A 115,343-nucleotide genomic window follows, 5' to 3' on the forward strand; every position below is an offset into this window, starting at 1 on the left:
TCAGCCTGTGCGTGTCTCATAAACTGACAAAAATCGTGCGCCGCTAGGGATGGATATCACACATCTGTATCTCACCACTTGAAAAGTGACATAGTCCAAGTTCTTTGACGGCTACAGAGCCGGACAATTTGAACCCGCCTTCGTCAAAAATAAGCCGGGCAGCCCAATAACCCTCCAGCCACCGCAGGTAGCTTGTGACGCCCAGCGGCCGCCAACCTTTTCTGGCTCCGATTGCCACAATAGCCCGATGCACCGCCTCCCCATCCGCAACGTTTTGAGGATGAAAATTGAACACCAATACCCCCGGCCCCACCTTCTCAATTTGTCGCACAAAGCGTCGGATCAGCCTGATCTGCTGTCGCTCGGACAATTCCTGGTAAAATTTCATACTGTCACTGAAAGTGGAAAAAAGAGAGAACCGTTCTGCCCAGCCAGTGCCGTCTGGCGCGACGGAAAAGGGAAGGAAAGAGCCCGTCGGGCAAGTTCCATCCAGCCCTCGAATGTTCAGGTCAAACTTGAGACCGTTTTCATCCCAGGCAGATATATGCCCCCAGTACCCTCGATTGAGGTGCCCGTGATTTCGGATTGACCTGACGTCCCTGTCCCCAAGAAGCACTTTCACCGCAGTGAACTGTTCCGCACACGCCTTATCATAATCACCCGGGCGCTCCAGTGAATCCACGTGTAGTCCAAACTCGGTGTTTGGCGACAGTTCCTGAATGGTCTCAGGCGTGTGATTTGTAGAGTCCATCATGAAATATGAAATCGGAAACCCATTCAGCACCTTTTGCTGGTGGCGATATTTGGCCAATTCTGCCTGATCGTCATCACCGGTGAGCAAAACTGCCCCCTTTGCACCGCCTGGTAGCGGATGCAGTGCGGGGATATTTGCCATACGCGACAAGGTCTCCGTTAGCCAGCTTCCCAGCATATCGACCCACGGTGCCGCCTCATGCCCCGACACGACATGGTTGGCATAAAGATAGGCAGGTTGTTCGTGTCCCGCAGCACTCCACAGGTTTTTCTGGCCTGAAAAACCTGCCCGCGCGGGGTCGCCATGCGTGTACCTGGCAAACTGGGAGACGGGATCAAAGCCACAGATCAACCGACGCTGATTTCCCCGCAGCAACCAGCCAACCACAATGTCACCGCTTTGCGTCACGATGACAGGGTCAAGATGCTGATTGGGCCTGAAGCTTACAAATGGCAAAAGAGCGTGAAATGCCGGAGGCCGCCGAAACCATTTTTTCCCGGACCAGTAGAGCAGTTGATGCCCCTGCTCAGACTGCGCGTCGAGATTAGCAATCTGCGGTCCATCAACGGACGCGTAAAAAACCACATCAGCCCGATCAACGGCCGCCGAAGCAGCCAAATCGGTATTTTCGATACGGAAGGAAGACGGAACAATGCCGCCGCTTTGCGCATCAACCCCAAGATATCCATAAGGCCGCAAGACCCTAGCTAAACCGCGCAACCACGCTTCCGGCGGCAGATCGCTATCAGGCTGTTGTCCGGTTGTTCCCGACATCAATCCAATGCCTCAGATAAAAAGTGTGCACTAATCGGCGATATTATGAGAGGCGAGAACCATGCCCTCATCAGTGACGAATGTCGTCATGCCCTGTGCCGACAAAAATGCCTCGATGGCTTGATGGGTTGGAACGCCGTCCCGACTAACATGGCCACGGGCTCCCACTCGCTTGATCTTAGGTAGCAGGGGTTTGAGTGCCTCAACAACCTCGAGTTCGGTCCCGTTTGTTTCTACAAGCACAAAATCAATAGGGCCCACTTCGGCAGATTCCAGAATGCTGACCGGCGTGTCAGCCTCAACGAGCACTTCTCCGCGATAACGTTCCGCATTGAGATGGTCTTCGACCCCCCACCACTCATAAGTGAGGTTATCTCCCGGGATATCTGCAAGACGGCCTTCTTTTGGCTGCCCCAGAAAGAAGCGCAACTGCCCACCGGACTTTGCCGCAGCTTTGGGGACAACCGTCACATTGCCCGAACCGTCCTGAGGGAACCTGGCAATGAGTTGAGACACATTATCCGGTGCCGGCTCAATCGCTATTACACGCCCACCAGCGCCAACCGCTTTTGAAAACCGCGCAGTCTCTTCGCCGTTGCTGGCGCCTATCTGAACGATCGTATCGCCTGCGGTAACCGGATATCGGTAAAAGAATGTCAGGATGTATTCGAAGAAAACATCTCTGTATTCGGGAACATACGCAAAACGATGCCACCGGGCCCATGGCCGTTGAAACACACACCATTCAAACAAACGCCTTGCCAGTCCGTGCCTGGGAAGATTTCTGTTCAAGAACGAAATTGTGCGCCAGCGCCGCGGCCATGCGGCCACTCTTTTCTTGACCCCGGGTGTGTTTAAAACGCCCGCATCAAGAATAGGCTTGGGCAGTTTAGTCATTCTCCATACCCCTCTTGAAGCCGGGCCAGATGCGCTTCAGCGATCGGAGCATACTTCTCCGGATGCATGAAGAAGCTGCCCTGAATTATGGTCCTGGGTGCGGCTCCGAACTTTCCTTTAAAACGCGTCACGGTCTCGATCGGCCACCCACGCGTGGCGGTCGGAAAAACAGGGCCAAGACGGTAGTGGGAATAACCCGCCTTTTTCCCGTGGAGGATAGCCGCCCATTGGATAGCGTCATTCACGAACACCTTGTGATAATCCGAATGGGACACACCGGCGAAGTAGTACATCTTGCCCTTGAAATGCAGAAGTATCAGTGCAGCGCAATCCGCTTCCCCACACCGGGCAATCAGGACCGACAGATAACGGGGCCCAAAGCGCTCAAAAAGGGTGCTGAAATGATCCCGCGCGGCCAACACTTCCCCCGTTCTCTTTGCAGAGTTCTCGGCCAAAGCATAATACCGATCAACGAGATTGATGTCCTGCGTGGCATCCACGCAGGTAACACCAGCTTTGGCAGAAGACCGTACATTTCGGCGACAAACACTCTTGAGATTTGCCATCAGCCTTTCTTCCGACTGCCTGAGGTCAATGATCTGATCCACAACAGTAGTTGCACCGCCGGGGAAAGGCTGGAAACCCGAAGGTCCGTAGGCAAGGCCAAGCTGAAAACCGTAGTCAGTGACATAGAACGGAACCTCGCGTCGCTCAGCCGACAAGCACTCGTCAGACAAGTTCTGCTCACCAAAATGAATTCTGTCCGCACCATGCAATTCCGAGAGGCGGAGCACTTCAGTCATGACGTCTTGCCAGGCCAACTTCTTCTGCTCGTCGTCCAACTCCGGAGACAAGGCTATTCCGGTTTGCCGATGCAGCGAATTATGTATCAGCGTCTCTGTAAATGCTCCCAGGCCCACTTCGGACAAAAACAGCGGAACGACCGCCACCACTCTGCCGCCGGATGTCAGCGCAAATGAAAAATCCCGCGCGTCGGTAAGGGCCGCCTCATGCGAGACCCAACCATCCACGTGAAAAAGCCATGTTTGCCTTGAAGTCATAACGAGTTCGTCCCACAGACCAGGGGCCAACTCGTCGCGGCGGACAACCTTCATGAGAGAGGCTTGGTCATGACGGCATTAAATCTGAACCCCTTGTAGGGATTGAGATCGTGCACATCCCTGAACTCCAGAGTGCACCCGCGACTCTGGGCAAAGGTTTCAAAATCCTCGCGCTGGAAATTGTAGTTTACAGCTTGTCCTGCATCCTTTGTGGGAGGGCGTTCGCCGGGTCGAAAAATGCGCCTTGCCCATTTGGCAAACTGTGCCAGAGGACCCTGTTTTTTCTCGGGTACAACCGGCACCGGCCCATACTTTTCTTCAAGCTCGGTCGCCACCTTGTATACGTGTTGCTGAAACTCCTGACCTGTTTGTGCATCAGTCACAGAGCCTGCCATGAAACGTCCTCCGGGCCGCACAACCCTGAGCATTTCATCAAGCAGCGGCTCTGCCAGATCAAACCGCGGGAAGTTTGAAAGAACATCATAAGCAAATGCCGCATCGAAGCTTTCATTTTCAAACGGCAGCGCTCCGCCATCAGATTGCTGGAACGTTGCGTTGGCCAGCTTCATTCGCCGCGCCACATCAAGAGGTGGAGACGCAAGGTCCACGCCATCATAAAGGCCCACGTTCAACGCCAAACCACACGCGATGTATCCCGAAGCACACCCGATTTCCAAAACGCGCTTTGTCTGGTCAAGGTCAAGTTGATCAATGAGACTGCCAATCAGATCAGCGTGATAGTCTTCCCTGCCTGCAATCCGGGGGTCCTTGGCACTGATGCGCACATGATCAAGGAGCGTCGGAACGCCGCTGATCTCTTCTGCCCGGTCATAAAAAAAGCGCTCAAGACGGAGCTTCCAAAGCCTGTCTTCTTCTGAAAGCACAGCCATAGCAATTTTGGTCCTTTGTGCAACCACGTTACGCCCACCCCTCCGCACCATACGCCAGCGGCTACCCCAGGCAGCGCACCTCAGTCAGGCATACGATGGGGGTCGGACGCCATAGCGTCTGCGGGTTCAAAGCTCATTTCCACCCCAAACTCCGGGTCGTAGACAAAGCTGAGTGGATAGTCCACCTGACGTTTGACCGAGAATACGGCGGCCTTCTCAATATAGTGCAAATAGGCCTCCTTGCCCTTCGGCAGCATATGCCGGCAGATAGACGCACTCACATAATACCGCCCCGCACCAAAGGCGGCTTTATCAATACTGTAAACGACACGCCCCTTGCCGTTTATGGGTTTTCCATCATTGATAAAAAACCCGTTCTGATACCCCTCAACACCCGTATGCGCCTGAAGCCGATCGCTGTCGATGCGGATCGAGCAGTAGTTTTTTTCGAACTCTGAGCATCCTTCAAACTCAACAGCAACTTTAATGGTTTCACCATTCACAATACCAGCTGTTGGAACGTTATTCCCGTCGAGGATTTGCACGCTGGTAATCCGGATATCACCAGTGGAAAGCTCATATTTTCCTGTCTCGACTACTTCACTTTCCTGTTTGCGAAGCTCCTCATTCGACTGAGTGTTGGCCTCTTTCTGGAGCCGCCAGATGTCAGCTATATAGCTCTTGCAAACAGGTTCCGCCTTTCCGATGGCCCGGACGGAGCCGTCATCAATCCAAATTGCCCTGTCACAGAGCTCCATCACCACACCTTCGGAATGGCTTACGAAAAGAACGGTGGAGCCGCTCTCGCAGATTTCTCGCATGCGCCCGAGACACTTGGAAACAAAATAGGCGTCGCCCGCCGCCAACGCTTCATCAACAATAAAAATATCAGGCTCAACGCTCACAGCCGTTGCAAAAGTCAAGCGGGCCTGCATCCCACTCGAATACGTACCAAAGGGTTGATCAATGACGTCGCCAAGCTCGGAAAAATCAATAATCCAACCCGTCTTGGCGAGTGCCTCAGCTCGGGTCAACCCAAGACACATGCCGCCAAGCAGGATGTTCTCACGCCCCGAGTAAGCAGGGTTGAATCCTGTACCGAGCTCCAGAATGGCCGATAGATCGCCGCGGATATCAACTTCCCCGGAAGATTTTTCGAGTGTGCCCGCAAGTATTTTCAGCAATGTGCTTTTGCCTGCACCATTGCGGCCAACAATGCCCACTACCTCACCGCGGGCAACCTCGAATGAGACATCACAAAGCGCAGTGTGAACGGAATGTCGCTGCCGGCCGGTAACAAGCTCCATGAGCATGTCGCCTGGCTTTGCGTATATCTTGTAGGCTTTGCTCAGCCCCTGCACCCGAACTGCAATATCATTCATTTTTATGTCCGGCACCTATAGGTTGTCTCCGAAATGCGGCTTGAGGAATCTGAAGGTTCTTGCGCCAAGGGCAAAAACGAGCAGCCCCCCTAGAATAGAAACGACCCATGCCCATGGATGATCAATACGTCCAAAATAAAGGGCATCCTGAAAGCACCAGATAATGTAGCTGAATGGATTCACGTACAAAACGGGCTCAAATACCTTCGGCACCCAAGCCGGCAGATAAATCACCGGAATAAGAAAAACGCCCGCAACAGCAAACACCTGAACCAGCTCTCGGATATCGCGCACGAACACGGTAAGTGACGCAAGAAAATATCCGATGCCCAAAGCCCAAAGCAGGTAGATACCTATCAGTACCGGCACCAAAGCATGTGTCCAGAACACCTGCCCCTGCAGCCCCCAGGTATAAGCAAAAAAACAAGCCATCATCACGAGCAGCGGTAACAGCGTAGAAATTGTGGACTTCGCAGGGAGCACTTCTATGGGAAACACAACCTGCTTAATCAGGCTTGAATTCGACGTCAGGCTGGAGGCGCTCTTTGAAAGCATCTGAACGATGGCAAGCCAGGGCGCCAGCCCGGCAAGAATATAGCTCGTATAATCGAGAGGCATTTCGCGCGTACCACCGACCCGCGTTTCAAAAACCACTCCAAAAACAAAGACGTATATGAGCATCAAAAAAACCGGGTGTATGATGCTCCACACACCACCCATGACCTGCCCCGCGTGCTGATCAACAATCTCACGTCGGACCTGGTCAGCTAATAGTGCGCGGTGTTTGACCAGAACACCCATGACGTCACTGCCGACGGTTGCAAGCCGAACCGGGTTAAGGGCGCGAAACATACTCACGAATAAAATCTTCTTTCAGAACGGCGCTACAGATATGCGCGGCAAAAATGTTCGACGTTCAACAAGGACCAAATCAGCAACCGCCGGTTTTGGCGACCATCGAGATGCTCCTGAACCAGTTCACGCGTAACGGATTGATCCATGTAATTCCAGATATGTGCATCATCTGAACCAATAGTTTCGCGCACATAATCAATGCTCTCGCCTTTAAACCAGCTTGCATCTGGCGCAGAAAAGCCCTGTTTCTCGCGCTCAACGACCTCCTGCGGGATATGCCTCGCCATTGCCTTGCGCAACAGCAATTTACCGTCGCGCGTTTTCTGAAAATAACGGGACGTTTTATCGCCCGGCTCATTCTCATTGATGGCTACAACTTCATCCAGCTTGCCAAGTTTAAGTTTCATTGGCAGTCGCATTGCAAAATCCACCAAGTCGTTGTCGAGAAACGGCACGCGCGTTTCAAGCGAGTGGGCCATCGACAGCTTGTCCTCTACCGTCAGCAAACCGTGGAGGAATGTCTTGCTCTCCAAATACAAAGAGTGATTCACATAGTCTTCAGGTCGCGTAAGCGCAGGCGCATGATGGGCGAAGGTGTCGCGAAAAATATTCCGTGTCCAGACTTTATCGACTTTGTTCTTCACTGGCGCAAAAACACGCTGGATGTCACGGTTGGGAATTAATCGCTGCCAATAATGATAATACTTGTCGATGTAGTGTTCAAAATCGTCATTCACGACGGCCCGATAATACCTCCAGGGATAGCCGCCAAAAATCTCATCACCACCGGTTCCTGCCAGCACTACCTTATTGAACTTGGAAGCGAGCTTTGCGGCGTAGAAATTGGGGTAACTTTGGCCAACCCGCGGCTCCTCAAGGTGCCAGGCAAGATCAGGCAGACATCGCTCCATGTCACCCGCCTTGAGCACCACTTCATAATGCTCTGTTTTGAAGGCATAGGACATCCGTTCCGCCGCAGCACGTTCATCAAAATTCAATTCCATGCCCGAAGCTGAACTCAGATCAAATCCACATGTGAAAGTGCGCATACTATTCAGGTTGCGCGAGGCAATTGCGGTGATCGATCCCGAATCCATTCCACCAGACAAGTACGCCGAAACGTCCACATCAGAAACCAATTGCCGCGTAACGGCTTGCTGCAATAAAAAGTCCAGCTCTTCCAGGTAATCTGCGTCCGAGCGCTGAATCTCAGGCTCTTGAAAATTAAAATCCCAGTAGCTGTATATATTGAGTGCAGCACCAGGCCCATCACCCAGTTTTATTCTGGCCCAACTGCCAGCAGGCAAAATGGACACCCCGTCCAGCAGAGTCCGATCGGAAAACAAGTTCTGGAAGGTGAAGTACTCAAGCAGCGCCTCGCAATCCATTTTTGCTTCGAACTTACGGTGCGGAAGAAATGCCTTTTGCTCAGAAGCAAACAAGAACGCTCCCGCAACCGATGCATAATACAATGGCTTAATGCCGTATCGGTCGCGCGCCAGAAGGAGTGTCTTTTCCTGCGCGTCCCACAAAGCAAAAGCAAACATGCCATTCATCCGGGGAAGCGCGTCAACGCCCCACTCCATCAGCGAATGCAGCAATACTTCGGTATCGCACTGAGTATGAAAAACATGACCGTGCGCAGCCAAATCAGCCCGCAGCTCATTAAAATTATAGATCTCACCGTTGTAGATAATTGTATAGCGGCCATCGGGACTTGCCATCGGCTGCTGGCCAGCTGGTGTTAGATCCAGAATAGCCAACCGTCTGTGACCAAGACCCACCGGACCGTTAATCCAATGACCTTCACCGTCAGGCCCGCGATGCCGGATTATATCCGTCATTTCCTGCAACACCGTGGGGGAGACGGGCTCACCATCCAACTGAAGTACGCCAGCAAGGCCACACATATGTTCTACGATCCAGTTTTATGCCCGCTCAACTGCATCCATATCTGGAAAGTGCAGCATTGAGAGATTCTAATCACGCAGCTTGGCGCGACGCGTGGCGACACCAGCCTTATGGCTTGCCCGCCAGTCAATCAATTCGCGAAGCCCTTGTTCCAGATCAATTTTGGCCTCAAAACCGATTTCATCCTTTGCGCGTTCCGGTGACCCAATACGGTTCCGTACCAGTGTAGCCTGGCTGCGCTCCTTGTACTGAATAGGCTGATTACAACCAGTAAGGGACACAAGTTTTTCGGCAAGCTCTTTGAGAGACGTGCGCTTGCCCGTGCCCACATTGTAGTATCGGCCTACTGTCTCAGCCTTCATCGCACAGATATTGGCCAGTCCGCAGTCAAGGACAGAAACAAAGTCGAAAGCTTCGGAGCCATCACCCATGATGGTTGGACCCTCACCGCTATCAATCGCGTCAAGCATTTTCATAATGACGGCGATGTATGCGCCCTGATAATCCTGCCGCGGACCGTAAACATTCATATACCGCAGCCCGACGACTGGCAGGTCATACCGGTGGTGGAAGGCTGTTGCCATCGCTTCCCCGGCAATCTTTGTGGCACCATAGAAGTTCTTGTTATTGAACGGGTGATCTTCCGTCATCGGCTCCTCGACCGCATCGCCATAAACCGAGGCTGATGAGGAATAGACAAGCCGGCCAACATTATGATCCCGACAGGCCTCAAGCACATTGAAAGTGCCCTGAATGTTCACATCGAACGCAGCGCGCGGAAACTCGTGGCACTGCAAGAGCCAAAGAGCCGCAAAGTGAAAAACGCCATCGGCACCTTTCACCGCAGCATTCAGAACCTCAGACTGGCATATGTCACCGCCCGCATCAAAAATGCGCACGCGCGGATCATTCAGAACATTCTCAAGGTTCTCAGTCGTGCCGCGCGCGAAGTTGTCATAGATCACTATCTCGCCCACGTCCTGCTGGGCCAACTGATCCACCGTATGCGAGCCGATCAACCCCGCGCCGCCAATCACAACAAACTTCTTACCGCGAATGTCCAAGATAGCCCCCAGCTCATGTTTAAATTTCCCGCCGAATGCGAGCGATAAATAAACCGTTTTCAGATCAGCCCAAAGAAGACCGGACCCGTGGAATAACTGTTCACACTGCCTCGAAAAGACTTCTTTTCAGGCCGTTAGCAGCAAATGACCCACGCACTTCCCATCCAGCTCCAATTTCGTCGGTTGTTTGCAGGACAATCAGGATTCAGTCAACCAGACTAACCTGTGTCCCGTCGGCGCCGCGGCTTTTTGGAATATCGCCCTGTAGTAGCCCATGCCATGATGCTTGGCGAGCCGCCCGAGTGTATCCTCCCAATCGCAGGATACCTATGATCATAGTTGTTTAGCCCACTGACATGAGGATGCCACAGTATCTGCCATCAGCACTTGGCACGCGCAACACTAATACTGGAGAGGGTTGGAAATATTGCCTCGTTCGACGCATAAAGCATTGGGTGGCAAGCCATAAATGTAGTCCCGCAAGATTCTGGATTGACAGGGCTCAGAGCCTGGCAAGGCATGTATTTCACACCCGTGTTGAGCGCAGACTTGTCGAGTGGGCTTGACTGACATTCACACCGTCGCCATTGCAATTCTATAGGCTGACCGTCATCAAGATGAATTACCCATACCGTTTTTATAAGTATATTTTGCCCGGTAATATTCCTAACCCATCAATTGGCCCATACAACGAATTGAAAAGCACCTGAAAAATATGCTCGGAAGATGATGCGTTACGCAGGCATTATGCATTTTTCGGACAATCCAACCTGAGGAACCAGACGTTGAAAGCCGTAATACTGGCCGGTGGCTTGGGAAGCCGATTGAGTGAAGAGACAACGCTGCGTCCAAAGCCAATGGTAGAGATCGGTGGCAGGCCTATTCTCTGGCATATAATGAAAATCTATGACGCCCACGGTATCACTGATTTCATCATCTGCCTTGGCTACAAGGGATATGTCATCAAAGAGTATTTTGCGAACTACTTCCTACACCACGCGGACGTCTCAATTGATCTTGCCGCCAACACGCTTGATTTTCATCGCGGCAAGGCCGAACCGTGGAAAATCACCCTTGTCGATACCGGCATAAACACCATGACCGGCGGTCGCATCCGGCGCATCAAGCCCTACCTCAACCAAAATGAGCCGTTTTGTCTGACCTATGGTGACGGTGTAGGTGACGTGGATATAACTGCGTCCATTGCCTTCCATAAGGCGCAAAAGGCACAGGCAACTATGACAGTGGTCGCGCCGCCGGGGCGCTTTGGCGCGACCGTGCTCGACAACAACAGGGTTATTGCATTCGAGGAAAAACCCAGCGGCGACGGCCAACGCATCAACGCGGGCTTTTTCATCTGCGAGCCAGGTGTTGTGGACTACATTGCAGGCGACGACACGGTTTGGGAACAGGAGCCCCTACACACCATGGCCGCCAATGGCGTACTGGCATCGTGGCGCCACGACGGTTTCTGGCAGCCTATGGACACACTGCGTGAGAAACAACTGCTGGACCGGCTAATCGACAACAGCGAGGCCCCCTGGCTGGGCGGCATGCCCAACAAAGGCGAGGAAGCCAGTTCAAAGTGACAGCGCCTGACAAACGATTTTGGCACGGCCGCAGGGTTCTGGTCACCGGGCATACCGGCTTCAAGGGAAGCTGGCTTGCGTGCTGGCTCATACGCATGGGAGCCCACGTGAGTGGCCTTGCGTTGCCGGCAGATGCATCTGCGAACCTATATAAACTACTGAACCTTACCTACGACAACGAGTTTCTGATCGACCTGCGCGATGCTGCGGCAACGCGACACGCTGTTGATGTCGTCAAACCACAAATCGTCTTGCATCTTGCCGCCCAGGCCCTGGTCAGACGAAGCTATGTTGACCCGGTGGAAAGCATTGCCACAAATGTTCTGGGTACCGCCCATCTGCTTGACGCCTTGCGCAACCAGGATGGTGTTGAAGCGATTGTCGTCGCCACAAGCGACAAGGCCTATGCCAACCCTGCATATGACGCTGCAACCGTCCAACGTCCTTTCATAGAGAGTGACCCGCTGGGCGGGCGCGATCCCTACAGCGCCTCTAAAGGCGCTCAGGAAATTGTGGCGCGCAGTTTCGCACAGAGCTTTTTCAAAGCTCGTGGTGTTCCGCTCGCGACAGCCCGCGCTGGAAATGTCATCGGCGGAGGAGATTGGGCGGAAGACCGTCTGATGACCGATGTGATCAGATCTTTGACTCACGGCCAGCCTGTCACGCTCCGTAATCCCAACGCGACCAGGCCATGGCAGCATGTGATGGAGCCGGTAGCAGGGTATCTCCTCTACGCAGAGGCTTTGACGACACGCAAAGACTGCACGCGCGCTCTCAACTTTGGGCCTGGCACAGCCCACAGTGTTGCCGAAGTCGTGGACCTTGCCATAGCCGACTGGCCTGGCGCGCCAGGCTGGAAAATGGCTGACGGACCAAATACCGAAGCGATGCCGGAAGCAGCGACCCTGGCGCTTGATGCCAGCCTCGCGGCGACGACCCTTGGCTGGCGCCCTGTTCTCGACCTGACGACGACGGTCAAATGGGTTACAGACTGGCATCGCGCGCATCTGGCGGGAAATGACATGCAAACCACAACCCGCCGACAGATCGATGCCTATGAGGAACTGATTACCGCACCATGATCGCTGACCGCCAAAACCCAACCTGCCGCTCATGCCGCGCCGCTTTGACCCGCACGCTGGTTGATCTTGGCACAACTCCTTTGGCCAATTCCTACGTCAAGGTACACGACGCAGCCTGTGACGAGGCAAAATATCCGCTCCACGCCCGTGTGTGCGATGTCTGCTATCTCGTTCAGGTTGATGACGTCGTGCCACCGGAAGCAATCTTCCGGGACTACGCTTACTTTTCCAGTTTTTCCGAAAGCTGGGTCGCTCATGCTGCAGCTTACGCGACAACCGCTACCGCCAGATTATCATTGGACAGCTCGAGCCTTGTCGCGGAGGTCGCATCTAACGATGGCTACTTGTTGCAGCACTTCGTAAAAGCAGGCATCCCTGTTCTGGGGGTTGATCCCGCGCTTGACGCAGCGAAGGCAGCACGCGCCCGTGGCGTACGCACCACAACAGTATTCTTTGGACACGAGACCGCCATATCACTGCGGGCTGAGTTCGGCCCAGCAGACCTGATTGCTGCAAACAACGTTCTTGCACATGTGCCGGACATAAACGATTTTGTCTGCGGTTTTGCCGATCTTCTGGCCCCCGGTGGCGTCGCAACGTTCGAGTTTCCCCACCTTCTTAATCTCCTGCGATTAGTCCAGTTTGATACGATCTACCATGAGCATTTTTCGTATCTGTCGCTGTTTGCCGTGGAAGCATGCTTTGCGCGCGCGGGCTTGCGTGTCTTTGATGTAGAAGAACTTCCAACGCACGGCGGCAGCCTACGTGTGTGGGCATGCCATCAATCAGACCCCCGTGCGGACGAACCAGGCGTGAACCGCGTGCGCGAGGCTGAAAGAAGCTTCGGCATAGCCTCCCCCAAGGCATACGAAGGCTTCCCCGTTAAAGTCGATGCCATCCGGGACGGGCTGCTTGAGTTTCTTACGCAGGCAAAGTCTGCGGGCAAATCAGTGGCCGCATATGGAGCCGCAGCGAAGGGCAACACACTGCTGAACTACGCAGGTGTTACGGCAAACGATATTTTGTTTGTGGCTGATGCAAATCCTGCAAAGCAAAACACACTGCTGCCCGGCAGCCACATACCGGTCAAGGCACCGGCAACAATTGCGGTTACCCGCCCGGACTATCTGCTGATCCTGCCCTGGAACATCAAAGACGAAATAGTCCGCGAGACGTCTGAAATCACACAATGGGGCGGCAAGCATGTTGTTGCAGCGCCCACCCTGAAGGTGCTGTCTTGAAGCTGACGCAGACAAATGTCGAAGGCGTCATACGCATCGACATATCCCGGATGGAGGACGAACGCGGATACTTTGCGCGGAGCTTTTGCGTCCGGGAACTCAAAGAAGCCGGTATCGAGTTCGACATCAGCCAAGCCAATGTTTCGTACAACGCGCACGCAGGCACACTTCGCGGTTTGCATTATCAGGACCAACCAACGCCGGATCCCAAGATCGTCCGGTGTGAGCAAGGCGCCATATTTGATGTGGCATTGGATCTGCGCCCGCACTCGCTCACCTTCGGGCAATGGACAGGTATGGAACTGACCAGCGACAGCGCTACTGCACTGTTGGTTCCTGCCGGATGCGCCCATGGATTCCTGAGCCTTACCGACGATAGCCGGGTGCTTTACCTGATGGGCGCACCTTATGTGCCCGAACTTTCCCGTGGTGTGCGCTGGAATGACCCGTCCTTTGACATCGCGTGGCCCGGCGAACCAAAGATAATCGCACCGCGCGACGCGAACTACCCGGATTTCGAATTGAACAGATGAAAGTTCTGGTCACAGGCGGTGGTGGTTTTGTGGGGGCACCCACCGTTCATTCATTGAGGGCCTTGGGGCATGATGTGGCATCCCACCCCCATGCGATGTTCAACATTCTTGACAGCTATGACCGCGCGCAACTGATAAAAAAATCACAGGCCGATGTTCTCGTTCATCTTGCATGGCAAACCACGCATGGTCACTTCTGGACCGCGCCAGACAATGCAGCATGGCGCGATGCCTCAAATGATTTGCTCACACGCTTCTTCGACGCCGGCGGAAAGAGAGCGGTGATGGCGGGAAGCTGTGCGGAATATGACTGGACAGCGCAAGCTGACCCTCTTCCCGAAACCGCACCCTGCACGCCGGCAACCTTCTATGGAAGATGCAAGCTTGACACTCTGCGGCACGCCGAACAAATGATGCAGGCCGGTGCCTCAATCGCATGGGGTCGTCTGTTTTTTCTGATGGGTCCGAACGAAACCGCAACACGCTTTATCCCATCAATCATCCGGCCTTTGCTGGCGGGTGATACAGCCCGGATGGGTCCGGGAACGGGCCTTAGGGATTTTTTACATACTGCCGATGCAGGAGCCGCCTTCGCAGCCCTTGCTGGCTCCGCAGCAACTGGTGCGATCAACATTGCAAGCGGCACTTCGCTCTCGCTTGCTGAAGTGGCGCTGCAAACCAAAAGTCTGATCGCAACGGGTACGCTCTCGATAGGCGCGCTTCCCGCCCGTGCGGGTGAGCCTCATGCGCTTGTGGCAGATGTAACAAGGTTGCGCGATGAAGTTGGGTTCAAGCCTCGGCATACCTTGATCTCTGCGCTTGAGGACTGCATTGACTACTGGCGGCGTCAGGTAGATAGGTGAACGGCTGAAATTAGCGGGCAAGCCTCCAACTCTGTTTCCAAACCGCGCTTACCGCCGCACCATATTGAACTTGTTCGTCCGGAAGGCTCTCCTCAAATGAAGTTTTTTGTAGATACCGCCGACATCGACATGATCCGTGACCTTAGTGAAAAGGGCATGGTGGATGGGGTAACCACGAACCCCTCTATCATTGCCAAATCCGGGCGTGATTTTATTGAGGTGTTGACAGAGATTTGCAGCATTGTGGCAGGACCAGTGAGCGCTGAGGTAACAGCGACGCGGGCTGATGCAATGATTTCAGAGGGCCGGAAGCTGGCAGCCGTTGCCTCAAACATCACAGTCAAAGTTCCGCTCACATGGGACGGATTGAAGGCCTGTCGCGCCCTGACGGGCGACGGGCACATGGTGAATGTGACTTTGTGTTTTTCCGCCAATCAGGCGCTGCTGGCGGCAAAGGCAGGGGCCACATTTGTTTCACCGTTTGTCGGCCGCATCGACGACATGGGCTATGACGGCATGGAACTGATTGCCGAGATCAGGCAGATCTACGACAACTATCCTGCACTGGAGACGGAAATACTCGTCGCCTCGGTACGCACTGCAGACCATGTGAAGCAGGCGGCGCTCATTGGTGCGGATGTTGTGACTGTACCGCCAAAGACGCTGCAGGGACTTGCAGGCCATCCGCTTACAGATGCAGGCCTTGCAGCATTCCTGGCAGACTGGGAAAAGTCCGGCCAGTCAATCGGCTAGACGGTCCACTTGCTAGGCTGTGTACCCAAGCTCTGCTTCAAGAGCACCGCAAAGCATCTGCCCTAGCATGATGTGCATCTCCTGAATGCGGGCTGTTGTTGTGGACGGCACAATCAGCAGTGGATCCGCCAGCCCGGGCAGCTTACCACCCTGCTTTCCGGTGAGAGCCGCAGCCACAAGACCCATCGTTCTCGCCTGCTTCAAACCAGCGATGACATTTGGGCTGGTGCCTGACGTGGTGATGCCGATGGCCACATCGCCCGGCTTGCCGATGGCTTCAATCTGGCGGGCAAAAAGTTGCTCAAACCCCAGATCATTGCCGATGGCGGTCAGAGCACTTGTGTCGGTCGTAAGCGCGAGCGCAGCAATGGCAGGGCGGTCGCCGACATACCGCACGGCGAGTTCGGTGGCCAGATGCTGGGCGTCGGCTGCACTGCCGCCGTTTCCGAAAAACAACAGCTTGCCGCCGCTCTTGAGACTGTCAGCACACACCGCAACCAACGCCTCAAACGGATCGCGCATGACGTCTCGTGTTGCTGCAAGCACAGCGGCGTGCTCTTCAAACTCATTGTCAAAAAATGATGGCACCTGCACCTGACGTATGCTCCCAAAGAGCGCTGCCGTTGGCGGCGGCGCGTGTTGGGCCTGTCTTACAGGGTTTTGGTGTTTTGCTCAAAAGGATCGCCCGCTACGCTGCCTGCCGGCAATGGGTCAGGTGGCAGGAGCGTAGCGGGCGGGGTCGTTTGCACTGGCTCATCCGGGGGAGGGAATGCCCGGCGCAAACGGTTTTGGCGTCACGCGCTGGCGGCTATTGCCCCTGCGCGACGGAGAAACCAGGCGTGCCGTCAATGATCTGCAGGCGCTCAACATGGCACCAGCGCGCAAACGTTGAGATGCGCGTCATCAACTCACAAAGCTGATCCTGTGGCAGGTCATCCTGCGGCGCACGGCTGGCAAAACGGCACCGCCAATGGTCCGCAAAGTCGGCCTGAGGCACAGCCCCCGGATAAACCTTGAGGCCCCGGTTGGAGATCATGGCAAGTGTAAACGGCAGGTTAGTGGTTGCCGCACGCAGGCAGGCTGCAAGCTCCTGAGGGCTGCCGGCATACTCCACAAAAATATCCATGCCTGCGTCAGACCGTTTGCCGGGGGCTGACACTGCCACTGTCTGCGGGGTGCACCGCTCAAGCCTGAGCGGTGCGACGGGGGCTGCCGGACACTGCGCGGACCGCTTGCCGATATTGCTGATAATCCGGTCTGCAAACGCAGACGTGGACGCGGCTGTGATTCTGCGTGGGGTCGCCATGTCAGCCGTCAGGTCCACGCCTTCTTCAAGGGTGACATACAGCGCGTGCTCGATCCTTTCGGCAGCGCCCATTTTGCCTGCGTGGCGCAGCATCATGATGGCTGCAAGCAAAAGCGCTGTCGGGTTGGCCTTGCCCTGACCTGCAATATCAGGCGCAGAGCCATGTACAGCTTCAAACATCGCCATGTGGCTGCCAAGGTTGGCGCTGGGGGCAAGCCCCAGCCCGCCCACCAGACCAGCCGTCAGATCACTGATGATATCACCATTCATGTTCGTGGTGCAGATCACGTCGAAGTCCTCCGGCATCATAACCAGACGGTGCGCCAGATTATCAATCAGCATGTGGTCTGCGGTAATACCGGGGTGGGCCGCCGCCACATCTTCGAAGGCTTGTTTGAACATCCCTTCGGTGAGTTTCATGATGTTGGCTTTGCTGGCGCAGGTCACTTTGCTGCGGCCCTCAGCCTTTGCCACCGCGAACGCAGCCCGTGCGATTTTTGCAGAGCCTGCCCGCGTGATGAGCTTCAGGCACTGCGCCACATCAGGCGTCTGCATGTGCTCAATGCCCGCATATAGATCTTCAACATTTTCACGCACAACCACCAGGTCAATGTCGCGGTCGGCGAATGGCGTCACAATACCAGGCAGCCGTCGTGCGGGCCGAACATTTGCGTAGAGCTCAAAATGTTTGCGAAGCGTCACATTGGCGCTCTTGCCGCCTGTGCCAATGCCCGTTGCCAGCGGACCTTTGAGCACCAAGCCTGCTGATGCCACCGCATCAAGTGTCTCTGCGGGCAATCCGGCAGCGTCACCTCTGGCAGTGGCCCCTGCGGCACATTCTGTCCAATCAATGAGTGCGCCGCCTGCCACCAGAATGCGCTGAACCGAGTCCATTATTTCAGGCCCGATACCGTCACCGGGAATAGCAACGGCACGCAGCGGCAATTGATGACGCGCAACCATTGCCGCCGGAGAATCGGTTTGATCGTTAAAACCGGCGGCGTTTAGTGCGTTGAGCGTCATGACTTTAACGACCTTTCGAGCATACAGACCAACTCAAACGGGCCTGCGTGTGATGCCGTTAATTTAGATATCGACGTTACATTGATCCAATCGATTTATATGTATATTTTGATAGTTTCAAACTATGAATAAAGCTGGAAAGCCCCCCAAATGCCCACTTTACGTCAGCTCTCCTACCTGGTGGCCATGGCGGAAACCGGCCATATTGGCCGGGCGGCTGAGCGGGTTGGCGTGACCCAACCTACTTTGAGCGCTCAGATTGCGGCCCTTGAGGGCAAATTGGGGGTCAGGCTGGCCGAGCGCGGGCGGGCCGGCGCAATATTGACCGACATTGGCCATGATACCGTGGAGCGGGCACGCATCATTCTGGCGCAGGTTGAAGCCCTCAAAGAGCACGCAAGCGAGGCAAAAACGGGCATTGCGGGCACATTGCGGCTGGGTGTGCTGCCGACCATCGGGCCGTATCTCCTGCCCCACATTCTACCGACGCTGCATGACCGCTATCCTGAGCTGCGCCTGTATGTGCGTGAGGATTTTCCAGGGCCGCTGGAGGCGGGTCTGCTGGAAGGACGCCTTGACCTTATCATTGTGTCTTTGCCGGTAGATGTCAGGGGCCTGGAGACCGCCCCCCTGTTCAGGGAGGAGATGCAGCTTGCCCTCCCTCATGACCACCCGGCTGCAAAGGCTGAGACCGTGCTGCGCTCCATGCTGCGCGGAGAGGAGATTTTAGGCCTCGAGTCTGGTCACCGTTATCATGCGCTGGTGCGGGATTTGTGTGACGAGCTCGGCGCGCGTTTGCTGCCGGACTATGAAGGAACAAGCCTTGATACCCTGCGCCAGATGACAGCAATGGGGGCCGGACTTACGTTTCTGCCTGCCTTGTATGTGCATTCCGAGATTGGCCCAAAGGGCAACCGCCAGCGCGCGGAAGTGGCGGCAAAAAGCATCACGCCGCGCCCACCCAGCCGTGTTGTCGGCCTTGCATGGCGCAAGCAGGCCACCAACAGGGACGATTATGAGACTCTGGCACAAATCATCCGTACACGGATGAAAGATCTGAACCTTGATGGCATTGTGGCGCTCGCCTAAAGGCGACTGCTGTGACGAATATCCGTGCTTTGAGAGGGCAAAGACCAAAAATCGCCATCCACACCAAGCGCCACCGGCCCGTCATAGGCATCACTGACACCTTCCAGAAAAACAGATTGCAGGGGCGCAATGGGAAGCGCAGGCACAACATGATGAAACACCAACATGGCTGCGCCAGCTTCCTGCGCAGACTGCGCCGCCTCGACGGGCGTTGTGTGATAATCGAGAATATCAATCGTGATCTTCTCAATGTTGGCGCGCCCTGCAGCGCGCGCGGCGCGCGTGAGAACATCTACAAGCTGCGGTGCCAGCGCCTCATGGAGCAAAAGATCGACGCCTTGTGCGAAGGCAATGAGATTGTCTGATTTGACCGTGTCACCGGAAATCACAAGCGAACGGCCTGCAAAATCAAACCGGTAGCCAACAGCGGGAGAGACCGGCGTGTGATCGACCTTGAACGCAATAACCTTCAGACCGTTGTCATCGAACAGCACTGCCGCATCGCCCACATCAGGCTCAACAAAAGCCACCGGCACCATACCGGCACCGCCGGGCGGCACAATGTCGGCCCCATGGTGCTGCGTGCGATAGACAAAGTCTTGCGCGTAGGCCTCATTGAAACCGCTGACCACCCGCGCGACACCTACAGGACCGTGCACAGGTAACGGCGACATGGCCTGACGGTTGACCCAGCGCTGCATGGCCAGCTCACCCAAACCATCAATGTGGTCGGAGTGAAAATGCGTCAGCAAAACCGCGTCAATGGCACCAGGTGGCAATTGCATCTGTGCAAGGGTGCGGACCCCGGCAGCTCCTGAATCAACCACAAACACCCGCGATTGCTCACCCATTTTGGCAACAACAACCGTGCATGGCCCCCCACGCTCAGGGTCCGGTAACGGCGCGCCGGCACCACACAGCCCCACATGCAGACCATCGTCCAGCATGGCAATCGGATCAGCCGCCATGTTGGCGGTAACCACCCGCTCCATCATGGAGACGGCCAATGGCCCTCGAAAGGCGAACAAGGCGACCAGCGCCACACCGCCGACAATCACCACGCCAACAAGCAATTTTCCCAGCCGTCCCATCTACCGTCTCCTCGCTGACTTAGCCGCCACTCATTTAATGCCATACATTATTCTGTTAGCGGTCTTCTGTCACTGTCTCAGGTTGCCCTGCGACACGCACTTGGTTCACCGTTTTTGAGCGTCTGCGTACTTTTTTTGCAGGACATCTTGAAATCCGATTCAAAACGCAGTATCTCCCGCTCTGCCCAATAAGTCGCACGTGCCCGTAGCTGCCGGAACAACAAAAAAACCGGTGGCCAAAAGCAACGACGGTGAGGGCTTTTTTGGTCTCAGTCGGTCTTCCACCAACCGGCGACACTAAAGAGGCACACCTTCTTTGCCCGCGTGCGGATTTGGGGTTTCCCATTTTCCAATCCGGCATAACCAACCCGGCAATGTCGCCTGTTTGCCCCATTAAGCGGAGCGCAGGAGGCGGACCCGATTTATCCGCGCACTTGAATGTGCTGCCGGCGTCGCATCTCCAACATGCGGGCGCCGGTTGAATGTTCACGTGCCGGGATCTATCTGGACCCTGGAGACTCCCAATGGTGACTGACCGCATAAACGATTTTCTTCGCGCCACCCGATCGAACGAGCCGTTTGTTGTCGTCGATCTGGACGTGGTGCGTGATAACTTCAACCGCCTGAGCCGCGCGCTCCCTGAAAGCCGCGTGTTCTATGCAGTGAAGGCAAACCCGGCTCCCGAAATCCTTGCCCTGCTGGCAAAGCTTGGCTCCAGCTTTGATGCCGCGTCCGTACCCGAAATTGAAATGGTGCTCGCGGCTGGCGCAACCGCCGATCGCATTTCTTTTGGCAATACAATCAAGAAAGAACGCGACGTCGCGCGCGCCTATGAGCTTGGTGTGCGCATGTTCGCGGTGGATTGCCCCGAAGAAGTGGACAAGATCGCCCGCGTTGCACCGCGCTCGCGCGTTTTCTGCCGTATTCTGACGAATGGTGCCGGGGCTGAATGGCCACTGTCGCGCAAGTTTGGTTGCACACCCGACATGGCCGTAAGTGTCATGCGCCATGCCTTTGACTCAGGTCTGGAAGCCTATGGTGTGTCGTTTCACGTCGGCTCACAGCAGCCCGATACGGGCGCATGGGATGTGGCTCTGGAAGATGCCGCACGCGTTTTCCGGGCGCTTGCAAATGAGGGCATCAACCTCAAAATGGTCAACATGGGTGGCGGCTTCCCTGCCCGCTACCTGAAAGACGTGCCGTCATCACAAGATTATGGCAAAGCCATTTTCGGCGCCCTGCGCCGCCACTTCGGTAACCGCCTGCCGGAAACCATCATCGAGCCAGGCCGCGGCCTGGTTGGAGACGCGGGTGTTATCCGGGCCGAGGTTGTGCTGGTAAGCCGCAAGTCGGAAGACCCGGACGCCGAGCGGTGGGTTTTTCTTGATATCGGCAAGTTCGGCGGCCTGGCTGAAACCATGGACGAGGCCATCCGCTATCCCATTCGTACACCCCATGATGGCGAACGCACCACACCGTGCGTGATTGCAGGCCCCACCTGCGATTCAGCCGACGTGCTGTACGAAAAAACGCCGTACCACCTGCCGATCTCCCTCACCATCGGCGACGAAGTGCTGATTGAGGCGACCGGTGCCTACACAACGACCTACGCCGCCAACGGCTTCAATGGCTTTGCACCGCTCAAGTCATACGTGATCTAGCAAGCGCTAAACTGCACACAAACCCCGCGCCTACCGGCGCACCCAAATGGAATACCCCCGGCCGTAATACCAATCGGGCGTCGCCTGCCCAGCAGCAACAAGGAAAACCGTCATGAACAGTCAGCCAGACTGGCCTGTCTATCATTCTATATCTGGCCCCATCGTCATGATCGGTTTCGGCTCCATCGGCCGGGGCACGCTGCCACTCATCGAGCGTCATTTCGAGTTCGACAAGAGCCGTATGGTCATAATTGAGCCAGACGATAAAAATCGCGGGCTGGCTGAACAACATGGCATTCGATTTATCAGGCAGGAGATTACACCTGATAATTACGCGTCCGTTCTCACCCCGCTGCTCACGCAGGGTGACGGGCAGGGTTTCTGCGTCAACCTGTCGGTGGACGTGGGGTCGGTGGACGTCATGCGCCTGTGTCGCGAGCTTGGCGCGCTATATATTGATACAGTCGTGGAACCGTGGCCGGGGTTTTATGACAACAAGGACACCGATCCGGCAGACCGCACCAACTATTTTCTACGCGAAACTGCCCGCAGCGAAAAACGCAATGCCCCCGGCGGCACCACCGCCGTGTCATGCTGCGGTGCCAACCCCGGCATGGTGTCCTTTTTCGTCAAGCAGGCGTTGGTCAATCTGGCCCACGACCTGAAACTTGAGTTTGAAGAACCTGCCCACACAGACCGCGAAGGGTGGGCACGGCTGATGCAGGCGACCGGCACCACAGGCATTCATATTGCTGAACGCGATACCCAACGCGGAGCCAACCCCAAGCCGCTGGGCACATTCGTCAACACATGGTCCGTAAACGGATTTATTTCCGAAGGCCTGCAGCCCGCCGAACTTGGCTGGGGAACACACGAAGAATGGTTGCCCGACAATGCTCATTTTCAAAAAGTGGGCTCAGGGTGTCAGTCGGCGATTTACCTGACGCAACCCGGTGGCGCCACCAGGGTGCGCACCTGGTGCCCCACTCCGGGTCCACAACACGGCTTTTTGGTAACTCACAACGAGAGTGTTTCGATCGCGGATTTTTTCACCGTTGGTGAAGGCCGAACCCCCGAATACCGCCCGACGGTCCACTACGCCTATCATCCCGCTGACGATGCCGTCGTATCCCTGCATGAACTGTTCGGCACCGAGGGCGAGCCGCAGACAACCTGCCATATTCTTGATGAAGACGAGATTGTCGATGGCATTGATGAGTTGGGCGTTCTTTTGTATGGCCACGCCAAAAACGCCTACTGGTTTGGCTCACAGCTTTCCATTGAGGAAACCCGCGAACTAGCTCCCTATCAAAATGCCACCGGACTTCAGGTTTCCTCCGCCGTCATTGCCGGCATGGTCTGGGCGCTTGAGAACCCCTTGGAGGGCATCGTTGAAGCAGACGAGTTGGACTACAAACGCTGCCTTGAAGTGCAGCTGCCATATCTGGGGCCCGTAAAAGGCTACTATACCGACTGGACGCCGCTGGATGGTCGGCCGGGATTTTTCGACGACGACCTGCATACAGACGACCCGTGGCAGTTCAAAAATGTGCTGGTGCGCAGTTAACCCACTGCACAGCCTCGCCACCTAAAGGCTGGCCAGCACCGACAGCCGGTGGCACAGTCGGCAGCCGATGACCCACCCCCGTGCCGGAGCCAGTCCATGACATTCTGTTTTGTGCCATCCAGACATTTTGCGATCAGCATTGCCGCAGGCCTGACTGCCTTGTCATTGGTATTCGGGAGTGCCCCGGGCCATGCCGCCGGCACTCTTGAAAAGATTGCCTCTGAAGGACGCGTTACAATCGCCGCTGTGGATGACTTGCCGCCATTTTCTATTACAGGGCACGATGGCACACCATCGGGAATGTCAGTCGAACTCTGTCAGGCAATTGTAAGCGAACTGGCAACTCTGCTCGAAATACCTTCAATTGCCATCGACTACGTGCCCGTCACGCTGGAGACACGACTCGACGCAATCGTCAGCGGCCGTGCCGACATGGAATGTGGTGCGACAACCGTCACACTGGGTCGCCGCGAACGGGTTGATTTTTCCGTGCCGTTTTTTGCGTCAGGCGCCTCGATAGCAGTTGCCGATGTGACTGAAATAACCAATGTCAAAGAACTTGCTGGCAAACGGATCGCCGTTGTGTCCGGCACCACAACGCAGGATGCGATCAGGCGCGCGCTACTCGCCGAGCGCGTTGAGGCGCAGATCATCACCGTTGAACGCACCGCTGATGCAGTGGCCGCTATCCGCGAGGACCGCGCCGATGCCATCGCGCATGACAAAATGATTTTGGTGGGTCTGATCCAGGCCCCCGAAGGGGCTGACCTCGTACCTCTGCCTGGCCTTTTGTCGTTTGAGCCTTACGGCATTATTTTACCGCGCGGCGATGCAGACCTCCGGCTTGCGGTAGATCGTGCCATTATTGGCCTGTATCAGGATGGTGTTCTTGAGGGCCTTTATGAGAAATGGCTTGAGCCATTGGGTGCCAAGCCCGGCCCAACGCTGGACCGCATGTTGCAGCTACAGGCTGTTCCTGAATAACCACTGCCGGGAAAATCCACGAAAAAGGGCGGCCTGGAAAACCGGACCGCCCTTTTTCATTGATATGAATCGTCTATTGCGCAGCGGGCGCAGTATCCTCAGGAGCGGCCTCCGCAGGTGCAACCGCTTCCCTGACAGCGTCAGCACCCTCTTTAACTGCCTTTGCGGTTGCTTCCACCGCCTGATTTACAGCGTTCGCCACATCATCCTTGTTGGCATCAATCACATCCTCAGCAGCTTTTGCAGCGGCGTGCGCACCGTCGTCAACCGCATTGATGACGGCCCGCGCGGCGTCGCCAACAGCAGACTGCGCGGCTTCCAGAGCCGCTGCCGTATCCGTTGGCATTCCACCTTTCGGCACCAGCCGAAGCACGCTGCCGCCTTCACCATCCGTCAGAATGAAAATGCTGCCGTCCGGTGCCATGCGCACGTCGCGCAGGCGTGCCGTCTCACCCTCTTCGGCACCCGGCACCACCACGCGAATGGCTTCTTCACCGGCAAGCTCTCCATCCTCAATGATCACGCGACGCAGGTTGCGATCCGCAAACGCAGCAACGTTGCCTGCGGCAAGCGCTGTGACCAGAAGATCACCCTCCCAGTCAGCAAATGCCTCACCAGAGACAACTGCCATTGCCGAGGGCGCAATGGAGGGTGTCCAGTATGTCAAAGGCTGCTTGGTGCCTTCATACTCCTTAAACGGCGACACATAGGCGCCTGTGTAATCCAACCCATAGGTCGCAAGCGGCCAGCCATAATTTGCGCCGGGCTCAATCACGTTGATTTCGTCACCACCCTGCGCACCATGCTCGTTGGAATAGATACGGCCCGTGCCCGCGTCATAGACAACAGCCTGAGCGTTGCGGTGGCCGTAGGAATAGATTTCGTCGCGCGCATCAGCATTACCCACAAACGGATTATCCGTCGGGACCGACCCATCGTCATTGAGACGAATGAGCGTGCCAAAATGATTGGTGTTGTTCTGCGCCTGCTCACGATAATCAAACCCGTCGCCGCTCGTGAGCATGAACGTACCATCCGGCAAAAACGCCATACGAGCACCATAGTGCACCAGCGTCTGACGGTAGGCATCCGCCTCGAAAATGACCTCGAAGCCTTCCAGCTCTGATCCGGTGAATGTGCCACGACCAACCACCAGCGTATTGCCCTGATCGCGCTTGGCTGAGTATGTCAGGTAAACCAGTTTGTTGGCGGCAAAGTCAGGATGAAGCACAACGTCTGACAAACCACCCTGCCCGCCAAACACAACCTCCGGCACACCCGCGATGGCCTCTTGAACCACACCTTCACCATCAATCAGCCGAAGTTGCCCGGTGAGCTCTGTCACCAGCATGTCGCCATCAGGCAGAAACGCAATTGACCACGGGTGATCCAGCCCCTGAACCACTGTCTCCACGGTAAACTGCCCTTCGGGTGCCGCCGTAACGTCGCGAGCCAGCGCGGGCATGGCAATCAGTCCCGCTGCCGCAATGCTGCCCGCCAAATAAATGCCCAATGCCTTACCCATATCCGCGTACCCCTGCACTTTTGCGCTGTTTCGTTGCAGCGCCTGAAAACTGTATCCGGCCAGAACCCGTTGGCGGCATGTGAGCGCAAAATCTGTCGTTACAGCACACCGGGCTGGTTCTCAACGCCATCTTAAGCGAATATAGGCCATAAACGCGACGCTTTAAGAGCGCAGCCCACAAACAGCGACCGGGCACGAAACAACACGACGCCAAGCGACTGGGAAGGACGAAACCTGATGAGAACCGTACTGGGATATTTGCTGGCCGTCATTGTGATGCTTGTTCTTGGCGCGGGTGCCCATGCCGTCTTCAATCAGGGCGACCTGGCAGCTTTGGGTGCCGAGTTCTCAATCGGCGAACGCCTGTCCTGGATCGCTCACGACATTGCAGGTATGGCACCCCTTTACGGTGCCATCATGGGCGGTGCGCTGCTCATCGGCTTTATTGTGGCCGGCATCGTCGCAGGCTTCATTACCCCCCTGCGCACAATCATCTACATGGTGGCGGGTGCCGTTGCTGTGGGCGTGGCGCTGACAGCGATGAGTCAGCTTTTCGAGATCACGCCCATCACCAGCACGCGGGATATCGATGGCATGATTGGCCAGCTTGTAGCCGGTGCGCTCGCCGGTCTCGCCTATGTGTCGGTTAAACGCTCAACCGCCTAGTCATGCACACGCACAATCATTGACTGGCTGGCCGTCGCCATCAGTTCACCATCCTGGCTGAACTGCAACATCCGCCCATGCGCAAACCCGCCATGGACGCCATGAATACGCGTGTCGCACAGAACCCAGTCTGTTGGCACCACATGCCGTATACGGATGGTATTGTCGAGGCTGTTGCCACCGGCGTTCTGGCCAAGGGCGTTTCCCACAGCTGATGGAATGAAGTCAGCAATAATCGCCAGCATGGCTGAATCAATCACCCGGCCATCGCGGGGCCGCGCCCACAAGAAAACCTCACCGTCATCGCTCATCACGCCGTCACGGCGGGCCTTGCCGTAGCGCCCCTTGGCCACACGCAATTCCATGTGGTCGTGCAGTTCCTCGTCGTCACGCTCCCAGCGTTCCATGGGAGGGCAGTCTTCAGGCAAAGGTACATCCGGCATGGTCGCCCACTGCGCTGAAATCTTGTCAGGGCGCTCACCCAAAGCAGCGCTCGCCGTGATAACTTCGGTATCACCCACATGTGCCTTGGTACGCGCCTGCGAATTGTATTTGCCCGCGACAGGCACCTGGACATCCACATCGACGATGGAACCCGGCCGCGCGAACGACAGGTATTGCGCCGCTGCCCAGATGACCCGCCGCCCGGTGGTGCCTTCCATCGCGCGGATGGAGGCCGCCAGCCCGACGCCCCCAAACATGAACATGTTGCCCGGCCGCCCGACGCACAGCCCCTGCGTGACTTCAAGTGTCCAGCGGTTTGGATTATGGGTGGCACGCAGATCAAAAAACGCAGAAGACGGCATCAGGCTCTCAACTCATGGAACAAGGTTTCGGCAAAATAACAGTGTGTGCGCGTACCTAAGTGCGCGCAGGCTTTCTGACAACTACCGCAAACGAATACCCGCCAACCATGTGGCGCGCACTTAGTTCCAAAGCGACAGAATGTGCGCCTTGTTCGGGGGCGTCTTGCCGCCAAGCACTTCGAGGTAAACGTCTTTCACCTTGTCAGCTCCCGACGAATGCACAACCTCGATCCATTTTTTTGTTTCAGGAATGAACCCCGCCCACGCCTTCGCAACGCGTTCCTGAAAGCCCGGTCCGCCCCATTCCTTCATGCGGCGCTCGATATGCGTCGGCGCAAAAAACAACTCGACCGACGGCCCCGGCAGATCATCCTGTCCGCCGCCCACACTGTCCCAGTGGGTTCCGCCAACAGCGGAAGACACTTTGAGATTGTCCTTGAAGTGTCTGTGGATCGCGGCCCGCACAGCGGAATTGCCCGCCATGTCCACAAAGCCTGCCGCTACAGACGCATCCATTTTTGAAATGTCGTCATACACCACCACGTCATCGTAGCATCCGGTGCCCTCGACAAACGCCTTGTTGGCGCCCGACGTAAGGCCAACAACACGCACAGACGATCCGCGATTGTTTTTCAGCAGATAAGCCAACCCAAGCGACGTCTTGGAGGAGGCACTGGACAAGATGATTGTCTTCGCTCCGAAAAACCCGTTCTCCGCCAGCCAGTCATCCAGAATAAAGCTGGTGGTGAACAGCGGACGGAACAGCATGATCTGGTCTTCGTCTTGTTTCGCATAGAGCGGATCAGAAGTGGTGGCCATGAACTGGCTATAGACAGGTGCAAGCTCACCGCGCACGCCGGACGCATCCATGAACCCGTGTTCGGATATTCTGGCGGCCTTCGCCACCCGGTGCGTGGACATGGGGAAATAGCCGTATACCCGCGTACCCACTGTCACCCCGTCCGCGTTAGACGCAATCACTTCACCAAACCCCCAGACGGGAATCCGCCCGAACTCAACACCATCACCCCGGTCGGAGAAAAAGTCCCAGTAGCGCATGGCATCACCAAACACAGCATAGGTGATATTGTTGGCCGTCAGCGAAAACCGCTCCACTTTCATCAATACCTCGCCCGCACCGATCTGCGGCAGGTCGTGGCTATTGGCGCGCGATGTTTCCAACGCGCTTTTCAGAACTTCAAAATCAACTGCCTGATCGACCATGACATCTTCCTCCCGAGTGCTTGATTTGCGCAGAGTGTGGCACGCTCCCATGTCTCAGTCACAGTGGTTTGAAGGCCATTTTCAGCATTTTTGATGGACCTCAACGGCATTCAACGCTTATGTGCGCCAATGAATGACATGAGCCCGCTCAAACCCGCCAAATTTACAGACCCGTACATAACTGCGGGCGGCGAGAAGCGCGCATGGGTTAAGCCGCACACGCTTGAAACCCTGTGGATCAACACCGGCTCCCTGTGCAATCTCGCCTGTGTAAACTGCTATATCGAATCCACCCCCACCAACGATGCGCTGAGCTATATTTCCGCCGCCGAAGTAGCAACATTGCTGGATGAGGCGCAGCAGGAGGATATGGGCCTGCGTGAAGTGGGCTTCACCGGTGGCGAGCCTTTCATGAACCCGGACTTCATCGCGATGCTGGGTGACGCGTTGTCGCGCGGCTTTGAGGTGCTGGTCCTCACCAACGCCATGCGCCCCATGCAGCGCCCCGGCCAGGCGGAAGCCCTGCTGGCCCTGCACGCACTTTACGGCCATCGCCTGACCCTGCGCGTTTCCGTTGATCATTATACCCAAGAGGTACACGAAACAGAACGCGGACCCCACTCATGGACGCCGATGATACAGGGCCTCACATGGCTTGCCCGCAACGGCTTTAACCTCTCTATCGCAGGGCGCATGTTGTCAGGTGAAACCGAGGCTGACGAACGCGCAGGCTACATGCGCCTGTTTGATGAACTGGGGCTTGAGCTTGATGCAGCCAATCCCGCGGACCTCGTGATCTTCCCTGAAATGGACGAGACCGCGGACGTGCCGGAGATCACCACCGCGTGCTGGAAAACTCTCAACAAGGCGCCGCGTGAGGTCATGTGCTCAAACGCCCGCATGGCTGTGAAGCGCAAGGGCGCGACAGCCCCGACAATCGTGGCATGTACCCTGATTGCTTACGACGAGCGCTTTGAACTGGGTGAAACTCTGACGCAGGCCATGCAGCCCGTATCGCTCAACCACGCCCATTGCGCACGGTTCTGCGTTCTGGGGGGTGCAAGCTGTTCCGGCTGATCCGGCACCATGACGCACGCCCTTTGCGAAAGGGCAATGCTTGGCGTTAGATAGGCAATCCCTGAACTTCAAAAGCAGGACGCAGTTCGCCGTGCCACAGCAGGCTCTCTTTCTGGACCGTGACGGCATTATCAATGTCGATAAGCACTATGTCAGCGACCCGACAGACTTTGAGTGGATGCCCGGCATCTTTGCGCTTGCCGCCGCTGCCCACGACCTTGGTGCGCTGCTGATCGTTGTCACCAATCAATCCGGCATTGCGCGCGGTCTGTACACGGAAGAAAAGTATCAGACCCTCACCGCATGGATGCGGGCCCGCTTTGAGCGCGAGGGCGTTCCACTCGCCCATGTCTATCATTGTCCTTATCTCAAGGGCGGTGATGGCGAGGATCACCCCTTGCGCAAACCAAACCCCGGCATGTTGCTGGCCGCCCAACAGGATTTTGATCTTGATATGTCGCGCTGTGCCATGCTGGGCGATAAATGGACGGACATGGATGCTGCGCGTGCAGCAGGTGTTGGTCATGCCGCAATTGTGGGGGATGCACGGTTGCAGGCGAACGAAGCAACGCTGCGCCCGGAGGTTGCGCTTCTGAATGATCTTTCAGCGGCAACCCGGTGGCTTGAGAAAACGCTGCGTACGGCACCCTAGCAGCCGAGGCATTACCCCCGCACCAGCCGCCCCGGCAAGGCTCCCGTCGGCGAGCCATTTTCATACACAAGCTCTCCGGACACCACCGTCGCCAAATAGCCGTCTGCCCGCTGCAGCAAGCGCCGCCCGCCACCGGGAAGGTCATGGGCAATCTCTGGCCCGTGCAACCGCAGGCCCGCATGGTCAATCACATTGATGTCCGCCTTCATGCCCGGCTTCAACACACCACGGTCAGTCAGGCCAACCGCCCGCGCCGTGTCAGCGGTCTGCGCCTTGATGGCCCAGGCCAGATCAAGCTTTGGACCGCGTGTGCGGTCCCGCGTCCAGTGTTGCAGCAGCGTGGTGGGAAACGATCCGTCGCATATCGTGCCCATATGCGCCCCACCATCTGACAGCCCGACAACCGCATTGGGGTGCTGCATCATGGCGTAGGACGGGTCCAGCGACCCTTGCGCATAGTTGAGGAACGGGAACAGCAACATGCCGGTGCCCGGTCCGCGCCCGCCATCTGACAGCATGTAGTCCAGCGCCACCTCTTCAACCGCAACACCACGCCGGGCTGCTTCTGCATCCAGCATCCGCTCCGGCAGCGGCTCATAATCGGGCACGTCTCCAAGCGGAAACATTTTACCGAATTGCCGCAACAGCGACTGCACGAACGGATGATCAGACGCCGGCGTGCCGCCAAACAACTCAGCGCGGAACGCAGGGTCAGAAAGTCGTGCCACTTTTTCTGCCAGCGGCTTGTCTGCTATCTGCGCAAACGCCGGATACGCCGTAAACGGATTAAGCGTCAGTTCAAGCCCCACCAGAATACCGACCGGACGTGGCGCGACCTGCGCACGCATTTCAAGCCCGCGCGCGTTGGCGCCTTCAATTTCAGACAACAGCCACTTCCATGCATCCGGCGCCAGATCGGTCTGGGCAACGGAAATCGACATCGGACGGCCCGACATTTCAACAATGCGCTGAAACATGTCCATTTCCGCGCGGCGTTTCTGAAAGTCAGACACCACCTGCAATACGCCCTTGCCGGACTTGCCGATTTCAATTGCGATGCCCATCAACTCATCTTCGGCAGCCGTCAGCGTCGGCGTGGGATCACCTTCAGACGTTTGATGGTTGAGTGTACGCGACGTGGTGAAGCCAAGCGCCCCCGCCTCAACGGCCTCCCGCGCGATCCGGGCCATGGCGGCAATGTCGTCCGCCGTTGCCATATCGCGATTGGCCCCACGCTCGCCCATTACATAAACGCGTACGGCGGCGTGTGGCACCTGAGCTGCAAAATCAATGTCAAACTGCTTGTTGCTCAGCGACGCAAGATATTCCGGGAACGTTTCCCAGTTCCACGGCAGGCCATCAGCCAAGACCGGAAACGGAATATCCTCAACACCTTCCATCAGGCGTATGAGCCGGTCGTGATCCTCAGCCCGGCACGGCGCAAAGCCGACACCGCAATTGCCCATCACAGCCGTGGTGACGCCGTGCCAGGATGACGGCGTCAACTGACTGTCCCACGTTACCTGGCCATCATAGTGGGTGTGAATGTCCACAAAGCCCGGCGTGACCAGCGCGCCATCGGCCTCAATCTCCCGCGCCGCCGTGCCCGACACAGCGCCGACCTGGGCTATGACGCCATCCTTTACGGCAACATCGCCACTGGTAATCTTGCCGCCAGTACCATCGGCGATGCGTCCACCACGCACCACGAGATCAAACGTGCTCATTTTCAGCGTTCCCTCAAAAATCTTGTTCGCTGCGAGCCTAGCAAAATCTGACCGCTACTGTCGCTACTCCGGCAAGCCCAGTCGGGCCGCAATGTTGTTGCGCTGCATGTTGGACGACCCGCCGACAATCGGCATCCCCAGAATATCACGCACATGCCGCTCCATGTCATAGGCGTCAGACAACGCGTAGGCCCCCATCACCCGCTGGCACAGCAACGCGATCTCCACCGCTGTATCACCCACAAACAGTTTCGCCATGCTGGTTTCAACAGAACATGGCCGATCTTCCTGCGCCAGCCAGACGGCATGATAGAGCATATGCCGACACGCCTGCAGCTTGGTGCGCGCGTCCACCAGCGCATGGCGCACCGACTGATGACCGCAGATGACGCGGCCAAACTGCTCACGCTCCTGAGCGTATTGCCAGGCTTCTTCAACCGCAGCACGTGCCAGCCCGTAGGCAACGGCCGTAATCTCGATTTTCTCAACGTCCAGTGTCTTGCCTGCAAGCTGTCCCCAGCCCTTGTTCCACTTGGACGGGCCGCCCAGCACAGCAGACCTGGGCACCCGCACGTCGTCAAAGTAAACGTCCGACGACAGCGTGTAGCGCAGGTTGGCGTGTTCTATCGGCTGCATCGTGACGCCCGGTGCATCCGTTGGCACCAGTACCACCGAAAGGTTTTTGTACTTGGGCGCGTCCGCATCGCTGTTGACCAGGCAGTAGATGACATCGGCAAAGTCGGCGCCCGTACACCAGCGCTTGGCGCCGTTGATGACAATCTCGTCGCCCTCAACCCGCGCTTTTGTGCTGACGCTGGGCAGATCGCCACCCACATCAGGCTCGGACAGGCCATAGGCAAAAAACATCTCGCCCGCCGCAAGTCGTGGCAGCATCGTGGCTTTTTGTTCGTCGGAGCCGTTTTCAACAATGTTGGCACCGCCATAAAACGCTGCATGAATAAACGGCCCGGCCAAAAAAGCGCCCGCCTGTGAAAGCTCATCAATGGCTGCAACGGCTGCCACCAGATCAACACCGGCACCGCCCAGCTCTTCGGGGATTGTCAGCCCGCAGATGCCAAGCTTTGCCAGGTCGCCAAACACATCGCGCGGAAACTCATGCGCCCTGTCCCATGCGCGGCGTTTATCGCGCGGCGCTTTTTCAGCCACGAACCGTTTCAGCGTATCGCGCAGCAACCCAATGTGCTCCGGCTCATCCGCAAAGGTTTGAAGGCCGGTGCTGGCAGCAGATGACATCTTGATCTTCCTTGCAGTCTGGAGGGGCGGTAGGCTGGGGCAACGCAATGAGAACAACAAAGCAGGGAGTGCCGCAAATGGGAAGCCTCACAACAACACGCAGATGGGTGCTCGCAAAGCGCCCAGCAGGCATTCCCGACGACACAACTTTTGCGCTGAAAGAACAGCCACTGCCAGCCCTCGAAGAGGGTCAGGTAAAAGTGCGCGTCACGCATTTTTCGCTCGACCCCGGGATGCGGCCCGCCCTGTCTCAGGACACCTATGTGGGAGCCACCCCCATCGGCTCACTCATTACCAGCGCGGGTCTTGGCGTTGTTGAAGAAAGCGCTGACGAAAAACTCAAGGTTGGCGACCTGGTCACCGGCGGCTTTGGCTGGCAGTCGGCACTGGTCGCCAAAAGCCGCCACTGCGTAAAGCAGAACCCGGCGTTGTTTCAAGGCAGAGTGACGCCCACCGCGGCCATCGGCATTCTGGGCATTCCCGGCATGACATCATGGTTCGGCCTCAAGAACATCGCCACCCTCAAGGAAGGCGAAACCGTGCTGATTTCGTCTGCCTCCGGCCCGGTCGGTGCCACCGCCGGACAACTGGCAAGACTGATGGGCGCAGGTCGCGTTGTCGGTATTGCAGGCTCCAAGTCCAAGTGCGACTGGCTGACCGGCGAGGCGGGGTTTGACGCTTGTATCAACTATCGAGAGACCGACAATCTGGCTGTGGCGATGCGCGATGCAACCGGCGGCGGCGCGGATATCTACTTCGACAATGTGGGCGGTGAGATGCTGGATGCCGCCATTACAGCGCTCAAGCCGGGTGGCCGCATTGCGGTGTCGGGCCAGCTTTCGGAGTACAATAACCCCGAACCACGCGGCATTCGCAACACCCTACCCTTTATCACCCAGCGCCTGACCATGCGCGGCTTTGTTGTGCTGGACTACGTGCGCGAGTTTGCCGAGGCCGGCACACAAATGGTGCAGTGGATCAATGATGGAAAACTGCTTTACCTCGAAGAAGTGATCGACGGCATTGAGAATGCGCCCACCGCATATGCCGGCCTGTTCACCGGCGAAAATTTTGGCAGGCGTCTGATCCATGTCGGCTGACGGAGCCATGCATCATCCCGTCCGCATACAGATGGAACAAAATCTGTCCCGGTTTGACCCGCACCTGATAGGTGACACCAAACTGAAGCGCGCAAGCGTGGCGGTGATTACCGGACTGGACAACACCAGACCGGCATTTGTGCTGACCCGGCGCGCAGCACGCCTGCGCGGCCATGCCGGCCAGTGGGCATTTCCCGGCGGGCGGCATGAACCCGGAGAAACCGCATTGCAGGCCGCCATCCGTGAAACCCACGAGGAATTAAATCTGCCGATCACATTCGCGCACTGTCTTGGCCGACTGGACGACTATGAAACGCGGTCCGGCTATACAATTTCAGTGTTCGTGTTCTGGGCGGATATTTCAAACGCCGAACCAAACGCGGATGAAGTCGCCTCGATACACCGTTTTGACCTGTCGCGGCTTGATCGCCCCGGATCACCGGAGCTGGTGCCAGGTCCTGACCCCGAACGGCCGATCATACGTATGCATGTCGGACCGCCGGGAACAGGCCTGGATATTCACGCGCCCACAGGTGCGATCCTGCATCAGTTTCACGAGGTGGCGGTCAATGGCCGCCACACACGTGTAGCCCACTTCGATCAACCGGACTGGGCAAAGTAACCGCGTGCTTAGTCGGTGAACTCCCATTCACCAAGGTCACACAGGTCTGCACCCATCTCGGTGTATTCAGACCCGTCATCCCACACAGCCCTGATGTCGTACTCACAGTTCGACTGACCATCGGTGATGAGAACATCCACCTCATAGCCTGCGGCCAGCACATAGCCGGAGGGCATCAGATTGTCAGACCAGTAGTCATCGCCCGGGTCAGACACATGAAACTCAACAATGTCGGCGCTCGACGCATTTATCAGCAGAAACTCAAGATCTTCGGCCTGCGCGGCGCCAACAAAACCAACCGCACAGATCGCAGCAATTGCCGCGGAACGAATAAAGCAAGTCATTGTAAAGTCCCCCTCATTGGGCGCACCCACACGCCTGATTAAAGACTAGAACACCTTTATATGGCCTCCGCAATTGCCACGGACGCTGCGGGAGTGGCCATCAAAGCCGGGTTCATTTATAAAACCCGATAAATTGACACTCAGGGAGCCAATACATGCCGATCACCTTCTACGACTACGCCCCCGCGCCAAGCCCGCGCCGCGCACGCATTCTGCTCGCAGAAAAAGGCATCGAGCCTGAAATCATCCAGATCGACATGGCCAAAGGCCAGCAACTTTCGGACGACTACAAGAAGATCAATCCGGGCTGCACCATTCCCGCGCTCCGGCTTGAGGACGGCACTGTGCTTACCGACAACGCAGGTATTGCCGCCTGGGCCGAAGCCTACAAGCCGGAACCGCCGCTGCTGGGCACAACGCCCACCGAAAAGGGCCTGGTGATGAGCTGGAATGCCCGGTGCGAGTTTGAAGGTCTGATGGCCATCGCCGAGATTTTGCGCAACACATCCGATGGTATGAAGGGCCGCGCCATGACGGGTCCCGTCAATTTCGAGCAGATCCCCGCGCTGGCCGAACGCGGGGCCGCACGTCTGCCGCTGTTCTTCGACGCATTGAATGCCCGCTTGGAAGGCCGCGAGTTCATCGCGATCGACAGCTACTCGCTGGCCGACATAACGGCTTTAGTGGTGATTGATTTTGCCCGCTGGGTAAAGTTCAAACCCGCTGAGACACACACCAATCTGCTGCGCTGGCACGCAGCCGCTTCGGCCCGCCCAAGCGCCAAGGCATAGCGGCTCCAAAGAGGTTCAAAAAAATGACAGAACAAGCACCCGTCACCCTTGCTGGCGCTCCCCCCTCGCCGTACACGCGCAAAATGCTCAGTGTACTGCGCTATCGTCGCATTCCCTATCGCGTACTGTGGAACAGTCCGCGCGAACTCACAGACATGCCGCAACCCAAAGTCAGCTTGTTGCCAACCTTCTATCTGCCCAACGCCGCTGGTGAGGTTGAGGCTGTTGTTGATTCAACACCGCTCATCACCCGCTTCGATGCGGAGATTGCGCCACGTCAGGCGCGCCCCAAAGACCCTTCCATCCGCCTGCTGGACGACCTGCTGGAGGATTATGGCGACGAATGGCTGACCAAGGCCATGTTCCACTACCGCTGGCATCACACAGCCGACATCAAGCAGGCAGGCGATGTGTTGCCCCGCGCGCGCATTCATTCACCGTCGGAAGACCAGGCGAATGAAATGGCAAAAATGTTCAGTGAACGGCAGATTTCACGTCTGTATGTCGTCGGCTCAAACGAAACCACCGCGCCCGTGATCGAAGAGAGCTACAGCCGCCTCATCAACGTATTGCGGGACCATCTGGTGGAACATCCATTCATCATGGGTGCCCGGCCCGGCGCGGCTGACTTTGCGTTCTTCGGTCAGCTTACCCAGCTTGCCCAGTTCGACCCGACCCCCACATCGCTCACCCTCAAAACCGCCCCGCGCGTGTATGCCTGGGTAATGCTGATGGAAGACCTGTCAGGCGAGGAGCCAGGCGACGACGGCTGGTTTACACCCGGGACCGTGCCCGCAACACTGAAAGCCGTATTGTCAGAGGTCGGCCGGGTCTATGTGCCTTTTCTGCTGGCCAACGCCAAAGCGCTGACAGACGGTGCCGAAGAAGTGACCACAACGATTGGCGGCGCACCATGGACACAAAAGCCGTTCCCCTATCAGGGAAAATGCCTGATGGTGCTGCGCGAAAGTTATGCAGCCCTTGATGCCAATGCCCGCACAACCTTCGACAGCCTCATCAAAGACACAGGCTGCGAAGCCTTATTCGCCTGATATTCCGTACAAAGACGTTTGGAGACGTTCTCATGACAACCCGCACAACTGAATGCTTTGAGGTTTCGATTAAAGACCACATCGCCCATATCAGGCTCAACCGCCCTGAAAAGCGCAACGCTATGATCCGCTCGTTCTGGTCGGAACTGCCGCAGATCGTCAACGGGATTGACGCGGAAGCCTCGGCCCGCGTGATTGTATTGTCATCCACCGGCCCGCACTTCACCAGCGGCCTTGATGTATCGGCATTTGGCGGCTCGGAGATTGCGCCAGGCGCGGAGGGAAATGACGCCGACACGAAACGCAAGGCAAAGCTGACGGCCGGGCAGGCGTTCTATCAAAACGTGCTGGGGATGCAGGATGCGTTCTCCGCACTGGAAAACTGCCGCATCCCCGTCCTCGCCGCCATTCAGGGCGGCTGCATCGGCGGCGGCGTTGACCTTACAACGGCCTGTGACATGCGCTACTGTACACAGGATGCGTTCTTCACGATTTACGAAACCAAAATAGGCATGACGGCAGACGTGGGCACGTTCCCGCGTATCGTCAAAATCCTGCCCGAAGGCATCGTCCGCGAACTGGCCTACACAGGTCGCCGCATTCACGCAGCCGAGGCGAAAGAAGTCGGCCTCGTCAACCGCGTCTTTGCGGATCACGCCACTATGCTGGACGGCGTGATGGAAATCGCCCGCGAGATCGCCGCCAACGCGCCGCTGGCGGTGGCCGGATGCAAACGCCTCATCAACTACTCACGTGACCACACAACGGCTGACGCGCTGGACTACATCGCCATCTGGAACGCCTCCATGTTGCAGACCGGCGAAATTATGGAAGCCATGACCGCGAACGCAGAAAAACGCGAGGGCGACTTTGCCGACCTCCCGCCAAAGCGCTCCATGGGCGCATAGAGGACCACACGCAATGAAAGTCGAAAACCACATCATTCCCGGTGATGACCAGATCAGCGCGATGATGAATGATCCGGGTCCCTCTGGCCCCATCGTGATGGTCAACCTGTTGAAGTTCCGCGACAAAGCCAAGTATGCCGACGGCAGCAACCCGCATATGTCCGGTCGCGATGCCTATGCGCTGTATGGTGCGGGCGTCGTGCCGCTGGTGGCAAAGCATGGCGGGCGAATGATTTTTTCAGGCCCGACCACCTTCCTGATGCTCGGCATGGTCGAAGACCTGTGGGATCAGGTGGCGTTGGTTGAATACCCAACGCGCAAGGCGCTGTTTGAGATGTCGTCGTCACCTGAGTATCAGGCCATTCACCATCACCGTGACGCAGGACTTGAAGGCCAGCTCAACATCGAAACCACGCCGGACTTCATGATCAGCGGATAGCCGGGTGCCTCCGGCCCCACATTGGGTTAGGATTGGCCTGACTGGTGGGGCATATGGAGAGCCGGGGACTGTGAGCAGATCCACAGCGCAGGGCGCACAAGAGCCTGCGGGCCGGGCGAAGCCTGAGAAGCTGATTGAAACCGACAAGGGAATGTTCGACGCGAACTTCCTCTTGAGCCTGGCTCTGGCGCTCATCGTCTGGGCGATCTTACGCACGCCTGAAGGCTGGCAGACTTTTCTGGGTGAAGCGGACCGCGAAGTGCTTCAGATCGCGTTTGAACTGCGGGTCAACCAGACCGTGCAGGGCACCGGCCCTATCCTGTTTTTGAACCTTGATGAAAGCGTGTGGGAATCGGATGAAACCGACGGTCCCGCCCTCGCCTACGCGCCGCGCAAGGTGGTGGCAGACATGCTGGAAGCCGCCTACGGCATTCCCGGTTTTCCACGCCCCAAGGTGGTTGTAGCCGATATTGATTTGTTCTGGCGCACCCCTGAAGAAGAACAGGAAGCGCGCATTGACACGATCCTCACCCGGTGGGGCGCAGATGCTGACGCGCCGCTGCTCGTCATGCAGCGAGAAGTGGTGGATGGCGATGGCCACCGCGACCAACCGGCGCGCGCCAGAGGCTCCGCCCGCGAACAGATTTTGGCAAATGCCCCGGCGCAGAACATCGTCTGGTCCGTGGCACAAATCACCGGCGACGAAATTATCGGCGCGCGCTATTTCGCACACTACCTGTGCGTCAAAGGCCAGAACGGCCCTGAGGTTGTTCCCACCACAGCGCTCTATGCGATCGCCGGGCGCACGGCCGCAACGGCACACGAAGCAACAGCGCTTGTTGACCGCGCCATGACAAACCCGCGCCGTTTTTGTGTCGGCGAAACAGACAATCCTGGCTTCACCCTTGAGCGCACAGACCGCGACACGCTGGTGTTTCAATCCCAGGAAAGTTTCATCAACTACTCAGCCCATCCCGGCAACGACCCCGTGACCGAACCATCGTTGGTGGCTGCAGACATGTTCTATATCCCCGCAGGCTTTGCCAATGCACCCATGGTGTCCGGCCTCGCATCAGGCGGTGGCATTGTCATCATCGGCTCAGCTGCCACCATGGCCCGCGACCGCCACATGACACCCTATGGTCAGATGGGCGGCAGTATGGTGATTGCCAACATGATCCGTGGCCTTGAAGAAGGCGGCGAAATCCGGCGGCTTCACTGGGCTGTTGACGCTGCCATGCTGACGATTTTCGTCACCATGATTGTGGCGTCCTTCTGGTATGCTCGCATTGCCCGTGACTGGATTGGCCCCACGACCGGGCGCCCGCTTTTTCAGCGAATTATCCGTTGGCCAATTAAATTGCTGACCAACCCGGTTATTGTTAAGCTGTTGATTGGGGTGGGGATTTTCTGGGTCAGTACATTTGCCAGCTATCTCCTGTTGGACAACGGAATCTGGGTCAGTTTTGCCGCGCCCGCCTATGTGGCCGCGCTCAACGAAGCCCGCGAAGACTTTGAAGAACTGATGGAGAACTTGCGAAATGCGCGCACTAACGCAGCTTAATCTTGCAGCATCCAGCGCTTTGGTACTTGGTGCATTCATTGCGGGTACGGTCGCCACCGGCACCCGCGCCCACGCAGCCGTTGGCCCGTGCTCAACCCCGACAGTCGCCTTCGTCAAGGATGTGCAGGGCAGTGACACCAGCGTGCGCATCAGCCGGAACGGTGCTGAAGGCGCACTTGGCGTATTTTCGCCGCTGTGTGAAGGCGATGTGCTGAAACTTGGCTCGTCCGCAGACCGCGTGGTCGTTGCGGTTGCCGGTGCCAGCGGCCCACGCGAATATCGCGGACCCTCCAGTCACACGATCGGCGGTGCTGAAACCGCATCACAATCTGTCAGCGAGATCATTGAAGGCCGTCTGCTGCCGCTGGGTGATCGCATGGTGGCGCAGGGGTTGGGACGGGCCGCAGAAGAGTTCACGTTCGGCCTGCTGGATCTTGAGGCGGAAAGCGCGCAGATCCGCTCCGGCTTCCGCCCGCTGTGGGTCGGCTGGATCGGCGGACAGGCCCCGTTTGAACTGCTGGTGCTCGACCCCGAAGATCGCATCTTCGCATCCACCACCCTGTCTGACACCTCCACCACCATTGCCGCGCGCGACATTGTGCCGGGGCGCTATTCAATTGTGGTAAAGGACAGCTTCGGTCGCACCAACCAGACATTTTTCGATGCCGTGGAAACGTCTCCGCCTGCCCCTGACGTAGCAACACCCACATGGATGGGGACAGATACAGCCGCCATGTTCGCAGCCTTCTGTGTCGCTTCAGAAGACCCGTTCACCTGGTCGTATGAAGCAGCCCAGATACTCGATCAGGCAACCGACAACGGGCTTGACCGTGATGCGGCACTGGCCCTGCTTGCCTCAGGCGATACGGCAGCACTCTGCCCGCTCTAAACAGATCGTTTCAGACTGCTAACTGCCCGCCGCCAATGCGTGAGTGGCATCACCAATCACGACATAGGGTGCCCAGTAATACGGGTGCGCAGTATCGCTTTGTTCCATCAAAGATGTCTGAGCATTGCGCAGCGCCAGATGCATGGCATTGCCGCGCGCTTCAGCAAAAAACTGCGTGGTGACGGCATCCGCTGCTTTGTCATCCGCCACCCAGTGCGTGGCCAGCACGGCGCGTGCGCCCGCATAAATGAAACTGCGCACCAACCCGTCCAGCTGAGCGCCATCAAACAGCGCGGCAAGCCCCTCCGCTCCTTCGCCCGTGCGTGCCGTATCGCAGGCCGCAAGAAAAACCAGATCGGCTGAAATCTTCATGTCGAGAATTTCAGTTGCTGACAACAGCGCATCGCCTTCGTCGCCCATGCTTGTCAGCAGGGCAGGCTCGGTAATGCAAAATCCATCGCCAAAAAAACCATGCGTGACAAATACCAGCACCTGACTGTCGCGCACCGACGGATCATTCAGGACCGACTGCTCGGTGAAATTGCTGCCTGACACGGTACGTCGGTTGAAACCGCGCGCAACGCCCGGCGCAAGCGGTGTCAAAGGTGCCTGGAGGTTTGGCTGCCCCGCAAAGACGCTGCCGCATCGCTCAGGCCGCCCGGCCGCAACCATCCGCTTGGCATAGTTGTTGATCCAGTCATCAGTGTTGCGCGGCGGCGGCGGCGGACCAAACACCGTAATGCCGCCCGTTGCCGGCTCGCGCTGGGTGCGCCGCGTCGCCACAAAACTGCCGGCGCTCGGCGCTGAAATAAACGCATAATCCCGCGCCAGCCAGGCAATGCTGCCATAGTCGCGGTCGCGCATGGCCCCACCATCTGTCGGAAGCTCTGTTACCAGGGCCGCGGGCGGCATGGACCCCATGGAGCCGCGCGGTGAAAACACAAGTGTCTCAACGCCCGCCGCCTTCATGTCATCATGCACCGGGCCGAACACGCCGAGAAAAACCTCATGCGCCTGCGCCACCGCATAAGGAACCGTGCCGCCGCGTCGGCTGCGTAATGTCAAACGCAATCGCTTTATCAGGCGTGAGGCTTCATCACTTGTAAGATCAGTCCGGAACGGTCGCACAGCACCGTCAAACACCGCATAACCAAACCCGCCCGAACTGGTGGCCGAGAACGCAACAAACGCTTCACCGGGCCGCACCGCATCCACGAGGTCCTGCGCAGACGCCCCCTTGTTGACGAGCTGCATATATTGCGGCTGGGCCCGGCGGGCGGCATCCTCCGCCTCAAGCAGGGCTGTTTCGGCTGCATCTGCAAGCTCGCGCAACTCCGCCAGCCGTTGCGGATCGGCGCTGCCTGCTTCTTCCTGCAACAGCTTCTGGGCATCAGCCAATGCTCGTTCCGCATCCTGCAGAACGCGAATCTCAACCGCCGCCGTGTCGGATGAAAGGCGGGCCGCAGCCTGCGCCATCGCGGCGGCAGCACGCGGCTCAACCACATCTTCAAAGGCATTGAGATATTCAAGCGTGGCCGCCGTATTGACCCCGCCCTGCGCGCGGTCTGCGAGCAGCGCCAGATACTCACCCGCCCTGTCTGGTGAAACACCAAACGACCCTTCGACGTTGGAATAAAGCTCAAACGCCTCCCGATATGACGCAAGCGCCGAGTCGGTATCACCCTGAGCCGCCTGCGCACGACCCAGGCTGGACAACAACTGCGCCGTCAACAGCGAGCGCGGCTCGCGCGTGCGCCAGTCTGCCAGAATAGATCTAAGCTGCGCCTCCGCTGATCCCGCTCGTCCGGCGCGCAGAGCAATCAGCGCGCGCTTTTCACCAATCAGCGCCTGCAACCAAGCCGCTGAACCCGCCGGGGCCGCAGCCACCCGCGCAGCGGCCTCATCCAGCGCCTGCGCTGCGCCCTCGCGCCCACGCAAATCAAGTACCGCCGCCAGAATGTAGGCTCGGTGCGCCTTGAGCACAGTGGCACGGATGCCCGGTTCAAGTTCGCTGTCCGAATAGAGCGGCGGCACATCCTGCCCGCGCCGCTGGTTCACAAACTCAGCCGCCCGCGGACTGATGCTGCTCAGCGCCCCCGCCGTCGCAAACTCAAAATCAGACACGTCACCGCTTGTCTGTGTTGAAAAATCACCCTCGGCAAGCGCCTGCGCCTCCCGCAGAGAGCCTTTGTTGAGCAGGTGTACCGCACGATAGTTCACCAGCTTGTCGCTCAACCACGGCGTACCCAGTTTGCTGAGCAGAATGTCGTTTTCATCCAGCAGCGCCTCGGCTTCGGCAAAGCGGCCCTGGCTCGAAAGATTGAGGGCCAGATCAAGGGAAATGTCGGCACGGCGTACCGGGTCCCCGCCAAACAGGCCATCCTGAATGGAGGCCGCCCGCGCAAAGTCTTCCGCCGCGAGCGCAAACCTGAACGACGCATTGCGCTTGTGTCCGCGCCGCCGCAGAACCTCCTGATCCTGCAACGCCACAACACCAGGCAGGCCTTCAATCTCACTTGCCGACAACTCAACCGGCGCTTCCTTGCCTACAATTGCCGCAACCCCGCGCCGCATCACCGGCAACAGCGCCGGCAACCCACGGCCCGCACTCGCAAGCCCGTTGCCCGCGTCACGCACCGCAACGTCGCGAAACAGGTCTCCGGACGAACTGCCCGGACACGACAATCCACCCGCGATGTCAGTATCATCCGTAGGCTCGCTGCAGCCGGACATCAGGCCTGCAAGTTGCGCCTCACTTTCCTCGGGAAACACCTGAATGACGCCAGCGGGCCTGCGCCACGCGCCACAGAAAACATCATACTGGGCACCAAGCCCTTCAAGACTCACATCAACACGTCGGGTAGCCCGGCATTGTTCAGCATCCGCACTGACCCCAAGATCAAGCGCCTCCGGCAAACCGCTGGCACTGGCACCACCTGCCCCGAACCCAACGCCGTCGGCAATGGTTTCACACCCCGCAACAATACCCGCCGCGCATACCAGCATAAGCAGCCGCATCGACAGGGACGCCACAACAAAGCGGTTGGGAAATATCACTGACCAATCCCCCACAAGCCTTCATTACCAGCGCCCGCAACGCCGCCCAGGTCATCATCCTCATCGTCGTCATTATCGCTGTCGTCTTCAAAGCTGAAAAACACCGTGTTGGTGAGACTGCTCAGTGCGCTGTTGCGTGACCGTGCGCTCTCCTGAGCCTCGCGCAGAATGGCAATAGAACAGCTTGACGAGTCGCCAATCACACACAGGTTGAGACGCAGCTCGCCATGCTGCGTAAGACCAGGCCCCAGAATATTGGGCTCAAGACCTGCTTCAAAGCCGGTCACGCGCTCGCCGGCTGTATTGATGACAACTCCGAAAAGATTGACCCGCTCAGGCCCGGTCGCAGCTTTCTCTATCGTACCCTCACCTATGGGCGCCTCACCAAAAACAATGCCCGCGCCTTTCGACCCGGTGCCGGTATTCAACTGTGCAATTTCGCCCGGCGCGAACAACCGCAACTGATCAACTGCGATAAACACATGATCCTGCGTTCCGCCAAAGCGTGCCAGATCAGGTTCGCCAAGTGTTGCCAGATCAAGCCCGCCGGGCGCTGCTTCAAACGCTTCCAGAAACTTCTGCGTGCCGATCACAATGTTGTCGGCACTTTCAATCCGCAGCGACTTCAGCCGTTGGCCAAGACCGGCACCCCCGAGTGATCCGGAAACCAGCACCAGCTCAGGACGCGCCTGTGTAGAGCCATCGACAAAGCCAAGCTGAAGGTTGGGCAGGCCGCGGATGTTTCCGGCTGCGATAATCCGCGCATTTGCATCTGCCCCGAGCACCAGCGACTGAAGCGACGTTGGGTCAAACGTCGCGTCCAGCAGCGCCAGATCATTGTTGCCCGCGTCAAACTGAAGCCTGGATGCAGCGATTCTTGTCAGTTCAGATGCGTCCAGCGTAAAGCCTTGCGGGCGGCGCAGCGTCACTCCGTCTGTACCGCCGGACCCACCCAGAATGATTGTGTTGCCCGTTCCCGACGGTGACAGATTGAATTGATCGCCCGCGGAAATCGTGCCGGATAGGTCAAGGTCCAGCACCGTCAGTGTAATGCTGCCCGATGACGCGATCTCGTTGATGATAGCAGTGCCAGCCGGCGCCTCAATGAGCACAATGCCACCTGCCGCATTGACGTTGCCGGCCACATGCACGTTGCCCGTAAGTGCTTGTAGCGTTGCCGTACCACCAATCGGAGAGGTGCCTGTCATGGTGACCGACCCGCCAATGGCAGACAGATTATTCAGTATACTGACATTATTGAGCGTAAGCGGTCCGCCAAGCGCTGTAGCGGAAAGTCCCCCGGCTGGCGCCATGACTGCGCTTGTCGGACTACCGAACAACCCGCCGCTCATGGCATTGAGGAGCACATTTCCCTGGCTCATCAGCGTGCCGGAATAGTTAATTGCCGCCGCCTTGATCGAGATGTCGCCCGGCACCTTGATGCCCTCAACCGACGCTGCGCCGGTTGCCGTCAGGTCCGCATTGCCCGCAACCGATATCATGTCGCCACCTGTCGCGGTGATGCCGCCTGCGGTCGCGTCAAGATCCAGGCCAGTGCCCGCATTGACCGGCCCCGTCAGCACGATCGCGCCCCCATCCACATCAAACAGGCCCGGCGTTGAAATATCTCCGGCACTCGCAGCAAGGCTCGCGGTTCCCGTGCCGGCGTTGATGCTGCCGGTCATGTCAATGTCGGTGCCACCAACCGTCACTCCCGTGCCGCCCGAAACACCCGCCACGTCAACTGCGCCAGCGCTTGAGACAACCCGCGCAGTAGTGGCCGCAGATACATCGTCCACGTCAATGTTACCCGTCGCATCAATGGATGCTGCACCTGTGGTCGCCGTCACGTTGTTGGTCGTTACGGTGCCGTTGTCTGCGTCGATATCTACTGTCGTGCCAGTCGTCGTCCCCGTCAGGCTGACACTGTCACCGTCAATATCGATGGCACCTGCCGATGAGATGTTGTTGGCACCACCGCCGGATGCGGTCACCGAAACCGCACCGGCAAGTGACTGAAGCGACCCGTTGGTACCGGTCAGATCAACGTCAGTGCCTGCTACAGTGACACCGGTTCCGCCGGAGATATCACCCACATCAACGGCGCCTGTGCCCGATACAACACGCGCGGTCAATACAGCCGAAACGTCATCAACATCGATATCGCCCACAGCATCAATTGAGACCGTGCCGGTCGTGGCGGTGACGTTGTTCGCCGTGACGGTTGTCGTATCCGCGTCAATGTCCACGCTCGTGGCATTGACGGCGCCGGAAATCACGACGCTGTTGCCATCAACGTCCATAGCGCCGCCCGCACTGATGTTGTCAGCAACGCCAGCACCGGACGCCGTCAAAGAAACAGCACCATCAGATGACTGAACAGACCCGTTGGTGCCTGTCAGATCCACGTCCGTGCCGGAGACCGTGACACCCGTAGTGCCGGAAATATCGCCCAGATCAACTTCGCCGGTGCCTGAAACCACACGCGCCGTCGTCGCACCGGAGACGTCATCCACATCAATGTTCCCGGTTGCATCAATCGAAGCAGCGCCGGCAGAGGCCGTCACACTATTCGCGATAACCGTGCCGTTGTCTGCGTCGATATCAACTGTCGTGCCGATCATCGCTCCCGTCAGGCTGACGCTGTCACCGTCGATATCAATGTCACCCGCCGATGAGATGTTGTTGGCACCACCGCCGGATGCAGTCACCGAAACCAAGCCGTTGGTTGATTGCAGCAACCCGCCCGCACCTGTCAGGTCAACATCCGTGCCTGAGATTGTGATGCCCCCGGGGCCGGTCACATTGCCGACGTCCACCGCATTGGCATTGGCAATAACCTGAACGGTGCCTGTGCCGGTGACATTGTCCACGTCAACCGGACCTGCAATTGACCGCACCACCACCACGCCGCCACCCGAAATGTCACTTGCCGTTGTTCCGGCGGCGCTTGTGATGTCAAGATTTCCGACTGCACTCGTTGCGCCTGAGAGCGTCACGACAGCACCATCAATATCAATGGCACCGGCGGACGAAATGTTGTTGGCCCCACCCCCGGTGGCAGTGATCGCGGTGACGCCACCGCCAGCGATGACCCTGCCGTTGGGTCCGGTCAGATCGACATCCGTGCCTGAAATCGTAACGCCAAGGTTGCCGGTCACATCACCAACATCAACCTCGCCAGCGCTCGACACAACACGCGCGATACCCGTCGCGGTAGCTGTTACATCGTCCACGTCGATATTGCCGGTTGCATCAATGGAGACACTTGTCCCGGTGGCCGTAACGGCGTTGGCGGTAACGGTGCCGTTATCCGCATCAATATCGATGGCCGTGCCGGTGGTCGCGCCTGACAGGACAACGCTGTCGGCATCAATATCTATGCCTCCCGCAGCCGAAATATTGTTGCCTGCACCGCCGGTGGCCGTAACCGATACCACACCGCCGGTTGATTGCAGCGAGCCACCTGCGCCCGTCAGATCAATATCTGTTCCCGACAACGTGATGTTGTTGTTGCTTGAGATATTGCCAACACTCACAGTGCCCGCCGCAGATACGGCCTCCGCAGACTGACTGGCTGTTATGTCGCCCGTCGCAATGTTGCCGGTGCTGCCGATGCGGAAGAACTGAACGTTGACGTCATCGGTTGTGACCGTCCCCGGCACAAAGTCGATGACCCAGGCCGAGGTCGCACCGGTGACCGGACCTGACAACACAACATTGGTGCCTGCATCAATATCGACAATGCCGCCGACCTTGGAGATATCGCCCGCTGTGGCCGTCAGTGACACTGATCCCGCCGTGCTGCGCACCACTGTTGTAGCGCCAGTGGTATTGCCATTGGCAAGGTCAATGTCGCGCGCGGTAACAGACAGATCACCGCTTGAGGTGAGTTCCGCAGCGTCCACATTTCCGTTGGCAGCACTCACGGTCAGTGATCCTGTGGTCGCGCGAATATCCGCCACAAGCGTGACATCACCGGTTGTGCCGGTGATCGCCACCGTGCCCGGTGTGCTCAGCATACTGCCGCCCGTGCTCAGCGGGCCTGCGCCATTGCCGATGGTTACCGCCGTGCCCTGAACAGTGGCTGTTCCTGGTGCAACGATGGTCATGTTGTCCGTCTTGACCGCATCTGTGGCGGTGGCACCCACAACACCGGCCGCTATGTCCGAGCCGCCCAGCAGCATCACGTCACCAGACAACGTGCCAACATTCTGTGCTTCCACCAGGCCTTCCATGTTGAGGAAGGCCCCGCCGCCGACACGCGACGCATCGGCGATTATCCGCCCGCCAACGGCACGACCGGTGGACGTTTGGTGCACCACGTCGCCACCCGCAGCAGCCGTGGTGGAACCACCATCGATGATAAAATCAGTGACCAGCAGTTCGTTGAAAGCACCAGCGTTGCGCGACGTACTGGCAAACTTGATGCGGAATGCCTCAGCGCCACCCAGCAGCACGTCGCCGTGAGATGATGTCAAATCACCTGCATTGCTGACCATCGGCGCCACCAGTGCAAGAAGGCCAGTCGTGTCCAGATCGGCCCCGTTGGCAACCATGATGGCACCTGTGCCGCCGGTATCCGTAAATGTGAACGTGCCCGTTGTCGGGTCGGTTGCCATGAATGTTGCAGTGTCGATATCAGCCGTCGTGGCCAGCAACGCACCCACATCCACATTGGCATTGGCACCGAAAGCAACACCTGCGGGATTGAGAATCCACACATGCCCGTTTGACTGCAAAATCCCGTCGATGGTGCTTTGCGCGACGGGCCCCGTCACCTTGTTCACCGCAATCGACTGATTGTTGAGCTGGTTGAAGAGGACTGTGTCCCCGTTGTCGATGTTGAACGAGTCCCAGGTGATGACAGTGCGAGGATCCGTTCCGGTGTTGACCGTAACATCTCCGCCCGACGGCACGATGCTGCCGCCGGCTCCGCCTGCCACAAATACTCCGTTGGCTGGCGTTGCGCGTGCGGGAGACGCAAGAAGCGCCATCAACGAGACACTGCCCAACAGGCCGATCATCAGATTGCTGACTGTCCGGCTGCGGTTCCGGGAGGGACGGTACATCATTGTGTGTCGCCCCCGGAAAACAGACCGTTGGGCACAAAACCAGCCGCCACTCCAGCAGCCGCTCCATATGCGTCTTTGGCCAGGTGCCCGATGTTTGCAGTCAGCGAAAACAGCACACGGGGGCCTTCCACACCCTCGCCCAGGCCACGCGGCTCCCTGAGTGGTTGCGCATAGGTGAACTCGGCTCGCGCATACTCGGCAATATCCACGCGGGTGCCTACGCCCCATGAGGCCAGCGTGCGCCGTTCAACCGCAAAGGCATCCCGGTTCCAGTACTGGCCGACATCAAAGAAGCCGAAAAACTCTACATGGGTGCCATCGTTGAACGGACGGTAGCCAAGCCCGCTGAGCTCAAACGCACCGGCAATCGCCGAGTCACCCGAGGCGGCACCAGGGTCATAACCACGCACAATCGTATAGTTGCCGAACGAAAACTCCTCCACCGCCATCAAGGGGTCGCGGGCATGTTGCCCGGTGCCGCGCAGATCAAGCCGAAAGGTTTCATAGGTTGGCGACGTGATGTTCGTTTCCGCCAGCAGCGACCATGCGTTAGGCCGTGCTTCAGGCCGCGCAAGATTGGCATCACCCTTCTTGCTGGCCCTCAGAATGCCAACGCCCTTGCGTGCTTCGACCCATGTGTCGAACGACCAGCCGTCCCACTTGGACTCGGTTTCAGCGCCCAGATACACAACCCGCACCCGGTCGTCACTCAGCAGCACCGTTTGCTGAAACAGCTCGCCCTTGAGGTCTGAGTAGTCGAGGCCGCCATACATTTCCACCAGCGAAGTACGGTCCCGGTAAAGCGGATGGCTGACCTCGATTTTGCCTGTAATGCTGCGTGACGTAGCCCCAAGCGTCGCCACATTGCCGCTGGGTTCAGCTTCCCCATAGGTGCCTTCGATACGCACCTTGAGACCGGAGCCCGTTAGCGCCCGCTCATAGGCAAGCTGCCCGACAAACTGTTCGCCCCATTCGCGCGTGGTAAAGAACGAAGCCTGAAGTTCATCCCCGAACAGCGCAATGCCGGGTATGCGAACCAGCGCGGTCGCCCCCTCCCGCCCCAGACTGGGAGACCCCCAGTTATGCATATTGATGAGAAAACGCGGCTCTTCACGTTCAGCCTCTGCAATGAGGCGCATCGTGCCTGGTCCCTGCGTACCGCGCGCAAGCGACACACGGGCATTCAACCCCGGCACATCCGACAACGCGACCACCGCCTGCTCGACCTGCGACACCGGCACCGGACCAAGGCCCTCAAGTTTGGCAAGCTGCGCTTCCGCCTGACGCTTGGCCACAGCGCTGTCACCCAGCACAACAATGCCTTCAATCTGCCCTTCGATCACCTGAAGCGTGATCGCACCGTCCTCCACTTTCTGGGGCGGTAACACCACACGCACATACGGATAGCCCGCGTCGCGGAAAATGCTTTCCATACGCGTGGCGATTGCCCGCAAATCTTCAAGGGTGACAGTGCTTCCGGTCAGACCATCGGCAGCAACCAGCAGTTCAGTATCTGAGACGCCGGTTTGCTGCGGCAGGTCGCTGACCCGTTCAATGTCGATGCGCTCAAGCGTCAGGCGGGGAGCCGCAGCGTCGGCGGTGACAGGCGTTGTAGCCGTGGCATCCGCAGGACCGGCACCCATAGCAGGTAGCAGCGAGCAGCCCCCTGCGAAGCCGGCCCAAACCACCGCCAGTGCCAAAATGGCAAAATGCCGCACGAAATGCGCCCCCAGACCCAAGAACCCCGTGATGAATTGCATTAACTGCAAGTCCCGGACCTGCCACCCCCAAAGTGGTCAACCGATTGCTGGCGTTCCCAAGCGTTGAAATCTATAGACTTTTGCGCGGATTCCCATCCCAAAAGTTACGAAAAGCTTAACCATGTGCCGTATTGGCACAGATCACAGCACGACACGCGCCGCCCCCACGACGCGGCTTCAATGCCTGTCATCAAATATTCACGGCAAGACAGTGCCATGAACCTCGCGTATCAGCTTGATGACCCCTTATATGTACGGCGCGAAAACGGCCAATTCCGGCAGGGGAACACCATGATTGATGCTTTGAGAAAACTGCTCACAAACCCGACGACGACACTGCCGGACGAAAACACGGTTGCGATCGGCCTGCTCATGGAGGTTGTCCGCATGGATGACGACTTCGACGCAGCCGAGCGCGCGGCCATCAGAGGCATCCTCACCCGGCGGTTTGGGGCCAGCGAAGCAGAAGTGGCAGACCTGATGTCCCTTGAAGCCTCAAAGCCACCGACAACCTATGATGACAACCAACTTTTCAAACAGATACACACCAGCTGGTCCAAAGATCAAAAAGCTGGCCTGATAGAAATCCTCTGGGAAATTGCATTGGCTGATGGCGAGCTTCATCGCTTTGAAAATCATGCGATTTTAGCGATTGCCAACCAGCTTGGCATGGGCCAGGCCGATCTGGATGCCACAAAGGCAGCCGCGAAGGCACGCCTCGCAGATTGATACAGAACGCCGTGCAAATTGTCGCTTAGGACAGCGCCTGCTGTACCGCCTGCCTTGTCTGCTCGAACACTGTCTTTTTCCAGGCCGCATCGTCAGGGTAAAACGCATCCCGCATAAGCTGCTTGATCGGCACAGCCCTGTCGCCGGTCGGGTCGGTATGCAAGTGAAGCCAGTTGTCAAACCGCAGCGCTGTCAGCACGCTCACCGGGTCCTGGGTGCCAAACTCAAGACCGATGCCTGCCGCCTCGACACTGCCGGGCACCTCGGTAAAAAACGCGCTTCCCGTATCGCCGCTGACAGCGGCCGACACCGATGTGCCACTGCCCAGATCCGTTACGTCATCGCCCCAGATGGCCTGCGCCCGGCGGACTGCCGATCCATCGCCAAGCCCCAGCTTCTCGCCGTGGCCATAGGGACCAAGGCCGGTGTGAATATCAATCAGCCGCACCTGCGCAGGGGCCTGCATGTAGGTCTGCGCCAGCTTGCGGAACATGCTGTTGGACCAGCTTGGCAGTGTGCCCCCGTAAAACAGGCCATCGGGATGCACATACTGGCCACCGCTCACCGCCTGACGAAAACTGTCCATGCCGTGCTCGCCGATCCACGCCAGCACCGCCGCATCCCACTCCTGCGGGCGCTCGCCATAGTCTGCCGGCGCGATCAGGTCGTGGATGGCGGAATAAGCTGAACTGTCGGGATAGGCATTAGCCGCGTGGTCCACAAAATTGCGGTTGAGGTCGATGTTACTTTCGTTGACCCGCCGCTGATAGGAGAAGCCAAATGGATTGAGCGCATGGGCCAGTACCACGCCGGTGCCGCGCGGCAGATCATCAAACGCGCCATCATGAATGAGCGCGCTCTGGCAGCCCGACCCGCAATACCCTTCAATGCCGTGGGTGCCGGACATGATGACCACAAGGCGCTCCGTGTCATCCGGCCCGATGCGCACCACATCGGTATAAAGCCCCTCACCGTTCACACCCATTACCGTCGTATTGCGGTGGCTCTCGACGGAAAACTCTTTGGTGGCGCAGGCCTCCAGAAACGTCGCCCGCGCCTCTTCGTAGCTGGCCGAAAAGAACCCCGGCACATCATCCAGCCTCACCCCTGACCCCGCCATCCGCATTCACTCCCCTTTATGTGGTTTTAAAACGCAGTTTGCGAACAAGGCCCCGGATATGCAAAAGCCTTAGACAAGAAATATCAAAACGTTTGTTCAGGAGACACGCCCATGACCATCCGCCTGTATCACTGCAAAGGGGCCCGCTCGATGCGCGCCGTGTGGTGCCTCGAAGAAATGGGCCTCGATTATGACCTGGAAGTGATGCCGTTTCCCCCGCGCGTGTTCCACAAACAGTTCAAGGAGGTAAACCCGCTCGGCACCATCCCTTATCTGATCGAGAGTGACGCAGCGGACCCCGTTGCCGACAAGAACGCCATCCGCATGACGGAAAGCAGTGCCATCTGCCACTACCTGGTGACTACAAAAGGCCCGTCACCCCTCAACGTCACACCGGATGAACCCGACTACGCCGAGTTCCTCAACTGGCTCTATCACTCAGACGCCACCATCACCTTTCCGCAGACCGTGATGATCCGCTACACGATTGTGGAGCCCGAAGAACGCCGCCTGCCGCAGGCGGTGGAAGACTACAAAGGGTTTTTCCTCGGTCGCCTGCGGATGCTGGACACAGCCCTGGCGGACGGTCGCACCTATCTGGTCGCAGACCGTTTCACCATCGCCGACATCGCCGTCAGCTATGCGGTGTATCTGTCCACCACGCTGGGCATCACCGAAGCCATGACCGACAACATCAAGCCCTGGTACGAGCGCGTGACAAGCCGCGATGCCTTTAAGCGGGCGGTTGAGCTTTAGCGCCCATTGCCGGCTCCCCGTCGGCTAGCTCCACGCGGGGCGGGGCGTCACAATCGGCCATTTTGGACTGAACCTGTCGAACAGACCTGCAAGCTCTGCAAACGCCAGCGCTTCGCCATCAATGGCAAGCGCCCCTTCGCCCATCAGCGTGGCGGCATCCTTGATCTGCAGCATCAGCAGTTTGAAGTTGAGCGTCGAGAGCTTGAGCGTTGCTGTGGGTTTGGGGTTGCTGCGATTTGGAAAATAGTTCAGCACGCAGTTTTCAAGCGTTAACTCATAGGCCTCACCCGTATCGGTGAACTCAAAATTGAAGGCATAGGCCTTGCCGTCAGCCTTGGGACCGTTGAGCCGCACGGCCATGGCCTGAAACAGATTATCCAGCGGCATACCCGCTGCCATGCCTTCGCTTACTTCAAGCGGGCGACTGTCCGGCACCCCGTGACGCAGCTCCATGGCACCGGACAGATAGAAGTTGCGCCATGGGCCTGATTCAGCCTGATAGCCCATCTGCTCCAGCGCATCCGCCAGCAACAACCTGGCATCCCCATTGTCCGGATCCGACATCACAATGTGGTTCAGCACTTCAGCAACCCAGCGATAGTCGCCCTCATCAAAAGACGTTCGCGCCTGCGCAATCACATTGTCTGCACCGCCCATGAACTTCACGTAGCGCGCGCCCGCGGCCGCTGCCGGGTGAGGATGCAGCGTGGCCGGGTTGCCATCAAAGTGGCCCAGATATTTGACGTACACAGCCTTCGCGTTGTGGTTCAGCGTGCCGTAGTAACCGCGATTGTAAAACTCCTTGGCCAGCGATGGCGGCAGCGCAATCTGCTCTGCAATCTCTTCCTTGTTGTAGCCGTGGTTGGCCAGCCGCAGCGACTGATCGTGGATGTACTTGTACAGGTCACGCTGCTTTTTCAGGTAGTCCACCGCCGCATCGCGGCCCCAGATCGGCCAATGGTGGGAGGCGAACTCCACCTCCAGCCGGTCGCCAAACAGATCAATGCTCTCGTTGATCTGCGCTGACCACGCCAGCGCGTCGCGCACCTGCGCCCCGCGTGGCGTATAAAGATTGTGCATGTGGTGCGACGTAATCTCCGACATGCACAGCGCTTTGAACTGCGGGAAGTAAAACACCATTTCAGCGGGCGCTTCGGTGCCCGGGGTCATCTGGAACTCAATCTCGATCCCGTCCAGAACGCGCGTTTCGCCGGTCTTGGAAATAATGTCGTTGGGTGCCACAAACCCTGTGGTGCCCATGGAGAGCGCTGCCCCAAGCCCGGTGGTCAAAAAGCCCTTCGCGTCGGGCTTCAGCAGGTTGCCATACATGTAGGTGGCACGCCGCTGCATCACAGGTCCGGCGAGCACATTTTCCGACAGCGCTTCATGGGTGAATCCTTCCGGTGTCACCAGCGGCACTTTGCCTGATGCAACATCCGCCGGATCAACAACGCCTAACGTGCCGGCAAAATGGTCTGCATGGCTGTGGGTGATGATGATCGCCGTCACCGGGCGCTCGCCCAACTCCCTGTTGGCAAGCGCCAGGGCTGCCGCAGATGATTCCGATGACGTAAGCGGGTCAATGACAACCCACCCCGTGTCGCCTTTGATGAGCGTCATGTTGGCGATATCAAACGAACGCACCTGATAGATGCCCGGCACCACCTCATACAGCCCGTGGTTCAGCCCGTTGAGCTGCGCCTGCCGCCACAGGCTGGGATTGGCGCTGTCAGCAGCCTCACCTTGCAGAAACTTCACCGCCTCAAGATCATATGTCACCTTGCCGTCGCGCTCGCGGGTAATGGTGATCGGGTCAATCGAGGCAATGAACCCGCGCCGGGCGTTCCCAAAACTGGCCTGATCTGCAAAGTTAAGACTATCCGCTATGGCCTTGTTGGCCTTGCGCGTGGCAACGGTTGCTGATTTCTGGCTAGTATCGGTCATCGTGTTCTCCCTGTAACAGCCGCCCTGTAACAGCGGCCCAGTAACAGCGGCAATGACACGAAAACCCGCGCTCACCGCATTATTTTCTGCCAATATGCACGCCAATTACCCAGCACGCCACGGATTTGATGACAGACATTACCAACCAGCCAAAAGGATCAGGCACTGCGAGCTTCATCTGGCAGTTTCTGCGCAACCCCAAAAGCGTTGGCGCCATTGCCCCATCAGGCAAAGTGCTGGCAGGCAGAATGGCGGCGGGCCTTGGTGCCGCATCAAGGGTGCTGGAACTGGGCGGCGGCACCGGCACACTAACGCAGGCCATTGTGGCGGCAGGCGTACCTCAGCCAAACCTGACCGTCATCGAGATGAACCCGGATTTCATCCGTTCCCTGACGGCCCGGTTTCCCAATGCACACGTGGTGGACCACTCAGCTTTCGAAATTGATACCCTGCCCGCCGACGCCAGCAATCTTGATGCAGTCATCAGCGGCTTGCCACTGGTCAACATGTCACCGGACAACCACCGCGCCATCATGCGCGGGTCATTCAACAGGCTTGGCGACGGCGGCTTTTATCGTCAGTTCACGTACAAGCCAAAATGCCCCATCAGCCAGACTGTACTAAACGAGTTTGGCCTCACCGCACGCTATGAAGGCATGGCCCTGCGCAATGCACCGCCAGCATTCGTGTACCGTATTGAGCGTGCCTGACAGCCGGACTAAGCGCCGTTCGCCTTGAAGAATGCAGCCAGCTTTGCCGCCAGTTCATCCTGACGGGTGGCAGAGAAAAAATGCCCGCCTGTGTAGGTATGCACATCCGGCGTATCATAAAGCGCAATGGCTTCCTCGACAGTTTCAGCAAGTATTTCCGGGTCATCGGTTGCATACACAAACTGTGTGGGAATATCAGCAGCCGCAATGGCTGCATGGTCTTCGAGGCGGCTGGACATGGCATCACCCACAAACATCTGCCGCATCATCCGCTCGGTGCCCTCAACTTCAAACTGCTGCTTGAAGTGAGTGACCACACGGCGCTGTTCATCCGTGTCCGTCCCAAAACTCTCGCCGCGCTCAATGATGGCAGGCACAACAATAACGCGGCTGAAAAAGCGGTTGGCTACGGGTACACCCAACATGGCACCCAGCCCGGTGCTCTCAACTGAAATGAGCGGTACCTGAAAGCCAAGCGCCCGCACACGCTCAGGGTGGGCCGCCGCAAACCGCGCAATGACAGCCCCGCCGAATGACACCCCGTAAAGCGCGGCCCGTTCAATTTCCAGATGATCCAGCAGGCCCAGAAGCTGGGTACGCATCATGTCGATGGTAAAGGGCGCCTCCGGACGATCAGAAAACCCGCGCCCGAACTGGTCATAGGAAATGACACGATAGCCCTGCGCCAACAGCGGCGCGTAGTAGGCCTCATAGGCAATGGACCCAAGCGTGGCCCCGTGCACGATGACCAGCGGCACGGCATCCTTCGGGCCCATGTCCTTGTACGCCGTCACGCCACCTTCAAGCGGTACGGTGAGGTAGCCGGAGCCATCGCGAAACTCAGCCGCCAACATACTCTCGCGGTCAGCGCTTACGTAGAGGATGCCGAGCACCACCACCAACACACCGACCGCGCCGCCAACCAGATACTTCCACATATCGCTTCCCCGCCTGATGGCAGTGTTTCTAGTTCAGCATCTCAAGCGCAATGGCGGTTGCTTCACCGCCACCAATGCACAAGGACGCAACGCCCTTGGTTTCGCCGCGCTTACGCAATGCATTCATCAGAGTCACCATAATACGCGCACCTGACGCACCCAGCGGATGACCCAGCGCACACGCGCCGCCATGCACATTCACCTTGTCATGCGGCAACCCCAGGTCATGCATGGCTGCCATGGCCACAACCGCAAAGGCTTCGTTGACCTCGAACAGATCAACATCGCCCGTCTGCCAGCCCGCCTTGTTCAACACCTTCTCAATCGCCTTGACCGGCGCCGTCGTGAACCATTCCGGCGCATGGCTGTTGGTGGCGTGGCCACGAATGGCGGCGATCGGCGTCAGCCCGCGCTTTTCAGCTTCCGACAGACGCATCATCACAAACGCTGCCGCACCATCCGAAATAGAACTTGAGTTGGCGGCCGTCACAGTACCGTCCTTGCGGAAAGCAGGCTTGAGGTTCGGGATCTTTTCAGGCGATGCAGTAAACGGCTGCTCATCGTGGCTGATCGTCACTTCGCCCTTTCGGGTCTTGATGCTGAGCGGTGCTATCTCGCCATCAAAGCTGCCGTCTTCATTCGCTGTCTTGGCACGCCTGAGACTTTCAATCGCATAGGCATCCTGCGCCTCGCGGGTGAACTGATATTTTTCAGCCGTGTCTTCAGCAAACGTGCCCATGGCACGGCCCTTGTCATAGGCGTCCTCCAGACCGTCTAGAAACATATGGTCTTTAATTTCGCCATGGCCGATGCGCATCCCGCCGCGCGCGTTGGGAAGCAGGTAGGGTGCATTGGTCATGCTCTCCATGCCGCCCGCCACAACAATGTTGGATGACCCCACCAGAATGCCGTCATGTCCAAGCATCGCAGCCTTCATGCCGGAGCCGCACACTTTATTGATGGCCGTCGCGCCCGCTTCATCGGGAATGCCCGCATTGCGTGAGGCCTGGCGCGCCGGAGCCTGCCCGGTACCAGCGGGCAACACGATGCCCATAATCACCTCGTCCACCTGGTCAGCGGCAAGGCCCGCATGTCCAAGCGCTGCGGCAATGGCGTGGCTACCAAGCGCTGTGGCTTCAACGGCGGACAACTCACCCTGAAAACCGCCCATGGGCGTGCGCATGGCACCAACAATGACAACAGGATCTTTTTCCATGGGGTTTCTCGCGCTTTCATTCGAAAACAATGCTGCGCGGGTTCTAGCGCACGCGGTTTGCCATTGAAAAGACAAAGCTGTCATCGCGATCAATCATGATGTCAGCCCGCGCCGGCATTTCGTCCCATATCGCAAGCGTAAAACGCTCATAATGCGCCACAAACCGGCGCACGGCGGCTTCGTCCATTATCGGCTTGTCAGGCGCGCCCGCCGCAAGCCCGCGCTCCTGCCTGAGCCGGGACTGCACCACACTTTCAATGCCCGGCACCCGGATCAGGATCAGCGGATCAAGTGATTTCCACACCGGCCAGTACTCGGTGGCAAGGGTGGCATTCCACCACCGCCACCAGTGACCCTCGCCATCAAGTTCTGCCTCCAGCGCATTGATCGGCCCCCGCCATGCGTCAACGTTTTGCGGGCGCGCGCCAACACACCAACCCTCAAACAACACAATGTCCGGACGCCCCGTGTAGATCGCCCACTGCGCGCGCGGCAAACGATCATCATCCAGCTTGGAAAAGACCGGGACGGGTGTTTGTGTCTGCGGCGTCGCAACTGCCAGCGCCCCAAGCGTTGCAGCATAAAGCAGAATGTCATGCGTGCCCGGCACACCGCGCGTGGCACACAACGGATGTATGGTTTTGGCCAGCCTCATGCGGTCAGCGCGCGGCAGATAAAAATCATCAAGCGAAAGTGTCACCGCCCGCTTGCCCCGCGCTGCAAGTTCTCTCTCAAGCGCATGGGCGAGCGTTGTCTTTCCGGAGCCTTGCGCCCCGCATATGCCCGCAACAACCAGCCCGTTTTCAGCAGGCTCCGCCGCCATCAGCCTGTCAGCCAACAGCGGCAGGAGCTTTACGAGACTGGGGTCAGTTTCAGCTACGACAGCACTCACGCAACCGTCATGACAGCCGCAACCACCAGCGCGATGCCGGCCAGATAGGTGCCAAGCGCGCCAACAGCTTTGAGCACATGCGGTTTTTCAAGTGTCGCACAGGTGAGAAACCCGATCACCACCAGATACCGGCTGACGGCTGCAATGATCATCGCCCAGCCAACCCATGCGGCCACGTCCTGCGTGCCCAGATACAGCATCAGCACTGCAAGAATGGGCACGAACTCAGCCGCATTGGCGTGCGCCCGCACAGCCTTGTTGAGACCGCTCGTCGGATCAGCCTCGATGCCGGTAATGACATTGGTGCGCCCGCGCTGGATCGAGACCCAAAAACCCAGAACAAAAATCAGCAGCGCCATGGCGGCAATGCAGTAAATCGCGATGGTCATGTTTAGTCCTCTCCACGATCATGTCCCGCCGGTTGATCCGGCGTGCCGTGTCAGCCTATCACTCAAGCAGCCAGACCGTCATTCGTTGAACAGCCGCTGCGTGCCCATGGCCTCAAGAGCGTCAGCAAGTCGCAACGCGGCGATCCTATAGGCCGCATCCCGCAACCCCGTGCTGTCCTCGTCAGCTCTTTGCGCCACAGCCTTGGCAATCCGCACCATCCGCGCATCAAGATCAGCAAACACCTCATCGCGGCTCATCTGCATCCCGGAAAGGTTCTGCGCCCACTCCAGATACGACACGCTGACCCCGCCCGCATTGGCCAGAATATCGGGAACCACATGAATGCCCCGGTCCTCCAGCGCATCGCCGCCGGACACCGTGCAGGCCTGGTTGGAGATTTCGACCACCGCCCCTGCCGCAACACGTGCTGCGTTGTCGCCGTCAATCCAGCCGCCCAACGCGGCAGGCACCAGCACGTCGCAGTCAGCCTGACGCAGATCATCGTCCGGTGCCGGGTCCGCAAAACCTTTGAGGCCGCCATGTTCGCGCTTGTAGGTTTCAGCCTCAACCGGATCAATTCCGTCACGCGACACAACACTGCCGCTTGAATCCGACAGCCCGGTGATGACGTAGCCTTCCGCAACCATATCGCGCGCAAATTGTGCACCGGCATTGCCAAAGCCCTGAATGGCGAGGGCTGCCTTGTCGCCCAGACCCAGATGGTCGCGCAGCGTATGCACAACTTTGGCGGCACCACGCCCGGTCGCCTCCGCACGTCCTTCTATGCCGCCGAGCGATACGGGCTTGCCGGTAATGCCGGCAGTGCGCGCCGTCCCTTCAAGCGCTGCAAGCTCATCTGCCATCCACGCCAGCACCGTACCGTTTGTGTTGACGTCGGGCGCCGGGATATCGCGGCCCTCGCCAAGGTCATAGCGCAACGCCCGCACATAGCCGCGCGCCAGCCGCTCAAGCTCGTGAGAGGTCAGATCGCGCGGGTTGACCGCAACACCTCCCTTGCCCCCTCCAAAGGGCAAGCCGGCCAGTGACGTCTTGAAGGTCATCAGAAACGACAGTGTTGCCACTTCATCGGCGTTGACGCTTGGATGAAACCGGATGCCGCCCTTGGCCGGGCCCAGCGCATTGGAATAGACCGTACGCCAGGCAGGAAATGTGCGAATAGCACCGCTGCTCATGCGCACCTTGATGCTGGCCGCCACACTGCGGGTTGGATGCCGCAGGATTTCCCGCACATCATCGCTTAGCGACAACGCTTCAGCGGCACGCTCAAAATAAGCGCACACATCAAGATCAGATGAGCCCATTCCAAATCTCCTCGCAAGAACAGCGCGCTGACACTAGGAGCGTCACAAGAAAATGTCATTTTCTCAGTTCAACAGTGGTGCTCTAGTATCAGTGACTTAGGTGTAGGGTAGTCAGTGAACCACCCTTCCGGACATGGATATGTGCCAGATGCAGCCTGCAGCAATGTTATTCATCCGCGCCATAGTCGCGACCCTTCTCGCACTCGTGATGGCGAGCGGGTTGGCAGGTGCTGCAAATGCACAGGGCCGTGGCGGACCACCGCAGGTATTTGTGCAAACCGCCACCAACTCTACCTTCGTCGATCGCATTGAGGCCATAGGCACCCTGCGCGCCAACGAAACAGTAGAGATCACGGCCACCGTCACCGACACCGTGACCGGCGTCTATTTTGATGATGGCGCACGCATGGCCGAAGGCGACACGCTGCTGACTATGGCTGACGGTGAGGAACGCGCGCTGCTGGAGGAAGAGAACGCGGCCGCCGAGGAAGCCCGCCGCCAGCTCAACCGCGCACAGAGCCTTGTGGGTCAGGGCACGATTTCGCGCTCGGTGCTGGATGAACGTCGCCGCTCTTATGAAACAGCCGTCGCCCGCAGGCGTGCATTACAGTCGCGCCTCTCAGACCGCGTTATCACCGCACCCTTTGATGGCGTGGTCGGGCTGCGCCGTATTTCGGTGGGCGCTTTGGTAACGCCCGGCGATGTTATTACCCGCATTCACGACGACAGCGTGATGAAGCTTGATTTCTCCGTGCCGTCAGCATTCCTCGCAAGCCTTGAACCGGGCATCGCCATTCGCGCCAAGGCCCGCGCCCTGAACAATCGCGTGTTTGACGGTGAAATCTCCAGCCTCGACAACGAGATTGACCCGGTGACGCGCTCCATCATCATTCGTGCGCTGTTACCCAACCCTGATAAAGTGCTGCGACCTGGCCTGCTGATGTCCGTCGAGTTACTGCGCAACCCGCGCGAAGCCGTCACCATTCCCGAAGATGCGCTGGTGCCGATTGCCCGCGAAGTCTATGCATTTGTGGCAATCGAGCAGGATGGTGCGACTATCGCAGAGCGCCGCCGCATCACTATAGGCGCGCGCCGTCCCGGCGAAGTTGAGGTTGTCTCAGGTCTGGCTGCGGGCGAGACCGTTGTCACCCATGGCGCGCTGCGGCTGCAGCCGGGTCAGGAAATCATCATCCGCGCAACAAGCATCCAGGGCGAAAGCCTGCAGCAGATGCTGGGGCCGGATGCGGCAACAAACACACCTGCAGGCGGTTAGAACCCGCATGGAGAGCTAAGGCACACATCATGTTCCTGTCAGACCTGTCCGTTACCCGCCCTGTGTTTGCCATGGTATTGGGCATTCTTCTTGTGGTGTTCGGCATCGTGTCGTTTACCCAGCTTCCCCTGCGCCAATACCCTGACATTGACCCTCCCGTCGTCAGCATCGAAACCGGATACCCCGGCGCGGCAGCTTCCATTGTTGAAACCCGCATCACTGAGATCATCGAAGATCGTATTTCAGGCATTGAAGGCATCGATTTCATTGAAAGCAGCAGCGAGGACGGTGAAAGCAACATCACCATCCAGTTCAAGACCGGCCGCAACGTGGATGCTGCCGCAAACGACGTGCGCGACCGCGTATCGCGTATCCTCGACAACCTGCCCGAAGAAGCGAACCCGCCGGAAGTCCAGAAGGAAGACAGCAACCAGGACGTAATCGTATGGATGTCGCTGTCGAGCCCGGAAATGTCCGTGCTCCAACTAACCGATTTTGCCGAGCGCTACGTGCTGGATCGTTTCTCCGTGCTGCCCGGCGTGGCGCGCGTGCGGCTGTCTGGTGCCAAGAGCTATTCAATGCGCATCTGGCTGGACCGGCTGGAGATGGCCGCGCGCGGCCTGACCGCAACCGACGTCGAGCAGGCGTTGCGGGCTGAAAACGTCGAACTTCCCGCAGGTGCCGTAGAGAGTCTCGAGCGCCAGTTCACAGTGCGCATCGCACGTTCATTCAATAACGCGGACGATTTTGCACAGCTTGTGCTGGCCCGCGGCGACGACGGCTACCTCGTTCGCCTTGGTGATATTGCCCGCGTCGAGCGTGCGGCAGCCGAAGAGCGCACATTTTTCAGAGGCAATACCCTGCCGCGCGTTGGCCTTGGGATCGTCAAGCAGTCAACCGCCAATACCATTGAAGTGGCTCGCGCCGCCCAGGCTGAGGCCGCACGCCTCAACCCGACACTTCCTGATGGAATGGAAATCACCACCAGCTTCGACACGTCCATCTATGTCGAGCAGGCGATCAACGAAGTGTACAAGACGCTCGGAATAGCCATGGTGCTGGTCATTCTGGTCATCCTTGCGTTTCTCGGCAATCTGCGTGCCATGCTGGTGCCGGCCGTCACCGTGCCAATCTCGTTGATTGCCAGTTTCACACTCATCCTGATGCTCGGTTTCTCCATCAACCTGCTGACACTGCTCGCGCTTGTGCTCGCCATCGGCCTGGTGGTGGACGACAGCATCGTGGTGCTTGAAAACATCCAGCGCCGCATGGACGAGCTGCGCGAAACACCGCTGGTGGCAGCCTTTGAAGGCACCCGTCAGGTGGGCTTCGCGGTAGTGGCCACCACCATGGTGCTGATCTCTGTATTTGTGCCCATCGCCTTCACCGAAGGAGACATCGGCCGCATCTTTGCAGAGTTCGCGCTAACCATGGCCGCCGCAGTGGCGATATCGAGCCTGGTTGCACTCACCATCTCGCCGATGATTGCATCCAAAATCCTCAAGCCCGGCATGTCCGACACCGGCATAGGTGTACGCGTCGAGAGCGCCCTGCGGTCAGCGCGTGCCAGCTATGGCCGGATGCTGGAATGGTCACTGGCCCGTCCGGCAATTGTTGGCGGCGCATTTCTGGTTTTGCTGGCCGGCACAGTCGGGCTGTTTTCACTGCTGCCCAGCGAATATTCGCCGGAGGAAGACCGCGGCGCATTTTTCATCATCGTCAACGGGCCTGAAGGCGCAACTCACACCTATATGAATGAATACATGGATGAGATTGAAGCACGCCTTGTGCCCTACCTTGAGTCCGGTGAAATGGGCACGCTGCTGGTGCGCAGTCCGCGCAGCTTTGGCAACGTCACAAGTTTCAACACCGGCATCGTCATCTCCGTTCTCAACGACTGGTCGGACCGTCGTTCCGCTTTCGTCATCATGGATGAAATCAGGCAGAACCTATCGGACCTTCCCGGTGTGCGCGCCTTTCCGGTAATGCGGCGCGGCTTTGGCGGCGGCACGCAAAAGCCGGTGCAATTCGTGATCGGCGGCGGCACCTATGAAGAGCTGGCGCAGTGGCGCGACATCATTCTGGCGGAACTCGAAACCAACAATCCCGGTCTTGAAGACATCGACTGGGACTACAAGGAAACCCAGCCCCAGGTTGAGGTGGATGTGGATTACGACCGAGCCGCCGAACTGGGTGTGACGGTCTCGACCATCGGCCGCACATTGGAGACCATGCTCGGCTCACGCCGCGTCACCACCTATATCGATGGGGGCGAGGAGTATGATGTTATTCTGGAAGGCGAACGCGACGCCCAGCGCACACCAACTGACCTGCAGAACATCTATGTAAGGTCAGCGCGCTCAGGCCAACTCATTCCCCTGTCCAACCTTGTGAACATCTCGGAGTCCGCCGGCTCGACAACGCTCAACCGCTACAACCGCGTGCGGGCCATTACACTGGAAGCAGATCTTGCGGACGGCCTGACGCTGGGCGAGGCGATCAACCACCTCAACGCCATTGTGGACGCCAAACTGCCGGATACCGTCGTGGTGGATTACAAGGGCGAGTCACGGGACTTTTTCGCCGCCAGTGGCGCGCTGTTGTTTGTATTCCTGCTTGGCATCGCCATCGTATTTTTGGTGCTGTCTGCCCAGTTTGAAAGTTTCATCCACCCGCTCATCATCATGCTGACGGTGCCTGTGGTGATCGGCGGCGGACTGCTGGGACTGTGGCTGACCGGCTCCACCCTCAACATCTACAGCCAGATCGGGCTGGTGATGCTGGTGGGACTCGCCGCCAAAAACGGCATTCTCATTGTCGAGTTTGCCAACCAGCTGCGCGACAAGGGTATGGAGTTTGGCACCGCACTGCGTGAGGCATCCCTCACCCGCTTCCGACCGATTTTGATGACCGGCATCACAACAGCCGCAGGCACATTCCCGCTTATTGTCGGCTCAGGGGCAGGCGCTGAAACCCGTGCTGTCATCGGCATTGTCGTGCTGACAGGTGTGCTTACATCCGTCGCGCTGACATTGTTCGTTGTGCCGGTAGCCTACAACCTGCTGGCCCGCAACACCGGGTCTCCCGGCGATGTGCGCCGTCGTCTGTTCCGCGAACGCCCGGCTAATCAGCCTGCGGAGTAACGCCGGCGCTCACTTCGCGGCCTTCACTTTGCGTGGCGCAACCTGCTCCAGCGCCCAGGCCAATGCCGGCAACAGCGTGACCGCACCAATCATGTTGACCAAAAACATGAACGACAGCAGCAGCCCCATGTCTGCCTGAAACTTGAGCGCCGAAAACGCCCAGCTTGCAACGCCAACGGCCAGCGTCAGCCCGGTGAACACAACGGCCATGCCGGTCTCCTGCATCACCTTGGGAAAGGCCTCTTCAATAGGCACGCCCGCTTCAAGCCGGAACTGCAATCGGTTGTAGATGTAAAACGCATAATCAACACCAATGCCCACCGCCAGCACCAGCACCGGCAGGGTGGACGACTTGAGGCCGATGCCCAAAACCGTCATGAACCAGTATCCCACAAAGGTCGCCACCAGCAGCGGCGCGCAGCAGCAGATGACAGCCCGCCAGTCGCGGTAGGCAAACCCCACCAGCATAATGATGGCGATGAACACATAAATCAGCATCGGCATTTCGTTCTCAGCGATCACTTCGTTGGTCGCGGCAATGATGCCTGCATTACCCGTCGCAAGCCTCAGCGTGAGACCTTCGGTCTGGTTTTCGGCAATATAGGTTTCCGCTGCGGCCACAACGCGCTTCACGGTTTCAGCCTTGTGGTCCGTCAGAAACGCAATCACCGGCATGACATCGCAGCGGCGATTTATGAGGCCGGTGCTGGATGGAATGGGTGCCGTGACCAGCCCAAGCGTCACCGAGTTGCGCGGCAGGGCCGTCCATTTGAGATCGTCCTGCATCCACAGGCGCATGTTGTTTTGCGCAACGGTGGCCGCCGACACAACGGCTGCCACACCTGGCACATTGGCCATGTGCCAGCCATAGGCTTCAATGGCGCTCATGTACTTGTGCTCAATGCACGCCTCTCCCGGTGCCTCGATGACCGTCACAAACGCATCAAGCGAAATGGCAAAGTTCTCGGTGATGAACTGAACATCCTGATTGTAGCGCGCGTTTTCCCGCAGTTCCGGCAGCCCGGCGTGCAAATCGCCCACATGCCTGTCACGGGACTGATAGACCGACACCACAAACAGCACGGCCCCAACTGCCAAAACCACCTTGGCGGGGCCGGGTCGCGCAACACCACCCAGCCGCCGCATCATCTCTGCGCGCGAGGCGCGCAGCTTTGTGATTTGAGCCACAAAGGTTTTACGCGGCGTCATGTATGACGCGATAAGCGGCAGCATGATGAGATTGGAAATAATCTTCAGCGCAATGCCCACCGTCGCCACAACGGCCATTTCCTGAATGATGGGAATGGGCACAAGTGCCAGCGTAAGAAAGCCCACAAGGTCTGTTATCAGCGCCATGGAGCCGGGCAGAAACAAGCGGCTGAACGTTGACCGCGCCGCTTCATCAGCCGTGCGCCCTTCAATCAGTTCGCTCGTGAACAAATTGATCTGCTGCACGCCATGACTGACGCCAATGGCATACACCAGAAACGGCACCAGAATGGCCAGCGGGTCCAGCCCGTAGCCCAGCAGATACAGGACACCGAACTGCCAGATCACGGACGCAAGCGAACTGCCCACCGCCAGCACCGTGAGGCGAAACGACCGTGCATAAAAGTAAACCGCTATCGCCGTCAGCAGGAACGCCAGTGCAAAAAACACAACAACACCGCGCGCACCATCGGCAATATCGCCAATGCCCTTGGCAAACCCGATGATGTGGATCCTGACCTCATCGTCTTCAAACTTGCCGCGCAGCCCGGTTTCAAGCTGATGCGCAAGTTCGATATAATCCAGCCGTTCGCCCGTAATCGGGTTGATTTCGGCAAGCTCGAACCGAATGAGAACAGCACTATTGTCAATCGCCACATACTGGCCCGCAAATCCGCCGCGCACAGTGTCAATGCGAATGTCCTCGAGCGCTTCAGGCGTAATGCGCTCGCGCGTGACATGGGCGGGGATCAGGTTGTAGGCGCGAAAGCCTTCTTCGGTCACTTCAACCACACGGGTGTTGGGTGTCCACATGGAGCGGATCGTCGCGCGATCCACACCAGGCAGATAAAACACCTCGTCAGAAATATCGTAGTAGCGGGTGAAGAACTCGGGCGTCCAGACGTCGCCACTTACCGCCTCCACCGCCACCATCACCGCATTGGCGCCGGGCAGTTTCTCACGATAATCCGTGAACGTCTCAATATAGGGATGTTCGTCCGGCAACTGCTTGAGGAAGCCCGCATCCACAGAAAGCTGCGTCGCCAGAACGCCGGTGACAAGCGTCAATAACGCAAAGGCAGACAGGATGATGCCCCGGCGCGCAAACAACACGCGCTCGGCCGCCGAAACAAAATCACCGAGACGACCGGGCGCAACAGATGGTGCAGACATTTATGAAAACCCTGGAACAAGAGACTGGTGCGGATCTGCGCACCTGATTGTGCTCGCACATCTCCAACCTCCCCACAAGAGATGCACATCGCCACACATAGTTTTTGATTAGATGCCGGTTTCATGGCCAACTGCTGGCATGGCAAACACCGCCTCACCCAACGGTGAACTTATCGCCGCAATGACAGCACTCCTGCCGCCCCTGCTGGTGGCACTGGATACGCTTGAATACGTCGCCCGCAAGCTGCACCCACCACAGCTGGACGAACTGACAGACCACGTGGCAGGGGTCGATATGGCCGTGCGCGATGCCCGTCCTCAGTTTGAGACAGCGCCCTGGCCAGACCATCTTCTCCCCATGCGCGATCGTGTGCTCAAGGCGGCCGACGAAGTGCTGGCCGCCTATGGCGAACTGACGGCTGCCCGCAACGCGGCCAACCCCATTATGGATGTCTTCAAGGCGCTGCGTCACACACCGCGCGCGAGCGAAGCCATCTATCCGGTATCTGCCATTCTGCCGCCCGTCAGCCGGTATTTTCTAGACCCGGACATGCGCGACGACACAGCGCGCCTGGACGCCCTGTCAACTGGCGCGGACCGCGACAACACCGGCGTGATTGAGGCCAGCAACGAGCGCGGCCAGCGCGGCGGTTTTTCACTTTATGTGCCGGAAGATTATGACGAAACCCTCGCCTGCCCGCTGGTAATGGCGTTGCATGGTGGTTCGGGGCACGGCCGGGGCTTCTTGTGGACGTGGCTGCGATCGGCCCGCAGCCGTGGCGCGATCCTCATCACGCCAACGTCACGCGGCGATACCTGGTCGCTGATGGGGCCGGACGAAGACACACCCAACATTGAAGCGATGCTGGCGCATGTGCGCAGCCGCTGGAATATCAATGCCGATAAAATGCTGCTTACCGGCATGAGCGACGGCGGCACTTTCTCCTATGTCAGCGGCCTGCGCGAGGAAAGTCCGTTTACGCACCTGGCCCCCATGTCGGCCGCCTTCCATCCGATGCTGGCAGAAATGGCCTCAGCCACGCGCACGGCGAACCTGCCGACCTATATTGTGCATGGTGAGCTTGATTGGATGTTCCCAAGCAAGTTTGCCGAACTGGCAGCGCAAACCCTGACAGCAGCAGGCGCAAAGGTGGAGCTGGAAATCATTCCGGACCTGTCCCACACCTATCCGCGCGAAGTGAATGCCCGCGTAATGGATTGGTTCCTCGCATAACCGGGCGCACAAAAAAATGGTGCCCCGCTAATGCGGGGCACCATGATCAGAACGGCGTACAATCTGCTCTAGGCTGGAATGCGCACCGGCATATATGTGTAGCCCTTCACGAAACAGCCGGATGACCGCGTCGGCTCCGCCATGACTTCAATCTTCGGGAACCGTTTGAGAATTTCTTCCCACAGGATCTTGATCTGCAGTTCGCCCAGCCGGTTGCCAACGCAGCGATGAATGCCATAGCCAAATGACATCTGCCGACGGGCATTTGCGCGGTCGATAATCACCTCGTCTGGATTCTCGAAAACTTCGGTGTCGCGGTTGCCGGACACGTACCACATGGCAACTTTGTCACCTTTCTTGATCTGCGCTCCGTTGAGCTCAATGTCTTCAAGGGCGGTGCGACGCATATGCGCCAATGGTGTTTGCCAACGAATGATCTCGGATGAGAGGTTCGGGATAAGGTCCGGGTTGGCAATCAGTTTGTCGTATTCGGCGGGAAACTTGTTCAGGGCATAAACGCTGGCGGTCATGGAATTGCGCGTGGTGTCGTTGCCGCCGACAATCAGCAGAACAATGTTTCCCAGATACTCCATCGGGTCCATGTTCTTGGTCGATTCACCGCGTGTCAGCATGGTGATGAGGTCATTGCCCGGCGTCTCGGAGTTGACACGCTCATTCCAAAGCCGGGTGAAATATTCAAGACACTCCAGCAGATGCGCCTTTTGTGCTTCCTCGCCGCCCTCGACATCTTCGGATGCTGTCGTCGCCATGTCTGACCAGAAGGTCAGCTTGCGCCGGTCCTCGAAGGGAAAGTCAAACAGCGTTGCAAGCATCATGGTGGTCAGTTCGATGGAGACTTTGTCCACCCAATCGAATGTTTCACCGCGTGGCAGGCTGTCCAGCACCTTGCCCGTGCGTTCGCGGATCAGACCTTCCCAGTTTTTCAGATTGGCCGGAGCCACAATCGGCTGCACGGTCTTGCGCTGCTCGTCGTGCTTGGGCGGGTCCATGGCAATGAACATGGGAAGCTGAAAATCTTCCAGACCATCGGAAAGCGTAATGCCGCCGTGGGTCCAGTCTGACGAGAACACGTGGTGGTTTGTATCCACCGCCATGATGTCTTCGTAACGGGTAACCGACCAGAACGCGCCGAACTCTTCATCGTAGGATTTATGCACCGGCGATTCTTTGCGCAGGCGCTCGAAATAGGGCCAGATCGCATCCGCCTCAAAGAGGCGCTTGTCGGCCGGATTGATGTCCTCAAGCGGCATACTCCATGCGCGCTTTGTATGGTCAATATCCGCCTGCGGTTCTGCAACAGCCTGTGACATAAACTTCTCTCCTGTTCGCGATCCGATATTGCCGACCCGAATGTTAACGCATGGAATATTAATGCCGATGCCCACATTACGTGAGCGCTCCGCATATGATTTTCAACGGCCCCACACGCGTTACGCGGGAATGCGCACCGGCATGTAGGTGTAGCCCTTCACAAAGACTGACTTCGTGCGGGTCGGCTCGTCCATGAGCTCAATCTTGGGGAAGCGCTTGAGCACTTCTTCCCAGAGGATCTTGATCTGCAACTCACCCAGACGGTTGCCGACACAGCGGTGAATGCCATAGCCGAATGACATCTGCCGCCGGGCATTGGCGCGGTCGATAATCACATCATCAGCGTTATCGAAAACATCCGCGTCACGGTTGCCGGAGACGTACCACATAGCAACCTTGTCGCCCTTCTTGATCTGCGCACCGTTGAGCTCGATGTCTTCAACAGCCGTGCGACGCATATGCGCAAGCGGCGTCTGCCAACGGATGATCTCGGACGACAGGTTGGGGATCAGGTCGGGTTTCGCCAGCAGCTTGTCGTATTCAGCCGGGAACTTGTTGAGCGCATAAACGCTGCCGGTCATCGAGTTGCGGGTCGTGTCATTGCCGCCAACGATGAGCAGAATGATGTTCCCCAGATACTCCATCGGGTCCATGTTCTTGGTCGATTCACCGCGCGTCAGCATGGTGATGAGATCGTTGCCCGGCGTGTCGGAGTTGACCCGGTCGTTCCAGATGCCTGTGAAGGCTTCAAGGCACTCCATCAGTTCGGCACGCCACTGCTCGTCGTCCGCCACGATGTCCGGGTTGTTGCGGCCCGTCGCCACATCAGACCAGCGCGTGAGCTTGCGGCGCTCTTCAAACGGGAAATCAAACAGTGTGGCGAGCATCATGGTGGTCAGCTCGACGGACACATTGTCCACCCAGTCAAATGTTTCACCGCGCGGCAGGCTGTCCAGAATCTGGCCCGTGCGCTCGCGGATCAGGCCTTCCCAGTTTTTCAGATTGTTGGGCGCCACAATCGGCTGCACTGTAATACGCTGTGCATCGTGCTTGGGCGGGTCCATGGCAATGAACATGGGAAGCTGAAAATCAGAAATCTGATCGAACAGTGTGATACCGCCGTGTTCCCAGCTTGAGGAAAAAACCTGGTGGTTGGTGTCCACCGCCATGATGTCTTCATAGCGGGTCACCGACCAGTAATCACCAAAGTCGGGAGAGTGTCCTTTGTGCACCGGCGCTTCTTTACGCAGGCGCTCAAAATAGGGCCATATGGCATCAGCCTGAAAAATGTCCGGGTCTGCCACATTGATGTCTTCTAACGGCATGGACCATGCGCGTTCTGTATGATCGACGCCGGCAGCATCGGGGGCTGGTGTGTCAGCTATAGCCTGAGACATGACAGAGTTTCCTTCCAAACAGCAGTGCGGGACTAACCACGCACACAAACTGATATCTCCCTCCCTCTTTTGGCCCGTACGCCGGGCGGAGAGTGGAGAAGCACGTTGCGCCGCAGGAGTGCCTGCGACCATTTTTCCAAGCGTAACGCAACGCAGAGCGGGTTTCGAGCAAAAAGATGACGCTAGCGTCATTTTTGCTGCAGCGCGAAAAGCGCGCAGCAATGGCACGCGCGGGCGAAAAAAAAGCGGGTATCTCAAAAGGAGAATACCCGCTTTTTGTACATGTCAGCCTGTCTGGCGGCAGTTAAGCCGCGCGGAACCCCTGCAGGCGCTTGGAAATAATCTCATCCGCTTCGGCCATGATCCGGTCGATCAGTTCCTTACAGGTGGGAATGTCATGGATAAGGCCCGCGACCATGCCGCAGCTCCAGCCGCCTGCATCCATGTCGCCATCTTTCATGATGCGCGGATAGACGCCGGCCACTTCTTCGGCGATGTCGGCAAACGACAACTTGTCGCCCATCTCCTGCTCTTTTTGCAGCAGACGTTCCACGGCGTGATTGTTCAGAACCCGCTCGGTGTTGCGCAGCGGGCGCATGATGAGGCGGGTGTCGAGTTCGCTGGCAGCAATCAGTGCCTGCTTCACGTTTTCATGCACCGGCGCTTCCTTGGTGGCAATAAAGCGCGTGCCCATGTTCATGCCCTCCGCACCCATGGCCATGGAAGCAACCAGGCTGCGGCCATCCGCCATGCCACCTGAAGAGACGAAGGGGATTTTCAGTTCTTCCGCCGCACGCGGCAGCAAAATAAAGTTCGGCACATCATCTTCACCGGGGTGGCCGCCGCACTCAAACCCGTCAACGCTCACAGCGTCGCAGCCGATGGATTCGGCCTTCAGCGCATGGCGCACGGACGTGCATTTGTGAATAACCTTGATATCGGCTTCCTTGAGGGCGGGCAGCCACTTGGCCGGGTTGTTGCCCGCCGTCTCAACCGCCTTGACGCCACTCTTGATGATGACATCCACAAAGCCCGGATAATCAGGAGGTGTGACGGCCGGCAAAAAAGTAAGATTCACGCCAAACGGCTTGTCAGTCATGCCCTTGCAGCGCTCAATTTCAGCGGCCAGCTTTTCGGGCGTGCCTTGCGTCAGACCCGTGATGATGCCCAGGCCGCCCGCATTTGAAACAGCCGCCGCCATCTCGGCAAAGCCCACATAGTGCATTCCGCCCTGAATGATCGGATGTTCAATTCCAAAAAGCTCTGTAATCCGCGTGCGCATAAGTGCCACCCCTGTTTGCCGGTTTCGTCCGTCTTTGCGACAGACCGTTGTTACGCAGGCGCGCAGCCGCACGCCGTTCGGCCCGCATTCTGGCGACCTGAACCAAAAAAGCTAGTGGGTTTGTTTTTAAAACTGGAAGATCGTTTTCGAGGAGCGGTTTACAAGCCCGCAGCCAGCGCATCCGGTGCATCTGCCCATGTACCACCCAGCGCACGGAACAGATCAATCTGGAAATCCGTTGTGCTGGCCTGCGACTGCGCAAGGGTGATGTCCGCCTCCGCCAGAGTGCGTTCAGCGTCGAGCACCGTGATAAAATCATCCGCCCCAAGCTCATAGCGCGCCCGCGCCATCTCGACCGATTGCGCCGCCGTATCGCGCGCACTGGCCAATGCGGCCTGGCGCTGCAGCTCGGCGGCATAGTTCTGCAGGGCAATTTCTGTTTCTTCGAGCGCGGCCAGCACCGTCTGGTCAAACTGCGCCAGCGCCTGCGCCATGCCCGCTTCGGCACTGCGCACTCGCGCACGTCCCGCCCACTGATTGGGAAACGTCCACGAGATCAGCGGCCCGGCCGAGAAAGACAGCGCGCCGTCTTCCTTGAGGCTGGCAATTTGCAACGCACTTGTGTTGATCGACCCGCCAAGCGTGATCTGCGGATACAGCTCTGCCACTGCAACGCCGACCCGCGCAGCGGATGCTTCAAGCGCACTTTCGGCTTCGCGCACGTCGGGACGGCGGGCAATCAACCCGGCGCCGTCACCGACAGGAATAGTCGCTGCCACAACAGGTGCCATCATACAGTCAGCACCAACATCCACCATGGCGCGCGGTGGCTCGCCGACAAGCGTACCCAGCCGAAAGCGAGCATTTTCACGTGATGCCTTGAGTTGCGGCAACGACGCACGGGTGTTTTCCACATTTACCTGCGCGCGCACAATATCAAGCTTTGTGCCCTGGCCGCCGTCGGTAAGCTGGCGGGTGAGATCAACCGTGCGTGACTGAAGGTCAAACGTGTTTTGCGTCACGGCAATCTGCTGGTTGGCCGAACAGATATCCGCATAGGCCCGCGCCGTCTCAGCGGCAATGGTCAGACGCGTATTGTAGAGGGCGGCCTGCGCCGCGCGCGCATCTGCCCGCGCGGCGGCAACCGAGTTGCGCACGCGGCCAAACAGATCGATTTCGTAAGAAAGGTTGAAGCCGGATGAATAGGTGAGGTCTTCAGTGTTGGCCCGCTGCGTCGGCAATGGTCGTGCCTCACGCTCATAGCTGGCACCCGCCGTAACATCCGTGGACGGAATATAGTCGCTGCGACTTTCGCTCAGCGTTGCCAGCACGCGATCAAGATTGGCCGCCGCCGCCTTGAGGTCATTGTTCTGTGCAAGCGCTTTTGTGACGTAACTGTTGAGAACGTCGTCATCATAAAGCCGCCACCACATGCCTTCAGGTTTGGCGGTTGAAACCGGCGCGACGCTGGCCGTGACGAACTCACCCATTGCAGCCGGTGCCTTGGCAACAACCGCATCTGGCATGTCTGGCGTAAACGAGCAGGCTGCCAGAAAGGCACCCGCAACAACCGGCAAACCGCGCATGTAGCTGGACATTCTCTCACCCCGGACACAGCCCTGGCGTCAGGACTCTTGGATTTCCAAGGTCGAGTGTTGTCACAGTTTGGTTAACGCAGCCCTTATTTGGCGTTGCTGTGGGTCACGGATACCTACTCGGCCGAGCCGATAGCAATCCAGTCCACCCGGCAATCAGAGATAGTGGAAGCCCCCGCAGCACGCACGGTCAGGTCAAACTTGTTTTCCGTGATGCTGCCCGCTTCAAACGCCAAAATGACGTTTGGCTCGCGGTAATAGGCTTCAAGCATATTTGGCGCGATGAAGACCTTCGGCGGGGCGTCAAACGCTGACCCAAATGACACCGTGCGGGTCATCACTTCTTCCCACCCATCATCCGTTGGCCGGTACGCATGGCCGCACTCAAACGAGCCCGCCTGCATACTGGTCGCCAGAAGCCGTTCAGCCAGTGCTGCCTGCACAATGTCAGAACCGGACACAGCACCCACAACCTGATCAAGCTGGCGATCAAGATCCCGGGCAACAGCTATCATCTGCTCCGCCTTGGCCGCATCCGCTGCCAGTTTGCGATAGGCGGCGGCTATTTCGTCTGCCTGGTCGCGCAGTTCCTGCTGCTGGCCGCGCAGACTGGAGACCTCCCGCTGGGCAAAGCGCACTTCATCGGAAACTTTTTCGGCCTGCCGCAGCAAGAACTCGCTCAGGGCTTCGCGGTCATTACCGCCACCGCCCTGCGCATAGAGCTGGCGCATGTCCCAGGTGCCCTGATTAACCCACAGGAAAAAGCCCAGCCCCGCAGCCAGAACCACAAACAGCAAAAAGCCCAACACACCAAAGCCGCTGCTGCCACGTCCGCGCGTGCGGTCGCGCACTTCTGCGTCAACCAGACCCCGAAGCGCTGCGCGCTGTTCATCTGTAAATCCAGACATGCCCTGCCTCAATTTGCCGGCCCGACCTGCGCACTGAAAAACGCGGCGGACAGAAAACACGAAAACACAGATAACTCTGTGTCGGCGAACCGCTTACATTGCCGATCGCCACAAGGGCACCCACTGCTGAGATTATACGCGACCAGCGTACCTTTGTGCTGACTTCGACCGTTACTATTTGTTAATCATGCAGCCCGTGGCTGCATAGCAACACTTGCCCGTGTGGTTAACCGAATTGCGCAACTTATTGCGCTAGAACGGCTCAATGCGTGGCGATTTGCGAGCGACCCGCGCTAGACTTGGTGAGAGTTCGGGTGCGTTCAGGCAGGAAAGAACAGAAAAGATGACACGTCGCATCCTGGGAGCAGGCAGCCTTGCTATTCTGGCAGGGGTTACACTGACCGCCGCGCCAACGGCACACGCTGAACGGCTGGAACCTTTCATGGTGGCCCAGGCCGAAACCGCACAAAACCTGATCGCCGCAGGTGATGCACAGTGGCAGGGCGGCAATCCATCACTTGCCGCCCAGACCTACCAACGCGCCCTTGAGACCGGCAATCTGACACAAGCCCAGCGCGCCTATGCGCTACGTGCCCTTGGGTTTGTCTCTGCTGAAATTGGCGACCCGCAAAACGCAGCCCGCGCCTTCAAGGCCTCCCTGGCTATCGAAGATAACCCCGGTGCCGCATTGGGCCTTGCCGTTTCGCTGCGCCAGGCAGGCGACACAGCCGGTGCCAATGCAGCACTTGCAAACGTGGACCGCCGGGTACTGACCCGCGACCAGCTGCCGTTTTATCTGGACGAAGTTGCATCTGCGGCCCTCCCCGGCAACCCGCAGGCCGCCATCACGGCGCTGGAAGAAGCCGTCGGCATCACCGAAAGCGTCTATCGCCGCGTGCGGCTGGCGCAGCTTTATCGCCAGACCGGCAACACCGCGAAAGCTGACGAAAATCTCGCTAAGGCTGAAAGCGCATTGGCAGCAGAACCCGGTGCCGCCGCCGACGTGGCCTATGCCGCGCTTTCAATGGGTGACGATGCTGCCGCTGCCCGCTACTTCGAGCAGGCCCGCAGCGCAGACGCCCTGACCTCAACGAGCTTTGCTGACTACGGCTACGCGCTGAAACGCCAGGGCGACCTTGATGGCTCAACAAGCCTGTTTCGCGATGCCATCGACACCCACGACCAAAGCGCGGACGCCACCAGCGATGAAGGCAAGCGCCGCCTGTTCCGTCTGCGCCGCGAGGTCTCCTACACCGAACGTACCTGGTATGCGGATGCGTTCCTGTCATTCCGCGACAACTCGGTTGATCTGATCGGCGTGCCGGAGCGTGGCGAGAGCGACAGCTTCGCCGGCTGGGAAGTGGGCTACATCGCCCCCCAGATCGGCTCCATGAAGCACCGCGCGCTGACACTTTTCACCCGCGGCTTTACCGGCTTTGAAGGCGACACGCTGGATACCCGCGAGGGGTCGTTGCAGCTTGGCGTCGGCGCGCGCTTCCGTCCGTTGGCTGACCACAACCTTGTGTTCACCGCAGAGCGGCTGATTTCAGTCGGCGATCAGGCGCGCGATGCGTGGCTGTTCGTCACCGGCTATTCACTGGCGGACGGCCTCGATATTGATCCCGTGCTAGACGATTGGGAAAGCTGGAACGTGTATGCCGACTTTGCCTATATCCCCGACAGCCCGCGCTTTATCGCTGCCAATGTTGAAGGCTGGTACGGCCACAGCTTCAAACTGTCTGATGATGTTGTTGTCATTCCGCATGTGGTTGCCGCCGCGCGTTACTCGGACGACAAGTTCGATACCGACCGGGTGATTGAGGCAGGCCCCGGCGTTGCGCTGCGCTACTGGTTCAACGAGGACAAGTACACTGGCCCGCGCTCTTACATGGATTTCAAAATCCAGTATCGCTATGCCTTCGTGAATGACGATGATCGCGATGATGGCGCCCTCGTCGGCACTGCAACGCTGCACTACTAGGCCCGGCGAAACACCGCCTACTGCGCCAGCACCTTTTCAGCCAGCTCCCGCTCGGCATCCGTCAGGCCGCCCGCTTCCAGCGCGCTGACATAGTCTGCACGCGCCGCCACCACTTCGCCTGCCACGTCGCGCGCGATGGCGCGATACAGCAATGCGCGCCCATCTTCTGCTGAGGCCCGCGCTGCCCGGTCTGCGAAACCCGCAGCCTTCAACGGCTCACCCGCCTGCAACGCAGCCTGCGCTGAAATAATCCACACCTGCGCGCGCTCCGGGTTTATCTCCCGTGCGCGTGCCATGTGGACCTCCGCCTCGGCATACTCGCCTTGCGCCATCAAGGCGTAAGCCCGATGCACAAACGGGTAACTGCGAAAGTCAGCCATGGTTTGCGTTGGGAACGGCGCTGCCAGCTCGTTGGTCAGCGTCTGGGCACGCATCACAGATAAATCAGGAATCCACATTTCCTTGGTGGCAAACCAAAGACCAACCGCGCCGAACACCATGATGAGTGTGAGCAGCAATGACGCTCTGATCCGGGCGCGTTTCTTTTGAGCTGGTGACATGCCGTTACTCCACCAGTTCCAGGTTGCTCTGGTCCAGTTCACGCTGAACCTGCTCAACCTGCCCATGCGGAATAAGACCCAGGTCCGCAGCGACACCCAGAATGTTCATTGGCGGTTGCGGTTGAGCGGCCAGCGCATCATCAAGCTGCGTGCGCGACACAGCACCAGAGGCAACCAAAGCCTCGCCCAGCGGTTGTGCATCAGAGCCACGCAACTCCAGCGCTGCCGTCAGTGTTTCGTGCGCGATTAAACCAAGACGCACCAGCACATCACCCAGCAGCACATGACGCCGGCGAATGTGCCGCCACAGACGTTCAATGCCTTGCGCATCCACAAGCTGCAGACGCCGCAGCAACGTGGCGTCTTTTATTTCGCGGCCAAGAGCGGAGGTATCCCACGCATACCGCAGTCCAAAGGCTACGTCGCTGCGCGGCGCAATCGTAATGGTCAGGCGCCGCGCGGTCCGCAGCGTGTTTGCCAGGGCATCCCGTTGTGACTTTGTAAGCGGCTCAGCCGCCGCAAGGTTCAGCGTGCCATTGCTTAAGGTCACGGGCACGACACCAAACCGTGCAGCATTGACGGCACTGATTTCAGCCAGCGCATCCGCTGAAACCTTGAGCGCATCAAACGGTGCAAACGCCAACCCCGCCTGCTCGGCAAAGGCATTGGCCAGACTGTCCTCGTCCACCAGCGCCTGGTCGAGGAGCGACAACCCAAGCGGCCGGTACTGGGCTTTCTGCCGCACCAGTGCATCGTCAATATCGGTCTGCGCAACCGCACCCCAATAACTCAGAACTTCGCCAATCTTCGGCGTGCCCTGCTTGAGGTCAGACAGCGACGGGTAGGCGTGGCTGGTCTTGTCCCATGTCAGCCGCTGGCCGGACAGGCGATACCAAAGATATTGCCGGAGCGCCCGCAGGCTGGCCCGAAACCCGATCCAGTTGGCCACCACCGCGCGCAATGGCGACAGCGGCACATAAATCAGCCCATGTGTGCGCCCGACAAACCAGGCGCGATGAAACAGCCGGTTGAGCAGGAAAAACAGATTGGCCGCAATGATGTACCAGACCCAGCTTCCCGGCTCGATCAACGGCGGCATCTGCCACAGATCAGGAATATAATTGAGTGCCAGATAGTAGGCTGCAATCTGCAGCACGATGGCATAGCCGATGATGGCGGCGGGCGCTGTAATCATGCCCTTGCGGTCGCGGTACAAGAAATAAAGATCCTGCCAGCGCCCCTGCCAGCCAAGCTGCTCCCACCCCAAAAACGAAATGCCAAGTGTCCAACGCGCTTTCTGGCGGATGGACGCCCACAGCTGATCAGGGAAAAACTCTTTCGTGGACACAATTTCACGCCGCGTGCGCGTGACTTTTCGACCAAGCGGCCACGACCGTGTTTCGTAGGGAACTTCTGCCCAGTAGCGCACAAACGCACCGGGCATATCCAGGTCATGCAGGCGCATGGCAATGTCATAATCTTCGGTGAGGCTGTCAGTGTTGAACGGCTGGTCGTCGGTTGCCGCTGATAGCGCGATCAACGCATTGCGCGAAAACGCGCTGGCCACACCGGCGCTCGGCACAATGCCAGTCATCGCCTCGCGCACCAGCAGATCCTTGTTATGCCACTCGGCGAACTCATCCATGTAGTGACACGCCACCATGTCCAGCGGGTCGCGGTTCATCGAGAACACCGGCAACTGCATGAAGTCGCGCGTCGGCAGCACCCAGTTGATGACCCGCAGCGACAAGGGGTTCACCACATCTTCTGAGTCCTGCATGACGAAGCCGTCAAACTTTTCGCCGGTTGCGTCTTCGTAGGCAAAAATCTTTTTGACGATCCAGTTCAGACAATCCGCCTTGCTGGTGGGGCCCGGGTGGCCCACCTCTGCGCGATGCACATTGTCGTAGCGCGCCGCCATGCGGTCCACTTCGCGCGCTGAATCCGGGTCGTTGGGATAGGTGCCCGCAAAAATATGGAAGTTGTCGTAGTCCACCGTATTGATGGTGTTGGTAATCATCCGCGCAATGACATCGCTCTCGTCCCACGCAGGCACGATAATGGCGAGCTTGAGCTGCGGTACGGCCTTGAGGCTTTCAAGTTTGCGGGGCAGCTCGTGCGGGTCACGGTCGCCCAGCCGTTTGAGCTTCAGCCACCAGTAATACAGGTCAATGAACAGGTCCTCGGCACCACTGACAAAAATCACCAGCGCAATGGTCAGCATCAGGAACTTGATGACGAACCACAGCACTGCTCCGGCTTCCACAAGATCAAAGCCAAAGTCACGCGACGCAAGATACGCCCAGTCGAGCGCCAGCATCCATTGCGCACCATCGCCAATGTTGGTTAGCATCTGCTGGATGGCACCCAGCGCCTCCATGCTTATCCCGCCTTACTCATGATGCCGTTAGCCGGTCCGTTACACCCGGCTTTCCCTGCTGGTGTCCGGCCCGCCCCTTCAGCAGATCACGCGCCAGAAGAGCTGCAATGTTTTCGCCCGCACGCCCGTCCCCAAACGGGTTGCCCGCGCGCTTCATCTCTTGGCGTGCAGCCTCATTGGTCAACAACCGCAGCGCCTCGCGCTCGATAGCCGCCCGTTCGGTGCCCACAAGGCGCGCAACACCGGCCTCAACAGCTTCCATGCGCTCGGTCACCTTGCGCATCACAAGCGTTGGAATACCAAGCGTGGCCGCTTCTTCCTGCACGCCACCTGAATCGGTCAGCACCAGCGTCGCCCGGCGCAGCACCGAGACGAAATCCATGTAGCCAAGCGGGTTTGTCAGGTGAACACGCGGATGCTGCCCCAGCGCTGCCTCCAATGGTTGGCGCACGACCGGGTTTGGATGAAACGGCAGCACTACTTCAATGTCAGTAACCTGATTGACCACCGACAGTACCGCCTGCGCAATGCCATCAATCTGCGCACCCCAGCTTTCACGGCGATGCGTTGTCACCAGGGCCACACGGGATATGCCGCTGACAGCGGGCACATCACGCGGCCACGTCGGCACATTCGGCAGCACCGACATCAGTGCATCCACAACCGTGTTGCCTGTCACGTGCACCCGAGACGGCAAATGTCCTTCGTCCAGCAGATTTTTCGCCGCCCGCTGTGTTGGCGCAAAATGCACATAAGCCAGCTTGGCAATCAGATGGCGGATACTTTCTTCCGGATACGGATGATAAAAATCAAACGACCGCAGACCCGCTTCCACATGCGCAACCGGCACACCGCGCGCAGCGGCGGCCAGCGCCCCTGCAAGCGCAGACGCCGTGTCGCCCTGCACAACAACAAGATGCGGGTCGGCTTTCAGCAACGCTGGCCCAAGGGCTGCAACCGTGGCTCCTACGCGTTGTGAAATGTCGGCGGGAAGGACCGCCAGATCAACACTCATGTCCGGCGTAATATGAAAGTCAGCAAAGGCGCGGTCCGCCAGAGAAGCGTGCTGGCCGGTGGCAATCCACGTCGGCTCAAAAATCTCCGGGCGTGCACGCAGGGCCGCATACACAGGTGCGAGCTTGACGATTTCCGGCCGCGTGCCGCTGACGATGCTGATCCGTTGACGTTCTGCCACGCTGTCACGTTCCCTCATACCGGCGCCCGACGGCTGATGCCCGACGCCGTTAAGATTTCAGTTACCATTCTGCGCTCCACAAACCACACCCAGCCTGTCTGAAACATGAACAATGATTCAGACCGCTCGTTCTTTTGCCTCCTGGCCCCGATTTGGGTCAGTTGTTGCCGCAACGCCGCACCGACGCGTCCTGAAACGGGCCATTTGCGGCATTTTGGACGTCCAACCCTGTAAAAACGGCTCAAAAGTGCGCTTTCATTTGGTTACAACAGCAAAAGACGCGCCGGTTTCTGCATCCAACGGGCAGATATATGCGTATGCTGAACAACCAACACCTCAAGAAAACCGGGACTTTTGCCCCTCGTGCCCCCGCAAACGCCAGATCACAACGCTAACGGGCCGCCGCACCGCCCCAACGCACCCTATGATCTGCTTCTGGCAGGGGCCGGGCTGGCAAACGCGCTGATTGTGCGGGCGCTGACGGTCCACCGTCCCGAAATCCGCGTTGGCATCGTTGACCGTGAGCCGAACCCGACGCCAAGCCACACATGGTCATTTCACGCGAGCGATGTGTCAGATAGCGCTGACGATTGGATGTCGCCGCTCGTTACGCACAGGTGGCAAAGCCAGCGCGTGACATTCCCCGGGCACAGCCGCGCGCTGAACACAGGCTACGCCAGCATCAGCGAACATCAGTTGCGCGCCCAACTGGCGTGCGACCTCAAAGGCCAGGGCGTGATTGCCGGTGACGTCGCATCACTGGATGCAAAGGGCGCCACCCTGGCAGATGGCAGCCGCATCGAAGCGCACTCGGTGATTGACGGGCGAGGTCAGCGTGCCCATCCCGCGCTCGCGATCAGGTTTCAAAAGTTTGTCGGTCAGGAACTGGAGCTCGAAAACCCCCACAGGCTGACGGCACCTGTCATTATGGATGCAACCGTGCCGCAGGAAGACGGCTACCGGTTTTTCTACCTGCTGCCACACACACCTACATCGCTGCTCATCGAAGACACCCGATACAGCGACGGCGCGGCGCTGGACGACGAGGTTTTTCGCAGCGCCATAAACGACTATGCCACCTCACGCGGCTGGACCATCAAACACATCATTCGTGAAGAACGCGGCATTCTGCCCATCGCCCTTGGCGGCGACATAGAAGCCTTCTGGAACGATACCCCCCGGGGCGTAGGCCGCAGCGGCCTGGCAGCAGCGCTGTTTCACCCGGTCACCGGCTATTCCCTGCCCGACAACGTGCGCCTTGCCGAAAAAATTGCCGCCCTGCCTGAGATCACCGCTGACACCGTGGCTCAGGCAACCCGCGACCATGCATTCGAGGCATGGAAATCGCGCGGCTTTTACCGTTTGCTCAACCGTATGTTGTTTGACGCAGCCCTGCCCCATGAGCGCTACAAGGTGCTGGAGCGGTTTTATCGCTTGCCGGAACCACTGATCGCCCGATTTTATGCGGGGACCACCACCTGGGCCGACAAGGCCCGTATCCTCACCGGCAAACCTCCGGTGCCCATTAGCGCGGCCCTGCGCTGCCTGAAAGAACCCACCCACGGAGACCTGACCGCATGAACATCGCGACACCGCTAAGCAAGAAAGCCGTTGTTATTGGCGCGGGGTTTGGCGGCATCGCGCTTGCGATCCGACTGCAATCAGCAGGCTTCCAGACCACGCTGCTTGAGAAGCGCGACAAGCCCGGCGGACGTGCCTATGTGTATCAAGACAAGGGCTTCACGTTTGATGCAGGCCCCACCGTCATCACAGACCCGTCAGCGCTCGAAGAGCTGTTTGCCCTGTCTGGCAACAAACTCGCTGACTACGTCACGCTGCTGCCCGTGGACCCGCTCTACCGGCTGGAATGGGAAGACGGCGTCAGCTTCAACTACACAAATGATAGCGACGAACTAAACCGCCAGATTGCCAAACTGAACCCAAAGGACGTGGACGGCTACAAGCGCTTTTTGGAATATTCCCGCGACCTGATGGAAGAAGGCTACATCAAACTGGGCGCCGTCCCCTTCCTCAACTTTCGCTCGATGATCAAAGCCGCGCCGCAGCTTGTGCGCCTTGAAGCATGGCGCAGCGTTTATTCCAAAGTCTCGCGCTTTGTGGAAGACGAACACCTGCGTCAAGCCTTCAGCTTTCACTCACTGCTGGTGGGCGGCAACCCGTTTGAAACGTCAGCGATCTATGCCCTCATTCACGCGCTTGAACGCGAATGGGGCGTGTGGTTTGCCAAAGGTGGAACCGGCGCCCTGGTATCGGGCATGTTGAAACTGTTTACCGACCTTGGCGGCGAGCTGCACCTCAATGCCGACGTGGCGCAGATCACGACGGCGGGCACCAGAACCACCGGCGTTACCCTCGCAGACGGCACCCATTTCAAGGCCGACATGGTGGCCAGCAACGCAGACGTTGTGCACACCTACGACAAGCTGCTGGGACACACCGCCCGCGGCCGCAAGGAAGCCGCAAGCCTCAAGCGCAAGCGCTTTTCCATGTCGCTGTTCGTCATTTACTTTGGGGCCAGCAAACCGTTCAGCGACATTCAGCACCACACGGTCATTTTCGGCCCGCGCTACCGCGACCTCATCCGCGATATTTTCAAGGGCAAGGATCTGGCCGACGATTTCTCGCTGTATCTGCACGCCCCCACCCGCACCGACCCCTCGCTCGCACCTGACGGTCACGGCTGTTTTTACGTACTGTCGCCGGTGCCGCATCTGGGCAACGCCGACATTGACTGGGACGTGGAAGGTCCCAAATATCGCGATCGTATCTTGCAGTATCTGGACCAGCACCACATGCCCGGCCTGATGGACAGCCTGGTGACAACGCGCCATTTCACACCAAATGATTTTCGCGACGAGTTGAACGCCCATCAGGGTTCAGCGTTTTCGCTGGAACCGATCCTCACGCAAAGCGCCTGGTTCCGCAGCCACAACCGCGATGACAAGCTGGATAACCTCTACATCGTTGGCGCAGGCACACATCCCGGTGCCGGCATTCCCGGTGTTGTTGGTTCCGCCAAAGCCACTGCACGTTTGGTGCTGGAAGACTTCGGTATCAAAGACCCCCAGCAGGAGCCTGCGGTCAAACCCGCCCGCTTATAGTTCTATGGATCAGGTTGTTGAGCAGGCCCGCACCACCATTCAGCAGGGCTCAAAATCATTCGCCGGTGCCGCGGCGCTGTTTGGCCGCGACATGCGCGAAAGTGCCTACATGCTGTATGCATGGTGCCGCTTTTGCGACGACGTGATAGACGGTCAGGAGCTTGGCTTTGCAAAGGCCGAGGCTGACACCAGCGATCCGTACGCGCGCTACCGGATGCTGCTGGAGAAAACCCGCGCCGCCTATCGCGGCGAACCAGTAACGGACCCAGTGTTCCAGTCATTCCAGCGCGTGGTGCACAAACACGACGTACCCGAACAATATCCGCTGGATCTGCTGCGTGGCTTTCATATGGATGTGGCAGACCACACCTACGCCAACGCCGCCGATACGCTCGCCTATGGCTATTACGTGGCGGGCGCGGTGGGCGTGATGATGGCAATGGTAATGGGTGTGCGCGACGAACAGGTGCTGGACCGCGCCTGCGACCTGGGTATCGGCTTTCAACTCACCAACATTTCGCGCGACATTATTGATGACGCGAAGATTGGCCGCATCTACCTGCCCGCAAGCTGGCTCGCCGAAGAAAATGTGCCCCACACCTGCGAAGCTATTCTGGCTCCTGCCAACAGACCTGCCATTGCGCGCGTGGCCCACCGCCTGCTCACTCAGGCGGAACCGTATTATGCATCAGCGATGTATGGCATTCCCCACCTGCCCTTCAGGGCAGCATGGGCAATCGCCACAGCCAAACGCATTTATCGCCACATCGGCATTGGCGTTATGGCCCGTGGTGAAACCGCATGGGATGAACGCGTGAGCACATCAACCCTGCAAAAAATCGGCTTTGCTGTTGCAGGCCTGGGCGATGCGATCGCGTCTCGTTTCCGCAATAACAAGACCGGACCGGACCGTGATGGCCTGTGGACCCGCGCAACCGACCTGGCGCACTAGGCAGCGGTTTTGTCGCGCGCCTTTATGTTCTTGAGTTCGCGCCGCAGGGCGTCGGGGTCCGGCGCATATACAAAGCCGAATGACACACATCCCTCACGCGTGTGCACCGCATGGTGCAGGTGGTGTGCTTCAACCAGCCGACCCAGATAGCCCCGCTTTGGGTGGTAGCGGAACGGCCAGCGCTGATGCACCAGCCCGTCATGGGCCAAATAATACAGCACACCATATGCCGTAATGCCCAGCGCCACCCACCATAACGGCGCCCACAGATAACTGCCCGCAGCAAAAAGCGCGATTGAGAACCCGGCAAACACCACCGAGTACAGATCGTTTTTTTCAAACCACCCGTCGCGCGGGCGGTGATGGCTTTCGTGCCAGCCCCACCCCCAGCCATGCATGATGGTTTTGTGCGCCCACCAGGCAAACATTTCCATTGCGGCAATGGTGGCCAGAACGATCAGAACGGGTCCGGCAATGCTCATGAGACCTCATCAGACATCTGTTCGCGCGCCAGAACAGCCCGGCGCACCGCAGGCAACCGCCACCACGGCTCGTGCGGATGGTGATGGTGCTCCAGATGATAACCAAAATGGAAGCACGTAAGGAGCGAAAGCAACGGCGGAAGGTCAACCGTGCGCGCATGATGCTCGTCCACAAACGCATCTCCCTCGACGGGCCGGTGCGTGCGGTAAGTGCCAAAATAGAAAAGCTGCAGCGACGACAGCAGCGCGGGCACCGCCCAGTATAACAGCAGATTGCCAATCGGTGCACCAAGCAGCAGCACATAGACCGCAAGGATCACCGTCAGTACGCCAAACTCGCGCAGCCCAAAGTAATGCCGGAAAAACCCGAAATACCATGCCGCAAAGCTGTGCGGGTTCGGCGCATGAAAATCCGGGTCATCCGCGGTGCCGGGCCTTGCATGGTGGCGCATATGTTCAGGCGCCAATGCCTTGTACGAAAATCCTGCATAAATCAGCAGGCAAAACGCCGCGATACGTTTGTTGAGCGCTGGCCTGAACGGCGCGATTGAGCCATGCATCCCGTCATGAGCAATAATGAACAGGCCGACGGACAGAACAGTTTGCACGGCGACAACAAGCGGTGCCGCTAACAGCCACGTGCCTGAAAGCGGCAGCACAAACACCGCCGTCACGTGGATCGCAAGCCATGCGCCGATAACAAGCGCCGCAAGGCCCAGTCCGAGTGTTGTCTGCCGTGCGTGCGTGATTTTATCCACGCCAGTCATCATGCAGCACGCTCCTTGATGCGCGTCGCGACCCACGCGAACACCAGCGTGGCAAGCGAGAAGCCCGCCAGCAACATCCATGTGCGTTCCAGTTGCGTCGCCTCAACATCCCTGAACAAGACCGCCTGATAGGCGTCAATAACCCAGCCCGTCGGCGTAAAAGCGCCCACATCCTGTATCCACTGCGGCATCATATAGCGCGGCACCATGGAGCCGCCCACCGCCGACATGACCAGCACAATGGCGTTGCCCGTGGCCAGCGCCTGCGCCCGCGTGGCGGCAACCGATACAATAGCCATCGCCAGCCCGGCAGCGGTCGTGGCCGCCAGTGCCGTGGTGATGAAAAAATCTCCAGGGGCGGTCCAGAACACAACACTGTAACCAAGCCACGCAACCACAAAAACAGTGATTGCCTGCAACACGCCCTGCCCGGTCAAAAACAGATATTTTCCGCCGACCATCGCCCGCGCTCCGCCGCGCGTCAGCATCAGCCGGTCCACAATGCCGCTGGCGCGATCCTCGATCATACCGACAGCACCCTGAAGGGCTGCAAAGAACAAGAACATAATGGCAATCGCGCCGGCATAATACGTGACAGCGGGGTCACGCGCGCCTTCTGCCGCTGCCCTGATCTCCACTACCGGCGGCGGCACGGCACCAGGCACAGCAACCGCCAGCGCCCGCTGCACTGCCGCCGCCGCCAGCGCACCGGCAATTGGTTTTGCATCATCCGCCAGCACAAGCACCGGCGGTGATCCCTGCTCGCCGGACCCCGGCAAAAAAACCTGTCCGATCACGACAATCGCCGCATCAGCGCGCCCTGACAGAACCAGGGCACGCACGCTCTCGCGCGAGGCCGCGTCATCAGGGTGTCCCCCTTGTGCAAACCGCACATCAGCGTCAGCCGCCAACGCCGCGCCGATAGCACCTGCCTGCACCGACTGCACATCGTCAGCGAACGCGACCTTGATGCTCAAACCATCGCCCTGTGTGCCTGAAAAAACCGCCGCAAAAATCACAAATATCAGCGCCGGGAGTACAAACGCCATAATGAGCGCACCACGATCACGCAGCAGACCAACAAGGCTGGCATAGGCGATGACCAGCATTAGCAGACCTCACTTTCGCGGGCGCCATCGCCTGTGAGCTCTGCATACAGACTATCAAGACCCGGCTTTCGCACGCGGGTTTCGCGGACCTGCACCCCAATAGCTGAAAGCTCGCCAGTGAGGTGTTCAACATCAACATCACCGACGGCCAACCGCCCCCGCCATTGACGACCGCCGTCCTGCGATGAAAAGTCCAGAGCGCGCAATTTGGCATCAACGTCCGGTGTCACCGGCTCTGCCAACAGCAGCACAAGCTCACGGTCCGTGCCAAATCGGGTTGCAACCAGCACATCCGGCACGCCTGTTTGAACAATCCGCCCATCAGCAATAATGCCAACATCGGTTGCCACAGCCGCCGCCTGATCCAGATCATGCGTTGTAATCAGAATGGACATGCCGTCAGCCGCCAGCGACCGCAGCACACCATTGATGCTGTTTCGCGCATCAGGATCAACGCCTACAGTCGGCTCATCAAGCACAAGCAGTTTCGGCGAATGTAAAAGCGCGGACGCTATGTTGGCGCGGCGTTTATATCCGCCTGAAAGCGTTTCGACACGCTGAGTGAGGCGGCCTTCAAGACCCGTTGAAGCAACAGCCGCCGCAACAGCACCTGAAAGCACATCGCCACCAAGACCTGCCAACCGTCCGAATACGGACATATTTTCTGCAACAGTCAGGTATGGGTAAAGCGCAATATCCTGTGGCACCAGCCCGATGGCCGCCTGCGCCGCCCGCGACTTTGCCGGATTGAGCCCGACCACACGAACACTCCCCTTGCCGGGCCGAACCCGCCCGCAAATAGCCCGTACAATCGTTGACTTGCCCGCACCATTGGGGCCAAGCAACGCGAATACACGCCCGCGCTGAACATCAAAGCTCACATCGCTCAGGGCCTGCCGCGCGCCATACCGGTACGAAACACCGTCAACGCTAAGTGTTGGTTCTGCGTCTGCCACCGGATGCTAGGCCTGATCGGGCACGTAGCCCTTGGAAGGGGCGCCCTGAAGCGCTGTGTCAAACACCGCACCGGCAAGAGCCCGCATGTGAGGCGCTTCACCAATGCCTGCTTCAAGGGCTGCAAGCGCATGGTTCACATGTGCCTTCACCGTTGCGTGTGCCGCCTCCAGCCCCTCAACACGGGCGATGGTCGGCTTACCGCCGTCCTGGTCACGATCCTTACCCGTCAGCGTTGTGCCGGTCGCATCCATGATGTCGTCAAGGGTCTGGAAGGCCAGCCCAAGGTGATTGCCGAACTGCGCCAGGTATCCAAGCCGCGCCTCATGAGCCGCATCACCGGGATCATGCAACTCCGGCGTCATGCAGGCACCGGCCTGTGCTGCAAGCGAAAACAGCGCGCCGGTCTTGCGCCGATTGACGGATTCAATGTCGGCCTCACTCGCACCGGCAGCTCCGTTCACATCATATTCCTGACCGCCGGCGAGCCCTTCAGGGCCGATGGCATCCGCAAAGAGTGTAATAAGCCGCGCCCGGTTGGAAGCTGACACGCCCTCAAGACGCGCCACACTGTCATAGGCGAGGTTCATGACCGAGATAGCAGCCAGAATGCCCGTGGCCTCACCATAAGTGCGGTGGGTTGTCGGCCGCGCCCGTCGCAGCTCTGCATCGTCCATGGCCGGCAGATCATCAATCACCAGAGATGCCGCATGAACCATCTCCACTGCGCACCCCGCATCAAGGGCTGCCTGCATGTTGCCGCCGCACTGGCGCGCGACAAGCGCTGTAATGACAGGCCGAAGCCGCTTGCCGGGCGACAGAACGCTGTAGCGCATTGCTGCGTGCAGACGCGACGGTGCCCGCCCCTCGTCAGGCAGCAGAACTGCAAGACGCGCGTCCACATCGTCGCGTATGCGCGAAATCAGCGCGATGCTATCCGCACGCGAGACCGGCTCGTGCGCTTCGACCTGTTGATGTGACACAGCAACCGACACAAACGCCCCCGGCTTCCAACTCATGACCAAGCGATCGCCACAAACAAGGCCATCCCCAGTAATACGGACACGACGACGCTCCAGATTGCCGCCACGACCCCAAAACGCCACAGGAGCGCTCTTAACTGCTGCAAGTTTGGCACGTCTGCTCTGGTCTGTCTTGCTTAACGCACCGGCAAAAAATCACCATAAACAGGAGGGTTTTAGAACATCAGGTCTGCGAGCTTGCGCCTCTGATACGCAGCGTCGCCATGGCGACTGTCGCCCCAAAAGGCGCGCCGCCGATACAGCTGCGCATCGCAATCATAGGTAAAGCCGAACCCGCCATGAAACTGGATCGCCCGGTCGGCGGCAAAGCTCATGGCGGTTGCCGCCTGTGCCTTGGCCATGCGGGTGGCGATTTCTCCCTCGCCCTGTTCGCCAAAGCTGTGCGCGGCAGCATAGACATGGCTGCGCGCCTGCTCATAGGCCACCAGCGCATCAACCGCGGGATGCTTGACTGCCTGGTAGGAGCCGATGAGCTTGCCAAATTGCTTGCGGGTCTTGAGATACTCCACCGTGTAGTCGATGCAGCTTGCCGTGCCACCACACATTTCAGCGGCCAGCAGCAGCGCCGACACCAGATCAATATGCGCCAGCGTCCGGGTGGCCGGCGCGGCGGACAACACCTGATCCGCCCCGACGCGGACGCCATCCAGCGACACCTTGAACGACCGCCGCGTCTCGTCAATCACCACCTCGCGGGTGAGAGCATCCGGCCCCAGCCTGTCTTTGGGTACAATGACGACGGCAGGCGCGCCCTCAAGCGTAACGGAAACAAGCAACCACGCAGCCGCCGCCGCATCGCTGACCAGAACCTTGGTGCCGGACAGCACAAAATCGTCGCCGTCGCGCGTTGCCGTACACTCAATGCGTGTCACATCCCAGTCGCCATGTGACTCGGTCAGCGCAACCGCCGCCGGCACACCCGCACACAGGTCGGGCAGCAACGCTGCTTTCTGCGCCTCCGTGCCGCCCTGCAGCAAACCCTGCGCGGCAATGGTTGTAGAGACAAACGGCCCGCCCATCAGCGCGCGCCCCATCTGCTCCACCACCGGCACCACTTCTGCCAGCGACAGACCGACACCGCCAAACTCTTCCGGCACGGCAATGGCCAGCCAGCCAAGCTCGGCCAGCTCGTGCCACACAGCCGGGTCATGGCCGGTTTCGTCATCAATGAGCGCCCGCACTTTGTCCACGGGAGATTTCTCACGGGCGAAGCGCTGGGCAATTTCCAGAAGCTCTGCCTGTTCATCGGTGAACCCGATGGAGCCGTTATTGCTGAATGCCATTTAGGTTCTCTTTGGACTCTCTGTGCTTATGATTTCGGCAGGCCGAGTACATGCTCGCCAATAATGTTGTGCTGGATTTCGCTGGTACCGCCGCCGATGGTTGCAGAAAACGAATTGAGATAACCACGCTGCCAGATGCCATGGGCGTGCGCATCTTCATCACCCACATAGTAAGCAGAGCGCGTGCCCTGAAGCCGGGTGGCAAGCTCGGCCATGCGCTTCATGAACTCCGACGACACCAGCTTGGACGACAGTGGAATGGACAACGGCCGCTCCTGATTAAGCGGCGCCATGCCGGTGCGCGCCGACGATAGCCGCAGCGAACGGGCCTCCATCAGCAGCGACACAAGCTCATCGCGAATGAGCGTATCTTCTATGGCAGGCTTACCGTTGTAGTTGGCTGTCCTGGCAAGCTCCACCACCTGCGTAATGTCCGGGTACGTCATAACGTAGCCGCCCGGCTGGCCACCGCGGGCACCGCGCTCATATTCAAGCGTGCGCATGGCCACCTTCCAGCCTTCACCTTCCTCGCCCATCAGGCAATCAGCAGGAATGCGTGCATCATTGAAGAATGTCTGCGTAAAACCATATTCGCCCGTCAGCTTGCGAATGGGCACGGTTTCAATTCCCGGCGCATCCATGGGGCTGAGGAAAAACGACAGACCTTTATATTTGGTCGGCGCGTCCGGGTTGGTGCGCGCCAGCAAAATCATGTACTTGGCGAAATTGCCCTGAGTGGTCCAGATTTTGGACCCGTTGATGACCCACTCATCCCCATCACGCACAGCCTTGGTCTGCGCATTGCCAAGGTCCGAACCATGCTCAGGTTCTGAAAACCCCTGACACCAGATATCCTCCGCAGACAGAATGTTCTTGATATAGCGCGCCCGCTCTTCATCCGTGCCCATATCCAGAATGAGCGGGCCAGCCCAGTTGAGGCCAATGGCATTGAGCATGATCGGGCCACCGGCGCGGCTCATCTCCTTGGTGGCAATGTCGCGGAACACTTCAGGCAGCCCGCGCCCGCCATACTGCTCCGGCCAGTTGCCCCCCAGATAGCCTGCCGCCCATACTTTGTTTTGCCACTCTCGCAGAAAATCAAATTGCTGCTGCGTGCCCACTTCCATGAACGTGAGCGGCAACATGAAGCCGGGGTCTTTGGGGGTGTGCTCGCTGAACCATGCCCGCGCATCCGCGCGGTACTCGTCCAGTTCCTGTTGGCTTGGCGCAGTCATGAAACTCTCCTACCAGGTATCAACAAACGGTCTGCGGCGGGTGCGGGATGCGGCCTCGACGGGAATGGTCTTTATGCCATTGATGATCCATCGGCGCGTCTCCATGGGGTCTATCACCGCGTCAATTTCGTGCAGCGTTGAAACGCTCAACGCCTTGCCGTGTTCGTAATAGGCGGCCAGCAGTTTTTCAAACAGCGCGTCGCGCGCTTCGGTGCTTTCCGCCGCCGCCAATTCCTTTGAGTAGCCAAGCCGCACGGCCCCCTCAAGACCCATGCCGCCATATTCTCCGGTTGGCCATGAAATGAGAAACACCGGCGACGTAAAACTGCCGCCCGCCATCGCCTGCGCGCCCAGCCCATAGCCTTTGCGCAGGCAGATCATGAACAGCGGCACGGATATGCTGGCACCCGTCACCAGCATGGATGATGCACGCCGCACTGTTGCCAGCTCTTCATGATCCGGCCCCACCATGAAGCCCGGCGTATCGCACAGCGACAGCAAAGGAATGCCGAATGCATCACACAACTGCATGAAGCGTCCGGCCTTCTCAGAGGCCTGCGCGTCAATAGCGCCGCCCAGATATTTTGGGTCGTTTGCAAACAGCCCGAACACCCGGCCTTCAACACGCACGAACGCTGTAATCATGCCGCGGCCATAGCCTGCGCGCAGCTCAAGCACAGACCCTTCGTCGGCAATCAGTGCAATTGCCTCGCGCATGTCATACACGCGCTTGCGGTCTTCCGGGATGACATGGCGAAGCCTGCGTTGATCCGCACACGTCCAATCAGGGTGTGCGCCCTGAAAATATCCCAGCAACTGCTTGGCCTGCGCCACAGCGTCGGCTTCGTCATCGGCCACCAGATCAACAACACCGTTGTTGGCCTGAACATCAATCGGCCCAATCTCATCAGGCTTGTACACCCCAAGCCCGCCCCCTTCGATCATCGCCGGGCCGCCCATGCCGATGGCACTGGACTTTGTGGCGATGGTCACATCAGCACAGCCAAAAATAACAGCGTTGCCCGCAAAGCAGCGACCATTGTTGATGGCGATACGCGGGGCCGCGCCGGAAGACGCAGCAAAGGTCGCGAAGGTTTTAACGTCAAGCCCGGTGGCCGAGACATTGCGCACATCTGTGTCGCCAGGACGCCCACCACCGCCTTCAGTAAAAAACACCACCGGCACGTGCCACTTGTCCGCAAGTTCCAGCACGCGGTCTGTCTTTTTGTGATTGAAATAGCCCTGCGTGCCCGCCAGCACGGTGTAGTCATAAGCCAGCACCGCCGCTCGACTGGTTGTTTCATCGTAGCGATCGCCGTTGATGGCACCAAAGCCCGCCACCATGCCATCCCCGGGCGTATTGGTAATCAAGTCATCAAGCTCGCGCCGGTTGCGCTGCGCGGCCAGCACCATTTGGCCATACTCGATGAACGTGTCGTCGTCACACAGGTCAGCCACGTTCTCGCGCGCCGTGCGGAAGCCAAGCTTGTGACGTTTGGCAACGGCGGCCTGCCGCTCAAAGTCCAGCGTCTTGTTGATCCGCGCATGAAGTTCGGCGAGGTCGGGTCGGATGAAATCAAGATCAATGTCGGCGGCCGCAACACGATCCGCGTCCGCATCTCCACCCGGCGCGATAAACAGCACGGCGGCATCTTCATCCAGCACCGTGCCGGGATGTGCTGCCAGCATCTGCACCGTGCCGCCGCGTGGCGCGGTGACCGCGTGCTGCATTTTCATTGCTTCGAGCACCGCCACCTCCTGACCGGCGCGCACCGCATCGCCCTCGCTAACCAGAATGGACACCAAAAGGCCCTGCAGCGGCGCGGTGGCCCCAACAGTTCCGTCAGGCGCGTCCACTTTTGGCGAAGCAGTCGCTACCGAAGCGTTTTTGCCGGCAGCCCGCAAGCCCGCGTCGTTTGCGGCAACATCGACAAGCGCGGCGCTTTCGCGCGCAATAAACTGCGTATCCACCTTCCACTGCGCCAGCCGCGCATCGCCAGCAAGCGCGCGCAAGAACGTTTGGTTGGTGTCAACGCCACCAATGGCAAACTCGCCAAGCGCGCGATAGGCCTGCCGCATCAACGCAGGCCAGTTCTGGTCACCGCGCCGCACAATGAGTTTGGCCAGCAGTGAATCAAATTGCGGGTTGGTGCTGTAGCCCGCATACCCATGACTATCCACCCGAACTCCCGGGCCGCCTGGCACATCAAACCGCGTCAGCGTGCCGCCGGCGGGCCTGACCGATCCGTCGTCCGCCATGCTCTCCGTGTTGATGCGCATCTGCACAGCACTTGCAACCGGCACCGGCAGCCTTTCCAGCCCGCACGCCGCAATGCTGTCGCCTGCCGCGAGCCTGAACTGCACCGCCACCAGATCAAGCCCGGTGATTTCTTCGGTGACCGTGTGCTCAACTTGTATGCGCGGATTGCACTCGATGAAATAAAACGGTGCGTCATCCCCCTCGACGGAGGCATCCAGCAGAAACTCGATGGTGCCGAGCCCGCGGTAGTCTGCCGCCGCGCCAAGGGCAACAGCAGCATCCAGCATCCGCCGCCGCAGATCAGGCGCAAGGTTGGGGGCCGGCGCAAGCTCGATAATTTTCTGATGACGCCTTTGGAGCGTGCAGTCACGCTCCCACAAATGCGCAACGTCATTACCGTCACCGGCAATCTGCACTTCGATATGGCGGGCATTCGGCAGATAACGCTCCATGTACAGTGCGCCATCGCCAAAAGCACTCAGCGCCTCAGCGGAGGCCTGCGCGAACGCAGGCGCAATATCGCTGGCTGTTTCAATGATGCGCATACCGCGCCCGCCACCGCCCGCGACCGCCTTCAAGATAGCAGGCGCGCCTTCAAGCGATGCAAAAAACGCCTGCGCCGCCGCTTCATCGGACAGCACCGGCGACCCTTCAATGACCGGCAGGCCATTTGCCATCGCAATGTCGCGCGCCTGAACCTTGTCGCCCAGCTGCGCCAGCGTTGCAGATGTCGGCCCGACAAATATCAGCCCGGCCTCATCGCAGGCCGCAGACAACGCAGCACTTTCAGCCAGCAGGCCATAGCCGGGGTGAACGGCGTCACACCCCGCCTCAACCGCGATCCGTACAATGGCCGCAACATCCAGATAGGCCGCAACGCCCGCGCCGGGCAGCGCTACCGCCTCATCCGCCAGCGAGACATGCAGCCCCGCTGCATCGTCCGGCGAATGCACGGCGACCGTTTGAATGTCACACGCCGCCGCACTGCGCAGCACGCGCACGGCTATTTCGCCACGATTGGCGATCAGGCATTTTTTGATGGCTGGCAAAGGTCCGCCCCGAAGACAGGTTTTTTGTTTTTCAGATGCCATAGTGGCAGGCACACGCGCCAATCAAAAGCCTGCAAAGGCCAGCACAATAGCTTTTGCGCCGTTTTCTGCCTTGAACTGTGCCACCGCCCACCATATCTGACATCTTGTCAGTTTGCCCAAAATGTTGTTTTATATGAGCAATTCGCGGGGCTGGCCCTGAAAACCTCAAACAGGTGACCGATATGAACACGCATGTTTCTTCCATCGAGCCCACGCCCGCATCAGGTGCCGCTGAACATGTGGATGTTCTGATTATCGGCGCTGGCATTTCAGGCGTTGGCGCGGCCTACCACCTGCAGGCCAACTCGCCGGGCAAGAGCTTTGCCATTCTGGAAGGTCGCGAGTCGATGGGCGGCACCTGGGACCTGTTCAAATATCCCGGCATCCGCTCTGACTCAGACATGTACACACTGGGCTATTCGTTCCGCCCGTGGACCAACCCCAAGGCGATAGCCGACGGCCCGTCTATCCTCTCCTACGTGAAGGATACAGCGCGCGACCACGGCATCGACAAGCACATCCGTTATTCCCACAGGGTCATCAGCGCCGACTGGTCCACGCCGGACGCCGTATGGCACATCAAGGCCGAGCGCGGCCCGCTGAAGGAGCCGGTAAACTTCACTGCCAACTTCGTGTTCATGTGCGGCGGCTATTACAATTACGACGAAGCCTACACACCCGAGTTTGAAGGCCGTGACGACTTCAAGGGCCAGGTCATCCACCCGCAGTTCTGGCCAGAAGACCTGGACTACACCGGCAAAAAGGTTGTGGTGATCGGCTCCGGTGCCACCGCCATGACGCTGGTCCCCTCAATGACCGACAAGGCCGAGCACGTGACCATGTTGCAGCGCTCGCCAACTTATGTGGTGTCACGTCCCGGCGAAGACGCTGTGGCCAACTGGCTGCGCAAATACCTGCCGGCCAAGCTCGCCTACGGCATAACCCGCTGGAAGAATGTGTTGTTCGGCATGTATTTCTTCCGCATGTGCATGAAGAAGCCCAAGCAGGTGAAAGAATACCTGCTCAACATGGTGCGCGAGGAACTGGGCGAGGAAGAAGTCAAAAAGCACTTTACCCCCACCTACAAGCCATGGGACCAGCGGGTTTGCCTCGTGCCTGACGGTGACCTGTATGAGTCACTCAAGTCCGGCAAGGCATCTGTCGTGACGGATCATATTGATCGCTTCACTGACAAAGGCATCAAGCTGAAGTCAGGCAAGGAACTGGACGCAGACATCATCATCACCGCCACCGGCCTGAAGCTGCTGGCATGGAACGGGCTTGATGTTTCTGTTGACGGTGAAGCCAAGCAGGCAAGCGACACAGTGGCCTACAAGGGCTTCATGTATTCGGGCATTCCCAACCTTGCCTCGTCGTTTGGCTATACAAATGCCTCGTGGACACTCAAATGCGACCTGACCTGCGAATGGGTGTGCCGCCTGCTGAACCACATGGATGCCAACGGCTACGATCAGGCAACCCCGCGCTTTGTGGAAGGTGAAATGGAGATTGAGCCATGGCTCGGCCTCTCCTCCGGCTACGTGCAGCGCGCCATGGAACAGTTCCCCAAGCAAGGCGCAAAAATGCCCTGGAAACTGCACCAGAACTACGCCCGCGACATGGTGATGCTGCGCTTTGGCAAAATGGAAGACGAAGCCATGGATTTCGCCAAAAAGCCCCAGGCACTGTCTGCGCAGGTCAAGGCACCGCTCGCCGCCGAATAAGCCAATACCGTTTGCGACATATCAAATGCGCAGCGTCACAAGCTGGCTATAAGGTGGTGCCATGACACAGCACCATACAGACGCCGCACGGCTGGCAGACACCATCATCGAGCACACCGGCGGCGACATCGTGCTCGCCATGCCGCTGGGGCTGGGCAAGGCCAACCTCACCTGCAACGCGCTGTATGCCCGCGCCGCCGCAGACCCGTCGATCTCACTCACCATCATGACGGCGCTCACACTGGAAAAGCCCAACCCCGGCAACGAGCTGGAACGGCGCTTCATCAAGCCGGTGATCGACCGCCTGTTCGGCGACTACCCGGAACTGGACTACGTCACTCCGCTTCGGCGCGGCACGCTGCCGGACAACATCAAAATCATCGAGTTCTTTTTTCTGGCCGGTAAATGGCTGGGCACGCCTGCCGCCCAGCAAAACTACATCTCCGCCAACTATACCCACGCGCTGGGCGCAATTCTTGACCGCAAACCCAACGTGCTGGCGCAGATCGTCGCCCGCCGCGAAACGCCCGATGGCGCGCGCATATCGCTAAGCTGCAACCCGGACCTGACCGTGGACCTGCTCAACGCCCGCGACGCTGGCATCATCAGTCCACTGATGATCGCTGAAGTAAACGACAACCTGCCGTTCATGGGCGGTGACGCGGAATATGCCGAAACCGAAATAGACCACGTGCTGACCGGCGCATCGTGGCCGCTGTTTGCCCCGCCGCGCGAACCCGTCAGCCTGACCGATCACGCCATCGGTCTGCATATCGCACGCCTGGTGCCCGACGGCGGCACATTGCAAATCGGCATTGGCTCGATTGGCGACGCCGTGGCCGCTGGTCTCATCATGCGCCACACCAACAACGCGGATTTTTGCGACGCTATTGCTGAGCTTGAAGAAGGAGACCTGTCCGGCCCCCGCCATACAGACACGTTCAAGGCCGGGCTTTTTGGCGCCAGCGAAATGTTTGTGCCTGCCTTTCTTGATTTGATCGAAGCCGGCGTGCTGTCGCGCGAAGTGGATGGCGTTTGCCTGCAGGCAGGCTTCTTCCTTGGCCCCTCAGACTTTTACCAGCGCCTGCGCGACATGACAGACGCCCAACGCGCCCGCATCGCCATGCGCCCGGTCTCCTATGTCAACGAACTGTATGGCCCCGAAGAAGAAAAGCGCCGTGCCCGGACGAATGCGCGCTTTATCAACAGCGGCATGATGGCAACGCTGCTGGGTGCCGTTGTGTCTGATGGTCTGGAAGACGGCCGCGTGGTGTCTGGTGTGGGCGGGCAGTACAATTTTGTGGCGCAGGCATTCGCCCTTGAAGGCGCGCGCTCCATCATTGCCATTCGCGCCACCCGCGAGGGCGCCAAGAATGCTGAAAGCAACATCCGCTGGTCCTACGGCCACACAACCATTCCGCGCCACCTGCGCGACATCGTCGTGACGGAATACGGCGTGGCAGACCTGCGCGGCAAGTCGGACGCGCAAGTGATTGCTGCCATGCTGGCCATCACCGACAGCCGCTTTCAGGATGAGCTGATGGCTACTGCCAAGAACGCAGGCAAGCTGGCCAAAGACTTCGCCCTCAACGAACGCTACCGCGCCAACACACCGGAGCAACTGGCGCAGCGCCTTGCCGCGACGCAGGCCAAGGGAGACCTGCCTGCGTTCCCCTTCGGCTCTGACTTTACCGACGTGGAGCAGCGGCTTATACCCGCCCTTGGCCTCATGCGCGCTGCCGCCGCCTCACCGCTCAAGGCCCTGCGCCTTGCCGCAGGCGGGCTGGGCACCGGCACAACAGAGCAGGAACAGGCCATCGCCCGCATGGGCCTCAATGCTCCGTCAGGCCTGCGCCAGAAACTGTATGCAGCCCTGCTGCGTGCCGCCTTGCGCCAGACCTGACAGCAGGCATCAGCCCTTGAGACTTTCCTCAATGGCACTGTGCACAAAGCTGACGCACACCGAGCCGTCGCCCACAGCCGACGCCACCCGCTTGATAGACCCTGAGCGAATATCGCCAACGGCAAAGACACCGGGACAACTTGTTTCCAGATGAAACGGCGTCCGCTCCAGCGGCCAGCCTGCCTCGTCAAGATGCGCCTGCGTCAGCGTATCACCAGTGCGCACAAACCCTTTTTCATCGCGAACAATGCGCGCATCTGCAAACGCTGACGCCGGTTGTGCACCGATAAACAAAAACAGATGCGTGGCATCCAGCACTGTTTCCGCGTCGGTCTTGTTGTTGCGCACAACAATACGCTCGATCGCGCCTCTGCCTTCAAGGCGTTGAACCTCTGTATGCGTCATAAGTTCAATGTTGGGCGTGCTCTCGATGCGGCGTATCAGATATTGCGACATCGTGTCCGCCAGGTTATCGCGCCTGATCGCAATCGACACTTTGCTCGCCCGCCCGGACAGATAAACCGCCGCCTGCCCTGCGGAGTTACCGCCACCGACGATAACCACATGCTGGTCGCGGCACATCATGCCCTCAATGTGACTGGCGCCGTAATGCACGCCCACGCCCTCAAAGGCTGACAACCCCTCAATCTCCGGCTGCCGGTAGATCGCCCCTGACGCGATGATGACGGACCGCGCGCGAAGCTGCCCCCCACACTCAAGCCTGATGGTATGAAACGGCGTACCGCAGGTAAGCGACGCAGCTTCCTGCGCCACGGCAACTTCAGCACCGAACTTTTGCGCCTGCAAAAACCCGCGCCCCGTCAGCGCCTGCCCCGAAATGCCCGTGGGAAACCCCAGATAGTTTTCAATGCGCGATGACGATCCGGCCTGACCGCCAATGGCGCATTTTTCAAGCACCGCCACATCCAGCCCCTCAGAGGCTGCATAAACCGCCGCCGCCAGACCCGCAGGCCCGCCGCCGATAACGGCCACATCAAACTGCGCATCTGGCGGCAGTTCAGCGGTGAGCCCCAGACAGTCCGCCACTTCCTTGATGGTCGGCTGCGACAGCCGCGTGTGCCCGCAGATCACCAACGGCTTGGGGCAGGTGTCTGCGTCGAGCGCGGCACGGCGGGCGGCATCCCGTTCAGCCGTGGCATCCACCATCGCGTAAGGCACGCCATTGCGTGACAGGAACTCACGGATGCTTGCGGCGTTTTTTTCGCGCTCGTTGCCGACGATAATAATGTCGCCCAGGTGCCGCGAGATCATGTTCATGCGGCGCAGAATGAACGCCTGCAAAATCTTTTCGCCAAGCTCTGCTTCCACCGCCAGCAGATCACGCAGGCGCTTGTTTGAGACTTTGACAGCGCGCAGATCGGTCTTTGCGGCACCCGCCACAAACGCGCCGCGCCCCGTCATGGTCACGGTCTCGCCGCTGAAACTGCCCGCACCATGGGTGAAGATTACATGCTCGCCCGCTTCGTCGCGGCGCAGAATATCCATCTCACCGTCGCACACCAGATAGAACGCGACATTGCGGTCACCTATCTCCCAAAGGCGTGCACCCCCCGTCACCGACACCTCTTCGCCGTAAGCAAGCACGCGTTGGGTTTCAGCGTCATCCAGCAGGGGATAGATTTCTTCAGTGCGGCCCGCAACGCCCGCAGCCCATGGCGGTGCATCCGGGGCAACAGGGGCGTTGGTGTCATTACTCAAGATACGAACTCTCATCTGGCATTTGCACAGGTGCGACTGAAGCAGCCCCATCGCAATCAGGCAAGCACCGGCCGCATGCTGCTGCGAGCATGTCACCAAGGTGCACATTGTACTCAGGAAACAGATGCGCCTCGATGGCCTCAAATTCCATCAACAGCAACGTGCCCTCATGGGGCACAACGTCAACACGTACCGCGAGCGCGGGCATCGGGGCCGCATCCAGAAAGGTGCGGCAGGCATCAATTTCATCAGCAGACGGATGATAGACTTCGCTGCGGCCGCCATGATGGGTGTGGATCAGATAGTTTCCATCCGCCGGGCGCTTGCGCAAAGCGTGGGAAAATTCACGCTCCACAAACACGAATGACAGCTCCCCCTCATCCAGTATGCCCGGCACAAAAGGCTGCGCAAAATGAGTGTCCGCCACCACTTGCGCGCCGTCGTCAGCCGCAGCAACGCGGCGCATATCAAACCCGCCACCGCCATAAAGCGGCTTGAGGACGATTTCGCGCGCGCCAAGCGCTGTACGCAGAACGTCAATAGTGGTGCACGGGGCATCCACAAACGCACTGGGGATCATTGGCAGGCCACGCGCCTCCATCTCGCCCAGGTAGCGCTTGTTCATGTTCCACGCGATCAGCCGCGGGTCATTCGCTACAGGCGCGCACTGTGCGGCACGCGCCAGAAAATCGGAAAACGCATCCGGCTTCTCTTTGTAGTTCCAGGTGGTGCGCACAAAATACAGATCAAAGTCTGCAGTAGCCGGATTAACCGCCTCCCAGTCCACCTCCTCAAGCGACATGCCCGCAGCAGCAAACGCAGGCGCAAACGCTGCAAGCTCCCGGTCATGCTCAAAGGCATCCGGCCACCTGTCGGGCGACGTTGTGAGGTTGTGCCGACAGGCAAGAAACGCAACGCGCCTCACGGGCGCTTACTCAGCCGCCTGCGCGTCGTCGTCGCGGCGCTTCAGGAACTTGTAAAGCTGCGCATCCCAGTGGCTGGTGGCGGACAACGTGGCGCGCTTGGTCCACGGCTCGAAGCGCGGGGCGCGCGCACCTTCGGGCTTGTCGCCCAAAACCGTCACACGCTGGATCACCCGCTCGCCGACAAAATCATTGATGACAAAATGCTGCGTCACCCTGTTGTCCCACATGCCGATCATGCCCTGCGACCAGTTGATGCGCACGGTAAAGCGCGGGTTCTGCACCCAGCGCGTGAGAAACGCCAGCAGCGCCTCGCTCTCAAACGCATTCATCTCGACAATGCGGCGGGTAAAGTGCTCGTTGACATACAGCGCCTTCTCGCCGGTTTCAGGGTGCACCCGCACGACGGGATGAATGGCCATCGCCTCGCGGTTGCCATGCGGCCGCGCATCATGCAGCGCCGTCAGCCCTTCCAGCATCTCCTGCATCGGCTCTGAAAGCTCCGCATACGCCGCAATAAGATTGGTCCACATGGTGTCACCGCCCGCCTGCGGACACGTCACCATATTGAGGATCGACATCAACGGCGGCGTATCCGTAAACGTCAGATCCGTATGCCATTCATCCGCAATGCCGCCCTGACTGGCCGCCAGCTCAAAAATATGCGGACTGGGCGCATCCGCCTTCGCAAGATTGGGGTGCGCACCCTCCAGCTCGCCAAACCTCTCCCCCAACGCCACATGCTGCGCCGCCGTCAAATGCTGATCCGGAAACACCAGAACCTTATGCTCAGTGAGGAGTGATTTGATTGAGTTGATGTCATCATCAGTTGCGTCGGCGAGTTTGATGCCTGCGACTGAGGCGCCAAGTGCACCTGCCAACGGCTGTAACTTCAGTTTGTGAACCATTCCCGCTCCTCCCGGTTTTGCCAAGAGTATCAGGACCGCATCGCATCACTGCAAGTTCAAAGCTCCACTTCCAAACGGCCGAGAGGAAAACATTCGAACCCACCCGGCACCGTCAGGTGCCAAACAAAAATCCGAGGGTTCGGGCGACTTGTCGTGTTGCCGATGCTCTGCAAAACACGTGGCGGAGAGGGAGGGATTCGAACCCTCGGTACGCTTGCGCGCACAACGGTTTTCGAGACCGCCCCGTTCGACCACTCCGGCACCTCTCCGCGGGGATGGGCGGCGGCTGGCGCGGCCCACTGGTCATCAGGGCGCGGACAATAGACGTGGGGCGGGTTGAACTGCAAGGGGTGCGGCCGGGTGCCTAAACCGTGTGTGCTTTACTTGTGGCCGATGCGAGTGGACCTCGGATCAAGTCCGGGTGGCGGACAGGGAGAAGGCCGCTTTTCAAAACCGGTATCCCCGGACTTGATCCGGGGTCCACTCACCGCTCAGCAGGCACACAGCGACTGTGGCGGGCGACACTAGCAGGCGTCAGTCGGTAATCGCGTCCCACAGGGCTTCGAGGAACTCGGACAGCCAGTCGATGACCGGGTCCAGCACAGTGAAGAACGGGATGTAGTCTTCCAGCACATCGCGGATGTCGCCATCAAGCGCTGCAACGAACACAGCAGCGAGTAATGCCCAGAAGATGACGATCACCACTCCGCGTAACAGCGTGCCCATGGGCGTGTCCTTTTGGCTGACGGTTAGTCGCTCAAAGAGTAGTCCACCGTGGCCACAACGCGAACCGTCTTTTCAAGCTGGCTTTCCTCGCTGACACCGCCGGTATCATCGCGCGGGCGGATAACGATAACACCCTGATTGGCCCGCAGAATGCCGCCAAGCTGTGACCCTGAATTGGCCGCAAACTCGGCAGCCCCGGTGCGCGCGGCAGCGGTCGCCTGCGCGATAAGCTCCGGCTTGATGTCGTTGAGACCATTGAAGGAATAGGTCGGCCCGCCAAGGTCGGCCAGCACCACACCCCGGCGGACCAGCTCGCCGGTTTCACGACCCAGCGCATCCACCAGGTCCACGTCGGGCGTCCGCAGCAGCATGTTCTGCGCAATGATATAGCGCGCCTCGCCAATGCCGCCGGAGCGATAGGCCTGCGCCAGCAGATCCGTCACCTCAAGGCGCTCAAGGCTGATCTCGTCGGGCTGGACGCCGCGCGAGGTCAGGAATGTGGTGATTGTGTTTGTGTTCTGATCAATCTGCGCCTGCACCTGCGCCAGGTCGTTGCCGGTGGCCGTATAGCGCAGCCGCCACATGGCCAGATCAGCACGCACGTCGCGCTCAGCAAGGCCTTTCACGGTGACATAGCGCTCCGCCTTGCGGCCTTCAAAAAAGCCGGTGCCCACCTGCCAGCCGGCAAACGCCACGCCCGCCGCCAGCACAATGGCGCCCAAAAAACCGAATGGTCCGCTGTTCATCACCCGTCTCCCCGATAGGTCTGGCCCGTTTCAGCCTCATTACATGATGCTGCTAAGCTGATGCCTTTGATGATGCACGATTCGAGCAACAACATGGCGACGCCAAAACCAGAGCCTTCTGCCCGGTCTTTAGACAGATCACGCGCCTGGGCCATTCACGCGTTCACAGCGTCCGGGGCCATCATTGCCATGCTGGCGCTCACCGCCGTCACCAATGGCGATCCGGCGACGGCGTTTTTGTGGCTGGGGCTGGCGTTTGTGGTGGATGGGCTCGATGGCCCGCTGGCGCGCCGCTACCGGGTTGAGCAGGTGCTGCCCCGCATTTCCGGTGAAACGCTGGATCTGGTGGTGGATTACCTCACATACGTGGTGATCCCCGCCGTCATGCTCGCGTCGCTGGACCTGTTGCCTGAGGGCTCGGGCACGCTGACCGCAGGCGTGGTGCTGGCTGTGTCGCTTTATACGTTTGCCAACCGCGACATGAAGACCGACGACAATTATTTTGAGGGCTTTCCGGCCGTGTGGAACGTGCTGGTGCTCTATATGTGGGTGCTGGACACCAACCCGTGGGCCAACATTGCCGTCATTGCCCTGTGCGTGGCGCTGACTTTCACCCGCCTCAAGTTCACCCACCCCATGCGTGTGGTGAAGCTGCGGACCCTGACCCTGGTGCTGACGGCCATCTGGGCAACCCTGAGCCTGTTGATGGTGCTCACACATCCCGCCCCGCCACACTGGGCCATGTGGCTGTGGGTGGCGCTGATTGGCTACTTCCTTTGGCTCACCGCCCATCGGACATTTGTTTCAGGCGTTTCGGGCGAATAACGCCCGGCATTTATTACCGTTTTACGGCTGTGGCGCTTGACTTGACCGGCTCAAAAAGTATGATCCGCGCCCAATCGCCGGGTTTGTCCATGCAAAATGGACTGATCCGGCGCATTTCCTTTTGACCACACGGCGTCGAGCGCGGCATTTTCCGCAGCCTTCAGCCATTTTTTGAAGTTGGACGAGCCTTATGTTCGCGGTCATCCGCACTGGCGGTAAGCAGTACAAAGTGGCACAGAACGATGTGCTTTCTGTCGAAAAGCTCGAAGGCGAGCCCGGCGACAAGATTGAAATCGGCGAAGTGCTGATGGTTGGTGGAGAGGGCGATGCCAAAGTGGGCAGCCCGCTTCTGGATGGCGCCAAGGTCTCCGCTGAGGTTCTGGGCCACGGCCGCGACCGCAAGGTGCGCATCTTCAAAAAGGTGCGGCGACACACATACCGGCGCACCAAAGGCCACCGCCAGCACAAGACCCAGATCAGGATCACCGGCATCAGCGCGTAACATTACGCAGCGACCCGGCACAGACAGATACGGAGAAATACGAAATGGCACATAAAAAAGCAGGCGGCTCATCCCGCAACGGTCGTGATTCAGCCGGCCGGCGCCTTGGCATCAAGAAGTTCGGTGGCGAAGCCGTGATCCCCGGCAACATCATTTTGCGCCAGCGCGGCACCAAGTGGCATCCGGGCGAAAATGTCGGCATGGGCAAGGATCACACGATCTTCGCCAAGATCGAGGGCAACGTGTCGTTCCGCACCCGTGCAGGCGACCGCACCTTCGTATCAGTGGTCCCGACGACCCCGGCATCAGCCGCGGCTGAATAAGAACACGGTGGACCCATTGCCACCGTTTGGTGGCAGTCCATTCATAGGCAATAGCCGACACAAGGGAGATGGATCGCCATCTCCCTTTTGTTTTGCTCCCTTGAAGCCCTTACGCGGGCACCCCCGCAACCGGGGAACCTATGGAAGGACGCTCCCATGAGAGCGCAGATGACAACCGACCGATTGACCCTGCGGTGGCTCATACCGGATGACGCTCAGCGCCTGACAGAACTAGCCAGCAACTGGAACGTGGCCCGTATGCTGGCGCGGTTGCCTTACCCCTACCCTGAGAATGGCGCCGAAGACTGGCTGGCCACCCACGCCGACATGCGCACACGCGGGCACGGCTCACCCTATGCCATAACGCTTGCCGGCACTCTCATCGGCGTGGTCGGTGTTGAACGGATGGACGATGGCCGCGTTGAGCTTGGCTACTGGCTGGGCGAACCTTATTGGGGCCACGGCTACGCCACGGAAGCCGCCAAAGCTGCAACTCATATTGGCTTTGCGGACCTTGGCGTCGGCACACTCACATCCGGGCACTTCGAGGAAAACGCAGCGTCCGGCCGCGTACTGCAAAAATGCGGGTTTCGCTATACTGGCACCTCAATGCGCCCCTGCCTTGCCCGCGGAGAGGACATGGCATCCGTCGATCTCGCCATGACCCGAGATGCCTGGCTTGCAGGCCTGGTGGCGTCCGCAACCCTTCAGGTGGCATAACAGACCCAATGACACACGTTCTCCCAGCCCTGAGCGACATCGTGATCAAGACCGAGCGTCTGGTCATGCGCCCGCTTGCGGTCGCGGACGCACAGGCTTTTGCAACTGCCGCCAGCGATCCCCGCATCGGCGACGTGATGGACCATATCCCCACGCCCTGCCCTGCCGAACTGGTGAGCGCATGGGCGGCAGACGCACCTGACGGGATTACGGCGGGCACGGATTATTCTTTGGTCATCACAGACAAAGCCCAAAACACTCTGTTAGGGGCAGCAAATCTCGGCCGCATGGTGGCGCTTGGGGTGTCGGGCCGACAGTTTGAACTCAGCTACTGGCTGGCCCCTTCCCACTGGGGCAACGGGTTGGCGACCGAATGCGCTACGGGCCTGCGCGACTGGGCGTTCGAAACACTGAAGGCCGGTGGCCTGCGCGCGGCATGTGCCATGACAAACAAAGCTTCAACACGCGTGCTTGAAAAGACCGGGTTCCATTTCATAAACACAACCGCGTTTGACGCATCCGGCAAACTTCCTGCAAGACTGCGCACCAATTTCCGCATGGACAAACCCCGCTGGGAAGCGCTCACACAGCATTCTCATTTGAGCACAGCATCATGAAGTTTCTCGATCAGGCAAAAGTCTTTATTGCGTCCGGCGCGGGCGGCAACGGCACGGTGTCATTCCGCCGGGAAAAATACATCGAGTTCGGCGGACCAGACGGCGGCGACGGCGGCAAGGGCGGCGACGTATGGGCGGAATGCGTGCATTCGCTGAACACCCTCATTGATTATCGCTACCAGCAGCACTTCAAGGCCAGGCGCGGTGAGAGCGGCGCAGGCCGCGATCGGTTCGGCAAGGGCGGCGACGACGTGGTGCTGAAACTCCCCGTCGGTACGCAGATTTTTGAAGAAGACAACGAAACCCTGATTGCCGATCTCACCGAAGCAGGCCAGCGCGTGTTGCTGGCCAGGGGCGGCAATGGCGGCTGGGGCAATGCGCGCTTCAAGAGCGCCACCAACCGCGCCCCGCGCCGCGCCAATGAAGGCCAGGAGGCTGAAGAACGCTGGATCTGGCTGCGCCTCAAACTCATTGCGGACGCTGGCCTTGTGGGCCTTCCCAACGCCGGAAAATCCACGTTTCTGGCCGCCGTCACCGCCGCCAAACCCAAGATCGCCGATTATCCCTTCACCACCCTCACCCCCAATCTGGGCGTGGTGAAGGTGGATGAGGCAGCGTTTGTGCTGGCAGACATTCCCGGCCTCATCGAAGGCGCACACGAGGGCCTGGGGCTGGGCGACCGCTTTTTGGGACACGTCGAGCGCACCAACGTGTTGCTGCATCTGGTGGACGCAACCCAGGACGATGTGGCCAACGCCTACACCACCATTCGCACCGAATTGTCAGCATACGGAAACGGCCTTGCCGAAAAGCCTGAACTGGTGGCGCTCAGCAAGGTGGATGCGCTCACCGACGAGGCCCGCGCCGAAAAAGCCGCCGAGCTGGAAGCCGTCAGCAGCAGCAAACCCATATTGCTGTCCAGCGCCAGCGGCGAAGGCGTGACGGATGCCCTTCGCGCCATCAACGTCTATGTCGCCCGCGTCCGGCAAATGCAGATTGACGAAGCCGAGGCCAAAGAGGCCGAAGCGACCGCTATCAGGGAACAACGCCCTGTACCTGACGAAAGCTGGCGGCCATGACCGAGCGGCTGACAAATGCTAAGCGCGTCGTCGTTAAAATCGGCTCCGCCCTGCTGGTGGACGCAGCAACAGGCAAAATCCGCACGGTGTGGCTCAAAACACTTGCCGCAGACATTGCCCGTATGCGCACGCGCGGCCAGCAGGTGATTGTTGTATCGTCCGGCGCCATAGCGGTTGGCAGCAAGGCGCTGGGCCTTGGCCCCCGCGCCTCGCTGGCGCTCGAAGAAAGCCAGGCGGCGGCCGCCTACGGCCAGATAGGTCTTGCCCGCGCCTATCAGGAAGCCCTTGATGGCCACGACATAAAAATTGCGCAGGTGTTGCTTACGCTTGGCGACACCGAAGGCCGCCGCAGCTACCTCAACGCCCGCTCCACCCTCACCAAACTGCTGGACTTCAACCTTGTGCCCGTGGTCAACGAAAACGACACGGTAGCAACCACTGAAATCCGCTACGGGGACAACGACCGTCTGTCGGCGCGCGTGGCCAGCATGGTGGATGCAGACTGTCTGGTGTTGTTGTCCGACATTGATGGTCTTTATACGGACGACCCGGCCAAAAACAAATCCGCCACTCTGGTGCGCGAAGTCAGCGACATCACCGCCGACATTGAAGCCATGGCAGGCACCGCAGGCACCGACATGTCCACCGGCGGCATGATTACCAAGCTGGAGGCAGGCCGCATTGCCACCCAGGCCGGCGTCCACATGGTGATTGCCAGGGGCGCTGTCGATCATCCGCTTCAGGCCATTGAAGACGGCGCCAACGCCACCTGGTTTACCGCCCACGCCACCCCCGCCGACGCACGCAAACGCTGGATCAGCGGCAGCCTCAAGGCTGTGGGCACGATTGTGGTGGACGACGGCGCTGAACGCGCGCTTGGCCGTGGCCGCAGCTTGCTGCCCGCAGGCGTTATAAAAGTCACTGGCCGGTTTGACCGGGGCGACGCTGTGATTGTGAAAAACATGAGTGGCGTTGAACTGGGTCGCGGCCTTGCAGCGTATGGATCAACGGATGCCGCACGCATTGCCGGGCACAAAAGCGGTGAAATAGAAGCCCTGCTCGGCTACCGTGGCCGCGATGAAATGATCCACCGCGATCATCTGGCCCTTAACCGCACGGCAAAAGACACCAAAAGCGAGTTGCCAAAATGAGCGTTGTTAAAACCCTCCACACCGCAGGCCCTGATGTTGTCGCCACCATGGCGCAGCTTGGCCGCAACGCCCGCGAAGCCGCCAAAGCTCTGCGCACAGCGCCGCGCAAACAAAAAGACGCAGCACTTCTTGCCGCCGCCATGACCATCCGCGCCGACGTGGACCTCATTCTGGACGCCAATGCAAAGGACATGGAGGCTGCAAAAGCACGCGGCCTCACCGGTGCACTGATTGACCGCCTGATGCTGGATGACGCGCGCATTGAGGCCATGGCAAAAGGCCTGGAGGCCATTGTCGCGCTGGACGATCCGGTGGGCACCACCATCACCGAATGGGACATGCCGTCTGGCCTGCATATTGAGCGCCGCCGCGTACCCCTGGGCGTTATCGGCATCATTTACGAAAGTCGTCCCAACGTGACGGCAGACGCGGGTGCCCTGTGCCTCAAATCCGGCAACGCGGTCATTTTGCGGGGCGGGTCCGAGAGCTTTCATTCCTCGCGCGCCATCCACACCATTCTGGAACACGGCCTTGATGCAGCCCAGTTGCCTTCAACGGCTATCCAGCTTGTGCCCACGACCGACCGCGCCGCTGTTGGCGAAATGCTCAAGGGCCTTGATGGCACACTAGACCTGCTGGTGCCGCGCGGTGGCCGCAGCCTCACCGAACGCGTGACCAACGAAGCGCGTGTGCCTGTGCTTGGCCACCTTGATGGCCTGTGCCATGTCTATATCGACAAAGATGCTGACATGGAGATGGCGAAGAAAATCGCCGTCAACGCCAAGATGCGCCGCACCGGCATTTGCGGTGCTGCTGAAACGCTGCTGGTGGACGAGGCGGTGGCGGCCACTCACCTGCCCGCCGTCGCCACCGCGCTCAAAGATGCGGGATGCGAACTGCGGGGCGACGACAAAGCCCGCGCCCTAATGCCAGACATGGCAGCCGCCACAGACGATGATTGGCGTACGGAATATCTCGATGCCATCATCACAGTCGCCGTTGTGCCCGGCGTCAAGGGCGCACTGGACCATATTGCCAAATATGGCTCACAGCACACCGAAAGCATTGTCACTGACAATCAGCAAACTGCAGATACTTTCCTGACCCAATGCGACAGCGCGATCCTGCTGCACAATGCCTCAACCCAGTTTGCCGATGGCGGCGAGTTCGGCATGGGCGCTGAAATCGGCATTGCCACCGGCAAGCTGCACGCGCGCGGGCCCGTGGGCCTTGAGCAACTCACAACCTTCAAATACGTGGTGCGCGGCAGCGGCCAGACGCGGCCCTAGATGGCAGTCACGCTGGGGTCCGGCCTTTTGAAAGGCCTGCGTATCGGCCTGCTCGGCGGGTCGTTCAACCCGGCGCATGACGCGCATCGGCACATCAGCCTCGTGGCATTACGCCACCTCAACCTGCATCAGGTATGGTGGCTGGTGTCGCCACAAAACCCGCTCAAGTCCGAAAGAGGCATGGCCCCGTTTGAGCAGCGGATGCAAAGCGCCCGCGACATGGCACAGCATCCAGCCATTCGCGTGACCGATATGGAGACACAGCTTGGCACGCGCTACACTGCCGACACGGTGCGGGCACTCACGAGGCGCGCGCCCGCGACACATTTTGTGTGGTTGATGGGCGCGGATAATCTGCTGAGCTTTCCGCGCTGGCACCAATGGACCCGCCTCATGCACAGCGTGCCGGTGGCCGTGATTGCGCGGCCCGGCTACAGCCTCAAAGCCCGCCTGTCACATGCCGCAACCCGCTACGCTCACAGCCAGTATTGCGTTGAGGCGGCAGCGCACCTGCCCGGCGCAAAGCCACCCGCATGGGTGTTTATCGAGGACCAGCCAAACACATTGTCCTCCACCCGCCTGCGACAGGAGCTTGGCGCGCAGTGGCACACGGACTAACTCAACAGGTGATCCGGCTTGGTCCGCCTGCGAACCACGCCGGTGCTCTGGAAACCGAGTGTGCAGTCACTTACCTGTCATGTGGTTGACTTACGCCTGCTAACTTGGCGGAGTGAGCTTCCTGCCTGTTGCTGCCAGCCACCGAAAGCCGTCGATATGCCCTCGCCCGCCAGCCGACCATCCGCATCCGCCGATGCACACGCTCCTCACCGGTTGTCACGTCAGGAGTTGATGGCACGCTTTGATACTGTGCGCGCGGCCACCCAAAGCCTTGCCGCCCCCCTGACGGCCGAAGATGAAATGCTGCAATCGATGGAGGATGCCAGCCCCATCCGCTGGCACCGGGCGCACACAGCATGGTTCTTTGAAACATTTGTGTTGAAGCCCCACGACACGTCTTACAGGCCGATAGATCCGATCTACGACTATCTGTTCAACTCCTACTATCAGGCGGTCGGACCACAATATCCGCGTCCCAATCGCGGACTGGTGTCGCGACCCGATGTGCAGGAAGTCACCGCGTATCGGGCGCACGTGGATGGCGCGGTGACATCATTGGCGCAGTCCACTGATGACGCGACGTGGGCAACAGTGGCGCCGCTGATTGAACTTGGCCTGCATCACGAACAGCAGCATCAGGAGCTGATGGTCACAGACCTCAAACATGCGCTGTCGTTCAACCCGATATGGCCTGCTGTTTATCCGGCTCCTGATGACGCGCCGACAACAGCCACTGCGCTCAATTGGGTTGATTTTCCCGGCGGACTCACGCGCTGCGGCCACGACTTTGCAGACCCGGCATCAGGCTTTGCATATGACTGCGAAGGTCCGCGCCATCAGGTGCTGCTGCGTGACTTTGCACTTGCATCCCGACCCGTGACAAACGCCGAGTATCTGGCATTCATCGAGGATGGCGGCTACGCAGACCCGCGCTGGTGGCACGCCGAAGGGTGGGACCACGTGCAGTCCGGTGGCTGGCAGGCCCCGCTCTACTGGCTGCGCGATGTCACCACAAAAAGCTGGACCGTCTATACATTGCATGGCCGCGTGCCGGTAAACCCGCACGAGCCGGTCTGCCATATCTCGTTCTTTGAAGCCGCAGCCTACGCTGAATGGCACAGCGAGACACATGGAGATGCACGCCTGCCAACCGAGTTTGAGCTGGAGCACGCAGCATCAAACACAGAAACAACAGGCCACTACGCAGGCACTCACCCCGGCAAACAGCCGCTGCATCCGCGCGCGGCAGACCCCACCGCACAAGGCCTGCAACAACTGTTCGGCACCGTGTGGGAGTGGACCCAAAGCGCCTACCTGCCGTATCCCGGATTTACGCCCGCAGCGGGTGCAATTGGCGAATACAACGGCAAGTTCATGGTCAACCAGATGGTGCTGCGCGGCGGCAGCGTGGCCACGGCGCAAAACCACATGCGCGCCACCTACCGCAATTTCTTTCCCGCGCACGCGCGCTGGCAGTTCGCCGGACTGCGCCTTGCGCGCGATGTGTAAAACGCCGTTTTCAAACCCGGATCTTTCAGGACATTCTTCCCGTGACCACAAGCTCATTACTGACCGCCAAAAAAGCCACCCGACACGACGGAGCACTTGCGTTCTTCGTTGACCAAAAACCCGCGCTTTCCACCTTCAGGGACGACGTGCTGACAGGCCTTTCCGCCAGCCCGCGCGCCATAGCGCCAAAATATTTTTATGACGAACGCGGCTCGGAACTGTTCGACCAAATCTGTCAGACCCCGGAATATTATCCGACCCGCACTGAACTGGGCCTGCTTGAAACATACGGCGCAGACATTGCCCGCGCTGTCGGGCCAAGCAGTCTGGTGATTGAATATGGCGCGGGCTCAAGCCTCAAGATCCGCCGCCTGCTTGAGGCGCTCGACAGGCCTGCAGGCTATGTGGCCGTGGACATCAGCCGCGACTACTTGCATGGCCAGATGGCCGCCCTGGCTGCCGACATGCCGGATATTTCGGTTGGCGCGATCTGCGCAGATTTCACAAAGGGTTTTGACCTGCCGCCGGAAATCCAACCGTTGGGCGACCGCAAGCTGGGTTTCCTGCCCGGCTCCACCATTGGCAACTTTACGCCGGCAGAGGCCCGCGCCCTGCTGGAGCGCAGCACGCGGTTGTTGGGCAAAGGCGGCCAGTTTCTCATTGGTGTGGACCTGAAAAAACCAAAGCACATTCTGGATTCAGCCTATGACGACGATGGCGGCGTCACCGCGCAGTTCAATCTCAACCTGCTGACGCGGATGCAAACCGAGCTTGGCGCCGAGTTGAATGCCGAAGGTTTTGACCATGTGGCTTTCTACAACGGGGAAAAGGGCCGGGTGGAAATGCACCTGGCAGCGCGCGGCCCCCAGACCATCCGCCTTGAAGGCCACGCCTTCGCGTTTGCCGACGGCGAACGCATCCACACGGAAAGTTCGTACAAATACGACGCGGACGCGTTTATAGAGATGGCGCAGCAGGCCGGATTTACCGCACGCGGCCTTTGGACCGACGACAACAGCCTGTTCAGCCTTCACTTGCTGGAAGTTGCCGGTTAACCCCCTGATTTTTATCGGTTTGCGGTTCCACCCCTGATCGTCATATTGTTCTGATGTGGTGAGGCCATGGTGGTGTCACCCGCAGCAGCCGCCCTGATTCGCAAGAACCGATGACGGGCAGGAGATTGGGCCAAGAAGCGCCGCCTGGCAGCCTGTCTGGTGGCTCGCCTGGTAGCCCGGCTGATAGCCCGCCTGATAGAAGGAGCTAACACCTGAGCATTGACTATACCGGCGCAGAGGCCACACCGGCACACGCGACCGAACCCGAAATGTCCCAATCGGACAGGCTGCGCAGTGCAGCCCTTGCGTGTCTGGACGACACCAAGGCCGAGGACGTTGTCACCATTGATCTCAAGGGCAAATCATCCATCGCAGACTGCATGGTCATCGCCAGCGGTCGCTCGCAGCGCCATGTCGGCTCTGTGGCGGACTATCTGGTGGAGGCCGTCAAGAAGGCCGGCTGCAAGACGCCGCGCGTGGAAGGCATGACCCATTGCGACTGGGTGCTGATTGATGCGGGCGACGTGCTGGTGCATGTGTTCCGTCCCGAAGTACGGGATTTCTACAATCTGGAACGCCTGTGGTCGTCTGACATGCCGGAGGACCAGCTCGCCAACTAGGCAAGCCGGTACAATAAAACACTCATGCGCATTACCGTCTGCGCCATCGGTCGCATGCGCGATAAACACGAACGCGCGCTCGCCGAGGGCTACATGTCCCGCGCCCAGGCGCTGGGCCGGTCCTTGGGCATTACCGATGTCTCATTGACCGAGATTGAAACCAAGGGCGACACGCAGGCCGACGCAAAAGCATTGCTTGCAGCCCTGCCCGATACAGCCCTGATTGTGGCGCTGGACGAAACCGGTCGCCAGCGCACCAGCCGCGACCTGGCCCATTGGCTGGATCAACAAAAAGACGGCAGCACCCGCGATATTGCCTTTGTTATCGGCGGTGCCGACGGACATGGGCCGGAAGTGATAAGCAAAGCCCGCGAGACCCTGTCGCTGGGCGCCATGACATGGCCGCATATGCTGGCCAGAATCATGTTGCTGGAACAGATTTACAGGGCAATATCCATTTTGGCCCGGCACCCCTATCATCGTGACTGATACGCTGGCTGCTGAGTC

General features: G+C 58.9%; 95 protein-coding genes and 1 tRNA gene. 46 read left to right on the forward strand and 50 right to left on the reverse strand.

The features are described 5' to 3' along the window. Positions 1 to 43: 43 nt before the first annotated feature. The 8 genes from RIB87_RS04595 to RIB87_RS04630 form a co-directional block, all read right to left on the reverse strand. The gene (locus tag RIB87_RS04595; RefSeq protein ID WP_350143982.1) at positions 44 to 1,528 is read right to left on the reverse strand and encodes a hypothetical protein; all 1,485 of its coding nucleotides are present in this window, start codon (positions 1,526 to 1,528) and stop codon (positions 44 to 46) included. Between the two features lie 30 nt (positions 1,529 to 1,558). After that, positions 1,559 to 2,425 carry an FkbM family methyltransferase gene (locus RIB87_RS04600; RefSeq protein ID WP_350143984.1) on the reverse strand — a complete coding sequence of 289 codons (867 nt, stop codon included), beginning with the start codon at positions 2,423 to 2,425 and terminating at the stop codon, positions 1,559 to 1,561. Beyond that, complete coding sequence (locus tag RIB87_RS04605; protein ID WP_350143986.1) at positions 2,422 to 3,540, reverse strand: lipid II:glycine glycyltransferase FemX; 1,119 nt, start codon at positions 3,538 to 3,540, stop codon at positions 2,422 to 2,424. Before RIB87_RS04605 ends, RIB87_RS04600 begins: the two co-directional genes overlap by 4 nt. Then, the gene (locus tag RIB87_RS04610; RefSeq protein ID WP_350143988.1) at positions 3,537 to 4,376 is read right to left on the reverse strand and encodes a class I SAM-dependent methyltransferase; all 840 of its coding nucleotides are present in this window, start codon (positions 4,374 to 4,376) and stop codon (positions 3,537 to 3,539) included. Before RIB87_RS04610 ends, RIB87_RS04605 begins: the two co-directional genes overlap by 4 nt. A gap of 80 nt (positions 4,377 to 4,456) precedes the next feature. Then, the gene (locus tag RIB87_RS04615; protein ID WP_350143990.1) at positions 4,457 to 5,758 is read right to left on the reverse strand and encodes an ABC transporter ATP-binding protein; all 1,302 of its coding nucleotides are present in this window, start codon (positions 5,756 to 5,758) and stop codon (positions 4,457 to 4,459) included. 15 nt (positions 5,759 to 5,773) lie between these two features. Further along, positions 5,774 to 6,610: an ABC transporter permease gene (locus tag RIB87_RS04620; RefSeq protein WP_350145567.1), complete on the reverse strand. Its 837-nt coding sequence runs from the start codon at positions 6,608 to 6,610 to the stop codon at positions 5,774 to 5,776. Between the two features lie 32 nt (positions 6,611 to 6,642). Further along, positions 6,643 to 8,523, reverse strand: coding sequence for an asparagine synthase (glutamine-hydrolyzing) (asnB, locus tag RIB87_RS04625; RefSeq protein ID WP_350143992.1), 1,881 nt, complete (start codon positions 8,521 to 8,523; stop codon positions 6,643 to 6,645). Between the two features lie 69 nt (positions 8,524 to 8,592). After that, positions 8,593 to 9,588, reverse strand: a complete 996-nt coding sequence (locus RIB87_RS04630; RefSeq protein WP_350143994.1) for an NAD-dependent epimerase/dehydratase family protein — start codon at positions 9,586 to 9,588, stop codon at positions 8,593 to 8,595. Between the two features lie 785 nt (positions 9,589 to 10,373). Between RIB87_RS04630 and rfbF the strand changes: the two genes are divergently transcribed. From rfbF to fsa, 6 genes are all read left to right on the forward strand, one after another. Next, entirely contained in the window at positions 10,374 to 11,177 is an 804-nt protein-coding gene (gene rfbF / locus RIB87_RS04635) for a glucose-1-phosphate cytidylyltransferase (RefSeq protein WP_350143996.1), read from the forward strand. Continuing rightward, on the forward strand, positions 11,174 to 12,259 hold the full coding sequence (gene rfbG, locus RIB87_RS04640; RefSeq protein ID WP_350143998.1) for a CDP-glucose 4,6-dehydratase: 1,086 nt from the start codon (positions 11,174 to 11,176) through the stop codon (positions 12,257 to 12,259). Before rfbF ends, rfbG begins: the two co-directional genes overlap by 4 nt. After that, entirely contained in the window at positions 12,256 to 13,500 is a 1,245-nt protein-coding gene (locus tag RIB87_RS04645; RefSeq protein ID WP_350144000.1) for a class I SAM-dependent methyltransferase, read from the forward strand. The genes rfbG and RIB87_RS04645 overlap by 4 nt, the downstream gene beginning before the upstream one ends. Further along, the gene (gene rfbC / locus RIB87_RS04650) at positions 13,497 to 14,033 is read left to right on the forward strand and encodes a dTDP-4-dehydrorhamnose 3,5-epimerase (RefSeq protein WP_350144002.1); all 537 of its coding nucleotides are present in this window, start codon (positions 13,497 to 13,499) and stop codon (positions 14,031 to 14,033) included. Before RIB87_RS04645 ends, rfbC begins: the two co-directional genes overlap by 4 nt. Then, the gene (locus RIB87_RS04655) at positions 14,030 to 14,896 is read left to right on the forward strand and encodes an NAD-dependent epimerase/dehydratase family protein (protein ID WP_350144004.1); all 867 of its coding nucleotides are present in this window, start codon (positions 14,030 to 14,032) and stop codon (positions 14,894 to 14,896) included. Before rfbC ends, RIB87_RS04655 begins: the two co-directional genes overlap by 4 nt. Positions 14,897 to 14,992: 96 nt before the next feature. After that, complete coding sequence (fsa, locus tag RIB87_RS04660; protein WP_350144006.1) at positions 14,993 to 15,649, forward strand: fructose-6-phosphate aldolase; 657 nt, start codon at positions 14,993 to 14,995, stop codon at positions 15,647 to 15,649. A 12-nt stretch (positions 15,650 to 15,661) separates the two neighbouring features. On the opposite strand, the gene RIB87_RS04665 is transcribed toward fsa, so the two are convergent. Together RIB87_RS04665 and RIB87_RS04670 are read right to left on the reverse strand one after the other, a co-directional pair. Continuing rightward, positions 15,662 to 16,243, reverse strand: coding sequence for a D-sedoheptulose 7-phosphate isomerase (locus tag RIB87_RS04665; protein ID WP_350144008.1), 582 nt, complete (start codon positions 16,241 to 16,243; stop codon positions 15,662 to 15,664). 214 nt (positions 16,244 to 16,457) lie between these two features. Continuing rightward, a complete protein-coding gene (locus RIB87_RS04670; protein WP_350144010.1) occupies positions 16,458 to 17,978 on the reverse strand; it encodes an NADP-dependent isocitrate dehydrogenase in 1,521 nt (506 codons plus the stop codon). Positions 17,979 to 18,128: 150 nt separating this feature from the next. Here RIB87_RS04670 and RIB87_RS04675 point away from each other — a divergent pair, with 150 nt between their 5' ends. Then, positions 18,129 to 19,067 carry a LysR substrate-binding domain-containing protein gene (locus RIB87_RS04675; protein WP_350144012.1) on the forward strand — a complete coding sequence of 313 codons (939 nt, stop codon included), beginning with the start codon at positions 18,129 to 18,131 and terminating at the stop codon, positions 19,065 to 19,067. On the opposite strand, the gene RIB87_RS04680 is transcribed toward RIB87_RS04675, so the two are convergent. Then, a complete protein-coding gene (locus RIB87_RS04680) occupies positions 19,064 to 20,158 on the reverse strand; it encodes an MBL fold metallo-hydrolase (protein WP_350144015.1) in 1,095 nt (364 codons plus the stop codon). The two genes, RIB87_RS04675 and RIB87_RS04680, sit on opposite strands and share 4 nt — an antisense overlap. Before the next feature lie 524 nt (positions 20,159 to 20,682). On the opposite strand from RIB87_RS04680, the gene RIB87_RS04685 reads away from it, so the two are divergent. The 3 genes from RIB87_RS04685 (at position 20,683) to RIB87_RS04695 (ending at position 24,370) form a co-directional block, all read left to right on the forward strand. Further along, positions 20,683 to 21,819: a type III PLP-dependent enzyme gene (locus RIB87_RS04685; protein WP_350144017.1), complete on the forward strand. Its 1,137-nt coding sequence runs from the start codon at positions 20,683 to 20,685 to the stop codon at positions 21,817 to 21,819. Positions 21,820 to 21,931: 112 nt separating this feature from the next. Next, positions 21,932 to 23,386, forward strand: a complete 1,455-nt coding sequence (locus tag RIB87_RS04690; protein WP_350144019.1) for a homospermidine synthase — start codon at positions 21,932 to 21,934, stop codon at positions 23,384 to 23,386. Positions 23,387 to 23,482: 96 nt separating this feature from the next. Continuing rightward, positions 23,483 to 24,370, forward strand: a complete 888-nt coding sequence (locus RIB87_RS04695; protein WP_350144021.1) for an amino acid ABC transporter substrate-binding protein — start codon at positions 23,483 to 23,485, stop codon at positions 24,368 to 24,370. Between the two features lie 73 nt (positions 24,371 to 24,443). Here RIB87_RS04695 and RIB87_RS04700 read toward each other — a convergent pair whose 3' ends face one another. Next, a complete protein-coding gene (locus tag RIB87_RS04700) occupies positions 24,444 to 25,895 on the reverse strand; it encodes a PQQ-dependent sugar dehydrogenase (protein ID WP_350144023.1) in 1,452 nt (483 codons plus the stop codon). Between the two features lie 237 nt (positions 25,896 to 26,132). On the opposite strand from RIB87_RS04700, the gene RIB87_RS04705 reads away from it, so the two are divergent. Continuing rightward, the gene (locus tag RIB87_RS04705) at positions 26,133 to 26,561 is read left to right on the forward strand and encodes a hypothetical protein (protein ID WP_350144025.1); all 429 of its coding nucleotides are present in this window, start codon (positions 26,133 to 26,135) and stop codon (positions 26,559 to 26,561) included. Here the strand turns inward: RIB87_RS04705 and RIB87_RS04710 are convergent. Further along, complete coding sequence (locus tag RIB87_RS04710; protein WP_350144027.1) at positions 26,558 to 27,367, reverse strand: acyl-CoA thioesterase; 810 nt, start codon at positions 27,365 to 27,367, stop codon at positions 26,558 to 26,560. The genes RIB87_RS04705 and RIB87_RS04710 overlap by 4 nt on opposite strands. 120 nt (positions 27,368 to 27,487) lie before the next feature. Next, the gene (locus tag RIB87_RS04715) at positions 27,488 to 28,591 is read right to left on the reverse strand and encodes a DUF2855 family protein (protein WP_350144029.1); all 1,104 of its coding nucleotides are present in this window, start codon (positions 28,589 to 28,591) and stop codon (positions 27,488 to 27,490) included. Between the two features lie 138 nt (positions 28,592 to 28,729). Between RIB87_RS04715 and RIB87_RS04720 the strand changes: the two genes are divergently transcribed. Both RIB87_RS04720 and RIB87_RS04725 read left to right on the forward strand, forming a co-directional pair. Continuing rightward, on the forward strand, positions 28,730 to 29,668 hold the full coding sequence (locus RIB87_RS04720; protein WP_350144031.1) for a radical SAM protein: 939 nt from the start codon (positions 28,730 to 28,732) through the stop codon (positions 29,666 to 29,668). 91 nt (positions 29,669 to 29,759) lie between these two features. After that, positions 29,760 to 30,320 carry a D-glycero-alpha-D-manno-heptose-1,7-bisphosphate 7-phosphatase gene (locus RIB87_RS04725; protein WP_350144033.1) on the forward strand — a complete coding sequence of 187 codons (561 nt, stop codon included), beginning with the start codon at positions 29,760 to 29,762 and terminating at the stop codon, positions 30,318 to 30,320. 11 nt (positions 30,321 to 30,331) lie between these two features. On the opposite strand, the gene RIB87_RS04730 is transcribed toward RIB87_RS04725, so the two are convergent. After that, positions 30,332 to 32,047, reverse strand: a complete 1,716-nt coding sequence (locus RIB87_RS04730; protein WP_350144035.1) for an N-acyl-D-amino-acid deacylase family protein — start codon at positions 32,045 to 32,047, stop codon at positions 30,332 to 30,334. 63 nt (positions 32,048 to 32,110) lie between these two features. After that, on the reverse strand, positions 32,111 to 33,301 hold the full coding sequence (locus tag RIB87_RS04735; RefSeq protein WP_350144038.1) for an acyl-CoA dehydrogenase family protein: 1,191 nt from the start codon (positions 33,299 to 33,301) through the stop codon (positions 32,111 to 32,113). 77 nt (positions 33,302 to 33,378) lie between these two features. On the opposite strand from RIB87_RS04735, the gene RIB87_RS04740 reads away from it, so the two are divergent. Both RIB87_RS04740 and RIB87_RS04745 read left to right on the forward strand, forming a co-directional pair. Beyond that, positions 33,379 to 34,401, forward strand: coding sequence for an NADP-dependent oxidoreductase (locus RIB87_RS04740; protein WP_350144040.1), 1,023 nt, complete (start codon positions 33,379 to 33,381; stop codon positions 34,399 to 34,401). Then, entirely contained in the window at positions 34,391 to 35,023 is a 633-nt protein-coding gene (locus tag RIB87_RS04745) for an NUDIX hydrolase (protein WP_350144042.1), read from the forward strand. The genes RIB87_RS04740 and RIB87_RS04745 overlap by 11 nt, the downstream gene beginning before the upstream one ends. An 8-nt stretch (positions 35,024 to 35,031) precedes the next feature. Here RIB87_RS04745 and RIB87_RS04750 read toward each other — a convergent pair whose 3' ends face one another. Beyond that, positions 35,032 to 35,367 carry a hypothetical protein gene (locus tag RIB87_RS04750; RefSeq protein ID WP_350144044.1) on the reverse strand — a complete coding sequence of 112 codons (336 nt, stop codon included), beginning with the start codon at positions 35,365 to 35,367 and terminating at the stop codon, positions 35,032 to 35,034. Positions 35,368 to 35,522: 155 nt separating this feature from the next. Here RIB87_RS04750 and RIB87_RS04755 point away from each other — a divergent pair, with 155 nt between their 5' ends. From RIB87_RS04755 to RIB87_RS04780, 6 genes are all read left to right on the forward strand, one after another. Next, positions 35,523 to 36,158, forward strand: a complete 636-nt coding sequence (locus tag RIB87_RS04755; protein ID WP_350144046.1) for a glutathione S-transferase family protein — start codon at positions 35,523 to 35,525, stop codon at positions 36,156 to 36,158. A gap of 23 nt (positions 36,159 to 36,181) precedes the next feature. Further along, positions 36,182 to 37,210 (forward strand): glutathione S-transferase N-terminal domain-containing protein, encoded by a 1,029-nt coding sequence (locus RIB87_RS04760; RefSeq protein ID WP_350144048.1) that lies wholly within the window; start codon positions 36,182 to 36,184, stop codon positions 37,208 to 37,210. A 32-nt stretch (positions 37,211 to 37,242) separates the two neighbouring features. Then, a complete protein-coding gene (locus tag RIB87_RS04765) occupies positions 37,243 to 38,118 on the forward strand; it encodes a crotonase/enoyl-CoA hydratase family protein (RefSeq protein ID WP_350144050.1) in 876 nt (291 codons plus the stop codon). Between the two features lie 13 nt (positions 38,119 to 38,131). Next, positions 38,132 to 38,557 (forward strand): DUF1330 domain-containing protein, encoded by a 426-nt coding sequence (locus tag RIB87_RS04770; protein WP_350144052.1) that lies wholly within the window; start codon positions 38,132 to 38,134, stop codon positions 38,555 to 38,557. Positions 38,558 to 38,627: 70 nt separating this feature from the next. Continuing rightward, positions 38,628 to 40,121: a CHASE2 domain-containing protein gene (locus RIB87_RS04775; RefSeq protein WP_350144054.1), complete on the forward strand. Its 1,494-nt coding sequence runs from the start codon at positions 38,628 to 38,630 to the stop codon at positions 40,119 to 40,121. Further along, positions 40,099 to 41,010: a hypothetical protein gene (locus RIB87_RS04780; RefSeq protein ID WP_350144056.1), complete on the forward strand. Its 912-nt coding sequence runs from the start codon at positions 40,099 to 40,101 to the stop codon at positions 41,008 to 41,010. The genes RIB87_RS04775 and RIB87_RS04780 overlap by 23 nt, the downstream gene beginning before the upstream one ends. A gap of 18 nt (positions 41,011 to 41,028) precedes the next feature. Here RIB87_RS04780 and RIB87_RS04785 read toward each other — a convergent pair whose 3' ends face one another. The 3 genes from RIB87_RS04785 to RIB87_RS04795 are packed head-to-tail and all read right to left on the reverse strand — an operon-like array spanning position 41,029 to position 50,902. After that, positions 41,029 to 44,067 carry a CHAT domain-containing protein gene (locus RIB87_RS04785; protein ID WP_350144059.1) on the reverse strand — a complete coding sequence of 1,013 codons (3,039 nt, stop codon included), beginning with the start codon at positions 44,065 to 44,067 and terminating at the stop codon, positions 41,029 to 41,031. After that, positions 44,064 to 49,142, reverse strand: coding sequence for a beta strand repeat-containing protein (locus RIB87_RS04790; RefSeq protein WP_350144061.1), 5,079 nt, complete (start codon positions 49,140 to 49,142; stop codon positions 44,064 to 44,066). Before RIB87_RS04790 ends, RIB87_RS04785 begins: the two co-directional genes overlap by 4 nt. Further along, the gene (locus tag RIB87_RS04795) at positions 49,139 to 50,902 is read right to left on the reverse strand and encodes a ShlB/FhaC/HecB family hemolysin secretion/activation protein (RefSeq protein WP_350144063.1); all 1,764 of its coding nucleotides are present in this window, start codon (positions 50,900 to 50,902) and stop codon (positions 49,139 to 49,141) included. The genes RIB87_RS04790 and RIB87_RS04795 overlap by 4 nt, the downstream gene beginning before the upstream one ends. A gap of 216 nt (positions 50,903 to 51,118) precedes the next feature. Between RIB87_RS04795 and RIB87_RS04800 the strand changes: the two genes are divergently transcribed. Further along, the gene (locus RIB87_RS04800) at positions 51,119 to 51,631 is read left to right on the forward strand and encodes a tellurite resistance TerB family protein (protein ID WP_350144066.1); all 513 of its coding nucleotides are present in this window, start codon (positions 51,119 to 51,121) and stop codon (positions 51,629 to 51,631) included. A gap of 25 nt (positions 51,632 to 51,656) precedes the next feature. On the opposite strand, the gene RIB87_RS04805 is transcribed toward RIB87_RS04800, so the two are convergent. Next, a complete protein-coding gene (locus tag RIB87_RS04805) occupies positions 51,657 to 52,751 on the reverse strand; it encodes a M14 family metallopeptidase (protein WP_350144069.1) in 1,095 nt (364 codons plus the stop codon). Between the two features lie 111 nt (positions 52,752 to 52,862). Here RIB87_RS04805 and RIB87_RS04810 point away from each other — a divergent pair, with 111 nt between their 5' ends. Further along, a complete protein-coding gene (locus tag RIB87_RS04810) occupies positions 52,863 to 53,507 on the forward strand; it encodes a glutathione S-transferase family protein (protein ID WP_350144072.1) in 645 nt (214 codons plus the stop codon). A gap of 24 nt (positions 53,508 to 53,531) precedes the next feature. On the opposite strand, the gene RIB87_RS04815 is transcribed toward RIB87_RS04810, so the two are convergent. Beyond that, positions 53,532 to 55,451 (reverse strand): alkyl/aryl-sulfatase, encoded by a 1,920-nt coding sequence (locus RIB87_RS04815; protein ID WP_350144075.1) that lies wholly within the window; start codon positions 55,449 to 55,451, stop codon positions 53,532 to 53,534. Between the two features lie 128 nt (positions 55,452 to 55,579). Between RIB87_RS04815 and RIB87_RS04820 the strand changes: the two genes are divergently transcribed. Beyond that, complete coding sequence (locus RIB87_RS04820) at positions 55,580 to 56,161, forward strand: class I SAM-dependent methyltransferase (RefSeq protein ID WP_350144078.1); 582 nt, start codon at positions 55,580 to 55,582, stop codon at positions 56,159 to 56,161. A gap of 8 nt (positions 56,162 to 56,169) precedes the next feature. Here the strand turns inward: RIB87_RS04820 and RIB87_RS04825 are convergent, their stop codons facing one another. From RIB87_RS04825 to RIB87_RS04845, 5 genes are all read right to left on the reverse strand, one after another. After that, positions 56,170 to 57,099 carry an alpha/beta hydrolase gene (locus RIB87_RS04825; RefSeq protein ID WP_350144080.1) on the reverse strand — a complete coding sequence of 310 codons (930 nt, stop codon included), beginning with the start codon at positions 57,097 to 57,099 and terminating at the stop codon, positions 56,170 to 56,172. A 28-nt stretch (positions 57,100 to 57,127) separates the two neighbouring features. Continuing rightward, entirely contained in the window at positions 57,128 to 58,315 is a 1,188-nt protein-coding gene (locus RIB87_RS04830; RefSeq protein ID WP_350144083.1) for an acetyl-CoA C-acyltransferase, read from the reverse strand. A 43-nt stretch (positions 58,316 to 58,358) separates the two neighbouring features. Further along, entirely contained in the window at positions 58,359 to 59,207 is an 849-nt protein-coding gene (locus RIB87_RS04835; RefSeq protein ID WP_350144086.1) for a hypothetical protein, read from the reverse strand. Then, positions 59,204 to 59,596: an MAPEG family protein gene (locus RIB87_RS04840; RefSeq protein ID WP_350144088.1), complete on the reverse strand. Its 393-nt coding sequence runs from the start codon at positions 59,594 to 59,596 to the stop codon at positions 59,204 to 59,206. Before RIB87_RS04840 ends, RIB87_RS04835 begins: the two co-directional genes overlap by 4 nt. A gap of 78 nt (positions 59,597 to 59,674) precedes the next feature. Further along, on the reverse strand, positions 59,675 to 60,919 hold the full coding sequence (locus RIB87_RS04845) for a Glu/Leu/Phe/Val family dehydrogenase (RefSeq protein ID WP_350144090.1): 1,245 nt from the start codon (positions 60,917 to 60,919) through the stop codon (positions 59,675 to 59,677). Positions 60,920 to 61,067: 148 nt separating this feature from the next. On the opposite strand from RIB87_RS04845, the gene RIB87_RS04850 reads away from it, so the two are divergent. Continuing rightward, positions 61,068 to 62,192 carry an efflux RND transporter periplasmic adaptor subunit gene (locus RIB87_RS04850; RefSeq protein WP_350144093.1) on the forward strand — a complete coding sequence of 375 codons (1,125 nt, stop codon included), beginning with the start codon at positions 61,068 to 61,070 and terminating at the stop codon, positions 62,190 to 62,192. A 29-nt stretch (positions 62,193 to 62,221) separates the two neighbouring features. Continuing rightward, a complete protein-coding gene (locus RIB87_RS04855) occupies positions 62,222 to 65,335 on the forward strand; it encodes an efflux RND transporter permease subunit (protein ID WP_350144095.1) in 3,114 nt (1,037 codons plus the stop codon). Positions 65,336 to 65,344: 9 nt separating this feature from the next. Here the strand turns inward: RIB87_RS04855 and RIB87_RS04860 are convergent, their stop codons facing one another. Then, on the reverse strand, positions 65,345 to 67,717 hold the full coding sequence (locus RIB87_RS04860; RefSeq protein WP_350144097.1) for an efflux RND transporter permease subunit: 2,373 nt from the start codon (positions 67,715 to 67,717) through the stop codon (positions 65,345 to 65,347). 139 nt (positions 67,718 to 67,856) lie between these two features. Between RIB87_RS04860 and RIB87_RS04865 the strand changes: the two genes are divergently transcribed. Further along, positions 67,857 to 68,951 carry a dienelactone hydrolase family protein gene (locus tag RIB87_RS04865; protein ID WP_350144099.1) on the forward strand — a complete coding sequence of 365 codons (1,095 nt, stop codon included), beginning with the start codon at positions 67,857 to 67,859 and terminating at the stop codon, positions 68,949 to 68,951. A gap of 68 nt (positions 68,952 to 69,019) precedes the next feature. Here the strand turns inward: RIB87_RS04865 and RIB87_RS04870 are convergent, their stop codons facing one another. The 5 genes from RIB87_RS04870 to RIB87_RS04890 form a co-directional block, all read right to left on the reverse strand. After that, on the reverse strand, positions 69,020 to 70,282 hold the full coding sequence (locus tag RIB87_RS04870) for a cytochrome P450 (protein ID WP_350144102.1): 1,263 nt from the start codon (positions 70,280 to 70,282) through the stop codon (positions 69,020 to 69,022). Between the two features lie 120 nt (positions 70,283 to 70,402). Next, positions 70,403 to 71,680: a cytochrome P450 gene (locus RIB87_RS04875; protein ID WP_350144104.1), complete on the reverse strand. Its 1,278-nt coding sequence runs from the start codon at positions 71,678 to 71,680 to the stop codon at positions 70,403 to 70,405. Positions 71,681 to 71,984: 304 nt separating this feature from the next. Continuing rightward, a complete protein-coding gene (locus tag RIB87_RS04880; protein ID WP_350144107.1) occupies positions 71,985 to 72,962 on the reverse strand; it encodes an NAD(P)H-dependent flavin oxidoreductase in 978 nt (325 codons plus the stop codon). A 158-nt stretch (positions 72,963 to 73,120) separates the two neighbouring features. Beyond that, positions 73,121 to 74,560, reverse strand: a complete 1,440-nt coding sequence (locus RIB87_RS04885) for an efflux transporter outer membrane subunit (protein WP_350144110.1) — start codon at positions 74,558 to 74,560, stop codon at positions 73,121 to 73,123. Positions 74,561 to 74,673: 113 nt separating this feature from the next. Continuing rightward, positions 74,674 to 75,465, reverse strand: coding sequence for an H-type lectin domain-containing protein (locus RIB87_RS04890; RefSeq protein WP_350144112.1), 792 nt, complete (start codon positions 75,463 to 75,465; stop codon positions 74,674 to 74,676). A gap of 343 nt (positions 75,466 to 75,808) precedes the next feature. Here RIB87_RS04890 and RIB87_RS04895 point away from each other — a divergent pair, with 343 nt between their 5' ends. Continuing rightward, positions 75,809 to 77,446, forward strand: a complete 1,638-nt coding sequence (locus tag RIB87_RS04895) for an NfrA family protein (RefSeq protein ID WP_350144115.1) — start codon at positions 75,809 to 75,811, stop codon at positions 77,444 to 77,446. Positions 77,447 to 77,463: 17 nt separating this feature from the next. Here the strand turns inward: RIB87_RS04895 and RIB87_RS04900 are convergent, their stop codons facing one another. The 3 genes from RIB87_RS04900 to wecB are packed head-to-tail and all read right to left on the reverse strand — an operon-like array spanning position 77,464 to position 81,581. Continuing rightward, positions 77,464 to 78,006: a hypothetical protein gene (locus tag RIB87_RS04900; RefSeq protein WP_350144117.1), complete on the reverse strand. Its 543-nt coding sequence runs from the start codon at positions 78,004 to 78,006 to the stop codon at positions 77,464 to 77,466. Positions 78,007 to 78,010: 4 nt separating this feature from the next. After that, a complete protein-coding gene (locus tag RIB87_RS04905; protein WP_350144119.1) occupies positions 78,011 to 80,386 on the reverse strand; it encodes a glycosyl transferase family protein in 2,376 nt (791 codons plus the stop codon). A gap of 16 nt (positions 80,387 to 80,402) precedes the next feature. Further along, positions 80,403 to 81,581, reverse strand: a complete 1,179-nt coding sequence (wecB, locus tag RIB87_RS04910; protein ID WP_350144121.1) for a non-hydrolyzing UDP-N-acetylglucosamine 2-epimerase — start codon at positions 81,579 to 81,581, stop codon at positions 80,403 to 80,405. Positions 81,582 to 81,944: 363 nt separating this feature from the next. On the opposite strand from wecB, the gene crtY reads away from it, so the two are divergent. Genes crtY through RIB87_RS04925 form a run of 3 tightly spaced genes read left to right on the forward strand, consistent with a single transcriptional unit; the run spans position 81,945 to position 85,655 of the window. After that, positions 81,945 to 83,162 (forward strand): lycopene beta-cyclase CrtY, encoded by a 1,218-nt coding sequence (gene crtY, locus RIB87_RS04915; protein ID WP_350145569.1) that lies wholly within the window; start codon positions 81,945 to 81,947, stop codon positions 83,160 to 83,162. Continuing rightward, positions 83,159 to 84,703, forward strand: a complete 1,545-nt coding sequence (locus tag RIB87_RS04920) for a phytoene desaturase (protein WP_350144123.1) — start codon at positions 83,159 to 83,161, stop codon at positions 84,701 to 84,703. The genes crtY and RIB87_RS04920 overlap by 4 nt, the downstream gene beginning before the upstream one ends. A gap of 4 nt (positions 84,704 to 84,707) precedes the next feature. Beyond that, positions 84,708 to 85,655, forward strand: coding sequence for a phytoene/squalene synthase family protein (locus tag RIB87_RS04925; RefSeq protein ID WP_350144126.1), 948 nt, complete (start codon positions 84,708 to 84,710; stop codon positions 85,653 to 85,655). Here RIB87_RS04925 and RIB87_RS04930 read toward each other — a convergent pair. From RIB87_RS04930 to RIB87_RS04965, 8 genes are all read right to left on the reverse strand, one after another. Further along, the gene (locus tag RIB87_RS04930; RefSeq protein WP_350144129.1) at positions 85,652 to 86,137 is read right to left on the reverse strand and encodes a sterol desaturase family protein; all 486 of its coding nucleotides are present in this window, start codon (positions 86,135 to 86,137) and stop codon (positions 85,652 to 85,654) included. The genes RIB87_RS04925 and RIB87_RS04930 overlap by 4 nt on opposite strands. Beyond that, the gene (locus tag RIB87_RS04935; protein WP_350144132.1) at positions 86,134 to 86,907 is read right to left on the reverse strand and encodes a fatty acid desaturase; all 774 of its coding nucleotides are present in this window, start codon (positions 86,905 to 86,907) and stop codon (positions 86,134 to 86,136) included. Before RIB87_RS04935 ends, RIB87_RS04930 begins: the two co-directional genes overlap by 4 nt. Next, positions 86,904 to 88,013 carry an ABC transporter permease gene (locus tag RIB87_RS04940; RefSeq protein WP_350144134.1) on the reverse strand — a complete coding sequence of 370 codons (1,110 nt, stop codon included), beginning with the start codon at positions 88,011 to 88,013 and terminating at the stop codon, positions 86,904 to 86,906. The genes RIB87_RS04935 and RIB87_RS04940 overlap by 4 nt, the downstream gene beginning before the upstream one ends. Then, the gene (locus tag RIB87_RS04945) at positions 88,013 to 88,969 is read right to left on the reverse strand and encodes an ABC transporter ATP-binding protein (RefSeq protein WP_350144136.1); all 957 of its coding nucleotides are present in this window, start codon (positions 88,967 to 88,969) and stop codon (positions 88,013 to 88,015) included. Before RIB87_RS04945 ends, RIB87_RS04940 begins: the two co-directional genes overlap by 1 nt. Positions 88,970 to 88,975: 6 nt before the next feature. Then, the gene (locus RIB87_RS04950; protein ID WP_350144139.1) at positions 88,976 to 89,986 is read right to left on the reverse strand and encodes a polyprenyl synthetase family protein; all 1,011 of its coding nucleotides are present in this window, start codon (positions 89,984 to 89,986) and stop codon (positions 88,976 to 88,978) included. Between the two features lie 179 nt (positions 89,987 to 90,165). Continuing rightward, positions 90,166 to 91,293: an acyl-CoA dehydrogenase family protein gene (locus tag RIB87_RS04955; RefSeq protein ID WP_350144141.1), complete on the reverse strand. Its 1,128-nt coding sequence runs from the start codon at positions 91,291 to 91,293 to the stop codon at positions 90,166 to 90,168. A 26-nt stretch (positions 91,294 to 91,319) separates the two neighbouring features. Continuing rightward, entirely contained in the window at positions 91,320 to 92,528 is a 1,209-nt protein-coding gene (locus RIB87_RS04960; RefSeq protein WP_350144143.1) for an acyl-CoA dehydrogenase family protein, read from the reverse strand. A gap of 9 nt (positions 92,529 to 92,537) precedes the next feature. Further along, complete coding sequence (locus tag RIB87_RS04965) at positions 92,538 to 95,837, reverse strand: acetyl-CoA carboxylase family protein (RefSeq protein WP_350144146.1); 3,300 nt, start codon at positions 95,835 to 95,837, stop codon at positions 92,538 to 92,540. 224 nt (positions 95,838 to 96,061) lie between these two features. Here RIB87_RS04965 and RIB87_RS04970 point away from each other — a divergent pair, with 224 nt between their 5' ends. Beyond that, positions 96,062 to 97,603 (forward strand): flavin-containing monooxygenase, encoded by a 1,542-nt coding sequence (locus RIB87_RS04970; protein ID WP_350144148.1) that lies wholly within the window; start codon positions 96,062 to 96,064, stop codon positions 97,601 to 97,603. A 61-nt stretch (positions 97,604 to 97,664) separates the two neighbouring features. Then, positions 97,665 to 99,506, forward strand: coding sequence for an acetyl-CoA hydrolase/transferase C-terminal domain-containing protein (locus tag RIB87_RS04975; RefSeq protein ID WP_350144150.1), 1,842 nt, complete (start codon positions 97,665 to 97,667; stop codon positions 99,504 to 99,506). Positions 99,507 to 99,515: 9 nt separating this feature from the next. Here the strand turns inward: RIB87_RS04975 and RIB87_RS04980 are convergent, their stop codons facing one another. The 6 genes from RIB87_RS04980 to RIB87_RS05005 all read right to left on the reverse strand — a co-directional run bounded on the left by RIB87_RS04980 (position 99,516) and on the right by RIB87_RS05005 (position 104,528). After that, positions 99,516 to 101,225, reverse strand: a complete 1,710-nt coding sequence (locus RIB87_RS04980; RefSeq protein ID WP_350144152.1) for an FAD-dependent oxidoreductase — start codon at positions 101,223 to 101,225, stop codon at positions 99,516 to 99,518. Further along, positions 101,218 to 102,150 carry an ATP-grasp domain-containing protein gene (locus RIB87_RS04985; RefSeq protein WP_350144154.1) on the reverse strand — a complete coding sequence of 311 codons (933 nt, stop codon included), beginning with the start codon at positions 102,148 to 102,150 and terminating at the stop codon, positions 101,218 to 101,220. The genes RIB87_RS04980 and RIB87_RS04985 overlap by 8 nt, the downstream gene beginning before the upstream one ends. Before the next feature lie 6 nt (positions 102,151 to 102,156). After that, positions 102,157 to 103,056 (reverse strand): TauD/TfdA dioxygenase family protein, encoded by a 900-nt coding sequence (locus RIB87_RS04990; RefSeq protein ID WP_350144156.1) that lies wholly within the window; start codon positions 103,054 to 103,056, stop codon positions 102,157 to 102,159. Between the two features lie 179 nt (positions 103,057 to 103,235). Continuing rightward, a tRNA-Ser gene (locus tag RIB87_RS04995) sits at positions 103,236 to 103,325 on the reverse strand. Positions 103,326 to 103,590: 265 nt separating this feature from the next. Beyond that, positions 103,591 to 103,782, reverse strand: a complete 192-nt coding sequence (locus RIB87_RS05000) for a hypothetical protein (RefSeq protein WP_350144158.1) — start codon at positions 103,780 to 103,782, stop codon at positions 103,591 to 103,593. A 23-nt stretch (positions 103,783 to 103,805) separates the two neighbouring features. Beyond that, complete coding sequence (locus RIB87_RS05005) at positions 103,806 to 104,528, reverse strand: SIMPL domain-containing protein (protein ID WP_350144160.1); 723 nt, start codon at positions 104,526 to 104,528, stop codon at positions 103,806 to 103,808. 69 nt (positions 104,529 to 104,597) lie between these two features. On the opposite strand from RIB87_RS05005, the gene RIB87_RS05010 reads away from it, so the two are divergent. From RIB87_RS05010 to rlmH, 13 genes are all read left to right on the forward strand, one after another. Then, a complete protein-coding gene (locus tag RIB87_RS05010; protein ID WP_350144162.1) occupies positions 104,598 to 105,353 on the forward strand; it encodes a CDP-alcohol phosphatidyltransferase family protein in 756 nt (251 codons plus the stop codon). 190 nt (positions 105,354 to 105,543) lie between these two features. Beyond that, complete coding sequence (rplU, locus tag RIB87_RS05015; protein ID WP_350144164.1) at positions 105,544 to 105,855, forward strand: 50S ribosomal protein L21; 312 nt, start codon at positions 105,544 to 105,546, stop codon at positions 105,853 to 105,855. A 44-nt stretch (positions 105,856 to 105,899) separates the two neighbouring features. Next, the gene (rpmA, locus tag RIB87_RS05020; protein WP_350144166.1) at positions 105,900 to 106,178 is read left to right on the forward strand and encodes a 50S ribosomal protein L27; all 279 of its coding nucleotides are present in this window, start codon (positions 105,900 to 105,902) and stop codon (positions 106,176 to 106,178) included. Between the two features lie 168 nt (positions 106,179 to 106,346). Beyond that, entirely contained in the window at positions 106,347 to 106,898 is a 552-nt protein-coding gene (locus RIB87_RS05025) for a GNAT family N-acetyltransferase (protein WP_350144168.1), read from the forward strand. Positions 106,899 to 106,906: 8 nt separating this feature from the next. Continuing rightward, complete coding sequence (locus tag RIB87_RS05030; protein WP_350144170.1) at positions 106,907 to 107,515, forward strand: GNAT family N-acetyltransferase; 609 nt, start codon at positions 106,907 to 106,909, stop codon at positions 107,513 to 107,515. Continuing rightward, positions 107,512 to 108,594, forward strand: coding sequence for a GTPase ObgE (gene obgE / locus RIB87_RS05035; RefSeq protein ID WP_350144172.1), 1,083 nt, complete (start codon positions 107,512 to 107,514; stop codon positions 108,592 to 108,594). Before RIB87_RS05030 ends, obgE begins: the two co-directional genes overlap by 4 nt. After that, a complete protein-coding gene (proB, locus tag RIB87_RS05040) occupies positions 108,591 to 109,745 on the forward strand; it encodes a glutamate 5-kinase (RefSeq protein WP_350144175.1) in 1,155 nt (384 codons plus the stop codon). Before obgE ends, proB begins: the two co-directional genes overlap by 4 nt. Beyond that, positions 109,742 to 111,034 carry a glutamate-5-semialdehyde dehydrogenase gene (locus RIB87_RS05045; RefSeq protein WP_350144177.1) on the forward strand — a complete coding sequence of 431 codons (1,293 nt, stop codon included), beginning with the start codon at positions 109,742 to 109,744 and terminating at the stop codon, positions 111,032 to 111,034. The genes proB and RIB87_RS05045 overlap by 4 nt, the downstream gene beginning before the upstream one ends. Further along, entirely contained in the window at positions 111,035 to 111,652 is a 618-nt protein-coding gene (locus RIB87_RS05050; protein WP_350144179.1) for a nicotinate-nucleotide adenylyltransferase, read from the forward strand. A 231-nt stretch (positions 111,653 to 111,883) separates the two neighbouring features. Beyond that, complete coding sequence (gene egtB, locus RIB87_RS05055; RefSeq protein ID WP_350144181.1) at positions 111,884 to 113,161, forward strand: ergothioneine biosynthesis protein EgtB; 1,278 nt, start codon at positions 111,884 to 111,886, stop codon at positions 113,159 to 113,161. Between the two features lie 41 nt (positions 113,162 to 113,202). Further along, the gene (gene egtD, locus RIB87_RS05060) at positions 113,203 to 114,216 is read left to right on the forward strand and encodes an L-histidine N(alpha)-methyltransferase (RefSeq protein ID WP_350144184.1); all 1,014 of its coding nucleotides are present in this window, start codon (positions 113,203 to 113,205) and stop codon (positions 114,214 to 114,216) included. Between the two features lie 269 nt (positions 114,217 to 114,485). Beyond that, on the forward strand, positions 114,486 to 114,836 hold the full coding sequence (gene rsfS / locus RIB87_RS05065) for a ribosome silencing factor (RefSeq protein WP_350144186.1): 351 nt from the start codon (positions 114,486 to 114,488) through the stop codon (positions 114,834 to 114,836). 24 nt (positions 114,837 to 114,860) lie between these two features. Continuing rightward, positions 114,861 to 115,325 (forward strand): 23S rRNA (pseudouridine(1915)-N(3))-methyltransferase RlmH, encoded by a 465-nt coding sequence (gene rlmH / locus RIB87_RS05070; protein ID WP_350144188.1) that lies wholly within the window; start codon positions 114,861 to 114,863, stop codon positions 115,323 to 115,325. The last annotated feature ends 18 nt before the right edge of the window (positions 115,326 to 115,343 follow it).

The sequence above is a fragment of the Pyruvatibacter sp. genome (genome assembly GCF_040219635.1).
In the GTDB taxonomy this organism is placed as follows: Bacteria; Pseudomonadota; Alphaproteobacteria; order CGMCC-115125; family CGMCC-115125; genus Pyruvatibacter.

What these genes read in the sequence shown, in the direction of transcription:
- rsfS (WP_350144186.1), top strand. Translation starts at nt 114,486, where the DNA reads ATGTCCCAATCGGACAGGCTGCGCAGTGCAGCCCTTGCGTGTCTGGAC.
- RIB87_RS04880 (WP_350144107.1), bottom strand. Translation starts at nt 72,962, where the DNA reads ATGCGCACGCGGATTACAGAGCTTTTTGGAATTGAACATCCGATCATT.
- RIB87_RS04825 (WP_350144080.1), bottom strand. Translation starts at nt 57,099, where the DNA reads ATGTGGAAGTATCTGGTTGGCGGCGCGGTCGGTGTGTTGGTGGTGGTG.
- RIB87_RS04900 (WP_350144117.1), bottom strand. Translation starts at nt 78,006, where the DNA reads ATGTCACCAGCTCAAAAGAAACGCGCCCGGATCAGAGCGTCATTGCTG.
- RIB87_RS04840 (WP_350144088.1), bottom strand. Translation starts at nt 59,596, where the DNA reads ATGACCATCGCGATTTACTGCATTGCCGCCATGGCGCTGCTGATTTTT.
- egtB (WP_350144181.1), top strand. Translation starts at nt 111,884, where the DNA reads ATGGCACGCTTTGATACTGTGCGCGCGGCCACCCAAAGCCTTGCCGCC.
- rplU (WP_350144164.1), top strand. Translation starts at nt 105,544, where the DNA reads ATGTTCGCGGTCATCCGCACTGGCGGTAAGCAGTACAAAGTGGCACAG.
- RIB87_RS04920 (WP_350144123.1), top strand. Translation starts at nt 83,159, where the DNA reads ATGAACATCGCGACACCGCTAAGCAAGAAAGCCGTTGTTATTGGCGCG.
- asnB (WP_350143992.1), bottom strand. Translation starts at nt 8,523, where the DNA reads ATGTGTGGCCTTGCTGGCGTACTTCAGTTGGATGGTGAGCCCGTCTCC.
- rlmH (WP_350144188.1), top strand. Translation starts at nt 114,861, where the DNA reads ATGCGCATTACCGTCTGCGCCATCGGTCGCATGCGCGATAAACACGAA.
- RIB87_RS04765 (WP_350144050.1), top strand. Translation starts at nt 37,243, where the DNA reads ATGACAACCCGCACAACTGAATGCTTTGAGGTTTCGATTAAAGACCAC.
- RIB87_RS04745 (WP_350144042.1), top strand. Translation starts at nt 34,391, where the DNA reads ATGTCGGCTGACGGAGCCATGCATCATCCCGTCCGCATACAGATGGAA.
- RIB87_RS04805 (WP_350144069.1), bottom strand. Translation starts at nt 52,751, where the DNA reads ATGGCGGGGTCAGGGGTGAGGCTGGATGATGTGCCGGGGTTCTTTTCG.
- RIB87_RS04680 (WP_350144015.1), bottom strand. Translation starts at nt 20,158, where the DNA reads ATGGGACGGCTGGGAAAATTGCTTGTTGGCGTGGTGATTGTCGGCGGT.
- RIB87_RS04815 (WP_350144075.1), bottom strand. Translation starts at nt 55,451, where the DNA reads ATGACCGATACTAGCCAGAAATCAGCAACCGTTGCCACGCGCAAGGCC.
- RIB87_RS04610 (WP_350143988.1), bottom strand. Translation starts at nt 4,376, where the DNA reads ATGGCTGTGCTTTCAGAAGAAGACAGGCTTTGGAAGCTCCGTCTTGAG.
- RIB87_RS04830 (WP_350144083.1), bottom strand. Translation starts at nt 58,315, where the DNA reads ATGGAAAAAGATCCTGTTGTCATTGTTGGTGCCATGCGCACGCCCATG.
- RIB87_RS04600 (WP_350143984.1), bottom strand. Translation starts at nt 2,425, where the DNA reads ATGACTAAACTGCCCAAGCCTATTCTTGATGCGGGCGTTTTAAACACA.
- RIB87_RS04970 (WP_350144148.1), top strand. Translation starts at nt 96,062, where the DNA reads ATGAACACGCATGTTTCTTCCATCGAGCCCACGCCCGCATCAGGTGCC.
- RIB87_RS04990 (WP_350144156.1), bottom strand. Translation starts at nt 103,056, where the DNA reads ATGGTTCACAAACTGAAGTTACAGCCGTTGGCAGGTGCACTTGGCGCC.
- RIB87_RS04710 (WP_350144027.1), bottom strand. Translation starts at nt 27,367, where the DNA reads ATGCCGTCTTCTGCGTTTTTTGATCTGCGTGCCACCCATAATCCAAAC.
- RIB87_RS05050 (WP_350144179.1), top strand. Translation starts at nt 111,035, where the DNA reads ATGGCAGTCACGCTGGGGTCCGGCCTTTTGAAAGGCCTGCGTATCGGC.
- RIB87_RS04675 (WP_350144012.1), top strand. Translation starts at nt 18,129, where the DNA reads ATGCCCACTTTACGTCAGCTCTCCTACCTGGTGGCCATGGCGGAAACC.
- RIB87_RS04930 (WP_350144129.1), bottom strand. Translation starts at nt 86,137, where the DNA reads ATGAGCATTGCCGGACCCGTTCTGATCGTTCTGGCCACCATTGCCGCA.
- RIB87_RS04780 (WP_350144056.1), top strand. Translation starts at nt 40,099, where the DNA reads ATGCGCGCACTAACGCAGCTTAATCTTGCAGCATCCAGCGCTTTGGTA.
- RIB87_RS04730 (WP_350144035.1), bottom strand. Translation starts at nt 32,047, where the DNA reads ATGAGCACGTTTGATCTCGTGGTGCGTGGTGGACGCATCGCCGATGGT.
- rpmA (WP_350144166.1), top strand. Translation starts at nt 105,900, where the DNA reads ATGGCACATAAAAAAGCAGGCGGCTCATCCCGCAACGGTCGTGATTCA.
- RIB87_RS04845 (WP_350144090.1), bottom strand. Translation starts at nt 60,919, where the DNA reads ATGGGCTCATCTGATCTTGATGTGTGCGCTTATTTTGAGCGTGCCGCT.
- RIB87_RS04760 (WP_350144048.1), top strand. Translation starts at nt 36,182, where the DNA reads ATGACAGAACAAGCACCCGTCACCCTTGCTGGCGCTCCCCCCTCGCCG.
- RIB87_RS04705 (WP_350144025.1), top strand. Translation starts at nt 26,133, where the DNA reads ATGAGAACCGTACTGGGATATTTGCTGGCCGTCATTGTGATGCTTGTT.
- RIB87_RS05000 (WP_350144158.1), bottom strand. Translation starts at nt 103,782, where the DNA reads ATGGGCACGCTGTTACGCGGAGTGGTGATCGTCATCTTCTGGGCATTA.
- RIB87_RS04605 (WP_350143986.1), bottom strand. Translation starts at nt 3,540, where the DNA reads ATGAAGGTTGTCCGCCGCGACGAGTTGGCCCCTGGTCTGTGGGACGAA.
- obgE (WP_350144172.1), top strand. Translation starts at nt 107,512, where the DNA reads ATGAAGTTTCTCGATCAGGCAAAAGTCTTTATTGCGTCCGGCGCGGGC.
- RIB87_RS04870 (WP_350144102.1), bottom strand. Translation starts at nt 70,282, where the DNA reads ATGTCACAGGCTGTTGCAGAACCGCAGGCGGATATTGACCATACAAAG.
- RIB87_RS05030 (WP_350144170.1), top strand. Translation starts at nt 106,907, where the DNA reads ATGACACACGTTCTCCCAGCCCTGAGCGACATCGTGATCAAGACCGAG.
- RIB87_RS04700 (WP_350144023.1), bottom strand. Translation starts at nt 25,895, where the DNA reads ATGGGTAAGGCATTGGGCATTTATTTGGCGGGCAGCATTGCGGCAGCG.
- RIB87_RS04595 (WP_350143982.1), bottom strand. Translation starts at nt 1,528, where the DNA reads ATGTCGGGAACAACCGGACAACAGCCTGATAGCGATCTGCCGCCGGAA.
- RIB87_RS04960 (WP_350144143.1), bottom strand. Translation starts at nt 92,528, where the DNA reads ATGACTGCGCCAAGCCAACAGGAACTGGACGAGTACCGCGCGGATGCG.
- fsa (WP_350144006.1), top strand. Translation starts at nt 14,993, where the DNA reads ATGAAGTTTTTTGTAGATACCGCCGACATCGACATGATCCGTGACCTT.
- RIB87_RS04885 (WP_350144110.1), bottom strand. Translation starts at nt 74,560, where the DNA reads ATGTCCAGCTACATGCGCGGTTTGCCGGTTGTTGCGGGTGCCTTTCTG.
- RIB87_RS04895 (WP_350144115.1), top strand. Translation starts at nt 75,809, where the DNA reads ATGACACGTCGCATCCTGGGAGCAGGCAGCCTTGCTATTCTGGCAGGG.
- RIB87_RS04645 (WP_350144000.1), top strand. Translation starts at nt 12,256, where the DNA reads ATGATCGCTGACCGCCAAAACCCAACCTGCCGCTCATGCCGCGCCGCT.
- RIB87_RS04955 (WP_350144141.1), bottom strand. Translation starts at nt 91,293, where the DNA reads ATGGCATTCAGCAATAACGGCTCCATCGGGTTCACCGATGAACAGGCA.
- RIB87_RS04905 (WP_350144119.1), bottom strand. Translation starts at nt 80,386, where the DNA reads ATGGAGGCGCTGGGTGCCATCCAGCAGATGCTAACCAACATTGGCGAT.
- RIB87_RS04820 (WP_350144078.1), top strand. Translation starts at nt 55,580, where the DNA reads ATGACAGACATTACCAACCAGCCAAAAGGATCAGGCACTGCGAGCTTC.
- RIB87_RS04850 (WP_350144093.1), top strand. Translation starts at nt 61,068, where the DNA reads ATGCAGCCTGCAGCAATGTTATTCATCCGCGCCATAGTCGCGACCCTT.
- RIB87_RS04735 (WP_350144038.1), bottom strand. Translation starts at nt 33,301, where the DNA reads ATGTCATCTGCTGCCAGCACCGGCCTTCAAACCTTTGCGGATGAGCCG.
- RIB87_RS04740 (WP_350144040.1), top strand. Translation starts at nt 33,379, where the DNA reads ATGGGAAGCCTCACAACAACACGCAGATGGGTGCTCGCAAAGCGCCCA.
- RIB87_RS04720 (WP_350144031.1), top strand. Translation starts at nt 28,730, where the DNA reads ATGAGCCCGCTCAAACCCGCCAAATTTACAGACCCGTACATAACTGCG.
- RIB87_RS05045 (WP_350144177.1), top strand. Translation starts at nt 109,742, where the DNA reads ATGAGCGTTGTTAAAACCCTCCACACCGCAGGCCCTGATGTTGTCGCC.
- RIB87_RS04615 (WP_350143990.1), bottom strand. Translation starts at nt 5,758, where the DNA reads ATGAATGATATTGCAGTTCGGGTGCAGGGGCTGAGCAAAGCCTACAAG.
- RIB87_RS04935 (WP_350144132.1), bottom strand. Translation starts at nt 86,907, where the DNA reads ATGATGACTGGCGTGGATAAAATCACGCACGCACGGCAGACAACACTC.
- RIB87_RS04975 (WP_350144150.1), top strand. Translation starts at nt 97,665, where the DNA reads ATGACACAGCACCATACAGACGCCGCACGGCTGGCAGACACCATCATC.
- RIB87_RS04755 (WP_350144046.1), top strand. Translation starts at nt 35,523, where the DNA reads ATGCCGATCACCTTCTACGACTACGCCCCCGCGCCAAGCCCGCGCCGC.
- RIB87_RS04925 (WP_350144126.1), top strand. Translation starts at nt 84,708, where the DNA reads ATGGATCAGGTTGTTGAGCAGGCCCGCACCACCATTCAGCAGGGCTCA.
- RIB87_RS04940 (WP_350144134.1), bottom strand. Translation starts at nt 88,013, where the DNA reads ATGCTGGTCATCGCCTATGCCAGCCTTGTTGGTCTGCTGCGTGATCGT.
- RIB87_RS05005 (WP_350144160.1), bottom strand. Translation starts at nt 104,528, where the DNA reads ATGAACAGCGGACCATTCGGTTTTTTGGGCGCCATTGTGCTGGCGGCG.
- RIB87_RS04695 (WP_350144021.1), top strand. Translation starts at nt 23,483, where the DNA reads ATGACATTCTGTTTTGTGCCATCCAGACATTTTGCGATCAGCATTGCC.
- RIB87_RS04860 (WP_350144097.1), bottom strand. Translation starts at nt 67,717, where the DNA reads ATGTCTGCACCATCTGTTGCGCCCGGTCGTCTCGGTGATTTTGTTTCG.
- RIB87_RS04685 (WP_350144017.1), top strand. Translation starts at nt 20,683, where the DNA reads ATGGTGACTGACCGCATAAACGATTTTCTTCGCGCCACCCGATCGAAC.
- RIB87_RS04670 (WP_350144010.1), bottom strand. Translation starts at nt 17,978, where the DNA reads ATGACGCTCAACGCACTAAACGCCGCCGGTTTTAACGATCAAACCGAT.
- RIB87_RS04855 (WP_350144095.1), top strand. Translation starts at nt 62,222, where the DNA reads ATGTTCCTGTCAGACCTGTCCGTTACCCGCCCTGTGTTTGCCATGGTA.
- RIB87_RS04890 (WP_350144112.1), bottom strand. Translation starts at nt 75,465, where the DNA reads ATGTCTGGATTTACAGATGAACAGCGCGCAGCGCTTCGGGGTCTGGTT.
- RIB87_RS04810 (WP_350144072.1), top strand. Translation starts at nt 52,863, where the DNA reads ATGACCATCCGCCTGTATCACTGCAAAGGGGCCCGCTCGATGCGCGCC.
- RIB87_RS04655 (WP_350144004.1), top strand. Translation starts at nt 14,030, where the DNA reads ATGAAAGTTCTGGTCACAGGCGGTGGTGGTTTTGTGGGGGCACCCACC.
- RIB87_RS04770 (WP_350144052.1), top strand. Translation starts at nt 38,132, where the DNA reads ATGAAAGTCGAAAACCACATCATTCCCGGTGATGACCAGATCAGCGCG.
- RIB87_RS05025 (WP_350144168.1), top strand. Translation starts at nt 106,347, where the DNA reads ATGACAACCGACCGATTGACCCTGCGGTGGCTCATACCGGATGACGCT.
- RIB87_RS04790 (WP_350144061.1), bottom strand. Translation starts at nt 49,142, where the DNA reads ATGATGTACCGTCCCTCCCGGAACCGCAGCCGGACAGTCAGCAATCTG.
- RIB87_RS04620 (WP_350145567.1), bottom strand. Translation starts at nt 6,610, where the DNA reads ATGTTTCGCGCCCTTAACCCGGTTCGGCTTGCAACCGTCGGCAGTGAC.
- RIB87_RS04795 (WP_350144063.1), bottom strand. Translation starts at nt 50,902, where the DNA reads ATGCAATTCATCACGGGGTTCTTGGGTCTGGGGGCGCATTTCGTGCGG.
- RIB87_RS04750 (WP_350144044.1), bottom strand. Translation starts at nt 35,367, where the DNA reads ATGACTTGCTTTATTCGTTCCGCGGCAATTGCTGCGATCTGTGCGGTT.
- RIB87_RS04715 (WP_350144029.1), bottom strand. Translation starts at nt 28,591, where the DNA reads ATGGTCGATCAGGCAGTTGATTTTGAAGTTCTGAAAAGCGCGTTGGAA.
- RIB87_RS04875 (WP_350144104.1), bottom strand. Translation starts at nt 71,680, where the DNA reads ATGTCTCAGGCTATAGCTGACACACCAGCCCCCGATGCTGCCGGCGTC.
- RIB87_RS05010 (WP_350144162.1), top strand. Translation starts at nt 104,598, where the DNA reads ATGATGCACGATTCGAGCAACAACATGGCGACGCCAAAACCAGAGCCT.
- RIB87_RS04690 (WP_350144019.1), top strand. Translation starts at nt 21,932, where the DNA reads ATGAACAGTCAGCCAGACTGGCCTGTCTATCATTCTATATCTGGCCCC.
- RIB87_RS04865 (WP_350144099.1), top strand. Translation starts at nt 67,857, where the DNA reads ATGGCAAACACCGCCTCACCCAACGGTGAACTTATCGCCGCAATGACA.
- RIB87_RS04800 (WP_350144066.1), top strand. Translation starts at nt 51,119, where the DNA reads ATGAACCTCGCGTATCAGCTTGATGACCCCTTATATGTACGGCGCGAA.
- proB (WP_350144175.1), top strand. Translation starts at nt 108,591, where the DNA reads ATGACCGAGCGGCTGACAAATGCTAAGCGCGTCGTCGTTAAAATCGGC.
- RIB87_RS04950 (WP_350144139.1), bottom strand. Translation starts at nt 89,986, where the DNA reads ATGAGTTGGAAGCCGGGGGCGTTTGTGTCGGTTGCTGTGTCACATCAA.